The sequence below is a fragment of the Pseudomonas sp. KCJK9058 genome, assembly GCF_046230975.1.
Taxonomy (GTDB): Bacteria; Pseudomonadota; Gammaproteobacteria; order Pseudomonadales; family Pseudomonadaceae; genus Aquipseudomonas; species Aquipseudomonas alloputida.
This window is the reverse complement of record NZ_JBJJLR010000009.1, coordinates 1-115009: the sequence shown is the minus strand read 5'-3', so window position 1 is coordinate 115009 and position 115009 is coordinate 1. Positions and strand designations below refer to the sequence as shown.

Genomic DNA, 115009 nt, shown 5'->3' with positions numbered 1-115009 from the left:
GATATCGTTGTACTACAGCATCCCCTACGGCGCCTGGACCTTTGCCCTCAGCGCCAGCCAGCTAAGCTATCAAGCCCCACTCCCCTACAGCGACAAGGCTGCCGACGGCAGCAGCAGCTATCAGGGCCTGAGTGTCGAGCGGGTGTTGTGGCGCAACCAGCAAGGCATGCTCAGCGCCAGCGCCCGGCTGGACCGCAAGCAGCTGATCAACCGCAGCGCTGGCGCAGTTATCGTCCAGCAGAGCCCGACGCTGGCCACGGTAGAGGCCGGCCTCAACCTGCTGTGGCTCGAAAATGGCTTGTGGAACGGCTACTTCGGCGTTGCCCAAGGCATTGACGCATTGGGTGCCGACCGCGCGCCCCTGGGTGCTCAACGCCTGCGCCCGGACTTTCGCAAATACCGCGCCAACCTGCTGCACCTGCGTCAGGGCCCGGCACCCAACCCTTGGCGCTGGCAGAGCGAGCTGGCCCTGCAGTACAGCCGCGACCCGCTGCCTGCCGTCGAACAACTGCTGGTCAGCGACGATTCGGCTGTCCGCGGCTTTCGTCTGCACACTTACTCCGGTGCCAGCAGCGCCGTCTGGCGCAATACGTTCAGCCAAGCGCTGCCACTGACCTGGGCCCACCCCTTCGAGATACGCCCCTACTTCGGCCTGGACCAGGGCTGGGTTCGCACCGCCGAAGGCAAACCGTCACAACGCCTGGCCGGGGCCGCCGCAGGGTTGGAACTGAGCCTGCCCGGCAGCCGCCTGCGCCTGGACTACCAACGCGCCTTGTACACCAGTGACCTGCCCCGCCCGCTGCTGGAGCCCGGCTTCTGGGTGCTGGACTGGACCCTGAACATCTGATTCACCCACAACAAAGAGAACGAGAAAATGCAAACACTCTCGCAGTTACCGCCTGTTCGCCCGGATACCTTGCGCTGGGCAATCTTCCTCGCCGTGCTCGGGCCCAGCGCCGCACTGGCTCAGACAGGACTGGAAGCAGCCAGCGGCCCCGGGGGGACCCCGGTCATCCACAATGGCCACGGGGTGCCGGTGATCGACATCGTGCCGCCCAACGCCAAGGGGCTGTCACACAACCAGTTCATCGACTACAACGTTGCCACCCCTGGCCTGGTGCTGAACAACGCCACCGCTGCCGGGCAGTCGCAACTGGCCGGTGCCCTGGCGGCCAACCCGCAATTTCAAGGCCAGGCCGCCTCGACCATTCTTAACGAAGTGGTCAGCCGCAACGCCTCGCTGATCGAGGGGCCGCAGGAAATCTTCGGGCGCCCGGCCGACTACATACTGGCCAACCCCAATGGCATCACCCTCAATGGCGGCAGTTTCATCAACACCACCCGCGCAGGCTTCGTGGTGGGCACCCCGCAATTCGAGGAGCAACAGCTCAGGTATCTCGATACGCTCACGGCCAGTGGCACCCTGCAGGTACTGGAGCATGGCCAGGGCAATGCCGGTGGCGCACTCGAACTGATCGCACCACGCGTGGACAGCAAAGGCCTGCTCATGGCCAGCGAAACGCTCGACATCACCGTCGGTCGCAACCGTATCGACAGCCGCAGCGGCGAGGTGGTCGAACACCTGCCCAGCCCCTCGTCGAGCATTGATGCCAGCCTGTTCGGCGCCATGCGCGCCGGGCGTATCCGTGTGGTAAGTACCGCCGAAGGCGCGGGTGTGCGTGTGGGGGCCTCGCAGATTCTGGGCGCCGAGGGGGTCGACATCAGCTCGGCCGGGGGCCTGCATGTCAGTGGCAGTGGCGACCGCCCGACCGAGCTGCGCAGCGAGCGCGGCGTGCTGAAACTCACCGCTGCCGATGACCTGATGCTTGAAACGGTCGACGGCCAGGCCCCGCGAATCGAAGCAAGGGCGGGCAAGAAACTCACACTGGACGCCAAGACAATCGAGCACATCAAGCACGACAGTGACAGCTGGAACAAGAAGTTCTGGTTCGTCACCCGCGAAACCTACAACAGCAAAACCACCACCACCCACCAGCAGCAACAGGGCAGTCAATTGCTGGGCACTGACAGCGTGCTGTTGCAGTCCGGCGACGACATGCGCATGACCGCAGCGAAGGTGGACGCCGGTAGCGAGCTGACGGTCGACAGCGGTGCCGGCCTGGACATCCTCGCCGGCATCGACAGCAAACGCACCGAACAGCAGGTGCGTCATCGCAAGGATTTATGGCGCGGTGACAGCGATAGCGACCAGCTCAAGGAAACCGCAAAGGGCAGTACCCTGAGCGCCGGGCACATGTCGATAAAGGCAAGCGACAACCTCAACGTGCAGGGCAGCAGCCTGCACAGCCGCGGCGATCTGGCTATCCAGGCAAAACAGGCCGACATCGGCACCACCACCTTGCAGGAACACGGTACCCAACGCGATTACCGAGGCGACCTGGTATCCGGTACATTCTTTGGCGATCGAAAAGGTAACGACACCGAGGGCCAGGTCGTCGCGGGCAGCACCATAACCAGCGATGGCGAGCTCACAGTCAGAGCCGACCAGGTCGCCATCAAAGGCAGCACCGTGTTCGGTAAACAGGACGCGGTGCTCTACAGCGAGAACGGCTCGCTGGCCATCGAGGCGGACCATGGCAGCACGACCTCCACCCAGCGCACCAGTGACAGTAAGCTGTTCGGCCTGATCGGCAGCACGCACGAAAGCACGGACCGCAAACAGCAGGTACTGGTCAGCGACGTCAGCTCGACCAGCAACCTGCGCCTGGCCAGTGCCGAAGAGATGCGCATCCAGGGCGCCAAGGTTGCCGCTGGCAAGCATCTGCAAGTCGAGGCCAAAGGCGACCTGCTGATTGGGAGTGCGCAATCGGTCGATGAACGCGAAACCCGCGACCAACAACGCGGTTTCACGGCCAGCGCCAGACAGACCCAGGAAGCCGAGGATGGCAAGCCCGAGTCTCGCCAATACGCGGCTGGCGTGGCGTATGAGGTCGTGACCACCACCAGCAAGCAGCGCGCGACCAGCCAGGTTGCCAGTGAGCTCAAGGGTGCCTCGGTGGGCATGAGCAGCAGCGCGCACCTGCAGGTCAACGGCAGCAAGGTCCAGGCCACTGCCGGCGACCTCGATGTGCAGGCGCGGGAAGTGACACTGGGGGCGACCCGCAACGACCGTGACGTAGTCACCAGCACCACCGAAAGTGGTGGCGGGCTGACGGTAACCGGTGGCATCGACCGCCTGGGCAGTTTGTTCGAAGGCCATCACAACCGCGAGGTGCAAGCCGAACGCGAAAGCAAGGTGCAGCGCAGCGAGTTGCAGGCCAGCGGCGATCTGAAATTGCGCAGTGATGCACTGCTCACCGAGGCCGTGCACGTCGAGGCCGGCAACACCCTGCAGGTGACCGCCGAACGCATCGATAACCGTGCAGTGCAGGATACCCATGAACATGAACAAAGCCGTGACGACTGGTCGGGTAGCCTGGGCGCCAGTATCGAATACCGCGACCTGACCCGCCCTATCGAACGCCTGGTGCTGGGTGAGGAAGCCGCGCGCTTCCAGCAAGCCTCGCCCGAAGACGCCATGGCACCGCCCAGCGTGGGTGCCGACATGACGGTTGAACACCTCAAGCGCCTGGAAAACCAGCGCCGTGGCATTGCTCAGGTCAGCGAGTTGTCCGCAGCAAAGGTCGAGGTCAAGGCTGACACACTGGCCGACCAGGGCACAGCCTGGCGGGCCAATGCCGGCTCGCTGAAAATCGAGGCGCAGCAGCACCAGGTGAGCCCCGCCGAAAATACCCAGGAAACCACCGTTCAACGCCTGGCCTATGGTGGCGACGCGCGCCTGGACACCAGCACCGGCGAGGACTTGAATGTACGCGCCGCCGGCAAAGGAGGGTCGCTGGATAAAAAGGATATCGCCAGCACCGCCGTGCCCGGCAGCCTTTACGGGCAACAGGGTATCCAGGTACAGCTGGGCAGCGATGGCCGCTACGAAGGGGCCCGCATCGATGGCGGTGAAGGCAGCGTGATCATGCACAGTGCAGGGTCGTTGGCCCTACCCCAGGCGACCGACCAGGCCGAACAGCAGTCACGCCAGCTCGATGGCAATGCCTGGGCCAAAGTCGGCAACCGCCCGGGCAGCACCGGCGTCGATGGCCGGGGCTATCTGGACCATGGCCAGAAGCTGAGCACGCAGAGCAAGGCACAAGTGGCACAAATCGACGCCAAGGGCGAAGTTCAACTGACCAGCGCCGGCGACCTGTTGCTCGAAGGCACCCGCATTGGCAACCGCGAGGCCAAGGCCGGCGACATACGGGTGCAAAGCGGCGGCCAGTTGCAGGTCAAGGCGGCCAGCAACACCCAGCAGGCCACAGGTGCCAACCTGGGTGGCGGCATGGAGCTGGCGGCCAAGGCTGGCCAGACCCAGGGGGGAGCCATAGGCGGCCACTTCAGCCACGGCAAGCAGGACGAACATGCACGTCAGGCGGTCGATGCCCAGTTTGCCAGCAACGGCACACTGACCCTGGCCAGCAGCGCCCGCGAGGACATCGCCCTGCACCTGCAAGGCCTGCAGGCCTCGGCCGAACAGATCACCCTCGACGCCTCGAATGGCGGCATGCTGGTTGAAGCCTCTTCCAGCCAGGAGCGACGCGACAACCTCGACATCTCGGCCGGCGCCGGTTTCAACATGGCCAAGGGCGCGTTGGACACCCGCGGCCTGCATGGCCGGCTCAAGGTAGAGCTCGACAAGCGCGACAACCTCACCTGGAATACCAGTGACCTGCGCGCCGAGCGCATCGACCTGCAAAGCCGCGGCGATACCCGCATCGAGAGTGCCACCCTGGATGCAAAGCATATTGGCGGCACAATCGACGGTGACCTGCGCATCGCCAGCCTCAAGGACAACGTCAACACCCTGAGCGTGAAGGGCGATGTCAGGCTGAGCCAGGAGAAAAACCCGCAGGGCTATGTCAACGCGGCCAAATCGGTGGCAGGGCCGCTGGGAGGCAAGGTCGAGAAAACGGCCGGTTCTGCCCTGAGCAAGGCAGACCCAGGGTTCTCGCCGACCGTCAGCCTCGACGTGTCGCATGCACAGCGCGACAACGTGACGCGTCAGACCACGCTTAAAAGCAGCGACGGCATCGACCTGCAGGTCGGTGGCAACGCTCATCTGGTAGGGGCACGCTTGCAGTCGGCCAAAGGCGACGTGAGGCTCGACGCCAACTCGGTCACCCAGGAAACGCTAAGCGGCAATGACTATCGCCGAGACCTGTCGCTTGATGCGTCCAACTCACCGGTGGATCTGGGCACGGCAATCGCCGAGATAGCCAAAAGCAAAATGGCGGCGGATGGGGAAAATGCGCTGGACCTGGGTGTGTTGAGAACCAGTGGGCATAGTCGCAGCGAGCAATGGGCTTCGAGCATGCAAGGGAAGAAGCACTAAGACGCAATCGCGGCCCTGGCAATTTGGGGGCATCAGAAATCTTGTGCCCTGCTGCTGATACCCAGGCACCGCGTGTCCCCCGCTTCCACAGCGAATACCACAGCCCCCTGGGCGTGTGATTGCTCTGTGGGAGCGGGCTTGCCCGCGAAGAGGCCGTTACAGGTCAAGCCAACCTGTGCAGCCCCCGCCACCGATCCAGCCCAAGCAACACCAGCCCTATCCCCCAGAAACCCGCCAGCACCCCAAGGGCGTTGAGCATCACCTGCCCATACCCCAGACTGGCCACATCAATGAACGGATAGGCATACACGCCAATCTCGCTCCCCCGCCACAACGCATAACCAAAGTAGACCGCCGGGTACACCGCCCATACCAGCAAATGCCATAGCCGCAACCTGCCCTTGGGTACCTCGCACCACCAGTACAGGGCATACAGCACCGGCATCACGTCGTGCAGCAACTCGTCCGCCAGCCATTGCCAACCCTGTGGTTGCCACAAATGACGCAGCAGCACGCTGTAGGCCAGCGCCACCAGCACGATACTGGCGGCCACTGCAGAGCTTACCGAGGGCGACAGGAAAAAGCGTTTGCCACGGCCTTCCCGGCCGAACGCGGCATAGCTGAGCACCGTCGCCACCAGGGTATTGGTCAGCACGGTGAAATAGCCAAACACATTGATCAGGCCGCCAATCAGGCTGGCCTGTTCCTGCCAACGCGCCAGCAGTACCAGGTTCACCTGCACGGCCAGGCCGAACCAGCCAAGCACAGCCATGCCGGTCAGCCAAGGGCGACGCGACATGTCAGGCCTGACGCTGCAGCTTCACGTACAACTGCTCGACCTTTTCCCGCGCCCATGGCGTTTTGCGCAGAAAAGTCAGGCTCGACTTGATGGTCGGGTTGCTCTTGAAGCAGCGCACATCGATGCGCTCGGCCAGGCCATGCCATTGGTAATGCGCCACCAGCTCGGTGAGGATCTGCTCAAGGGTCTTGCCGTGCAGCGCGTTGTGTTGGGCCGTGCTCATGCTGTGCTCCGTAGGAAAGATGCGCACCTTACACGAGTGTAGTGGTGGGAGGGATCCGTCAAGTCGACAGAAAAATCGCTGGTCAGAGGCAAAACCTCTGTGATGGAATAGTTATGTTATGTTGTAACACTAAAAAGCATCTGCCAAGGAACGCCCCATCCCCATGCTGTACACACCGCTTCGCCTCTCCCCCCTTGCCGTCGCACTCTGGCTGGCTGCATCCCCCAGCCAGGCCGTAGAACTTGAGCCACAGGTCATCACCGCCAACCCGCTGGGCAACCGCCAACTGGCCGCCCCCAGCACCGTGCTCGAAGGCGACAACCTGCTGCAACAGCAGCACGGCAGCCTGGGTGAAACCCTGAACAAGCAGCCCGGTGTCGCCTCTACCTGGTTCGGCCCTGGCGCCAGCCGCCCGGTGATCCGCGGCCTGGATGGCGACCGCATTCGTATCCTGCGCAATGGCGTCGGTGCCCTGGATGCCTCGTCGCTGTCCTACGATCATGCCGTGCCGCTGGACCCGGTAACCGTCGAGCGCGTCGAAATCGTCCGTGGCCCGGCCGCCCTGCTTTACGGCGGCAACGCCATCGGCGGCGTGGTCAACACCTTCGACAACCGCATCCCGGACTCGCCGATCGAGGGCATCCACGGTGCCGGTGAACTGCGTTACGGCGGCGCGGACACCACCCGCAGCAGCGCCGGCAAGCTGGAGGCCGGCGACGGCGCCTTCGCCCTGCACCTGGACGCCAACAGCCGCCAGTTCAACGACCTGCGCATCCCGGGCTACGCACACAGCGCCAAGGTGCGCGATGCCGACGAGCCCGGCAGCAAACACCGCCTGGAAAACAGCGACGGTCGCCAGGACGGCGGCGCAATCGGTGGTGCCTACCACTGGGACCACGGCTACGCCGGCCTGTCGTACAGCCGCTACGACAGCAACTACGGCTCGGTGGCCGAGTCCGGCGTGCGCCTGGACATGAAACAGGATCACTACGCCTTCGCCTCCGAACTGCGCGACCTCGACGGCCCTTTCAGCTCGGTCAAGGTAGATGCCGGCTACACCGACTACGAACACAGCGAAATCGAGGAAGGCGAGGTCCATACCACCTTCAAGAACAAGGGCTACGAAGCCCGCATCGAAGCCCGTCACCAGCCGCTCGGACCGGTGGAAGGGATGATCGGTGCCCAGGTCAGCCGCAACGAATTCTCCGCCCTGGGCGAGGAAGCCTTCGTCCCGCACACCGATACCGACAGCCTGGCGCTGTTCATGCTGGAGCAGTGGCAAGCCACCGAACGCTTGAACCTGAGCCTGGGCGCGCGCATGGAACACACCCGCGTAGACCCGGACGCCAAAGGCAACGAGAACTTCGTCGACGCCGACAGCGCCAGCAGCTTCAACGCCTTCAGCCTGTCGTCGGGGGCTGTGTACCAGCTCGACCCGGTCTGGTCGCTGGCCGCCAACCTCGGCTACACCGAGCGCGCCCCTACCTTTTACGAGCTGTACGCCAATGGCGCGCACGTAGCCACCGGCGCGTTTGAAGTCGGTGACGCCAGCCTGAACAAGGAAAAGGCGATTTCCGCCGACCTGGCGCTGCGCTTCGACAACGGCACCCACAAGGGCAGTGTTGGGGTATTCTACAGCCACTTTCGCAACTACATCGGCCTGATCGGCACCGGCAACCTGCGTGAGGGCGGGCATGATCACGACCATGACGAGGATGACCACGACCACGATCATGACGACGGCTACCCGGAATATCAGTACCAAGGTGTGCGGGCGCGCTTCTACGGCATCGAGGCCCAGGACCGCTGGCAACTGGTCGAGAACCGTTACGGCAGCTTTGCGCTGGAGTTGTCCGGTGACTACACCCGGGCCAAGAACCTGGACAGCAGCGAGCCACTGCCCCGCATCGCCCCGCTGCGCCTGAACAGCGGTCTGGTCTGGGAACTGGACCGCTGGCAGGCGCGGGTAGACGTGCAGCACGCTGCGTCGCAGCACCGCAAACCCGCCAACGAAACCGGCACCGATGGCTACACCACCTTGGGGGCGAGCGTTGGCTACCGCTTCGACATTGGCCAGAGCCAGTGGCTGGCGTTTGTACGCGGCGAAAACCTCACCGACCAGACCGTGCGCTACGCCAGTTCGATCCTGCGCGATATCGCACCGGCGCCGGGGCGCAGTGTGGAAGTCGGGTTGCGTACCACCTTCTGAACCACAAGCGACGAAGATCGGTGTAGGAACGGGTTCACCCGCGAAGACGATGGTAGGTCAACCGGCGCATTCGCGGGTGAACCCGCTCCTACAACGGCCTCGATTAATGACGACTGTTGCCCGTTCAACAACAATCCTCTGCGACAATTTGTCTTTTTTTCTTACTACTTCCCCTATATCCTCCCCGCCGCAAGCTGAAACGCTTCATCGAACAACCTTGTCGCCATATCCATTGAGGGGCTCGCCCTTCGATGCGCTTGCCGTTTTTTCAATAATCAAAAGATAGCGCTATCTCATGTTCCAACTGCCCAAAACCTGTTACATCGGCCTCGCCCTCAGTGCCTTGGCAAACCCCGCCAGCGCCAGCGAAATGTTCGCCAGCGACTCCCCGTGGATGCTCGGCGACTGGGGTGGAACCCGCAGCGAACTGCTGGAAAAGGGCTACGACTTTACCCTTGGCTACACCGGCGAGATGGGCAGCAACCTGCACGGCGGCTACGACCACGACCGCACCGCGCGCTACAGCGACCAGTTCACCTTTGGCAGCCACCTGGACCTGGACAAGATCCTCGGCTGGCACGACACCGAACTCCAACTGACCGTCACCGAGCGTCACGGCGACAACATCAGCAACGACCGCATCAACGACCCGCGTGTCGGCGGCTTCACCTCCGCCCAGGAAGTCTGGGGCCGCGGCGAAACCTGGCGGCTGACGCAAATGTGGATCAAGCAGAAGTACTTCGACGGTGCGCTGGATGTGAAATTCGGCCGCTTCGGTGAAGGCGAGGACTTCAACAGCTTCCCTTGCGACTTCCAGAACCTGGCCTTCTGCGGCTCGCAGGTGGGCAACTGGGTGGGTGGCATCTGGTACAACTGGCCAGTCAGCCAGTGGGCCCTGCGCGTGCGCTACAACCTTACCCCTGAGCTGTACGCCCAGGTCGGCGTCTTCGAGCAGAACCCTTCCAACCTTGAATCTGGCAATGGTTTCAAGCTCAGCGGCAGCGGCACCCAAGGTGCGGTAATGCCGTTCGAACTGGTATGGACCCCACGTATCCAAGGCTTGAAAGGGGAATATCGTGCCGGCTACTACTACAGTAATGCCAAGGCACAAGATGTTCTCAAGGACAGCAACGGTCAGCCGGCCGCCATCAGCGGCGCCGCCTACCGCAGCAGCTCGAGCAAGCACGGCTTGTGGATTGGCGCCCAGCAGCAGGTCACCTCGCTGGCGTCCGACCAGTCACGCGGCTTGAGCGTTTTCGCCAACGCCACCGTGCATGACAAGAAGACCAATGCCATCGACAACTATGTGCAGGCAGGACTGGTATTCAAAGGGCCCTTCGATGCCCGCGCCAAGGACGACATCGGTTTCGCCCTGGCCCGCGTGCACGTCAACCCTGCCTATCGCAAGAACGCCCGCCTGGCCAACCAGGCCGCCGGCCTCTACGACTACGACAACCCAGGCTTCCTGCCCGTGCAGGACACCGAGTACAGCGCCGAGCTGTACTACGGCATCCATTTGGCCGACTGGCTCACGGTACGCCCCAACCTGCAGTACATCCGCCACCCGGGCGGGGTGTCGCAGGTGGATGGCGCCCTGATCGGCGGCCTGAAGATCCAGAGCAGTTTCTAACCCCTTTTTTGACCTGACGGAGAACCTACGATGAGCACTGAAGGTGCGAACCAAGGAAGCCGCTGGCTACCGCGCCTGATTGGCGCGCTGCTGTTGCTGATGGGCCTGGCCCTGCTGGCCGGCGGTATCAAGCTGAGCCAGCTGGGCGGATCGCTGTACTACCTGATCGCCGGTATCGGCTTTGCCCTTTCGGGCATCCTGCTGCTGGCCCAACGCCAGATCGCCCTGGGCCTGTATGGCCTGGTGCTGCTGGGCAGCACCGTTTGGGCCCTGCTCGAAGTGGGCCTGGACTGGTGGCAATTGGTGCCCCGTCTGGCCATCTGGTTCGCCATCGGCGTGGTGCTGCTGCTTCCGTGGGCACGTCGCCCGCTGATCGGCCCGGCCAGCAAAGCCAATACTGCACTGCTCGGCCTGGCAGTGGTCGCTTCGGGCGCTTGCGCGCTGGGCAGCCAGTTCACCCATCCCGGTGAAGTGTTCGGCGAACTGGGCCGCGACAGCAGCGAAATGGCCAGTGCCGCACCGGCCATGCCCGACGGCGAATGGCAGGCTTACGGCCGTACCGAGCATGGCGACCGCTACTCGCCGCTGCACCAGATCACCCCGCAGAACGCCTACCGCCTGGAAGAGGCCTGGCGCATTCGCACCGGTGATCTGCCAACCGAAAACGACCCGGTGGAGCTGACCAACCAGAACACCCCGCTGAAGGTCAACGGCATGCTCTACGCCTGCACCGCGCACAGCCGCCTGCTGGCGCTGGACCCGGACACTGGCGCGGAAATCTGGCGCTACGACCCGCAGGTCAAGAGCCCGACCGGCACCTTCAAAGGCTTTGCCCACATGACGTGCCGCGGCGTCTCGTACTATGACGAAAACCGCTACGTCAGCCGCGACGGCAGCCCGGCGCCGAAAATTACCGACGCAGGCCAGGCGGTGGCCCAAGCCTGCCCGCGTCGTCTCTACCTGCCGACTGCAGATGCCCGCCTGATCGCCATCAACGCCGACAACGGCAAGGTCTGCGAAGGTTTCGCCAACCAGGGCGTGATCGACCTCACCACCGGCATTGGCCCGTTCACCGCCGGCGGCTATTACTCCACCTCGCCTGCTGCCATTACCCGTGACCTGGTGATCATCGGTGGCCACGTCACCGACAACGAGTCGACCAATGAGCCGTCCGGGGTGATCCGCGCCTACGACGTGCACGACGGCCACCTGGTGTGGAACTGGGACAGCAACAACCCGGACGACACCAAGCCATTGGCTGCCGGCAAAATGTATAGCCGCAACTCGGCCAACATGTGGTCAATCGCCAGCGTCGACGAAGACCTTGGCATGATCTACCTGCCGCTGGGCAACCAGACCCCGGACCAGTGGGGCGCCGACCGCACCCCAGGCGCCGAGAAGTACAGTGCCGGCGTGGTCGCCCTTGACCTGGCCACCGGCAAGGCACGCTGGAACTATCAGTTCACCCATCACGACCTGTGGGACATGGACGTCGGCAGCCAGCCGACCCTGGTACACCTGAAAACCGACGATGGCGTGAAACCGGCGATCATCGTACCGACCAAGCAAGGCAGCCTGTACGTGCTCGACCGCCGCGACGGTACGCCAATCGTGCCGATCCGCGAGATCCCCACCCCACAAGGCGCAGTGGAAGGCGACCACACCTCGCCAACCCAGGCTCGTTCCGACCTCAACCTGCTCGGCCCAGAGCTGACCGAACAGGCCATGTGGGGCGCCACGCCTTTCGACCAGATGCTGTGCCGCATCCAGTTCCGCGAGCTGCGCTACGAAGGCCAGTACACCCCACCATCCGAACAAGGTTCGTTGGTCTACCCCGGCAACGTAGGTGTATTCAACTGGGGCAGCGTGTCGGTCGACCCGGTGCGCCAGTTGCTGTTCACTTCGCCCAACTACATGGCATTCGTGTCGAAGATGGTCCCGCGTGAGCAGGTTGCCGAAGGCAGCAAGCGCGAAAGCGAGACCAGCGGCGTGCAGCCGAACACCGGTGCACCGTATGCAGTGACCATGCACCCGTTCATGTCGCCGCTCGGCGTACCGTGCCAGGCACCCGCCTGGGGCTACGTCGCCGCCATCGACCTGTTCACCAACAAGGTGGTGTGGAAACACAAGAACGGCACCACCCGGGACAGCACTCCGGTGCCGATCGGCCTGCCGGTTGGCGTGCCAAGCATGGGTGGCTCGATCGTCACCGCCGGTGGCGTCGGTTTCCTCAGCGGCACGCTCGACCAGTACCTGCGCGCCTATGACGTGAACAACGGCAAGGAATTGTGGAAGGCACGCCTGCCAGCGGGTGGCCAGGCTACGCCGATGAGCTACACCGGCAAGGACGGCAAGCAGTACGTGCTGGTGACTGCCGGCGGCCATGGCTCGCTGGGCACCAAGATGGGCGATTACATCATCGCTTACAAATTAGCTGAGTAAGCGACACCGCTCCCGCAGGCTCAACCCTGTGGGAGCAACTGTCTTGCTCAATTTCTGAAAGCTGGCGCCATCCGTGTGGGAGCGGCCTTGCGTCGCGAAAGGGCTGCACAGCAGCCCCGGGGTTTCAGCGTCGATGCAAATAATGCCGGGGCCGCTTCGCGGCCCTTTCGCGACACAAGGCCGCTCCCACAGGCCGGTGTTCAGCCTCAGCCCAGCGCAGTGTCGAGAAACATCATCACCGCAAACCCGCCCATCAACCCTGGGTAATGGAGCTGGGTGCAGCGCTGGGCATCAACGTCGAGCCGGCGCTGGAAGCCCTGAAAGTCGCCGTACACATCTAAAGCCTGGCGCAGTCCTTGTGGAGCCTTGTGTCGCGATTGGCTCGCGCAGCGGCCCCAACGCTCTAGAATGCTGGATGGATGCTGGGGCTGCTGCGCAGCCCAATCGCGACACAAGGCCACTCCCATACCATTGAAACCCATCCCCTCCCGCCCCATCTAAGCACCATAGTCATTCACGCAGGTGCCCCATGAGCGACCAGCAGGATTTCCCGGAACACCCGGACGAACACAGCGAAGTCGAACACACCCTCCAGGCCGAAACCGGCCACGCCCTCGCCCTGCCCGGCCAGCAGCTGCCGGACAAGGTCTACGTCATCCCGATCCACAACCGCCCGTTCTTCCCGGCCCAGGTACTGCCGGTCATCGTCAATGAAGAACCCTGGGCCGAAACGCTCGACCTGGTGGCCAAGTCACCGGACCACTGCCTGGCGCTGTTCTTCATGGACACCCCGCCAGAAGACCACCGCCACTTCGACACCTCGGCACTGCCGCAGTACGGCACGCTGGTCAAGGTGCACCATGCCAGCCGCGAAAACGGCAAATTGCAGTTTGTCGCCCAGGGCCTGTCCCGGGTGCGTATCCGCAACTGGCTCAAGCACCACCGCCCGCCCTACCTGGTCGAAGTCGAATACCCGCGCCAGCCCGCCGAGCCGACCGACGAGGTCAAAGCCTACGGTATGGCACTGATCAACGCGATCAAGGAGCTGCTGCCGCTCAACCCGCTGTACAGCGAAGAGCTGAAGAACTACCTCAACCGCTTCAGCCCCAACGACCCCTCGCCGCTCACCGACTTCGCCGCCGCGCTCACCTCGGCCACCGGCAACCAGTTGCAGGAAGTGCTCGACTGCGTGCCCATGCTCAAACGCATGGAAAAGGTACTGCCAATGCTGCGCAAAGAGGTGGAAGTCGCACGCTTGCAGAACGAGATTTCGGCCGAGGTCAACCGGCAGATCGGCGAGCACCAGCGCGAGTTCTTCCTCAAGGAACAACTCAAGGTCATCCAGCAGGAGCTGGGGCTGACCAAGGACGACCGCAGCGCCGACCTCGAACAGTTCGAACAGCGCCTGGAAGGCAAGACCCTGCCGCCCCAGGCACGCAAGCGCATCGATGAAGAGATGGGCAAACTGGCCATCCTGGAAACCGGCTCGCCCGAATACGCCGTCACCCGCAACTATCTGGAATGGGCCACCGCCCTGCCGTGGGGCGTGTACGGCAAAGACAAGCTCGACCTCAAACATGCGCGCAAAGTTCTCGACCAGTACCACGCTGGCCTCGACGACATCAAGGAGCGCATCCTCGAGTTCCTCGCCGTGGGCGCCTGGAAAGGCGAGATCAGCGGCTCGATCGTGCTGTTGGTGGGCCCGCCCGGTGTGGGCAAGACCAGCATCGGCAAGTCCATCGCCGAATCGCTCGGCCGGCCATTCTACCGTTTCAGCGTCGGCGGCATGCGTGACGAAGCCGAGATCAAGGGCCACCGCCGCACCTACATCGGTGCCCAGCCAGGCAAGCTGGTGCAGGCCCTGAAAGACGTCGAAGTGATGAACCCGGTGATCATGCTCGACGAAATCGACAAGATGGGCCAGAGCTATCAGGGTGACCCGGCATCAGCGTTGCTGGAAACCCTCGACCCCGAGCAGAACGTCGACTTCCTCGACCACTACCTCGACCTGCGCTTGGACTTGTCCAAGGTGCTGTTCGTGTGCACGGCCAACACCCTCGATTCGATACCCGGGCCGTTGCTCGACCGCATGGAAGTGATCCGCCTGTCCGGCTATATCACCGAAGAAAAAATGACCATCGCCAAGCGCCACCTGTGGCCCAAGCAGCTGGAAAAGGCCGGCGTTTCCAAGACCAGCCTCAGCATCAGCGACAGCGCCCTGCGCCTGGTGATCGACGGTTATGCCCGCGAGGCCGGTGTGCGCCAGCTGGAGAAGCAACTGGGCAAACTGGTGCGCAAGGCCGTGGTCAAGCTGCTGGAAAACCCCGACGCCAAACTTAAGATCGGCACCAAAGACCTGGAGACCGCACTCGGCATACCGGTGTTCCGCAGCGAGCAGGTACTGGCTGGCAAAGGCGTGATCACCGGCCTGGCCTGGACCAGCATGGGCGGTGCCACGCTGCCGATCGAGGCGACCCGCATCCACACCCACAACCGCGGCTTCAAGCTGACCGGCAAGCTGGGTGACGTGATGAAGGAGTCTGCCGAAATTGCCTACAGCTACATCAGCTCCAACCTCAAGCAATTTGGCGGGGATCCAGGTTTCTTCAACGAAGCGTTCATCCACCTGCACGTACCCGAAGGCGCCACCCCCAAGGACGGCCCCAGTGCCGGCATCACAATGGCCAGCGCGTTGCTTTCACTGGCCCGCGACCAGCCAGCCAAAAAGGGTGTCGCCATGACGGGCGAGCTGACCCTCACCGGTCAGGTACTGCCGATTGGCGGCGTGCGCGAGAAGGTGATTGCGGCGCGGCGGCAGAAGATTTTCGAACTGATCCTGCCGGAGCCCAACCGCGGCGACTTCGAAGAACTGCCGGACTACCTGCGCGAAGGCCTGACAGTGCATTTCGCCAAGCGCTTTGCCGACGTGGCGAAAGTGCTGTTCTAGCCTGTACCGGCCTCTTCGCGGGCAAGCCCGCGCCTGCACGGGTACGCTATCCCTGCAGGCGCGGGCTTACTCGCGAAAGGGCCGGCACAGGCAACACAAATGTCCTCGATCATCGGTTATCCTCAGGCCATCGCCAGCCTTCGGAGCCACCATGACCTCTCCTCGTCTGCTCGTTCCCCTGAGCTTCGCCCTGCTTTCTGCCTGCGCTCAACAACCCTCGCAGCCTGTTGACCTGGACGCCGAAAGCGAATGCCCAAAGCGCCTGCAGGTCGGTCAGGTCCTCACGCTTACCCTGCCCAGCAACCCCACCACCGGCTACCGCTGGCTGTTACAGAACCCGGCGCCCAACGTATTGCAAAGCCTTGGTCCCGAGGTTTACAGCGCGCCTGAAGACACCGGTATCGTCGGCAGCTCGGGCATGTCGACCTGGCGCTTCCAGGCCCGCGCTGCCGGCGAAGGGAACCTGGTATTGGTCTACCAGCAACCCTGGGCCCCGGAAGTGCGCCCGGTGCAGACCTTCGATTGCGCCATTCGGGTCAATTGAACGCACAGCGCTGGTCAGCCAACCATGCATCCCGGCTGCGGTTTGGCTAGAATGCGCCCCCTGCCTATCACCAGCCGCCTGGATTCGCCGTGAGCAAACAACCCGACCGCCTTTTCTCCCAACCCCTGGAGCAGGTGCCCGACTTCGTCTTCAACGAAGACGTCGTACGTGTGTTCCCGGACATGATCAAGCGCTCGGTGCCCGGTTACCCAACCATTGTCGAGAACCTCGGGGTTCTGGCCGCCCGGTTCGCCCAGCCAGGCACCGCACTGTACGATCTGGGCGCATCGCTGGGCGCCGTTACCCAGTCGCTGCGTCGCCATGTGCGCAGCGACGGCTGCAGGGTAATCGCGGTGGATAACTCCGCTGCCATGGTCGAGCGCTGCCGGCAGTACCTCACTGCACAAGATTCGATGTTCCAGGAGTTGCTGCCGGTGCACGTGCTGGAGGCCGATATCCTTGCCCTGCCCTTCGAGCCGGCCTCGGTAGTGGCGATGAACTTCACCCTGCAGTTCATTGCCCCTGACCAGCGCCTTGAACTGCTCGGGCGAATCCGCCAGGCGCTGCTGCCCGGCGGCGCGCTGATTCTGTCGGAGAAGCTGCGCTTCGCCGATGAGCAAGCGCAGGACCTGCTCAATGAACTGCACCTGGATTTCAAACGGGCCAATGGCTACAGCGAACTGGAGATCGCCCAGAAGCGCAGTGCCATCGAAAACGTGATGAAGCCCGATACACTCGAAACCCACCAGGAACGCCTGCGCGCAGCCGGCTTCTCGAAAGTGGTGCCTTGGTTCCAATGCCTTAACTTCGCCTCGTTGATAGCCCTGCCATGATCGATCTGTCTCCCCTCGTCCGCCGCCTGGCGGGCACGCCCCTGGCTTCCTGGTCGCAAGGCCTGCAAGCGCAACTCGACGCCAAGCTGGAAAAGGGTCACGGTGACCTCGACCGCTGGCGCGGGGCGCTGGAAGCCCTGCCCGCCCTGCAACCCAGTGAAGTCGACCTGGTCAACGGGTTGCGTCTGGATTGCGACTGCGACGACGCCACCCGCGCGCAGATGCGCCAGGCACTGATGGGCCTGTCGCCCTGGCGCAAGGGGCCATTCGACCTGTTTGGCGTGCACGTTGACACCGAATGGCGTTCGGACTGGAAGTGGTCGCGGGTCGGCCCGCACCTGGACCTCAAAGGCAAACGCGTACTCGACGTGGGCTGCGGCAATGGCTACTACCAATGGCGCATGCTCGGCGCCGGCGCCGACATGGTGGTTGGGGTCGACCCCAACTGGCTGTTCTTCTGCCAGTTCCAGGCCGTGCAGCAATACCTGCCGGAGTTACCGGCCTGGCACCTGCCGTTCGCCCTGGAAGACCTGCCCGCCAACCTTGAAGGTTTCGATACCGTGTTTTCCATGGGCGTGTTCTATCACCGCCGCTCGCCCATCGAGCACCTGCTGGCGCTCAAGGACTGCCTGGTCAAAGGTGGCGAGCTGGTGCTGGAAACGCTGGTTATCGAGGGCGACGAAAACCAGGTGCTGGTGCCTGAGGACCGCTATGCACAGATGCGCAACGTCTGGTACCTGCCGTCGGTACCGGCGTTGGCCCGCTGGTTGCGTCGTGCCGGCTTCAGCGATGTGCGCTGCGTCGACGTGAGCGTGACCAGCGTCGAGGAGCAGCGCAGCACCGATTGGATGCGCTACCAGTCGCTGAGCGACTTCCTCGACCCGAACGACCACAGCAAGACCGTCGAAGGCCTGCCTGCCCCACGCCGCGCCACCCTGCTGGCGCGCAAATAAAAAAGGCGCCCGCAGGGGCGCCTGAATACACCTGCGGCGAGGAGCCGTCGCGGCGCAGGTGTCGTTACCTCAATCCTTGGCCACCTCACGCGCCTTCTCTTGCGCCTTGCGCTCGCGCTCGGCAACAGCCTGTTGCTTGTCGCCATGCAGTCGCTGCTGGTCTTCGCGGAAGGCTTGCCAGAACTGCTTCGAGCGCTCCGCACCGCCCTCGGCATAAACACTGGCGCTGCCCAGGGCAAGGGTGGCCAACAGCAGGTATTTGGTCAGGTTCATCGTGTTTGCCTCGTAATAACCGATCAGACACGGCCATCCTAGCGAGGGCTGGCTAACGGCAAGGTGAGGCGGGGATTACAGTCCTGCAATGTGGCCTTGTGTGGACTGTTCGGGCCTCTTCGCGGGTAAACCCGTTCCTACAGGCGCGGGTTTACCCGCGAAGAGGCCCGAACAGACAGCCAGATAACAACAGAATTACAAATCCGTTATCTGCACCGCAGGCCTTTTTTCATGCCGTAACATTGGAGCGCTTGACCCTGATGTCACTACAGGGTCAAGAATCGCCCCCTTTCAATACACCGAGCCCCCCATGCGCCTACTGATCATCGAGGACGAGCTGCGTACCGCCGACTACCTGCAACAGGGCCTTCGCGAGAACGGTTACGTGGTCGACTGCGCCCACACAGGCACCGACGGCCTGCACCTGGCACGCCAACAGGCCTATGACCTGGTCATCCTCGACGTCAACCTGCCCGAAATCGATGGCTGGACCGTGCTGCAGCGGCTACGTGCCGAATCGGCCACGCGCATCATGATGCTGACCGCCCACGGTCGCTTGGCCGACCGGGTAAAAGGCCTGGACCTGGGCGCGGATGACTACCTGCTCAAGCCCTTTGAGTTCCCTGAGCTACTGGCGCGCATCCGCAGCCTGCTACGCCGCAACGACCAGCAACTGCAGCCCAGCACCCTGCGCGTCGCTGACCTGGAACTGGACCCCGGCCGCCACCGCGCCTACCGCGCCGGGCAGCGCATCGACCTGACCGCCAAGGAGTTCGCCCTGCTGCACCTGCTAATGCGCCAGACTGGCGAAGTGTTGTCGCGCACGCAAATCATCTCGCTGGTGTGGGACATGAACTTCGACTGCGACACCAATGTGGTCGAGGTCTCGATCCGGCGCCTGCGGGCGAAGATCGACGACCCGTTCGACAACAAGCTGATCCATACCCTGCGTGGTGTGGGCTACGTACTTGAGGCTCGCCTTTGAAAAATGCCAGCCTGTCGTTACGCCTGGGCCTGAGCGTGACATTGATGGGCGCCGCACTGGTGCTGCTGCTGGCCTGCCTGGCCGTGTTTGCCCTGGATCACGAACTGGACAGCCGCGCGCGCAAGGATTTGGCGCGCAAGATGCTTCAGGTCGAGCACAACCTGCGTGTCGACCTGCGCAGCGAGGACCTGGGCAGCCGCGCCCATCCACTGCTGGACCTGGTGATGGGGCATGACAACCTAAGCCTCAGTGTGCGGGCTCTCGACGGCCGTCACCCCCACCTGCTCAGCCTCGGCCCGGCCCTGGAATCGCGGGTCGGTGAACTGCACACCGATGCGCGTCTGGCCTTTCACGCCTGGCGTGACAGCGGCGGTAACCAGATCCTCACCGTTACCCGGCTGATGCGCCTGCGCGACAACACCCCCGTCAAGGTGATGATGTCGCTCAACCGCGCCGACGACAACGCCCTGCTGCAAGCCTACCTGCACTCGACGTTGCTCGCCTTGCCACTGCTACTGGTTTTGATTGGTGCGGGGGCATGGTGGCTGATGCAGCGCGGCCTGAAACCATTGCGGCACTTCCGGCGCATTGCCGGGCAGGTGTCGGCCCAGGACCTGCAGCATCGCCTGCCCGCTACCGCCCTGCCGCAGGAACTGGCAGACCTGGCCGGCAGTATCAACGTGATGCTCGATCGACTCGACCAAGGTGTCAGGCAGCTGTCGCAGTTCTCTGACGACCTGGCCCATGAACTGCGCACACCGTTGAGCAACCTCATGGGCAAGGCGCAGGTGACACTGGCCCGTGAGCGGGACAACGCCAACTATCGGGAAGTGCTTGAAGACAGCATCGAAGAGCTGACCCGGCTCAACCGCATCATCAACGACATGCTGTTTCTTGCCCAGGTCAGCCAGCCGCATACGCAGGTTGCGTTGAAACCCTTGGCGCTGTCCGACGAGGCAGCGCGGGTTGTCGAGCTGTTTGCCTACAGTGCCGAGCTGAAAGAAATTGAGCTACGTGTTCAGGGCTGGGGGACAGCGCTGGGAGACCGGCTGATGTTTCAGCGGGCACTGTCGAACCTGTTGAGCAACGCCATACGGCACAGTCCCGAGGGTAAACCCGTGGCTCTGCGCATCGAACGCTCGGGCAGCGAAGTCAGGCTATCCGTAGAGAACCAGGGGCCGGGTGTGCCTGCAGAGCACCAGTCGCGCTTGTTCGAGCGGTTTTACCGGGTAGGTTCGGGGCGTTCGCGGCTGGAGGGCGGGACCGGGTTGGGGTTGGCGATCGTGAAGTCGATCATGCAGTTGCATGGCGGGCGGGTCGAGGTCAGCAGCAGCCCCCTGGGGCCTACCCGGTTTACCCTGGTGTTTCCTGCCGAGTGATCGGCCGCCTGTACCGGCCTCTTCGCGGGCTTGCCCGCTCCCACAGGGGCTGCACAGCCTCAAGGCCTGCGGGGGTACCTGTGGGAGCGGGCAAGCCCGCGAAGAGGCCGGTACAGGCGGCCAACAATCAGCGCGAAGCCGCCACGATCAGCGCCTTCATCTCGGCCACAGCAGCCTTGAAGCCGACAAACAAGGCATGCGCCACCAGCGCATGGCCAATGTTCAGCTCATTGATACCCTTGATCGCCGCCACCGCCTCGACGTTGTGGTAGTGCAGCCCGTGACCCGCATTGACGATCAGCCCATGCCCCACGCCAAACGCCACACCCTCGACGATCCGCTGGAGCTCTTCAGCCACTTCGGTGGGGGTTTCGGCATCGGCATAACGGCCGGTGTGAAGCTCGATGGCCGGTGCGCCAACCCGACGCGAGGCCTCGATCTGCCGTTCGTCGGCGTCGATGAACAGCGACACCTCGGCACCGGTACGCGCCAGCCGTTCGACTGCAGCCTTGATCCGCGCTTCCTGCCCTGCCACATCCAGGCCACCTTCAGTGGTCAGTTCCTGACGGGTTTCGGGTACCAGGCAGATGTGCGCCGGGCGAATCTTCTCGGCAAAGGCCATCATCTCTTCGGTGACGCCCATCTCGAAGTTCATGCGGGTCTGCAGCACATCCTTGAGCAGCACAACGTCACGCTCCTGGATGTGCCGGCGATCTTCACGCAGGTGCACGGTGATGCCATCGGCGCCTGCTTCCTCGGCGTCCAGGGCAGCCTTGACCGGGTCAGGGTAGCGCGTGCCACGGGCCTGGCGCAGGGTCGCCACGTGGTCGATGTTTACGCCAAGAAGCATGCGGTTGCTGTGAGTCACGAAAGGCTCTCCTGAAGATTGAGCCCAACAGCATACGTCCTGATCAGCGCTTGCGAAACAGTTCCCGGCTGACCAGCGGTTTTGCCCCCAGGTGAACTGCCAGTGCCTGGCGCATCAGCCGCTTTGCAGCGAGCAAGGCGCCGGGTGCGTCCCAGTCGGCTTCAGCCAGGGCCAGCAACTCGATCCCACGAAACAGGCCGGGCTGCAACAGCTCGACCCGCTCCAGGCCGGCATCCACGCGCAGGCGATACAGGCCGTCGGCGGCGATCGGCTGGTCGTTGACGTCTTGGCTCAATGAAAACGCATACCCGAGCTCATCAAGCAGCCGCCATTCGAACGAACGCAGCAGAGGTTCCAGCGGGCGGCCTTCAGCCAGGGCCTGCAAGGTCAGGGTGTAGTGCTCGAAAATGGCCGGAAACGGTGCTTCGGCGGGCAACAGCCGCATCAGCAACTCATTCAGGTACAACCCGCTGAACAGCGCATCGCCATGCAGCCAGGCGGCGATGCCGTTGCTGTCCATGCGGCCGACATTCTTCAGCTCGCCGCGCCCCCGCAGCTCTAGCTCCAGGAGGACGAACGGCCGCACCAGGCTACCGCCCTTACCCCGCGCGCGACGCAGCACGGCGCGCATGCGGCCCTGCGGGGTGAAAAAGTCCACCAGCGCGCTGGTTTCCTTATAGGCACGGCTGTGCAGCACATAAGCTGGCTGGCCGACAGGTTGTTCCATTAAAAATCACTCGCGCCGAGGGTTGCACTGGCCCTTGTGGGAGCGGCCTTGTGTCGCGAAAAGGGCCGCAAAGCGGCCCCAGATTTTTAGCTTCGCAGCATAAATCGCCGGGGCTGCTGCGCAGCCCTATCGCGACAAAAGGCCGCTCCTACAGGGACCAGCGCGCGGCTTACAGGTCGCCGTAGCCCAGCGAACGCAGGGCGCGCTCGTCGTCGGACCAGCCGCCCTTTACCTTGACCCACAGGTTGAGCATGACCTTGGAATCGAACAGCACTTCCATGTCCTTGCGCGCCTCGGAACCGATGCGCTTGATGCGCTCACCCTTGTCACCAATGATGATTTTTTTCTGGCCATCGCGTTCAACCAGGATCAACGCGTGGATGTGCAGCACATGGCCCTGCTGCTTGAACTCTTCGATCTCCACGGTGATCTGGTACGGCAACTCCGCACCCAACTGGCGCATGATCTTCTCGCGCACCAGTTCGGCGGCCAGGAAGCGGCTGCTACGGTCGGTGATCTGGTCTTCGGGGAAGAAATGATCGTTCTCGGGCAGGTGCTTGGCGATCTGTGCTTCCAGCGCCTCGAGATTGTGCCCCTGCTGTGCGGAAATCGGCATCACCTCGGCGTTCGGCAGCTGCTCTTGCAGCCACTGCAGGTGCGGGATCAGCTCGGCTTTCTCTTCCATACGGTCGGTCTTGTTGACCGCGATGATCAGCGGGCCGGTCACATATTGCACGCGCTCCAGCACCAGTTGGTCCTCGTCGGTCCACTTGGTACGGTCGACCACGAAGATCACCACGTCGACGTCCTTGAGGGCCGCCGAGGCATTGCGGTTCATGTAACGGTTCAGGGCCTTGTCGTTGGCCTTGTGCATACCGGGGGTATCGACGTAGATGGCCTGCACATCACCTTCGGTCTTGATGCCGAGCATGTTGTGGCGGGTGGTCTGCGGCTTTCGCGAAGTAATCGCCAGCTTCTGGCCCAGGATGTGGTTGAGCAGGGTCGACTTGCCGACGTTGGGACGGCCAACAATGGCTACGTAGCCGCAGCGGGTCGGGTTGCTATCAGTCATTGCCATTCTCCACGCCCAGGGCGATCAGTGCAGACGCGGCGGCGACTTGCTCGGCAATACGCCGGCTAACGCCTTGACCACGGCTCTTGTTGTTCAGCAGTACCACTTCGCATTCGACGAAGAAGGTCCGGCAGTGTGGTTCACCCTGGATATCCACGACTTCGTAACGCGGCAGCTCACAGCTGCGCGACTGCAGGAACTCTTGCAGGCGGGTTTTCGGATCTTTATTGGTGTCGACCAGTGTCAGGCCTTCAAACTCATCGGCCAGCCAGGCCAGGATGCGCTCCCGGGCGGTGTCCATGTCAGCGTCCAGGTAGATGGCACCAATCAGTGCCTCCAGGGCGTCGGCCAGGATCGACTCGCGACGAAAGCCGCCGCTCTTGAGTTCTCCGGAACCCAGGCGCAGGTAATCGCCCAGATCAAAACCACGGGCCAGACGGGCCAGGGTCTCGCCCTTGACCAACCGCGCACGCAGCCGCGACAACTGGCCTTCGCGGGCCTGCGGAAAACGCTCGAACAGCGCTTCGCCAGCAACGAAGTTGAGAATGGCGTCACCGAGGAACTCCAGGCGCTCATTGTTGCGCCCGGCGTAACTGCGATGGGTCAGTGCCAGGAGCATCTGGTCCTGGTTCTTGAAGGTGTAACCGAGCTTTCGCTCCAGACCGGCAAGGGAAGCACTCATGCGGCCACCCGATCGTTGTTCAACGCGTTGTTCAAATCAACATCCTGAAAGACTGTTTGGCTGTGGTCCGCCGATTGATGTGTGGCGAATCTCCCGATCCCTGAGAACACAGCCTATGTCAGAAATGCATTCGGCGCTGTCTGCTGGACAGCGCCGATGGGTATCAATGGATCAGGCCAACCCGCGACAGGTTGGGCAAGTGGCTGAGTTTGGGCTCTGGCCAGCTCATCCACACCGCGAAGGCCTTGCCGACAATGTTCCGGTCCGGAACCATGCCGTGCAGTTCCTTGGGAATGTTCGGGTCATCCCAGAAACGGCTATCGTTGGAGTTGTCGCGGTTGTCGCCCATCATGAAGTAATGGCCTGCAGGCACGGTCCACTGCTGGTCCGGCGGCATGCGATAACGGCTCATTTCCTTGCGGATCAGGTGTTCGGCCGCGCCGAGCTTTTCCTTGTACAGCTGAGCACTGCCCAGGGTACCCGGCTCGCTGCCCACCAGTTGTTCGGCAACGGGCTGGCCGTTGACGAACAGCCGCTTGTCGTTGGTGTAGCGGACTACGTCGCCCGGCAGGCCAACCACACGCTTGATGTAGTTGACATTCGGGTCGCTCGGGTAGCGGAACACCATCACATCCCCGCGTTGCGGGTCACCGACCTCGATGACCTTCTTGTCGATCACCGGCAGGCGAATGCCGTACGAGAATTTGTTCACCAGGATGAAGTCGCCCACTTCCAGGGTCGGTTTCATCGATCCCGAAGGGATCTGGAACGGCTCGACCAGGAACGAACGCAGCACCAGCACGATGAACAGCACCGGGAAGAACGACTTGCCGTACTCGACCAGCAACGGCTCCTTGTTCAGCCGTTCGACCACCGCCATCTCAGGCTGGCTGACGCTGCCCTGATAGTTGGCGATTGCCGCACGCCGGCGCGGGGCCAGGAACAGCAGGTCGATCAAGCCCAGCAGACCGCAGATGAAGACGGCGATGACTAGCAACAGCGGGAAATTTAGCGACATAGGACCTAGCTATCCAACCTGAGCACGGCGAGGAAGGCTTCTTGTGGAATTTCCACATTGCCCACCTGTTTCATGCGTTTCTTACCGGCCTTCTGCTTCTCCAGCAGCTTCTTCTTACGGCTGACGTCACCGCCGTAGCACTTGGCCAGTACGTTCTTTCTGAGCGCCTTGACGGTTGTCCGCGCAATGATCTGGCCGCCAATGGCTGCCTGGATCGCTACGTCGAACATCTGCCGAGGGATCAGTTCCTTCATCTTCTCGGTCAACGCACGGCCTTTGTAGGCCGCGTTGTCGCGGTGCACGATCAATGCCAGGGCATCGACCTTGTCGCCATTGATCAGTACGTCCAGCTTGACCAGGTTGGCCGACTGGTAGCGATCGAAATGATAATCCAGCGAAGCATAGCCGCGGCTGGTGGATTTGAGGCGGTCGAAGAAATCGAGCACCACTTCGTTCATCGGCATGTCGTAACGCACCTGCACCTGGCTGCCGAGGAACTGCATGTCGCGCTGTACGCCACGCTTCTCGATGCACAGGGTGATGACGTTGCCCAGGTGCTCCTGCGGAACCAGGATGGTCGCGGTGACGATCGGCTCGCGGAAGTCGGCTACAGCCGAGACGTCCGGCAGCTTGGACGGGTTGTCGACGACGATGGTTTCGCCGGTTTTCAACTCCAGCTCATAGATCACGCTGGGTGCGGTGGTGATCAGGTCCAGGTCGTATTCGCGCTCCAGGCGCTCCTGGATGATCTCCATGTGCAACATGCCCAGGAAACCGCAACGGAAGCCAAAGCCCAGCGCGTCGGAGCTTTCCGGCATGTACTGCAGCGAGGAGTCGTTCAGGGTCAGCTTCTGCAGAGCGTCGCGGAAATCCTCGAAGTCGTCGGAGCTGACCGGGAACAGGCCAGCGTAGACCTGCGGCTGAATCTTCTTGAAGCCTGGCAACACCTCGACCTCAGGGGTCGAGGACAGGGTCAGGGTGTCGCCAACCGGGGCACCGTGGATGTCCTTGATGCTGGCGATGATGAAGCCTACTTCGCCGGCTTTCAGATCAGCGGTCTGGGTGTGCTTCGGGGTGAAGACACCGACGCTGTCGACCAGGTGCACCTTGCCGGTGGACTTGACCAGGATCTTGTCGCCTTTCTTGACGCGGCCCTGGCGCACACGCACCAGCGAGACCACACCCAGGTAATTGTCGAACCAGGAGTCGATGATCAGCGCTTGCAGCGGTGCATCGATCTCACCTTCTGGCGCGGGGATGGTGTGCACCAGGCGCTCGAGCACCTCGTCAACGCCCATACCGCTCTTGGCGCTGCAGGCCACGGCGTCGGTGGCATCAATACCGATGATCTTCTCGATCTCGTCCTTGACGCGGTCCGGGTCGGCCTGGGGCAGGTCCATCTTGTTCAGGACCGGCATGACCTCCAGGCCCTGCTCGATGGCGGTGTAGCAGTTGGCGACGGACTGGGCTTCCACGCCCTGACCGGCGTCAACCACCAGCAGTGCCCCTTCACAGGCCGCCAGCGAACGCGAAACTTCGTAGGTGAAGTCGACGTGGCCGGGGGTATCGATGAAGTTCAGCTGGTAGGTCTTGCCGTCCTGCGCCTTGTAGTGAAGGGTGACGCTGTGGGCCTTGATGGTGATACCGCGCTCACGCTCCAGGTCCATGGAATCGAGCACCTGGGCTTCCATCTCGCGCGCCGACAGGCCACCGCACATCTGGATGAAACGGTCAGCCAGCGTCGACTTGCCATGGTCGATGTGGGCGATGATGGAGAAATTGCGGATATGACTCAAATCACTCACGGGTCAACACTCGAAAAGGCTGCGAGCCGGACGCCCGCCGAAAAATAGCCGGGAATTGTACCTTAAGCTGCTGGGTTATGGGAGATTCCTCTGTCCGACTGTACACAGCAATCATTCCGGCAATTGTGAAGATTCATGAAAAAGGGCAGCCGAAGCTGCCCTTTCGCCTTGCGAAACCGCTTATTCAGCAAGCTTGAAGGTGATGAAGCTGGCGCGGCCCTGACGCAGCACGCGCATCGACACAGATCGGTTCTTCGGCAGTTCCTTGGCGATTTCGGTGAATTCCTTCGCCGAACCGATAGCCTGGTTGTTCAGATGGCTGATGACATCACCCGGGCGCAAGCCGATCATGGCTGCCGGGCCATCCTGCACTTCCTTGATGACCACGCCACCTTTGAGCTCCAGGGACTTTTTCTGCTCGGCGGTCAGGTCGGCGACCGATACACCCAGGCGGTTGCTGCTGCGCTCGGCGCCACCTTCGGTGCCAGCGCCAATCTCAACGTCGTCATCCGGTAGTGCGCCGACGCTGATGTCCAGGTTCTGGCGCTTGCCGTTGCGGATGATTTCCAGCCTGGCCTTCTCGCCATCCTTGAGGCTGCCAACCAGGTGCGGCAGATCGGCCGACATGACGATTGGCTGGCCGTTCATGCTGAGGATCACGTCGCCCACCTGCAGGCCGCCTTTGGCTGCCGGGCCGTTTTCCAGCACCTGGGCCACCAGCGCGCCCGCCGGCTTGTCCAGGCCAAACGATTCAGCCAGGTCCTTGTTGACCTCCTGAATCACTACGCCCAGCCAGCCGCGGCTGACCTTGCCGTCTTTCTTCAGCTGGTTGGAGACATCAATCGCCACGTCAATCGGGATGGCGAACGACAGCCCCATGAAACCGCCAGAACGGGTGAAGATCTGCGAGTTGATCCCCACCACTTCGCCTTTCATGTTGAACAGGGGGCCGCCGGAGTTACCCGGGTTGATGGCCACGTCGGTCTGGATGAACGGTACGTAGGTGTCATTGGGCAGGGTCCGGCCCTTGGCGCTGACGATACCTTTGGTCACCGAATGGTCGAAGCCGAACGGCGAACCGATGGCCAGTACCCACTCGCCCACCTTGAGCTTCTCGGAGTCACCCAATTTCACCGTTGGCAAATTCTTGCCATCGACCTTCAGCAGCGCCACGTCAGTACGCGGGTCGGTACCCACCAGCTTGGCCTGGAGCTCGCTACGGTCCGACAGGCGGACGATGATCTCGTCGGCATCGGCCACCACATGGTTATTGGTGAGCACGTAGCCATCACTGGAGATGATGAAACCCGAGCCCAGCGACTGCGCCTCGCGCTGGCGGTCGCCGCGCGGCGAGCGCGGCTGCTGGGGCATGTTGCGCTCGAAGAACTCGCGGAACATCGGCGGCAGGCCTTCCAGGTCCGGCATCTGGCCTGCGGCGATTCGGCGGTCAGGCAGCTTCTGCTTGGTACTGATGTTGACCACCGCCGGCGAAGCCTGCTCCACCAGGGTGGTGAAGTCCGGCAGGGCTTCCTCGGCTTGGGCGGTGAGGACTTGGCCGAGCATCAGCACAGCAGCGAACATCATTAGGTAGGATTTCAAGCGTGGTATTGACATACGACTCCCGTCACAACGAGCGGTAGTTTGGAAAGACCCCTGCACAACGCAGAAAGGCCAGGCTCTTCAAAGCCTGACCTATAGAAAATTTGCCGATGGATTGCAAATGACAATGCTTTAATTTCATTTCAGCCGTATACCCGCCCACCTTGGCTCGGCACGCAAAAGCGCGCCATTACTGGCGCGCCTGGGCATCCTGGGGGCGCATTGACAGGGCAACGCGCTCTGCCGTACCCAGCGGAATTTCGCCAACCACGGTCACCATCACCTTGCCCTTGGGTGTATTCAGGCGACGCGAGACTGCCGAGGTCGGGCCTAACTGGGTGCGCATGTCGGTGCCGCCATCATCGCTCACTTGCTCGATGAACACCGAAAAACGCGCCAGGCCGTCGTCATACATCAAGCTGCTGACCGAACTGTTGCGCTTGGGATCACGGCGTACCGAGCTGTTGACCAGCTCGAAACCGGGTGGCAGCCAGTCCGAACGCCAACCCGCGACGGTATCATTGCTGCCGGCGGCCACATGTTGCACCGGCTTGCAGCCAGCACCTGGGCGCAGGTCAGCGTCGCTGGGGACATCATCGGTATCGAGACGGGTCATCTGGAAGCGTTCCAGCAACTGCCCCTTGTCGTTGAGCATCAACGAACGCAGCGGCAAACCCGAGTGACGGTCCAGATGCAATTCGAATGCATAGCGATGCTGGTCGCGTGGCGAGAGCGCAATGATCACGGCATCGCGCCCGGCGACCCGTGACTTGCCTGCAACACTCAAATCGTACCAGCCCATCAGTTTCAGCGGATCAAGCACACGCGGCGCGGTATCCGGCGGCGCCGTGACACCGCTGGCCAAGGCCCCGCTGACGCACTGCACCTTGCCATCCACGCGCACGATCTCCTGGGCGGCGCCATCAAGCTGCAACAGCCGCTCGCTGACCTTGCCGTCGTCGACCCTGTGCCAGATGTCGTGGGAGGAGAAACTGCCGTTGCGTTCGTAGACGAACGACCCTTGATAGCTCTGTTTTTGCTCGGCCTGTGCCAGCTTGTTCAGCCATTCACTCGCCTCAGGCGAAGAATTGGCCGCCAATGCTGGCACCGTCATGCAGCTGCCAATCAGCAGCGACAGGAGAGGTAGCGCGCGCATGATCCTCCTTACTTAACGGTTTTCCAGGCTGGCGGCGCGGGCATACGGCAATGCGGTTTCAGTGCCCTTGAGCGCAGATTCCTGGGCATGCTGGCGCAGGTAGCCTGGCAGACGCTGATCCCAGCCGGCCTGGTTCTGCAGCACGCCATTGGCCATCGGCCCGGTCGGTTGCTCACTGCTCTCACTATAGCCTGCCAAAACGGCCGGGCCTTGCGCTTGTGGCACACTCAGGCCCTGCTGGACAGGCTGCTGGGCAGCAAGCTCTGCACCCGTGATCTCGTCCTGGTTGTACATACGCACACCCGCCAGCACTGCCACGGTAACCGAGGCGGCAACCGCCAGGCGGCCAATGCTGCGCCAAGGGCCTTTCTTGACCTTGGCTGGCACGGCTTCGTCGGCCAGCGCAGCGGACACCGCCGAGGCGATATCCAGGTTAGGCAGCAGCAGCTCCTTGTGCATGGCTGCTCGGGCAACCTGGTAACGCGACCAGGTGGCACGGGTTTCGGCGTCGTCGACGGCGTTCAACACCCGACGCAGTTCCAATTCATCCGCTTCGTTATCCATCACCGCGGACAGCGATTCCTGCAAAGCTTCACGACTCATGGCGGTTCCTCTCTTGGCGCTGTCGCCGCTGTCTCAGGTTTCCTGCAACAACGGCTGCAGGGCTTTATCTATGGCCTCCCGAGCGCGGAAGATTCGAGAGCGCACGGTACCCACCGGACATTGCATGACACTGGCAATGTCTTCGTAACTCAGCCCGTCGAACTCGCGTAGCGTCAATGCCGTACGCAGGTCTTCGGGCAGTTGCTGGATGGTGCGATGGACAGTGCCTTCGATTTCATCCCGCAACAACGAGCGCTCTGGGGACTCGAGATCCTTGAGACCATGATCGCCGTCGTAAAACTCCGCATCCTCGGAGCTCACATCACTGTCTGGCGGCCGTCTTCCACGGGACACCAGGTAATTCTTCGCCGTGTTGATGGCGATGCGGTACAGCCACGTATAAAACGCACTGTCGCCGCGGAAGTTGCCAAGCGCACGGTAGGCCTTGATGAAGGCTTCCTGTGCTACATCCTGGGCCTCGTGGGTATCGTGGACAAACCGCACGATCAACCCGAGAATCTTGTGCTGATACTTCAGCACCAACAGATCGAAAGCTCGCCTGTCGCCGCGCTGAACGCGCTCGACAAGCTGCTGATCCTCTTCCTGGGTTAGCATGAACACTCCTCAGTGAACTCGAAGGAGCGTTGCATCAGCCATCGCTCAGGCTTGCAAACATAGACTCGGGCTTTGAGCAAAAGTTCTCCCCTCCAAGCAAGTTTCCTGCAGCCCTTGGTCGGCTTGCACGGAAGACGCGGCGCGGTCACGGCCGGCTACGTCGATAATCAGGTTTCAAATACGCAGGGGTAAAGCCCGGAAAGGCCTGCCGCCCTGCGTCGCCGCGGCAAATTGTGGCGTACGGGCAGCCTTCATAGGATTTCCGGCCATGTCGGAAAGTTCCCACAAAGGTCGTCGCAACCTGGCAGGTAGCATGGAAATTGGCCACCCGGGGCTGCTATAAAGGCATCCCGACACGTTCAACGATAGTTTCACAATGCCATCCGCGCGTGACCATTGTGCCGTGCCCCTCCCAAAGATTACTAGTGTCCCGACATGAGCCAACAATTCCAACATGATGTCCTGGTGATCGGCAGCGGTGCCGCCGGTCTCAGCCTGGCACTTAACCTCCCCAGCCACCTTCGCGTTGCCGTATTGAGCAAGGGCGACCTGTCCAACGGCTCGACCTTCTGGGCCCAGGGCGGCGTCGCTGCAGTGCTGGACAATACCGATACTGTGCAGTCGCATGTCGAGGACACCCTCAATGCCGGCGGCGGGCTGTGCCATGAAGACGCCGTGCGCTTTACCGTCGAGCACAGCCGCGAAGCGATCCAGTGGCTGATCGAACAAGGCGTGCCCTTCACCCGCGATGAGCACTACAGCGTCGACGATGGCGGATTCGAGTTCCACCTCACCCGTGAGGGGGGCCACAGCCACCGGCGCATCATCCATGCCGCCGACGCTACCGGCGCGGCAATTTTCACCACGCTGCTGGAACAGGCTCGCCAGCGCCCGAACATCCAGCTGCTGGAGCAGCGAGTGGCGGTCGACCTGATCACTGAACGCCGCCTGGGCCTGCCCGGCGAACGCTGCCTGGGCGCCTACGTGCTCGACCGCAACACCGGCGAGGTGGACACTTTCGGCGCGCGCTTCACCGTGCTGGCCACGGGCGGTGCGGCCAAGGTCTACCTCTATACCAGCAACCCCGATGGTGCCTGCGGCGACGGTATCGCCATGGCTTGGCGGGCCGGCTGCCGAGTGGCGAACCTGGAATTCAACCAGTTCCACCCGACCTGCCTGTATCACCCGCAGGCCAAGAGCTTCCTGATCACCGAAGCCCTGCGCGGCGAGGGCGCCCTGCTGCGCCTGCCCAACGGCGAACGTTTCATGCCACGCTTCGACCCACGCGAAGAGCTGGCCCCACGGGACATCGTGGCCCGCGCCATCGACCACGAGATGAAGCGCCTGGGCGTGGACTGCGTATACCTGGACATCACTCACAAGCCTGCAGATTTCATCAAGAGCCACTTCCCCACCGTGTACGAGCGCTGCCTGGCCTTTGGCATCGATATCACCCGTCAGCCGATCCCGGTGGTGCCTGCGGCGCATTACACCTGCGGCGGGGTGATGGTCGACGACTGCGGCCACACCGATGTGCCTGGCTTGTATGCCATCGGCGAAACCAGTTTCACCGGCCTGCACGGCGCCAACCGCATGGCCAGCAACTCGCTGCTGGAATGTTTCGTATACGGTCGCGCCGCCGCTGCCGACATCCAGGCGCACCTGGGGCAAGTGGCCATGCCCAAAGCCCTGCCCGGCTGGGACGCCAGCCAGGTGACCGACTCGGACGAGGACGTGATCATTGCGCACAACTGGGACGAACTGCGGCGCTTCATGTGGGACTACGTCGGCATCGTGCGCACCAGCAAGCGCCTGCAGCGGGCCCAGCACCGCATTCGCCTGCTGCTGGATGAAATCGACGAGTTCTACAGCAACTACAAGGTCAGCCGAGACCTGATCGAGCTGCGCAACCTGGCGCAAGTGGCCGAGCTGATGATCCTGTCCGCCATGCAGCGCAAGGAAAGCCGTGGGTTGCATTACACACTGGATTATCCAGGGATGCTGGACGAGGCCAAGGACACCATCCTCAGCCCGCTCTGAAAACGGCGTCGCGGCCTTCGCGGGCTCGCCCCCCCCCTGCCACAGGAATTTGACTGCCTTGCAGCATTGCGCAGTACCTGTGGGAGCGGGCGAGCCCGCGAAGAAGCTGACCCGGTCTCGATCTATGCCTGGCTCACCTCGGCCCAGCGCCGCCGGCTGAACTTCAACCGCACCCGCAATCGCCGATGCTCATCCGGCCCCAGCGCATCCCCCGGTACGCACTGGCTCTGCCCCAACCACCGCCCCGCCCGCTCAAAGCGCAACACCACCAGCCCAGGCAACGCCACACTATCCCGGCACAAGCGCACTGACTGCCACCCACAAGCACGGCTGAACACCTGCCAGCCCCGCACATCACGGCGCAGGCCGACAACCGCATGCTCATGGGTCAACAGAATACGTCGGGGAATGGCCCAGCCAGCGTGGGCCGTACAGGCGGCGACAACAGAAAAGGCCAGCCACCCGGGCAGCGGGCTCGCCCACACGGCAAGCCACGCCAGTACCTGACAAGCCAGGTAGGCCGTCAGCAGCAGGCGCGAGCCTTGCCAACGGCACTCGAAGCACTCACTTGGGCTGGACACGGTCCAGAATGATGCGGACCATGCGCTGCAGTTCCGGGTCTTCGGACTCGGTGCGCTCCATGAACCAGCCGAACATGTCCTGATCCTCGCAGCTCAAGAGACGCACGTACAGTTCACGGTCGGTCTCATTGAGGGTGGGGTAGACTTCCTGGGTGAAAGGCACCAGCAGTACGTCCAGTTCCAGCATGCCGCGGCGGCTGTGCCAGAAAAGCCGGTTGAGTTCAGTTTGTTCGACCATGGGGCCCTCCTCGAATGGGCCGCCAGTATACAGCCAGGCGCGCGAAGCGACACCGGGCGTTGGTCTAGTCACCTACCTATTTTGTTACCGGCGTTCTATGATGGCCGCCAGTCTTTAGCCACCGCGATGACCCATGGCCGATTCCGCTTTCTTCTGCCCCCTGTCCCACGAGGGCATCCTCGCCGTCCGCGGCTCCGATGCAGGCAAGTTCCTGCAAGGCCAGCTGACCTGCAACATCAACTACCTCAGCCAGGAACACGCCAGCCTCGGCGCCCGCTGCATGGTCAAGGGGCGCATGCAGTCGAGCTTCCGCATAGTGCCCGAAGGCAACGGCTACTTGCTGGCCATGGCCAGTGAACTGCTCGACGCGCAACTGGCCGACCTGAAAAAGTACGCTGTGTTCTCCAAGGCCACGCTGACCGACGAAAGCAGCGCATGGGCACGCTTCGGCCTGCAAGGTGGCGACGCTGCACTGCAGGCGCTGGGGCTTGTCGTGCCCGCAGCCGCCGGTAGCACCGTGCGCCATGACGGGCTGATCGCGATCGCCGTGTCCGCCGGCCGGGTTGAGCTGTGGGTGCCGGCGGCTGACGCCGAGCCTGTACGCCAGGCCCTCGCCGCAGCGCTGCCCGAAGGCACGCTCAACGACTGGCTGCTGGGCCAGATTCGCGCAGGTATCGGCCAGGTCATGGGCCCGACCCGTGAACTGTTCATCCCGCAGATGATCAACCTGCAGGCCGTCGACGGCGTCAGTTTCAAGAAAGGCTGCTACACCGGCCAGGAAATCGTCGCCCGCATGCAGTACCTGGGCAAACTCAAGCGCCGCCAGTACCGCCTGGCTCTGGACCAGCAGGCCATTCCGGCCCCGGGCGCCGAGATCTTCTCGCCCACCCATGGGTCGTCGGTCGGTGAAGTGGTCATTGCTGCCGGCAACGGCGCCGGCTGCGAACTGCTCGCAGTGCTCAGCGCCGAGGCGGTGGAAGACGGCAACCTGCACCTGGGCAGCCTCGAAGGCCCGCGCCTGCAGGTGCTGACCCTGCCTTACGAACTGGACCGCGACCGGGAAATCCAGCGCTGACCAGCCTGCCCCACCCCTGTGGCGGGGCCGCACCACCACTGCGGTAGACATGCCCATGAACAAGCTGGCCGAGTTGGTTCAAGCACAATTGCTCGACGCCATCGAAAAGGATGACCTGGTCCTGCCAACCCTGCCCGAGGTTGCCTTGAGCATCCGCGAAGCAGCGGAAGACAACGAGATCAGCGTAGCGGCCCTGAGCAAGGTGATCGGCCGCGACGCGGCCCTTTCAGCGCGCCTGATCAAGGTCGTCAACAGCCCACTGCTGCGTGCTGCGGTCGAGGTGACCGACCTGCATACCGCCATCACGCGGCTAGGCATCAACTACAGCTGCAACCTGGCCATCGGCCTGGTGATCGAGCAGATTTTCCATGCCCGCTCGCCGGCAGTCGAGCAGAAACTGCGCGATATCTGGGCCAGTAGCCTGGAAGTGGCGGGCATCAGCTACGAAATCTGCCGTCGCTTTACACCTCTGAAGCCTGACCAGGCCACCTTGGGTGGGCTGGTCAACCAGATTGGCGCGCTGCCGGTACTCATCTATGCCGAAGAGCACAACGAACTGTTGTCCGACCCGGTTTGCCTGCATTACGTGATCGAGCAACTCCAACCGGTGCTGGGGGACAAGATCCTCAAGGCCTGGGAGTTTCCGGAGCAGTTGGTCCACCTGCCGAGCCAGGTTCATGACCTGGATCGCCAGACTGACAAGATCGATTACATCGACATCGTGCAGATCGCCCGCTGCATCAGTCAGCGCGGGCGCCACCGGCCATTGGCTGCGCTGCCGGCTTACCGCCATCTGGGGCTGCCGTTTGGCACCGAGCTGGAGGTCGATGAACTGCTAGAGGCGCGGAGCATGTTGCGCTGAGCTGTAACAGCCTGCCAGGGCCCTTTCGCAGGTGAGCCCGCGAAAGGGTCGACACAGGCAAACCATCAATCCGCAATAAAGCTCACCCGCACCCGCAACCCGCCCTTCTCGCCATCATGCAGGCTCACCTGCGCCAGGTGCGCCCGACAGATCTCGCCAACAATAGCCAGCCCTAGTCCACTGCCCTGCGCACTTCGCCGGTAGAACCGCTCGAACACCCGTTCGCGCTCGGCCTCGGGAATACCTGGCCCATCGTCTTCCACTTCCAGCACTGCCGGCGCCATTACCCGCAAAATCACATTGCCACCCGCTGGCGTATGCGCCAAGGCATTGTCCACCAGGTTGCTCAACAACTCATTGAGCAACGTCGGCTCCCCCTTCAGCCATACCGGCGCCTCGGCCTCCAGCGCCAGCGACACCCCGCGCTTGTGCGCCAATGGCGCCATGGCCATGCCCAATTCGCGGGCCAACTGGCTCAGGTCCAGACGCTGCGCACCGCCCTCGGCAATGGCCCGTGCGCCATTCTCGACCCGCGCCAACGACAGTAGCTGGTTGGCCAGGTGGGTCAGCCTGTCGGTGCCCTGGGCTGCAGACTCCAAGGTCTGCCGCCACTCCTGTGGCTCGGCCGAGCGCAAGCCCAGCTCGACACGTGCCTTCAACGCCGCCAGCGGCGTTCGCAGTTCGTGGGCCGCGTCGGCAATGAACTGCGCCTGGCGCTCGAACTGGCCGCGCAAGCGCTCGGTAAAGTGGTTCAAGGCGCGCACCAGCGGGCCCAGCTCGCGCTGCACCTGTACCACCGGCAACGCTCGCAAGTCGTCCGGCTGACGTTCCTCCACCGCTGTGCGCAGGCGCTCCAACGGCCGCAACGCGGCACTCACGGCAAACCACACCATCACCAACGCCCCCAGTGCCAGCATGCCCAGGCGCAGCAGGGTATCGGCCATCAGCCCTCGGGCCATACGCACCCGCGCTTCCTCGGTTTCGGCTACGCGGATTTCTGCCATGCCGTTCATGTTCGGCTCGCTGACCGGCTTCAGCAGGCTGACCACACGAACGTCCTGGCCCAGGTAAGTGGCGTTGTAGAACCGTGCCAATGCTGGATAGTCGTCGGTGCGCGGCGTGCCAGGCGGCGGTGGCGGCAGGTTCTCGTAGCCAGAAATCAGCCTTTGCTGGATATCCAGCACCTGATAGTAAATGCGCCCCGCACTGTCATAGGCGAACGTGTCCAGCGCCACGTAAGGCACATCCGCGCTCAACGAACCATCGCGCTGCGACAGGCCCGCGGCGATGGTTCTCGCCGAAGCCAGCAGGGTGCGGTCGTAGGCGGTGTCGGCGGCCTCGCGGCCGTTCCAGTAGGCGCTAAGGCCGCTGGCCAGCATCAGCACCACCAGCAACAGCGCCAAATTACCCAGCAAGCGCCCGCGCAGGCTGCCGTTGTCACGCATCGCGGTGCTCAAGCAAATAACCCAGACCACGGAACGTGACGATGGCTACGGGGTGCCCGTCGAGCTTCTTGCGCAGGCGGTGAATGTAGATTTCGATGGCGTCAGGGCTGGCTTCTTCGTCCAGGCCAAACACCTGGGCAGCCAGCTGCTCCTTGCTCATCACCCGACCCGGGCGGGCGATCAGCGCTTGCAGCACACTCTGCTCGCGTGAGGTCAGCGTCAGGTTGTCATCACCGAGGGTGAAGCGCCGGGTGTCCAGGTCATACACCAACGGCCCACAGCGTTGCTGTCGCTCGCCACCGAGCACGCTGCGGCGCAGCAAGGCCTTGACCCGCGCTTCCAGCTCGGTCAGCTCAAACGGCTTGGCCAGATAATCGTCGGCGCCCAGGTTCAGGCCATGGACCCGGTCCTTGACGTCGCTGCGCGCAGTCAGCATCAGCACTGGCAAGGTTTTGCCACGGCCTCGCAAGCGCGCCAGTACCTCAAAGCCGTCCATGCGCGGCAGGCCGACATCCAACACGGCCACGGCGTATTCCTCACTGGCCAGCGCCAAGTCGGCAGCCACGCCGTCATGCAGCACATCTACGGTCAGGCCATGGCTTTTCAAGGCCAGGGCCACGCTTTCGGCCAGTTGCAGGTGGTCTTCGACCAGTAGCACACGCATCGGATTCTCCCGGCTCGGGTGGGGCGGTGGCGCGGAGTGTACCGCTGTCACCACGCCTGTGAAGCCCCTCGTGACAAACCTTTCACGCTGAAAGGTTAGCGAAAGGTTCGTTGCCTAGCATCGCACCACGGTCGCCCTTCGCGCCGAAAAAAGCACCAGCAAGGTGCAACGAATAAGAACAATAAACGGAGTCATCGACGATGCTGTCATTGCAGCCGCAGGCGTTCGCGCCTACCCGTTCCTTTGCCGCACGCCCCTCAGCCATCGCCAGCGCCCTCGCGCTTGCCGGTGTCGCCCCGATGAGCCAGGCCGCCTTCTTCGAAGACAGCACGGCCACCTTCGAAACCCGCAACATGTACTTCAACCGCGACTTCCGCGACGGCACCAGCGCGCAGCAATCCAAGCGCGATGAATGGGCCCAGGGCTTCATCCTCAATTTCGAGTCTGGCTACACCGATGGCACCGTGGGCTTTGGCCTGGACGCATTGGGCATGCTCGGCATCAAGCTCGACTCCAGCCCCGACCGTACCGACAGCGGCCTGCTGCCGACCCACGATGACGGCAAGGCTGCCGACGAATACTCCAAGCTGGGCCTGACCGGCAAGGTGAAGATCTCCCAGACTGAACTCAAGATCGGCACCCTGATCCCCGAACTGCCGACCCTGCAGCCCAACGACGGGCGTATCCTGCCGCAAACCTTCGAGGGCGGCCTGCTTACCTCCAAAGAGATCAAGGGCCTGACCTTCACCGGTGGCCGCCTGGACAAGGCCAAGGACCGCAACGACACCAACTGGGAAGACCTGGCGCTGAACAACAAGAACGGCCGCTTCGGTGGCAGCTTCAGCGCTGACAACCTGGCCCTGGGCGGGCTCGACTACCAGTTCACCGACCGCATCACCGGCAGCTACCACTTCGCCCAGCTCGACGATATTTACCGCCAGCACTTCATCGGCATGGTCGCCACCCAGCCATGGGGCCCGGGCACCTTGGGTGCCGACCTGCGCCTTGCCATCAGCGACGACGCCGGTGCAGCCAAGGCCGGCAACATCGACAACACCACCGTCAACGGCATGCTCAGCTATGCCCTGGGCGGGCACAAGGTCAGCGCCGCCTGGCAGCAGCTGTCTGGCGAAAGTGCCTTCCCGTATGTGGATGGCGCCGACCCGTACCTGGTCAACTTCGTCCAGATCAACGACTTCGCCGGTGCCGACGAACGCTCCTGGCAGGCGCGCTACGACTACAACTTCGCCGCGCTCGGCGTACCGGGCCTGACCTTCATGACCCGTTACATCAGCGGTGACAACGTCAGCCGTGCTGCCGGTGGCGAAGGCAAAGAGTGGGAACGCAACACCGAACTGAAGTACGTGGTACAAAGCGGCCCGTTGAAGAACGTCGCCGTGCGCCTGCGCAACGCCACCTTCCGCTCCAACTTCGCCCGTGACGCGGATGAAGTGAGGCTGTTGGTCAGCTACAGCGTGGCGCTGTGGTAACCCCATAGCGGTAATCCAATAACAACAACGCTCACGGAGATCGACGATGACCTTTTCACTGCGCCGCCTCGTCCTCGCTACCGGCTGCCTGCTGTTGGCCGGCAACGCCCTCGCTGCAGAACCGAAACGCCCCGAATGCATCGCACCCGCCTCCCCTGGCGGTGGCTTCGACCTGACCTGCAAGCTGGTGCAAAGCGCACTGGTACAAGAAAAAATCCTCAGCAAGCCGATGCGCGTCACCTACATGCCCGGCGGTGTCGGCGCGGTCGCGTACAACGCCGTGGTCGCCCAGCGCCCGGCAGACGCCGGCACGCTGGTGGCCTGGTCCAGCGGCTCGCTGCTTAACCTGGCCCAGGGCAAGTTCGGCCGTTTTGACGAAAACGCAGTGAAATGGCTGGCTGCCGTCGGCACCAGCTACGGTGCCATCGCGGTGAAGAGCGACTCGCCCTACAAGACACTTGATGACCTGGTCGCAGCGCTGAAGAAAGACCCAAGCAAGGTCGTGATCGGTTCCGGCGGTACCGTCGGCAGCCAGGACTGGATGCAGACCGCGTTGATCGCCAAGGCCGCAGGCATAAACCCGCGCGACCTGCGCTACGTGGCCCTGGAGGGCGGCGGCGAAATCGCCACGGCATTGCTGGGCGGCCATATCCAGGTCGGTTCTACCGACATTTCCGACTCCATGCCGCACATCCAGAGCGGCAACATGCGCATCCTCGCGGTGTTCTCTGAAAACCGCCTGGACGAGCCGGAAATGAAAGACATCCCTACTGCCAAGGAGCAGGGCTACGACATCGTCTGGCCGGTGGTGCGCGGTTTCTACCTGGGGCCAAAAGTGAGCGACGAGGACTACGCCTGGTGGAAGGCCTCGTTCGACAAGATGCTGGCCTCCGAGGACTTCGCCAAGCTGCGAGACCAGCGCGAGCTGTTCCCGTTCGCCATGACCGGCGAAGAGCTGGACGGCTATGTGAAGAAGCAAGTGGCTGACTACAAGGCACTGGCCAAGGAATTCGGCCTGATCCAGTAAGCCTGTCGAACTCACCACCCCCCCTGTGGGAGCGGCCTTGTGTCGCGATCGGGCGCGAAGCGGCCCCTGGCACAGCCGATACGATGCTTCGGACAGATCGCATCGGCAGGTTTAGCGGCCGCTTCGCGCCCGATCGCGACACAAGGCCGCTCCCACAGGATGTGCATTTCACTTGAGCAATCCCAACGAGGATTCCCCAATGATCCTTCAACGCATTTTCGCCCTGGCTCTGCTAGTGGTGTGTGCCGCCCTGGCCGTGATGGCCTGGCCCTATCAGGCTGCATTTTCCTATGAACCGGTGGGCCCGCGCGCTTACCCGTTGTTAGTGCTAGGCCTGATGGGGCTGGGCCTGCTGTACCTGTTGTTCCGCCCAACACCCATCGTGCGCAAGGATGACGAACCGGAACTGGACCGCGAGACCCTGATCAAGATCACCGCCTGTGTCGGCCTGCTGATCGTCTTCGCCGCCACTTTTGAAGCGCTCGGCTTCATCCTCAGCGCCATCTTGGTCGGCCTGCCCATGGCTCGGCTGTACGGTGGCCGCTGGTTGCAAAGCGCCATTGTGGTGGCCGGCATGAGCATTTTCCTCTACTGGCTGTTCGACCGTGTGATGGACGTGCCACTGCCCCTTGGCCTGCTGAGCGTACTGGAGAACTGACATGGATACCTTGAGCTACCTGGGCCAGGGCTTCGGCATTGCCCTGTCCCCTTACAACCTGGTCACCGCCCTCTCCGGCACCTTGATCGGCACCGTGGTCGGCCTGCTGCCGGGCCTGGGCCCGATCAATGGCGTGGCCCTGCTGATCCCCATCGCCTTTGCCCTCGGCCTGCCGCCGGAATCGGCGCTGATCCTGCTGGCGGCGGTGTACCTGGGCTGCGAATATGGCGGGCGTATCAGCTCGATCCTGCTGAACATCCCGGGCGAAGCCTCGACCGTGATGACAACCCTGGACGGCTACCCGATGGCTCGCCAAGGACTGGCAGGCGTCGCGCTGTCGCTGTCGGCCTGGAGCTCGTTCATCGGCGCCTTCATTGCCACCTGCGGCATGGTGCTGTTCGCCCCGCTGCTGGCGAAATGGGCCATCGCCTTCGGCCCGGCGGAGTACTTTGTGCTGATGGTGTTCGCCATCGTCGCGCTGGGTGGCATGGCCGGTGACAAACCACTGAAAACCTTCATTGCCGCTCTCATCGGCCTGTTCCTGTCGGCGGTCGGCATCGACGCCAACAGCGGCGTGTACCGCTTCACCGGTGACAGCGTGCACCTGGCCGACGGCATTCAGTTCGTGGTGCTCGTGCTGGGCCTGTTCTCCATCAGCGAAATCCTCCTGCTGCTGGAAAAGACCCACCATGGCCACCAGGCGGTCAAGGCTACCGGCCGTATGCTGTTCAACTTCAAGGAAGCGGCCTCGGTGTTCCTGGTCAACATCCGTTGCGGCCTGCTCGGTTTCATCATGGGTGTTCTACCCGGCGCCGGCGCAACGCTGGCCAGCGCCGTGGCCTACATGACCGAGAAACGCATGGCCGGGGAAAGCGGCAAGTTCGGCAAAGGCGATGCCCGTGGCCTGGCAGCGCCGGAAACGGCCATTGGTGCGTCCTGCTGTGGCGCCCTGGTCCCGATGCTGACCCTGGGCGTACCGGGCTCTGGCACCACGGCTGTGATGATCGGCGCCCTGACCCTGTACAACATCACCCCTGGCCCACTGCTGTTCGAACAGCAGCCAGATATCGTCTGGGGCCTGATCGCCTCGCTGTTCGTCGCCAACATCATGCTGGTGATCCTCAACATCCCGATGATCCGCATCTTCACCCGCATCCTCGCCGTGCCAAACTGGGCGCTGGTGCCGGTGATCGCCATCATCACCGCGATCGGTGTGTACGCCGTGCATGCCACCACCTTCGACCTGTTCCTCATGGTCGGTATCGGCATCATGGGCTACATCCTGCGCAAGCTGGACTTCCCTCTGTCGCCGATTCTGCTGGGCTTCATCCTCGGCGGGCTGATGGAGCAAAACCTGCGTCGGGCGCTGTCGATCTCCAACGGTGAACTGGGCATCCTCTGGTCCAGCCCGATCAGCATGGGCGTCTGGGCGCTGGTAGTGCTGATGCTCGCCCTGCCGCTGCTGCGCATCTGGCGCAAACGCAGCCTGCAGCGCCGGGCCCTGGCCGATGCCTGATCGGTCGTTGCCATTGTTCGTCGCGACCGGGCTGGTCGGCCTTGCTGGCGGTTTTGCCGCCAGCAAGGTCGGCTGGCCTTTGCCATGGATGGTCGGCTCATTGCTGGCGATCATCCTGGTGCGCTGCCTGACGCGTTGGCAGCTGTCGGAAATCCCCAACGGCCGCAAGTGCGGGCAGTGGATCATCGGCATCGGTATTGGCCTGCACTTCACCCCCGCGGTGATCGAGCAGGTGGCCAGCCATTTCGCGCTGATCTGCTTCGGTGCGTTGTTCACCACCCTGTCCAGCGTGATCAGCGTATGGCTGCTGCGGCGAACCGGCGAAGACCGCGCCACCGCGTTCTTCGCCAGCATGCCTGGCGGTTCGGGCGAGATGGTCAACCTTGGGGCGCGCAATGGCGCAGTGCTCAGCCAGGTGGCCGCAGCGCAGAGCTTGCGTGTGCTGGCAGTGGTGCTGTGCGTGCCGGCGCTGTTCAAGTTTCTGCTGGGTGACGGGGTACCACTGAACCACACCGGTAGCGTGAGCTGGGGCTGGCTGGCGTTGATTGCGCCCTTGGGCGTTGCCGTTGCCTTGTTCTGGCAGCGCTTGCGCCAGCCCAACCCATGGCTGTTCGGGCCATTGCTGGTCGCGGCTACGGTCAGCCTGGCCGGCAACCTGCAGATCGCCCTGCCCAACGGCGCCAGCCAGATCGGCCAGTGGCTCATCGGCAGCGGCCTGGCCTGCCACTTCAACCGCGCGTTCTTCCGCCGCGCACCGTCGTTCCTGGGACGCACCTTGATGGCCACGGCGTTGTGCATGGCGATTGCCGCCAGTGCCGCGTGGCTGCTGAGCATGATGACTGCACTGGACTTGCGTTCGCTGACACTGGGGATGATGCCTGGCGGGATCGCCGAGATGAGCCTCACGGCCGAAACGTTGCAATTGTCAGTGCCGCTGGTGACCGCGCTGCAGGTGATGCGCCTGATCCTGGTGTTGTTTCTTGCAGAACCGCTTTTCCGGTTGTGGGACAACAGGTATTCAAGCTGCAAGCCCCCTGAAGATAGATAGTTACCACTTGCCCAATGCCCGGATGAATAGAGTCGGATTGCTGCCCTGATCGCCAGCAAACCCAAACTTCCCGGCATTCAAGAGGTAATGATGAAAGTCCGTCTTTCTTGCAACTATCGCTCGGCTATTGCCTGGGCATGCCTTGCCATCAGCGCAGGCAGCCTTGCCGCAGAGCCACCTGCCCCCGTCCAGATCAACGTCGTGGCTATCAATGATCTTCACGGCTACCTGGAGCCCAACCCCCAGGACTACGCCGGCGCGCAAGGCGCTACCCGCCTGACCTACGGCGGCATCGCCACACTCGGCGCCATGCTCGATGAGCTGCGAACGCAGGACCCCGATCTGCTGTTCATCGGGGCTGGCGACTTGATAGGGGGCAGCCCCGCCATTTCTGCGCTGTGGGCTGACGAGCCTGTGCTTGAGGCCTTGAACGCGATGGGCATGATTGTCAGCGCATCCGGGAACCACGAACTGGATGCAGGCAAGGCCGAGTTTCTTCGTCAGATCCACGGAGGATGCGAGTCAACGCGCCCTGAAAAGGCCTGCACATTTCGCGGCGATTATCCAGGAAGTGGCTTCCCTTACATAGCGTCCAACCTGATCGATACCACCACGGGCGAGCGCTTGCTACCGGCCTATCACATTCAGCAGGTGAAAGGGGTCAAGATAGCGTTCGTCGGTGCCGTGCCACGCAACATGGAAAAAGTGGTCTCGGCCAGCGCATTCGCAGGGCTCAAAGCCACAGATGAAGCGCAAGCCATCAATGACGTGATTCCGGAGCTCAAGGCCAAAGGCGTCAATGCAATCATTGCGGTCATGCACCAAGGAGGGGATACCGTCGAGCCGTTCGACACGCAGGATTGCAGCCAGCTGAGTGGCGCGGTCGTCGACGTGGCGAAGCGGCTGGATCCTGCGGTAGATGCTGTCATCAGCGGTCACTCGCATGCCAGCTATCAATGCAAAGTGGGTGACCTGAGCATCACTCAGGCTGGCAAATACGGCCACTTCCTGACTCAGTTGCAGTTGCAGGTAACGCCAGGCACCCATCACGTCACGAACATCACCGCCCGCAATATTCCTGCTGACCCACAGAACTACCTGCCGAATGCCAAGTTGACGAGTTTGCTGGAGGAAGTGCGTCAGCGGTCCGGGGAAAAATTGCTCGAACCCATAGGACGCATCTCGACGGCAGAACTTGACCGCAAAGAAAATGCCGCCGGTGAAACAACCTTGGGGAACCTGGTCACGGATGCCCAATTGGCCATGACCCAAGCGTTTAATACCCAGATTGCCTTTCTCAACCTGGGTGGGCTGCGAAGTGACTTGATACAGCCTGCCGATAGCGACCTGACCTACGAACAATTATTCGCCGTACAACCGTTCAATAACCCACTGGTGGTTCAGGAACTGACAGGCAAGCAGATTACCGAACTGCTCAACCTTCAATGGAACAGGGGCAGTTTCAATCCGCTGCAAGTATCGAAGGGTTTTCATTATGAGTGGGATGGTTCACGGCCTGTCGGCAGCCGTGTCGTCGAGGGCAGTGTGCGTCTTCACGGCAAACCCGTTGAGCCGTTGACCCATTATCGCGTAGTCAGCAACCTGTTCCTGGCCGATGGTGGCGGTGGCTTGGCCACTTTCAAAGAAGGAAGGCGACGCCAGGACACCGGCATCTCCGACCTGGAAGCCTTGGTGGCGTATGTGCGCCAGAACCATGAGCGGGGTATTGCAATTGGCCAGCGCAGCGAGCCGCGCATCAGCATGACGCCCTGAGCGATTGCGTACCCCACCCCGGTTTCTCACAGCGGGGGCAGTGCCCAGTCGATGGGCCCGAGCCCCCGCTGCTCGAGGAAGCTGTTGGTACGGCTGAAATGCCCGCAACCGATGAACCCGCGATACGCCGACAGCGGCGAAGGATGGACCGACTTCAGTACCAGGTGCTTGGTACCGTCGATCAGCTTCTGCTTGCTCTGTGCATGCGCCCCCCATAGCAGGAATACAACGTTCGGGCATTGCTCACTGACCACTTGAATGATCCGGTCGGTAAACAATTCCCAGCCTTTCTTGGCATGCGACGCGGCATTGGCGCGCTCGACGGTCATGGTCGTGTTGAGCAACAGAACGCCTTGTTCTGCCCAGCTCTGGAGGTAGCCGTGGCTGGGGATCGGGATGTTCAGGTCGCGCTGCAGCTCCTTGTAGATATTGACCAGCGACGGCGGCGTGGCCACGCCCGGTTGCACCGAGAAGCACAAGCCATGGGCCTGCCCCGGCCCGTGATACGGGTCCTGCCCGAGGATGACCACCTTCACCTGGTCCAGCGGTGTCGAATTGAGCGCATTGAAGATCAGCGGCCCTGGCGGGTAGATTTCCTTGCCAGCAGCGTACTCGCCACGCAGAAATTCGCGCAGCTGGTGCATGTAAGGCTGGTCGAATTCACCGCGCAATGCGGCCTTCCAGCTGGGTTCGAGTTTGATGCGATCGTCGTCAGTCATGGGGCCTTCCATAAACAATGGCGCGACACTAGGTAAGCCCTTCGCGCTTGTCAAACGATCCGACCGACGACCGGCATGATTGGCCAGGCAAGCCATACTTGAGCGATGACTTGCGAGAGGTAGTCCATGACCATTCACTGCGAGGTACTCACCGGCGTCGATGGCGCCCGCATCGGCATCGCCACCCTGGATGCGCCCAAGGCGCTCAATGCCCTGACCCTGCCGATGATCGAAGTGCTGGGCGAACAACTGCATGCCTGGGCCCGCGACCCGGGTATCGTCTGCGTGCTGCTGCGCGGCAACGGGGCAAAAGCCTTTTGCGCAGGCGGCGATGTCCGTGCGCTGGTGCAAGCCTGCCGCGACCACCCCGGCAGTGTCCCGCCGCTGGCGGCCTCTTTCTTCGCCGCCGAATACCGCCTCGACTTTGCCCTGCACACCTACCCCAAACCGTTACTCTGCTGGGGCCATGGGCATGTGCTGGGTGGCGGCATGGGGCTGCTGCAAGGCGCCAATGTACGTATCGTCACACCCAGCAGCCGGCTGGCCATGCCGGAAATCAGCATCGGCCTGTACCCTGACGTAGGCGCCAGTTGGTTCCTGGCCCGGCTGCCGGGCAAGCTGGGTTTGTTCTTCGGCCTGACCGGCGCGCCGATCAACGCCCGCGATGCCCTTGACCTGGGCCTGGCTGACCGTTTTCTGGGCGAGCACCAGCAAGAGGCCTTGATCGAAGAGTTGCTGCAACTCAACTGGCAGGAGCAGACCGCCATACAACTGAACAGCTTGCTCAAGGCCGAGCAGCATCGTGCCTGCGCCGAGCTGCCTGATGCCCAGTGGCTGCCACGACGGCATGTGATTGATCAGTTACTCGACGTGGCCGATGCGGCTTCAGCCTGGCGCGCGCTGGAAAGGCTCAAGCAGCATGACGACCCATTGCTGGCAGATGCCGGCCAACGCCTGCATGAGGGTTGCCCGCTGACCGCGCATCTGGTCTGGGAGCAGATCCGCCGGGCGCGGTACCTGTCGTTGGCGCAAGTGTTCCAGATGGAATACAGCATGAGCCTGAACTGTTGCCGCCACCCTGAGTTCCGTGAAGGCGTGCGTGCTCGCCTGCTGGACAAAGACAACCAGCCGCGCTGGCACTGGCCTGATGTGGCGCAAGTGCCGGCGGCGGTAGTCGAGGCGCATTTTGCCAAGGCGTGGGAGGGACGCCACCCATTGGCGGATGTGGGTTAGCTTCGTGAACCTGGGGCTGCTTTTCAGCCCCGCCTCCACTCACCTAGCGCTGCCAGTTTCCTCCTTGCCCCTGCCCGCGCCGACCCTCCCAGCGCCCGCGGTCATTACCCTGCCCATTGGAGTGCCAGTCGCCATGCCGGTAACGCTGGCTGTCATTGCGATAGTCATGGCGATCCCGGTCCTGCCTGTAGTCTTGTCGCTGGCGATTGCCATAGTCATAGCGCGGGTTGCCATGCCACTGGTTCATCCCTGGCTGCGAATATGGCCGGTAATAGGGCGCAGGGGCCGCCCCATGGTAGTAACGGGGGGCAGGCTGATAGTAATAGCGCGGGGCTGGCGCCACATAGTACCGGTCATAGCGGTAATACCCCGGCGCCACATAGCGGTCGGTGGAGTAGTAGTCCGAACGGTAATAGCCCCCGCGCTCGTAGTACGGGGCGCAGGCCGAAGTCATCAGCCCCAGCAGGGTGATCAACAGGATTCGATAGGACATGGCGGCCTCCTGGACCGCGGGAGTGCCCGAACAGCGGCGCTGGCGAGCGTCGAGACGAGATGCGTCAATCGACACTGAATAAGACAGTGACGCGCAGGTTCAGTGCCATTTCTGCAATAACTTGATACAGGTGAAATAACCCTGAAAAACTTGCAGTCATTTGCTGGTCATCTCACTAGAATAAGCGGCTCGGCACACATCACGGGAAGATCATGCCCTTACGTTCCGCTCTGTTCTCGCAACGCTCGCTGATCGTTACCCTGCTCGTGTTATTGGCCTGCGGCTTCCTGGCCACTTCGCTGCTCAGCTACTTCTCCTCGCGAAGCGCCATCCGCGACGGCATCATCAATACCGAATTGCCGCTGACCTCCGACACTGTCTACTCGGAAATCCAGAAAGACCTGATCCGCCCGGTGCTGATCGCCTCGATGATGGCCCAGGACACCTTCCTGCGCGACTGGGTGCTGTCCGGCGAGCAGGATACCGAACGCATGACCCGCTACCTGGGCGAGGTCATGGGCAAGCAGGATATCTTCACGTCCTTTTTCGTGTCCGATCGCACGCGGACCTACTACCAGGCCAAAGGCGTGCTCAAGCACGTCGAACCAGGCACCTGGCGTGATGCCTGGTATTTCCGTCTGCGTGAGCTCAAGGCCCCTTATGAGATCAATGTCGATCTGGACATGGCCAACCAGGACAGCCTGACCGTGTTCATCAACTACCAGGTGCACGACTACCAGCAGCGCTTCATCGGCGCGGCAGGCGTAGGGCTGAGCGTATCGTCGGTGGTCAAGCTGATCGATCAGTACCAACGCCGCTACCAGCGCGCGGTGCTCTTCACCGATGCCAAAGGCAAGGTGCTGTTGACCGGCTCCGAGGGTGGCCCGCATGGTTTGCAAGTTGGCCAGTCACTCAGCGACAACCCTGATCTGAAAGCCATGCTGGCCGAGCAGAGGGTGCCGGGCGAAGGCAGCCACGAGTACCATGACAGCGAAAACCACAGCCACTTTCTCAACGTTCGCCACCTCCCCGAACTGGACTGGTACCTGTTGGTGGACAAACGCGAAACCGGCGTCCTCGACCGCATTCGCCACGCGCTGTACCTGAACCTGGCGATCTGTACGATGATCACCCTGGTGGTGCTGGCACTGGTGCATGCCATGGTCCGCCGCCACCAGGCCAGCACCGAAGCCTTGGCCACGCTCGACAGCCTCACCGGCTTGCACAACCGGCGCAGCTTCGACCTGCTCGCCGCCCAGGCGCTGCGAGAAGCCCGGCGCGACAATAGCCCTCTGGTGGCCTTGCTGATTGATCTGGACCACTTCAAGGCACTGAACGACAACCACGGCCACCTGGCAGGTGACGAAGTGCTACGCCAATTCGCCAATGTGCTGCAAGGCAGCCTGCGTCAGTCAGATATACTGTGCCGCTGGGGCGGTGAGGAATTCATCGTGCTGCTGCGCGAAGCTGAAGGCGACCAGGCCATCGAGGTGGCGGAAAAGATCCGGCGACGCACCGAACAGCTGACCTTCAGTTACGACAACCAGCCGCTGCGACTGACCACCAGCATCGGCCTGAGCAGCCTGCAACCGGGGGATACCCTGCACGCCCTGCTGACCCGCGCCGACCGCGCGCTTTATCGTGCCAAGCAGGCTGGCCGCAACCGCGTCTGCAGTGATACCCGCCATGAATGACAAGCAACACTGCCCCGCTTGCGGTGCCCTCAACCAGTGCAGCCTGGCCGACCCACGCCGTGCCACCCAGGCGTGTTGGTGCTACAGCGTGACCATCGACCCGGCCGTGCTTCAGGCACTGCCCGATAAACTGCGTAACAAGGCCTGTCTGTGCCCGCGCTGCGCCGCCGTTGAAGAACAGCTCCGTCCATCCGCTGCCCACTGATCGTTGCCATGCGCCTTGACCGTTTCCTCGCCAACCTGCCCAGCTACAACCGCCAGCAAGTTCGCCTGATGCTGGCGCAACGCCGCGTGCGGGTGGACGGCAAGGTCGCCAGTGACCCGCTGACCGACGTGCGTGAATTCAGCCGCGTAGAGCTGGATGAGCAACTGCTGCAGGCCGGCCGGCCGGCCCGCTACCTGATGCTGTACAAGCCCACTGGCTGCGTAAGCGCCACCCACGATCCGCAACACCGCACCGTTCTCGACCTGCTGCCCACGGCGTTGCGAGATGACCTGCACATAGCCGGGCGCCTGGATTTCAACACCACCGGCCTGATGATCCTGACCAACGATGGCCAGTGGTCACGGCGCCTGACCCAGCCTGCGACCAAGCTGCCCAAGCATTATCTGGTGGACACCGAGGACGAGATTGGCGAGCACTATGTGGCCAAGTTTCGCGAGGGTTTCTATTTTGCCTTCGAAGACCTCACCACCCAACCAGCCCAGCTGGAGATCCTCGGCCCCCACCGAGCCCGGCTGGCGATCGTCGAGGGGCGGTACCACCAGGTCAAGCGCATGTTCGGGCACTTCAACAACAAGGTGGTGGGGCTGCATCGGGAGAGCATGGGAGCGATCCGGCTGGATCCGGGGTTGGCGCCGGGGGAGTATCGTGAACTGACGGCCAATGAGATAGCCACTGTCCAGGCGTGACAGACAGCCGGTGTCGTCACACGACCGCTCAGCGACAAAAGTCACATTACTTACCGAACGGCACTTGCGCGATCCCCAACCCACTGCTTGAATCCAAATCGTCAGTCCGCATGTGACTACCAAGTCACACCTGCAGCCAATGACACTTTTTGCCGGCCACCCAAAGCCTAGATGCCTTGGGGCACGGCAAATTGCCCGCCAAAAACAATACCGTCGACGCAAGTGCCAAGGATCGACACAGGGCCCCCGGATTATCTTCAGGCAAATGCCTACCTGTCATAAAGAACGTGCACCCTAGGTGACGCGAATACCCTTTTTGCGCCAGGAGTCGATGACATGAGGCCAGAAATCGCTGTACTTGATATCCAAGGTCAGTATCGGGTTTACACGGAGTTCTATCGCGCGGATGCGGCCGAAAACACGATCATCCTGATCAACGGCTCGCTGGCCACCACGGCCTCGTTCGCCCAGACGGTACGTAACCTGCACCCACAGTTCAACGTGGTTCTGTTCGACCAGCCGTATTCAGGCAAGTCCAAGCCGCACAACCGTCAGGAACGGCTGATCAGCAAGGAGACCGAGGCGCATATCCTTCTTGAGCTGATCGAGCACTTCCAGGCAGACCACGTGATGTCTTTTTCGTGGGGTGGCGCAAGCACGCTGCTGGCGCTGGCGCACCAGCCGCGGTACGTGAAGAAGGCAGTGGTGAGTTCGTTCTCGCCAGTGATCAACGAGCCAATGCGCGACTATCTGGACCGTGGCTGCCAGTACCTGGCCGCCTGCGACCGTTATCAGGTCGGCAACCTGGTCAATGACACCATCGGCAAGCACTTGCCGTCGCTGTTCAAACGCTTCAACTACCGCCATGTGAGCAGCCTGGACAGCCACGAGTACGCACAGATGCACTTCCACATCAACCAGGTGCTGGAGCACGACCTGGAACGTGCGCTGCAAGGCGCGCGCAATATCAACATCCCGGTGTTGTTCATCAACGGCGAACGCGACGAGTACACCACGGTCGAAGATGCGCGGCAGTTCAGCAAGCATGTGGGCAGAAGCCAGTTCAGCGTGATCCGCGATGCGGGCCACTTCCTGGACATGGAGAACAAGACCGCCTGCGAGAACACCCGCAGTGTCATGCTGGGGTTCCTCAAGCCAACCGTGCGTGAACCCCGCCAACGTTACCAACCCGTGCAACAGGGGCAGCATGCATTTGCCATCTGAGCGGCTCGGCGCCTTGTAGCCAATACCCGCAGGCCACGGGGCGCCGACAAGCTTTTTTATAACTTGGGCTTCTAATTCGCTGAAGGTTCTGGTAAAAAGTCGAGCTCAGATGCGGGTATAGTTTAGTGGCAAAACGAAAGCTTCCCAAGCTTTAGTTGAGGGTTCGATTCCCTCTACCCGCTCCACATCGCATTCCCGCATGGCGTTCCAGCAACGTCATCGCAGTCAAAAGGAGCCAAGGCTCCTTTTTTCGTTTTTCACCCTGCCTTGACCTGGCCCATGGCCATTTACCCACCGATCCGCTTCAATGCGCATCGGGCCTTTGCGTGCGCAAGCGAAACGGCTTGTGGCGGATAGGCTCAATGGATTCGTGAAACCATTCGAAAGGACAACGCATGTTTCTCTCCCGCTGGCTACCAGGCCTTGCCAATCTGCTGCACTACCGCCGTGAATGGTTCCACGCCGATCTGCAAGCGGGCCTGTCGGTAGCCGCGATCCAGATTCCCATTGCCATTGCCTATGCGCAGATCGTCGGGCTGCCGCCGCAATATGGCCTGTACGCCTGTGTGCTACCGATGATGGTCTATGCGCTGATCGGTAGCTCGCGCCAGCTGATGGTCGGCCCCGACGCCGCCACCTGCGCGATGATCGCCGGTGCCGTGGCACCGCTGGCCCTGGGTGACCCGCAGCGCATCGTCGAACTGTCGGTGATCGTCACCGTGCTGGTCGGCGTGATGCTGATTGCCGCGGGCCTGGCGCGCGCCGGGTTCATCGCCAGCTTCTTCTCGCGGCCGATCCTGATCGGCTACCTCAACGGTATCGGCCTGAGCCTGATCGCCGGGCAGCTGTCCAAGGTGGTGGGCTTCCAGATCGAGGGCGACGGTTTCATCCTCAGCCTGATCAACTTCTTCCAGCGCCTGGGGGAAATTCACTGGGTCACATTGATCATCGGCCTGGCCGCCCTGGGCCTGCTCATCTGGCTGCCACGGCGCTACCCGCGCCTGCCCGCAGCCCTCACGGTAGTGGCGCTGTTCATGCTGCTGGTTGGCCTGTTCGGCCTCGACCGCTTCGGCGTTGCCGTCCTTGGGCCGGTACCTGCAGGCATCCCGCAACTGGCCTGGCCACACAGCAACCTGGCGGAAATGAAGAGCCTGCTGCGCGACGCCCTGGGTATCGCCACCGTCAGCTTCTGCAGCGCCATGCTTACCGCACGCAGCTTTGCCGCCCGGCATGGCTATGCGATCAACGCCAACCACGAATTCGTCGCCCTGGGCGTGAGCAACCTGGCGGCCGGGATTTCCCAGGGCTTTGCCATCAGCGGTGCCGACTCGCGCACTGCAGTCAACGATATGGTCGGTGGCAAAAGCCAGCTGGTGGGCATCATCGCGGCACTGGTGATCGCCCTGATCCTGCTGTTCTTCACCGCGCCCATGGCCTGGATCCCGCAGGCTGCGCTGGGCGCCGTGCTGCTGATGGCTGGCTGGGGGCTGATCGACATCAAATCGCTGGGGCATATCCGGCGTCTAAGCCGCTTCGAGTTCTGGCTGTGCCTGCTGACCACGGCGGGCGTACTGAGCCTGGGCGTGCTGCCCGGCATCGTGTTTGCCGTGACCCTGGCGATCCTGCGCCTGCTTTACAGCATCTATCAGCCCACCGATGCCGTACTGGGCTGGCTGCCGGGCACCGAAGGCCAAGTGGACATCCGCAAGTTCAAAGACGCCCGCACCGTGCCTGGCCTGGTGGTGTACCGCTTCGACGACGCCATCCTGTTCTTCAATGCTGACTACTTCAAGATGCGCCTGCTTGAAGCCGTGCAAAGCCAGGACCAGCCTAAAGCCGTGCTGTTCGATGCCGAAGCGGTAACCAGCATTGATGTCAGCGGCATCGCCGCCCTGCGCGAAGTGCGTGACACCCTGGCGGCTCAAGGCATCCTCTTCGCCATCGCCCGCGCCCGTGGCACTTTCCTGCGCATGCTGGTGCGCTCGGGGATGGCGCGGGACATGGAAGAAAAACTGCTATTCGGCTCGGTACGCGCGGGGATTCGTGCGTACCGCGTGTGGCGCAACCGAAACCGCAGTGTGCAAGTGACCGAACAGGGTTAGCGGCTTTCATCCTGTTCAACCTGCTGCGCCTTTGCAGGCCCTTTCGCGGGTGAACCCGCTCCTACATGGACTTGTAGGGGCGGGTTTACCCGCGAAAGGGCCTGCACAGACAACACAAAACCATCGCCCTGACACCAACCCTCGCATACCTCGCATGACATGCTAAAGTCGCCCCGTTCCCCGCACCACCCAACGGATCCAGCATGCCCGCACTTGATGCCACCCTTACCCCCTGGCCAGAACTCGCCGCCCGCCACCCCTGCGACGCCCTGCTGCTGGGCAATGGCGCAAGCCGCGCAGTATGGAAGCCGTTCGGCTACTTCTCGCTGTTCGAGCAAGCGCAACGCGCAGGCCGCAAGAAAGGCCTGGCGGTCAGTGACCAGGCACTGTTCAAGTCCTTGGGCACGGAACTGTTCGAGCCGGTGCTCAGCGCCCTCAACACCACCGTGCGTACCAATGCCGCACTGGCCATCAACTCCACCGCGCCGCTGAACCGCTACTACTCGATCAAGGAAGCGTTGATTCACGCTGTGCGCACGGTGCATCTGCCCTGGCCGCTGATGCCGAAGGCCACACTGGCAACCCTCAATCAGGCGCTGCGCGGCTATCGAAGCGTCTACACCAGCAACTACGACCTGGTGCTGCCATGGGCCGTGCAGCACGCCCCGAATGGCTTCGCCGAACTGTTCGACGAACAAGGCTATTTCGACGTGCGACGCACCGGCAGCGAAGGTACCCGGGTGCTGCACCTGCATGGCGGCCTGCACCTGCTCAAGCTGCCCGACGGCACCACCCGCCAGCGCAGCGCTGAAAGCGCCGAACTGCTCGATGGGTTTGCCGTGAATATCCCGGGTGAAGTACCGCTGTTCGTCAACGAAGACCGCAGCGACGAAAAACTGCGCGCTATCCGCAACTCGGACTATCTGAGCTGGTGCCTGGGGCAGCTGGCGCAGGAAAACCAAGGGATATGCCTGTTCGGGCAGCATCTGGACAGCAGTGACCGGCACCTGCTCGACGCTGTGCGCCAAGCCCGTCCGCAACAGCTATCCATTGCCATTCGGCCGCTGGGCGAGGCGTCGGTGATCAATCAGAAGCAGCATTTTGCAGATCGTTTCGGGGATTTGCCGGGGACGGTGCTGCATTTCTTTGATGCCAGCACCCATCCGTTGGGGCAGGCAGCATTGGCTATCGAAGTGCCCTCTGCTCAGCGCTGACAAGGTGCCCGGCAGGCGTACCGGTGGGTGGCGTCAGAGCAACCCATCCGCGCGCAACAACGTTTCCAGGCAATGCTCCTGCACCCCATAGAACGCCTTGAGCTGGGCAATCTTCTCCAGCAACGCCCCGTTATCCCCCGCCTGCCGCCGTTTCACCGCAAGAATCATCTTGTTCTTGTTGGTGTGTTCCAGCGAGATGAACTCGAACACCTTGGTTTCATAGCCACAGGCTTCCAGGTACAGCGCGCGCAGGCTGTCGGTCAGCATTTCGGCCTGCTGGCCCAGGTGCAGGCCATACTGCAGCATGGGTTGCAGCAACCCTGGGCTGTGCAATTGCGGGCGGATCTGCTTGTGGCAGCACGGCGAGCACATGATGATCGCGGCGTTGCAGCGGATACCGGTGTGGATGGCGTAGTCAGTGGCGATGTCACAGGCATGCAAGGCAATCATCACCTCGATGGCCTCAGGCACCACGCTGCGTACATCACCACACTGGAACTCCAGGCCCGGATGGTCGAGGCGTGCGGCCGCGGCGTTGCACAGGTCGACCATGTCCTGGCGCAGCTCCACGCCGGTCACCTGTGCGTCACGGCCCAGACTGTTGCGCAGGTAGTCATGCATGGCAAAGGTCAGGTAGCCCTTGCCCGAACCGAAGTCGGCCACCCGCAGCGCCTGTTCCGTCGACACCGGTGCATTGGCCAGGGCGTGATCGAAGACCTCGATGAATTTGTTGATCTGCTTCCACTTGCGTGACATGGACGGGATCAGTGCGCCTTGTGCGTCGGTCACACCGAGGTCACGCAGAAACGGCCGCGACAGCTCCAGATAACGCTTCTTCTCGCGGTCATGCCCGCTGCCCGCATCGGCCACGCGCGGTGCCTGGGCACCGTGGCGCTGGAGCATCGGTTTGCCCTTCTTGCTGAAGGTCAACTGCACTTCGCCGTCAGCATCGAACAGGTGGGCATTGCGGAAGCTGTCCGGCAGCAGTTCGGCAACCAGCACCTGGGCCTGATCCAGCGGCAGGTTGCGGGTAATGTCGCGGGTCTGGTGGCGGTAGACCAGCGACAGGCACGGCTGGCCCTTGACCTGCAGCGGCTTGGCAATGATCCGTTGCAAGGTCTGGTCGGCACCGACATGGCGCGCCAGCACCAGCTTGACCAGGGTTTCGCCGTACAGGGCGGCGTTCAGCAGGTCGAGAAACTGAGCGCGCGCATCCGGCGCGCAAGAGGCAGAAGTACTGGCGGACATGAAAAGGGGGCCTTGGGTAGCGGAACGCCTATTCTAACGTGCCGCAGGCACCCTGTGGGAGCAGGCTTGCCCGCGAACACCGGCAAAGCCGGTGGCAGACACCGCGTCGCCTGACTCGCGGGCAAGCCCGCTCCTACAGGGAATCCAGCAAGGCTGGGCGCACCTTCAGTCGAGAATCACCAAGCGGTTGGGCAATTCGTTGCGTGCATGGGTTGGCGGCACGTGCTGGCTAAGCAGCTCGCCACACGCTTCGATGCACTCGACAAAGCCCTGCAAGGTGCGGCCCTGGCGCACCTGCTCGGCCAAGCGGGCACCGATGGCCGCGCGGGCTTCGGCATCCAGGCAGTGTTCGATACCCCGATCGACCAGGATCTCCACATGCCGCTCCGCCTCGCTGACGAAAATCAGCACGCCCGTGGCGCCTGCTGTGCGCTGCAGGTTCTGCTCGCGAAACTGCTGGCGGGCCAGGCGCGCGGCACGCCAGCGGCGCAAGGCACGGGGGATCAGCCAGTCGGCCAGGCGCGGGTTGCGCAGCAGCAGGCACAAAACGACGAACAGCAGCACGTTGCCCATCAGCACGCCACGCACGCTGGGCCAAGCCAGCAGCCAGTGCAACAGACCGGGCACGGTCAGTGCCAGCACGGCGGCCCACAACAACGGCCAATACGCATAATCGTCGGCACGACGGGCAAGCACCGTCACCAGTTCGGCATCGGTACGCCGTTCGGCACGGGCAATGGCTTCGGCAATCTGCCGTTGATGGTATTCGTCGAAGGGGGTCATGCCGTCGGTCTCTTGAGCATTCTTATAGTTGTTATCCCAGCATTCGGGGCTTCATCCGCAGGCGACATATTCAGGCATAATCCGCCGCTGGAAGAATTGCCTGCAAATCGTACAACAATAGCCGCCTGAAAACTTCGGTCGCGCACGTATCACCGTGGATACGGCAGAGGCCCCAAAACGGAATTGATGATGAAACTGTCTTTGCTGGGCCTGGCCATGGGCCTTGCCAGTCAGGCGGCCCTCGCCGCCCCCACCGCCCCGCCCCTGCAGGACAAGCAGGCATTCATCGAGCATCTGATCAGCCAGATGACCGAAGCCGAGAAAATCGGCCAGTTGCGCCTGATCAGCATCGGCCCGGAAATGCCCCGCGACAAGATCCGCGAGGAAATCGCCGCCGGCCGTATCGGTGGCACCTTCAACTCCCGCACGGCCCCCGAAAACCGGCCGATGCAGGACGCGGCCATGCGCAGCCGCCTGAAGATCCCGATGTTCTTCGCCTACGACACCGTCCACGGCGAGCGCACCATCTTCCCGATCGGCCTGGGCATGGCCGCTACCTGGGACATGGAGGCCGTCGCCAAGGTCGGCCGCACCGCCGCGATCGAAGCCTCGGCCGACGCCCTGGACATGACGTTCGCGCCAATGGTGGATATCGCCCGTGACCCGCGCTGGGGCCGCACCAGTGAAGGCTTCGGCGAAGACACCTACCTGACCTCGAGAATCGGCCAGGTAATGGTGCGCTCGTTCCAGGGCAGCAGCCCGGCCAACCCCGACAGCATCATGGCCATCGTCAAACATTTCGCCTTGTATGGCGCCGTGGAAGGCGGGCGCGACTACAACACGGTCGATATGAGCCTGCCGAAAATGTACAACGACTACCTGCCACCCTATCGCGCCGCGCTCGATGCGGGTGCCGGTGGCGTGATGGTGGCGCTGAACTCGATCAACGGCGTACCGGCCACCTCCAACACCTGGCTGATGAACGACCTGCTGCGCAAGGAGTGGGGCTTCAAGGGCGTGACCATCAGCGACCACGGTGCCATCCAGGAGCTGATTCGCCACGGCGTCGCCCGTGATGGCCGTGAAGCCGCCAAGCTGGCGATCAAGGCCGGCATCGACATGAGCATGAACGATACCCTGTACGGCGAAGAGCTGCCGGGCCTGCTGAAGTCCGGTGAGGTGACCCAGCGCGAGCTGGACCAGGCGGTGCGTGAAGTGCTGGGTGCCAAGTACGACATGGGCCTGTTCAAAGACCCGTACGTGCGCATCGGCAAGGCCGAAACCGACCTGAAGGACTACTACGGCAACGACCGCCTGCACCGCGAAGCTGCGCGTGACGTGGCACGCCGCAGCCTGGTGCTGCTGGAAAACCGCAACCAGACCCTGCCACTGAAAAAGGCCGGCACCATTGCCTTGGTCGGCCCGCTGGCCGATGCCCCGATCGACATGATGGGCAGCTGGGCCGCCGACGGTAAACCCGTCCACTCGGTGACCGTGCGCGAAGGCTTGCGCCGCGCCGTGGAAGGCAAGGCCAAGCTGGTCTACGCCAAAGGCTCCAACGTCACGGGTGACAAGGCGATACTCGACTACCTGAACTTCCTCAACTTCGATGCCCCGGAAATCGTCGACGACCCACGCCCGCCTGCCGTGCTGATCGATGAAGCAGTCAAAGCGGCGAAGCAATCCGACGTCGTGGTCGCCGTGGTCGGCGAGTCCCGTGGCATGTCCCACGAGTCGTCGAGCCGCACCACCCTGGAGATCCCGGCCAGCCAGCGCGAGCTGATCAAGGCGCTCAAGGCCACCGGCAAACCGCTGGTGCTGGTGTTGATGAACGGCCGGCCGCTGTCGATCAGTTGGGAGCGCGAGCAGGCCGACGCCATCCTCGAAACCTGGTTCGCCGGCACCGAAGGCGGCAATGCCATCGCCGACGTGCTGTTTGGCGACTACAACCCCTCCGGCAAGCTGGCCATTACCTTCCCACGGTCGGTGGGGCAGATCCCGATGTACTACAACCACACCCGCATCGGCCGGCCGTTCACGCCGGGCAAGCCGGGCAACTACACCTCGCAATACTTCGAAGAACCCAACGGGCCGCTTTACCCGTTCGGCTATGGCTTAAGCTACAGCAGCTTCGAGCTGTCGGGCCTGAACCTGTCGAGCAAGGATCTCAAGCGCGGCGATACGCTGGAAGCCAAGGTAACGGTCAAGAACACCGGCAAGGTTGCAGGCGAGACGGTGGTGCAGCTGTACCTGCAGGATGTGTCGGCATCGATGAGTCGCCCAATGAAAGAGCTGAAAAACTTCCAGAAGCTGATGCTTGAACCGGGTGAAACCCGCACGTTGACCTTCCGCATCAGCGAAGACGACCTGAAGTTCTACAATGGCCAGTTGCAGCGGGTTGCCGAACCAGGGGAGTTCAATGTCCAGGTAGGGCTGGACTCCCAGGCGGTGCAGCAGCAGAGCTTTGAATTGCTTTGACTGAAAAAGGCCGCCTGTTCCGGCCTCTTCTCGGGTAAACCCGCGAAGAGGCCGGCCCCGATATCCCGCCACCGGATCCGCCCCCGATGCCCTTTTCCTTTCGCGCCCTGCGTCTGGGGCTGATCACCCTGCTGATCGTGCTGGGTACCGCACTCAGCGCCGGCTGGGCCATGCACCAGGCCAAGCGCCAGGCCATGGAAGACGACGCCAAGCGTGCCAGCCAGCAACTGGGCCTGTACGCCAACGCACTGCACACCCTGATCGATCGCTACCGTGCCCTCCCCGCCGTGCTGGCGCTGGACCCGGAGCTGATCGCAGCCTTGCGCGGCCCGGTCGACGAAAAGGTTCAGAACGCCCTGAACCTCAAGCTCGAACGCATCAATGGCGCCGCCAATTCCTCCACCCTCGAGCTGCTCGACCGCACCGGGCTGGCCATTGCCGCCAGCAACTGGCGGCTGCCCAGCAGCTACGTCGGCTCCAACTACGGTTTCCGCCCCTACTTCAAGCAAACCCGCAGCCAGGGCAGTGGCCGCTTCTATGCCGTGGGCGTGACCAGTGGCGTGCCGGGCTACTTCCTCGCCAGCGCGGTGAACGACGAGCATGGCCGATTCCTTGGCGCCATGGTGGTCAAGCTGGAGTTCCCCGAGCTGGAACGCGAATGGCGACAGGGCAACGATATCCTGTTGGTCAGCGACGCCCGCGGCATCACTTTCATCGCAAACCAGGATGGCTGGCGCTACCGCGAGCTTCAGCCGCTCAGTGGCGCCGACCGTGCCGAGCTGGCCGAAACCCGCCAGTACGACAAGCAACCGCTGGTGCCGCTACACCATCAGGTGCTGACGCGGTTTGCCCCCTACAGCACCCTTAGCCGCGTGCAAGGCCCCGAGGGTAGTACCGAGTACCTGTGGGAAAGCCTGCCGCTGGAAGGCGAAAACTGGACCTTGCACCTGCTGCGCAAACCGCAGGTTGCTGCCGACGGCCGTAATGCCGCGCTTGGCGCCGCCGCCGTCTGGCTGAGCCTGGTGTTCGCCGCCCTTTTCGTCAGCCAACGCCTGCGCCTGGCACGCCTGCGCCAGCGCAGCCGGCAAGAACTCGAACGCCAGGTCGAAGAACGCACCCGCGAGCTGCGCACTGCCCAGGAAGGCCTGGTGCAATCAGCCAAGCTCGCCGCTCTCGGGCAGATGTCGGCGGCCATGGCCCACGAAATCAACCAGCCGCTGACCACCCAGCGTATGCAGCTGGAAACCCTGCGCCTGCTGCTTGACCATGGTCGCTATGACGAAGCGCGGCAAGCGCTGGAGCCACTGGAACAGATGCTCACGCGCATGGCAGCACTTACCAGCCACCTGAAAACCTTTGCCCGCAACAGCCCGATGGGCCTGCGTGAACGCCTTGACCTGGCAACCGTGGTCGACCAGGCCTTGCACCTGCTGGAAGCGCGCCTTCGCAACGAAGAAGTGGAAGTGGCGCTGTACCTGGCACGCCCGGCCTGGGTACGCGGCGATGCCATCCGCCTGGAGCAGGTGCTGATAAACCTCCTGCACAATGCACTCGACGCCATGCTCGACAAGCGTTACAAACGCCTGGAGATCCGCATCGAACCCGACGGGGCACTATGGCGCCTGAGTGTGCTCGACTCGGGTGGTGGCATTGCCGAAGCCGACCTGGCCAAGGTCTTCGACCCGTTCTTCACCACCAAACCGGTGGGGGAAGGGCTAGGGCTGGGCCTGGCCATTTCTTACGGCATCGTCCACGAGGCCGGCGGCCAGCTGCGGGCCGAAAACCTGCCTGGCGGCGCGCGCCTGAGCCTTACCCTGCCCCGTGACCTGGAGCCTGTATGTTGAATTCGGTGATCGTCGTCGATGATGAAGCCAGTATCCGCACTGCTGTCGAGCAATGGCTGAGTCTGTCTGGCTTCAGCGTGCAGTTGTTCGCTCACGCCGAAGCGTGCCTGGCACACCTGCCGCAGCACTTCCCTGGGGTGATCATCAGCGATGTGCGCATGCCGGGCATGGATGGCCTGCAATTGCTCGAACGCCTGCAGGCGAACGACCCCGACCTGCCCGTGATTCTGCTGACCGGTCACGGTGATGTACCGATGGCGGTAGAAGCCATGCGCATGGGGGCCTATGACTTCCTGGAAAAACCCTTCACGCCGCAAGACTTGCTGGGCAGCCTGCGCCGCGCCCTGGAAAAGCGCCAGCTGGTACTTGAGAACCGCCGGCTCCACGAGCAGGCCGACCTCAAGTCACGCCTGGAAGTCACGCTACTGGGCATGTCCCAGGGCCTGCAACAGCTGCGCCGGCAAGTGCTGGACCTGGCCGGCCTGCCGGTGAACGTGCTGATTCGCGGTGAAACCGGCAGTGGCAAGGAGCGGGTGGCCCGCTGCCTGCACGACTTTGGCCCCCGTGCCGCCAAGCCCTTTGTAGCCCTTAACTGCGCAGCCATCCCCGAGTCGTTGTTCGAGGCCGAACTGTTCGGCCATGAGAGCGGCGCCTTCACGGGCGCCCAGGGTAAACGGATCGGCAAGCTGGAATATGCCAACGGTGGCACCGTGTTCCTCGACGAAATCGAGAGCATGCCACTGGCCCAACAGGCCAAGCTGTTGCGGGTGATACAGGAGCAGAAGCTGGAGCGCCTGGGGGCCAACCAGAGCATCAGCGTGGACCTGCGCATCATTGCTGCGACCAAGCCCGACCTGCTCGAGGAGGCTCGTGCCGGGCGCTTCCGCGAAGACCTGGCCTACCGCCTGAACGTGGCCGAATTGCGCCTGGCACCGCTGCGCGAGCGGCGGGAGGACATTCCGCTGCTGTTCGAACACTTTGCCCGTGCTGCAGGGGAAAAGCTGGGGCGCACCCCCCCGCCGCTATCGGCTGCACAGCTGGCGCAGCTGCTGTCACATGATTGGCCTGGCAACGTGCGTGAGCTGGCCAATGCGGCGGAGCGGCATGCGCTGGGGCTAGGTTCGCCAAACATCGAGGTGGCACCTGCCGGGCAGTCGCTGGGCGAGCAGATGGAAGCATTCGAGGCGCAATGCCTGCGCGCGGCCTTGCGTCAGCATGGGGGCGAGATCAAGTCGGTGATGGAGGCGTTGCAACTGCCGCGGCGCACCCTTAACGAGAAGATGCAACGGCATGGGCTGGTGCGCGAGGATTTTGTTGGGCAGGAATGAGCGGAAATCCGCTTATGACCTGCACCTGGTAGGCAAAAAACCGCTTATCACCTCGAGATTCCGGGCTGCTTTGCAGCCCTTCGCAGGCAAGCCCGCTCCCGCAAAGGGCAGCGCAAGCCCCACTACTGTGCCGGTTTTGGGGTATTGGATGCCCTGAAATGAATCAGCCCGCCCCCATTTGGCACACCTTCTGCAATTGCCTTGGCAAGCTGCGCCACGGCGCGCTCCACAAAAACAACGAGAAGGTATCCCTGATGGATAACGCCACCTCCCTGCCCGCCGGGGCGGCCACCGCGCCTGCCGCAGAAAAAACCACCGCCAGCCGCCTGAAGTCGATTTTCAGCGGGTCCATCGGCAACATGGTCGAATGGTACGACTGGTACGTCTACGCCGCATTCTCGCTGTACTTCGCCAAGGCCTTCTTCCCCGCCGGCGACTCCACCGCACAACTGCTAAATACCGCTGCGATCTTCGCCGTGGGCTTCCTCATGCGCCCGATCGGTGGCTGGCTGATGGGCCTGTACGCCGACCGCAAGGGCCGCAAGGCCGCGCTGATGGCGTCGGTACTGCTCATGTGCGCAGGCTCGCTGGTCATCGCCCTGACCCCAGGTTATGAAACCATCGGCGTCGCCGCACCTGTCCTGCTGGTCATCGCGCGCCTGCTGCAGGGCCTGTCGGTGGGTGGTGAATACGGCACCTCGGCCACCTACCTCAGCGAAATGGCCAGCAAGGAGCGCCGTGGTTTCTTCTCCAGCTTCCAGTACGTGACCCTGATCTCTGGCCAGCTCATCGCCCTGGCGGTACTGATCATCCTGCAACAGACCCTGACCACCGAGCAGTTGTACGCCTGGGGCTGGCGCGTGCCGTTCGTGATCGGTGCGCTGTGCGCCGTGGTGGCCCTGTACCTGCGTCGTGGCATGGAAGAAACCGCCTCGTTCACCAAGAAGGAAAAGGCCAAGGAAAGCCTGATGCGCACCCTGCTGCGTCACCCCAAGGAGCTGATGACCGTCGTTGGCCTGACCATGGGCGGCACCCTGGCCTTCTACACCTACACCACCTACATGCAGAAATACCTGGTCAACACCGTGGGCATGAGCATCAGTGACTCAACCACCATCTCGGCCGCCACGCTGTTCCTGTTCATGTGCCTGCAGCCAGTGATCGGTGGTCTGTCCGACAAGATCGGCCGCCGTCCGATCCTGATCGCCTTCGGTGTGCTCGGCACCCTGTTCACCGTCCCCATCCTCAGCACCCTGCACACCATCCAGACCTGGTGGGGTGCGTTCTTCCTGATCATGGCCGCACTGATCATCGTAAGCGGCTATACCTCGATCAACGCCGTGGTCAAAGCCGAGCTGTTCCCTACCGAGATTCGCGCCCTGGGCGTGGGCCTGCCGTATGCCCTGACCGTGTCGATCTTCGGTGGCACCGCCGAATACGTGGCCCTGTGGTTCAAAAGCGCTGGGATGGAGAGCGGCTTTTACTGGTATGTCACCGCCTGTATCGCCTGCTCGCTGCTGGTTTACGCGACCATGAAAGACACCAAGCAGCACTCGCGGATTACCACTGAGTGAATGCGAAGCCGAAATGAAAAGGGCGCACCGTTTCAGGTGCGCCCTTTTCATTTGTTCGATCAGCACTTATGTCGCTGACTAAACATTCTATTCGGCTCACTCGTACCTGAAAGCCGGTTCAGGACATCTCAAGCGCCTGTCGCGGGTCACGACGCTGAGACCAGTTGGCCATCAGCACCAGCACCAGCAACACCCCGCCCAGCACAGCCGAAGAGCCGACCGTGCCGAAGTCCAGGCCGCCCTTTTCATGGGGTTTGGTGAGGAAGTCGCCCAAGGTGGCGCCAAACGGCCGGGTGAGCACGAACGCGACCCAGAACAACACCACGCCGGGAATACGCGTCCAGTAGCGGGCGACCACCACCAGTGCAATGGTACTGCCAATCAACAGCGCACCGCCGGCAAAGCCCAGCCCCGAGTCATCGGCCAGGTAGTCGCCCAGCGCTGTGCCAAGGGTGTTGGAAAACAGGATTGCCACCCAGTAGAACAGCTCGCCCGTTCGGTTCTTGATGCGGTTGACATCCAGCGGGTTGCCGCTAAGGCGCCAGGCCAGGAAGGTAAGCAGCAGGATGCCGATGAGGAGGGCCGATCCCGTGGCATAACCCAGGCCCAGGGTGCGGTCCATGAAGTCGGAGATGGTGGTGCCAGCGGTACTGGTGGAGAGAATCACCAGCCAATACAACATCGGGTGGTAGCGGCGTGAGTAAAGCTGGCCGACCAAGGTCAGCAGGAACACGCTGATCAGCATCAACGAGCTAAGTGCATAGCCGATGTTCAACGTCATCGACAGCAAGTCGCCTGCCGTTTCGCCAAGGGTAGTTGCGCAGATCTTCATGACCCAGAAGGCCAAGGTGATTTGCGGGAGTTTGTTCATTGTTGTGCCGCTCCAGTCTAAGGTGCGGCGATGGTGCTGAGGTGCATCTGAAAAAACGGTTGGTGACGCATGAAAAAAGCGTTGATAGAACTTTGAAACAAGATATTTCGTTCTTAACGCCCCATTAATTCCCGCTCTTCAATCTGCAATGGCTGAGAAAACGACGACGCGAGTGCTTGCAGCGAGTGGATGACCCCGCTGCCTGACTCACGCGCAGCGCACACAGACACATCTATTTATTCGATTTTTATGCGCTATTATTTGCGCTTTTTAATCAAATTTATAGGCGTAGGATTAAACCCATAGAAACAAACAACCTCTCGCACCCTCGGAGCAGCAACCATGAAAAACAAACTGATCCTTACCCTGGCCCTCTCGGTTTTCGCAGCTGGCGCCTTCGCCGAAGATGGCTTCGACCGGACCGACGCTCACACCTTTGCCGCGGTTCAAACCCAGCAAGCCAGCTACGCTGAAGACGGCTTCGACCGCACCGGCGGCCAGCGCTTCGCCGAAGACGGCTTCGACCGCACCGGTGGCCAGCGCTTCGCCGAAGACGGCTTCGACCGCACCGGTGGCCAACGCTTCGCTGAAGACGGCTTCGACCGCACCGGCGGCCAACGCTTCGCTGAAGACGGCTTCGACCGCACCGGTGGCCAACGCTTCGCCGAAGACGGCTTCGACCGCACCGGCGGCCAGCGCTTCGCTGAAGACGGCTTCGACCGCACCAACGCGCACCGCATCAGCTGATACCTGATTGCGAGCACCCAGCCCGGCTTCGGCCGGGCTTGATCATTTGCACACGAGCTCAGGCTTGGCACACTAGGCACCTTGTCCACCAGGAGGTAGGGCCAACAAGCCCAGCACAGATGTATTACTACGAACCCGCCAAAGGCCACGGCCTGCCGCACGACCCGTTCAATGCCATCGTCGGTCCCCGCCCTATCGGCTGGATCTCCTCTCAGGACCGCGAAGGCCGCCTGAATCTGGCGCCTTACAGCTTCTTCAATGCGTTCAACTACATCCCGCCGATCATCGGTTTCTGCAGCGTCGGGCGCAAAGACAGCCTGAACAACATCGAGCAGACCGGTGAGTTCGTCTGGAACCTGGCCACCCGCCCACTGGCCGAGCAAATGAACCTGAGCTGCGCACCGGTTGCTGCCGAAGTGAACGAATTCGAATTGAGCGGCCTCACTGCCGCACCGTCTAGCATCGTCAAGGTGCCGCGCGTGGGTGAAACGCCGGTAGCCTTCGAGTGCAAGGTCAGCCAGATCGTCCAGCTCAAGCGCGCCGACCAGCAAGAGGTGCCCAGCTGGCTGATCCTTGGGGAAGTGGTGGCGGTGCACATTGCCGAGCACCTGTTGAACAACGGCATCTACGATACCGCTGCCGCCGAGCCGATCCTGCGTGGGGGTGGCCCGGCGGATTATTTCGAGCTGGGCAACCTGTTCAAGATGGCCCGGCCGCCGGCCTGATCACCAGACCAGCTCACCCTCTTCGCTGACGCCCTGCAGGCGTTGCAGCTCGGCGGTGGCCGCTTCGTCGGCGGCCACAGCGCCCTTGAACACCTGCCCGTCGAGAACCTTGTGAAAACGCGGCGCGCCGCCCATGCCCAAGGCTTTGACTGCGATGGCCGCGTTGTAGCCGCCACCGTCCACCGGCACCATCGCCGATACCGCTTCGAAATGAGTGAATTCCCTACGTGCCATGTTGCTGTCCGCGTGATTGAACAAGGGCGTCACTTTACCTCATCCACGCTCAATCGAAGGTATGCAAGTCCAGGCTGCTGACCACCTGAGCCTGCACCAGCTCACCGAACACCTCCAGTGTCGGTGAAGCAAAGTAGCCACTCATCGCCTGCTGGTCCTGCCAGCTTCCGCTGAGCAACCACAGGTCAGCATCAGCCTGAGAACGCTGCACGGTGAAACTCAGGCATCCCGGTGCACGCAGCGAGGGCTCGAGCAGGTCACGCAGGCGCGCGCCCAGCTCTGCCGAGCGCCCGCTGCTGGCACGGATGAAAGCAAGGTGGGTGACCGGTTGTTTAAGGGTCATTGCACAATCTCCTTGAAGCAGGCGGACGGAAAGGCCAGGCTGCCAAGGTTAGGCGCTCACCCGCGCGGCGCGTTAGGCCATTACTGCATGTCGATTGCCTGATCCTGTAGCGCGGCAGGATCAGGCAATCGACATGCAGCTTTCGACTAGCGCCCGTCTTTGCCCAAACCTATGCTGCGTCGGTCAGCAGAGGAAAGCCATCATGACCACCGCCACGTCCACCGAACCGACCCTGGAACTGCAGCGCCTGGAGCTGGCCGAGCTGATCAACCGCCACGCGGGCGAGCCCTATGGCCCAGCATCGGCCATCGATGACCTGTACCTGGTGCGTTACACCGAAAATGTGCGTTCTGTACCCACCCTGGCGCAGCCTGCCCTGTGCATCCTTGCCCAGGGCAGCAAAAGCCTGTTCCTGGGTGACGAGCAATACGCCTACGACCCACTGCATTACATGGTCGTTTCGGTGACCTTGCCACTCAGTGCCGTGAGGCTGGATGCCAGCCCCGAGAACCCAAGCCTGGGCCTGCGCATGGACCTGGACCCGGCCGAGATCAGCCAGCTGATCGCCGAGAGCGGACCGATGCTGGTACCCAATCGACCTTCCGGCCGGGGTTTGTATGTGGAAAGAACTGATGCCGCGTTACTCGATGCCCTGCTGCGGTTGCTGCGGCTGCTGGACACCCCGCGCGACATCGCAATGCTGGCGCCGCTGTTCCGCCGCGAGATTCTCTACCGCCTGCTGCGTGGGCCGCAGGGTTACCGGCTGTATGAAATTGCCTTGGCCAACAGCCAGACCCACCGGGTTTGCCAGGCCATCACTTGGCTCAACAACAACTTCCAACAGCCGCTGCGTATCGAGGACCTGGCCCGTGAGGTCAACCTCAGCACCTCGACCTTGCACCACCGCTTCAAGGCCGTGACCTCGATGAGCCCGCTTCAGTACCAGAAGCAACTGCGCCTGCAAGAGGCGCGGCGGCTGATGTTGAACGACGGGCTGGAGGCGGCGGTGGCGGCTTATCGGGTGGGTTATGAAAGCCCGTCGCAATTCAGCCGTGAATACAGCCGGCTTTACGGCGCGCCGCCAATTCGCGATGTGGCTCGGTTGCGGGCTACTGCGGTCTGAAGCTCAACACTCGCCTGCACCGGCGCTTTCGCGGGTAAACCCGCTCCTACAGGTTTTTGCACACATGCGAAAATTGCGTGGCACCTGCAGGAGCGGGTGAACCCGCGAAGCGGCCGCTACAGGCAATCGCAATGCTTCAACCCAACACCGCGGCCTGCCACTGATTCTGGTCCACCTGAATCAAGGTCGGCCCCTTGCGCTCCACCGCTTGCCCGAGCGCGGCCTGCAATTGGGCAATATCGGCCACGTTCTCTGCTGCCGCGCCCAACGCTCGCGCCACGCCGATGAAATCCGGGGTATGGATATCCACCCCGACCGGCTCGATCGTCCGATTGACCATGTATTTCTTGATTTCCTCGTACCCCTGGTTATTCCACAGCAGCACGATCAGCGGTACCTGTGCCTCCACTGCACTGGCCAGTTCCGGCAGGGTGAACTGCAAACCACCATCACCAATCAGGCACACCGCCGGAGCGCGTTCGACGGCCTGCTCGGCACTGCCCAACCAGGCGCCCATGGCTGCTGGCAACGCATAACCCAAGGTGCCGTAACCGGTCGAGGCGTTGAACCAGCGGCGTGGCTGCTCCATGTCGAGTGTCAGGTTGCCGGTGTACACAGGTTGGGTCGAGTCGCCCACCAGAATCGCATCAGGCAGGCGCTCCAGTATGGCGCTCAGCAAACGCGTCTGGCTCAGGGTGGGCTGGTCCCAGTTTGCCGCCAGGACCTTGCGCAGGTCGGCCACGCGGGCCACGCCCCAAGTGCTTTCGTGCACTGGCTGCGGCTGAGCTTGCAGGGCACCGAGCAGCGCTTCGGCTGCCAGCTCGGCATCGGCTACCAGCGCCAGCTCCGGCAGATAATTACGCACGGTCTGGTCCGGGTCGATGTCAATGCGCAGCAGCCTGCCCGGGATCTCGAAGCCTCCCTTGAAGGTCACGTCATAATCGGTTTCAGCCAGTTCGGTACCGATCGCCAGCACCACGTCGGCCTCGGCCACCAGCGCCCGTGTGGCGGGTAACGACTGGGTCGAGCCGATCTGCAATGGGTGGCTGGCAGGCAGCAAGCCTTTGGCATTGATGGTCAGCGCCACCGGGGCCTGAAGGTGTTCGGCCAGGCGTGCCAGCGCAGCGCCCGCAGCCAACGCCCCGCCACCGGCCAGAATCAGCGGCCGACGTGCACTGGCCAGTCGCTCAGCCATCTGCGCCACTGCCTGCGGTGCAGCCCCTGCCCGACTGCCCCGTACAGGGCGGCCCGGCAGCAGGAAGTCGGCCGGTTCAACCAGCACATCGAGCGGGATTTCGATATGCACCGGGCGTGGCCGGGCACTGTCGAACACGGCAAATGCCCGGGCCAGCACCTGCGGCAAGTCGGCTGCACTCATCAAGGTGTGGGAAAACGCCGCCACACCCGATACCAGCGCGGCTTGGTTGGGCAGTTCGTGCAGCTTGCCACGGCCACCGCCCAGCTGGTCACGGGACTGCACGCTGGAAATCACCAGCATCGGGATCGAGTCGGCATAGGCCTGGCCCATGGCAGTGGTGATATTGGTCATGCCCGGGCCGGTGATAATGAAGCACACCCCGGGTTTGCCGCGGGTGCGCGCATAGCCGTCAGCCATGAACCCAGCACCTTGCTCATGACGTGGGGTGATGTGGCGAATGGAAGAGCCCGCCAGGCCACGATAGAGCTCCACGGTATGTACACCGGGGATGCCGAAGACATGATCGACGCCATAGCCTTCAAGGAGTTTGACCAGTACTTCGCCGCAGGTTGCCATCAGGGATCACCATGAATCGTGTTGGGGTATGCCCTTATTGGACCCAAGCCACGGCTATCGCCACAATGTAAAAAAACACATACTAGCCATGTCCTGTGATCATGGCTTACTGCAATGAAACGCCTCCCGCCCCTGCCTGCCCTGCACACGTTTCTGGTCACCGCCCAGCACTGCAACTTCACCCGCGCCGGGCAGCAGTTGCACATCACCCAGGGCGCTGTCAGCCGCCAGATTGCAGCCCTCGAAGAACACCTCGGTTATGCCCTGTTCAAGCGCGAGGCGCGTGGGTTGAGCCTGACCCGTGAAGGCCTGGACTGGCTGCCACGGGTGCAGCAGGTGTTCGCCCTGATCGAACAAGGGGTACGCGAGGTGGGTGAGCACAGCACTACCTTGCAGCTGAAGGCACCAACCTGCGTAATGCGCTGGCTGCTGCCGCGTCTGATGGAGTGGCAGGCACTGCGCCCGGATGTGCCGGTTGAGCTGACCACGACCGTGCAGCACGGGGTGGATTTCCGTCGCGAGGGCTTCGATGCGGCAGTGGTCTACGGCGATGCGCCGAACCACGGGCTGCAGGTGCGCAAGCTGTTCGATGAGCAGCTGACCCCAGTGTGCGCACCGTCACTGCGTGAAGGGCCAGTGCCGTTGCAGCAGGTGGAAGACCTGGCACGACATATGTTGCTGCATCCCTCGCGGGATGAACACGACTGGCGGTTGTGGTTGCAGGCGGCTGGAGTGACGCTCGCCACACATGGGCCTAAACAACATTTCGAGACACTGGACATGGCGATGGCCATGGCCTCGCAGGGGACCGGGGTGGCAATCGGTGACTGGTCGCTGATTGGCGATGACCTGCGCGGTGGGCGGTTGTGCATGCCGTTTGCGCTGAAGGTGCTGACAGGCAAGGGGTATTACCTGGTGAGCCAGGCCAGGAGCGTACCGCCGGGGCTGCTGGAATTGCTGGACTGGCTGGAGGGCCAGGCCAGCCTGTGACGGCCCTTTCGCAGGCTCGCCCGCTCCCACAGGTTTGCACAGGCCTTGGTAGCTGTACGGTACCCATGGGAGCGGGCATGCCCGCAACGCAGGCGACTCAATAGCCGACTGTGAACCGTTGCCGCGAGTGCTGCGGCTTCTCCAGCTCATCCAGCATGGCAATCGCATAGTCGGCAAACGTGATCCAGCTCTTGCCGTCCGCACCGATCAACAGATGATCCTTGCCCAGCGTATAGTGACCTCTGCGCTCACCCTCAACGAACTCAGCCGAAGGCGAAAGGAAGGTCCAGTCCAGGTTCGGCTCGCGCCGCAGCGCCTCCAGAAAACGCACGCCGGCACTGGCCTCGGCTTTATACGCCTCCGGGAAATCCGGGCTGTCGATCACCCGGTGCCCTGACGGCAGCAACAAGCTACCGGCGCCACCCACCACCAGCAGGCGCTTGACCCCGGCGCGCTTCACCGGCTCGATGATGGCGTGCGGCTCCATTGTCGAGAAATGCGCGGCACTCAACACAGCGTCCATACCTGCGACCGCTGCCTGCAGGGCCGCGCTGTCCGTGGCATCCAGCGACTTGACGGTCACACCCTCACGCCCTTCAAGCGTGGAAGGGTCGCGGGCTATGGCCAGTACACGGTGACCACGGCGCAGGGCCTCTTCCAGTAACTGGCTGCCAGCACGGCCGGTGGCACCGATGATTGCGATCTTGCTCATGAAATACTCTCCATCAGTTGAACGGAATGACCGCCCTTGGTGACCTTCGCCGCCAGCGCCAAGGCTCTCGTCTGCCGGCTTCGGGTAACGCCTTCTACCAAACAATGCGCATAGCTTAGTTACCCGATTCGTCACAAAAAATGCGATGCTCAGACATAGTTTGTTTCTGAAATCGGGCAAATCATGGACCGTCTCAACGCCATGCGTGTATTCGTCACAGTCATCGACCTGGGCAGCCAGTCGGCGGCGGCGGATTATCTGCAATTATCGCGGCCGGTCGTGTCGCGCTACCTGGCAGAGTTGGAAGACTGGGTTGGCACGCGGCTGATGCAGCGAACCACGCGCAAGCTCAGCCTCACGGCAGCCGGCCAGGAAACCCTGCCTCGCTGCCGGCAACTGCTGGAACTGGCCGGCGACCTGCAGGCCGCCGTGCAGCAGCCGGAAGACGCACCAAGGGGGGCACTGCGTATCAGCGTCAGTACCTCATTCGGCCAGGCACAGCTGGTGGATGCAGTGGCCGCCTATGTGCGGCGCTTTCCTGACGTGAAGGTAGAACTGCAGATGCTCGACCGCACCGTCAACCTGGTGGACGAGCGCATCGACCTGGCCATTCGCACCAGCAATGACGTGGACCCCAGCCTCATCGCCCGGCGCCTGAGTGTGTGCCGCTCGGTCGTGTGCGCGGCACCCGCCTACCTGAATGAGCGAGGCACGCCGCAACGGGTTGAGGAACTGAGCCGGCACAACTGCCTGACCCATGCCTACTTCGGACACAGCTTGTGGCATTTCACGGTAGCCGGCCAGCAGGTCGCCGTGCCCGTATCCGGAAACATCAGTGCCAACGAGGTGATGACCCTGCAAAGGGCTGCGCTGGCTGGCGCAGGTATCACCATGCTGCCAACCTACCAGGCCGCAGACGCCATACGCCGGGGTGAACTGGTGCGTCTGCTGCCCGAGGCCAAACCGCGGGAACTGAACCTGAATGCGGTGTATACGTCGCGCAAACACATGCCGGCGACCTTGCGCAGCATGCTGGATTTCCTGGTGCAGCGTTTCAAGGACGAACCGGCGTGGGATCGGGATCTATACTAGTGGCGTACACCCCTATCGCTGTCACGGGAGGTGAGCACCATGGGCATCAAATCCAGAAGAGTCGCCCTTGTCATGGCCCTTACCGCTGCCGCAGGGCTGTATGGCTCAGCCTGCTGGCGCGCCGAACTGCTACGCAGCCAGCCCAGCATCGCCAATAGTTGCGAGCAGGCACATTGCGTGCCTCACAGTGCAACCTTGAGCGCCGTCCGTTGAATGGACGGCGCCCTGCTGATCACTCTTCGACGCTCATGTATTCCTTGGCCCAGCGGATGTAGTCTTCAGGCTGGGTGTAGGTGTGCGAGAGTTCGGTGGCACTGAGGTTTTCCGACTTGTTCTGCCGACCACGCTGCAGCCGCAGGCAGTCGTAAGTGGCCTTGATCGCGGCAAAGTAAGCCGCATGGCCATCGACCACGATGCGCACGCCCAGACGCGCCAGGCGCTCGTCATCGCGCAGGTTCGGGTTGCCATAGGTAACCAGCATCAGCGGCACAGTCAGGTGCTCGGCAATCTGCTCGAGCTGCTCGAAGTCTTTGACCCCGACCATGCAGATGCCATCAGCGCCCGCCTTCTGGTAGCTCTGGGTACGCACGATGATTTCTTCGGTGCTGAGTACGCCCGCGTTGGTACGGGCAATGATCGACAGGGACGAATCGACTCGTGCCTCCAGCGCCGCGCGGATCTTGCCAACGCCCTCCTCGACCGGGATCAGGTCAGTGGACTTGCGCCCGAACTGGGCAGGCAGCAGGGTGTCCTCGATGGTCAGTGCGGCCACACCGGCGCGCTCCAGTTCGATCACCGTGCGCATCACGTTCAGTGCGTTGCCATAGCCATGGTCGGCGTCGGCCAGTACCGGCAGTTGCGCGACCCGACCAATGCGGGTGGCCTGCTCGACGAACTCGCTGAGGGTGATCAGAGCGAAGTCTGGAGCAGCCAGTACCTGCAACGAAGCGACCGAACCGCCGAGGATACCGACTTCGAAGCCCAGGTCTGCGGCAATGCGTGCCGACATCGGGTCGAACACCGAGGCAGTGTGGAAACACGAACCCGAAGCGAGCAGCTCGCGGAAGGCAAAACGCAGATCTTGGTGGGAAGCCTTGGGCATGATCACTCCGCAAAAAAGTTGAAATTTGAACGGTAACTACCGACCCCTGTAATCGGGTCTACCTGACCTGTTCCAACCGTCGCCATCTGGGCGGTCATGCTCGACATGCAGGCAGAGGAATAAAAGGTGTGGGAGACAGCGGACTGAAAAACCTGAGTCAATATGCTGCACCAACCTGGTGCAAGCCCCGGATTTCAGCCTCTGTGGCATACCAACGATATCACGCAGCCATGCCGCACTGGATGAATGCGCCAATGCCGATCTTGCATAGGGGATGCAGATAGTACATAGGAAGCTACCTAACTCAGGTTACAATCCGAGGGCTTCTGTGAGAGCAGGCTTGCCCGTGAAGGGGCCGCCATAGACAAACAAGGTATTCCCGTGACCGCCGCCCTGCCCCCCACCGCCCTGCGCAACGTGCTCACCGCCCTGATGCTGGCCATCTTCCTCGGCGCACTGGACCAGACCATCGTCGCCGTCTCGCTGCCCGCCATCTCGGCGCAGTTCAGCGATGTCGGCCTGCTGGCCTGGGTCATCTCCGGTTATATGGTGGCCATGACCGTGGCCGTGCCGATCTACGGCAAACTGGGCGACCTTTACGGCCGGCGCCGGATGATCCTCACCGGCATCAGCCTGTTCACCCTGGCCTCCATTGCCTGCGCCATGGCCCAGGACATGCCGCAACTGGTGCTGGCCCGGGTACTGCAGGGTATCGGCGCAGGCGGGATGGTCTCGGTGAGCCAGGCAATCATTGGCGACTTCGTGCCCCCACGCGAACGCGGCCGCTACCAGGGCTACTTCAGCAGCATGTACGCTGCGGCCAGCGTGGCCGGGCCAGTGCTGGGCGGCTGGTTGACCGAGTACCTGTCGTGGCGCTGGGTGTTCTGGATCAACCTGCCGCTGGGGCTGGTCGCCTTGTGGGCCATTCGCCGTGCGCTCGCTGACATGCCGGTGCAGCGTCGCGAGGCACAGGTGGACTACCTTGGCGCCATGCTGTTGATTCTCGGCCTTGGCAGCCTGCTGCTGGGCATCACCTTGGTGGGCCAGGGCCACGCCTGGGCCGACCCGGCCGTGCTGGCGCTGTTCGGCTGCGCCCTACTGGGCCTGGCGCTTTTCATCGCACACGAACGCCGCTGCCCAGAGCCGCTGCTGCCGCTCAGCCTGTTTGGCAACCGTGTGGCAGTGCTGTGCTGGGCGGTGATCTTCTTCGCCAGCTTCCAGTCCATTTCCCTGACCATGCTCATGCCCTTGCGTTACCAGAGCATTACCGGCGCCGGTGCCGACAGCGCCGCCCTGCATCTGCTGCCGCTGGCCATGGGGCTGCCCATGGGCGCCTTCACAGGTGGCCGCATGACCAGCCGGACCGGGCGCTACAAGCCACAGATCCTGGCCGGTGCACTGCTGATGCCAGTGGCCATTTTCGCGATGGCACTGACTCCGCCGCAATCAGCGTTGCTCAGTGCGCTGTGCATGCTGCTGACCGGTATAGCCTGCGGGCTGCAATTCCCGACCTCACTGGTGGGCACACAAAGCGCGGTGGCCAGCAGGGACATCGGCGTGGCCACCAGCACCACCAACCTGTTCCGCTCGCTGGGCGGAGCCATGGGCGTAGCGTGCATGTCCAGCCTGTTGCTGACACTGCTGCTTCAAGGGGGTTTCGAATTGCCGGGTAATGCGTTGCTGGGGAGTTTGAAGGCCGCAGAGGTGGATCTGGTGACTCAAGGGCGGTTGCTGGAGACGTTCAGGCAACTGCTGATGGGGAGTGCGCTCGTCGCGGTGCTGGGACTGTTCGCGGCATTTGCTTTGCCTGACCGGCAATTGCGCGGCCGCTGAAGTTTGCACACGCGCTGCCGACTTGTGGTGCGAACAGCTGCAAGGCGGCGGCGACCTTAATCTCCCCTTAACACAAAGGGGAAACACTCCCTCACAATCCTTAACAAAGTGTCATTTGCGCAGAGCCGGGCTCAAGCGCAGCATATCCAGCCCGGTGTCGACCCATTTTTCGACATCACCCAACAGATCGACACTGTCAGGCAGCAATAGCCAGCGCCCGATCAGGCCATCGACATAGGCAAACATGGCCACCGCCGCGCGCTCGGCATCCAGCTCGCCAGGCAACTGGCCCCGGCGTACGGCATTGGCCAGCGCCAGGGTGATGCCCTTGTGGCAATCCAGCACCGCATTCTGGCGCTGCTGGCGAATTTCACACATGTCATCGGTGAACTCGCACTTGTGATGCAGGATTTCATTGATACGCCGGGTTCGGGCATCGAGCACCAGCTCGTTGAACACTTGCAACAGCAGCTTGCGCATTCAGCCAAGCGGGTCGACTTCATCCTCGCTTTCGCTCGCCCGCGCCAAATGGTCATGGGTCTCGTGCAGGCTGTCGAGCAACGCCTGCACCAGCTCGGCCTTGTTGTTGAAGTGCCAGTAGATCGCCCCCCGCGTCACACCCGCCAGTTCGGCGATGTCGGCCAGGGTGGTTCGCGCAACCCCGCGCTTGTAGAAGGCCCTTTCCGCCGCCTCGATGATCTGGGCACGGGTTTCCTGGGCTTCTTCTTTGGTTCGACGGACCATGGCAGTACAACCTCATCTGGCCCGAACGCGCAGCGCGTGCGGGGAACGCTCCGGGGGCACCTCTGCCGGGGCCTCTCGGATAAGCTAATCAAGCGCTGAGGCTGTACCTGAGTACCACCCAGCAGTATTTACAAACAACCATGAATGTAAGTATATTCCTTAGCAAGCTATTTATCCACCGGATAGCATTTTTTCCAGATCAAGATCTCTTCCATTACTCTTGAGCGTCTCCCTGCTCCAGCGACCCGAGGATCCTCATGCAATTCAAGCCAGCCGTTACCGCTCTGGTTTCCGCCGTCGCCCTGGCAACCCTGCTCAGTGGCTGTAAGAAAGAAGAAGCAGCGCCAGCGGCGCAGGCTCCTCAGGTCGGCGTCGTGACCATCCAGCCGCAAGCCTTCACCCTCACCTCGGAATTGCCGGGGCGAACCAGTGCCTACCGCGTCGCCGAAGTGCGCCCGCAGGTCAACGGCATCATCCTCAAGCGCCTGTTCAAGGAAGGCAGTGAGGTCAAGGAAGGCCAGCAGTTGTATCAGATCGACCCTGCCGTGTACGAAGCCACCCTGGCCAATGCCAAGGCCAACCTGCTGGCTACACGCTCACTGGCCGAACGTTACAAGCAACTGATTGACGAACAGGCCGTCTCCAAACAGGAGTACGACGACGCCAATGCCAAACGATTGCAGGCTGAGGCTTCGCTCAAGAGCGCACAGATCGACCTGCGCTACACCAAGGTTCTGGCGCCAATCAGCGGCCGTATCGGTCGCTCTTCGTTCACCGAGGGTGCACTGGTGAGCAATGGCCAGACCGACGCCATGGCCACCATCCAGCAGCTCGATCCTATTTATGTCGACGTTACCCAGTCCACCGCCGAGCTGCTCAAGCTGCGCCGTGACCTGGAAAGCGGCCAGCTGAAGAAGGCCGGCGACAACGCCGCCTCGGTTCAGCTGGTACTGGAAGACGGCAGCCTGTTCAAGCAGGAAGGCCGCCTGGAGTTCTCCGAAGTCGCGGTGGACGAGACCACCGGCTCGGTGACCCTGCGCGCGCTGTTCCCCAACCCCGATCACACCCTGCTGCCAGGCATGTTCGTGCATGCGCGGCTCAAGGCCGGGGTCAACGCCAACGCCATCCTGGCACCGCAACAAGGCGTGACCCGCGACCTCAAAGGCGCACCCACCGCCCTGGTGGTCAACCAGGAGAACAAGGTCGAACTGCGCCAGCTCAAGGCCAGCCGTACCTTGGGTAGCGACTGGCTGATCGAGGAAGGCCTCAACCCGGGTGACCGCCTGATCACCGAAGGGCTGCAGTACGTGCGCCCAGGCGTCGAGGTGAAGGTCAGCGATGCCACCAACGTCAAGAAGCCGGCCGGCCCTGATCAGGCCAACGCGGCGAAAGCAGACGCCAAAGCGGAGTAAACCATGTCGAAGTTCTTTATCGATCGCCCGATCTTCGCCTGGGTGATCGCCTTGGTGATCATGCTGGTCGGGGCCTTGTCTATCCTGAAGCTGCCGATCAACCAGTACCCCAGTATCGCGCCGCCGGCCATCGCCATCGCCGTGACCTACCCGGGCGCCTCGGCGCAAACCGTGCAGGACACCGTGGTGCAGGTGATCGAGCAGCAGCTCAACGGTATCGACAACCTGCGTTATGTGTCGTCGGAAAGTAACTCCGACGGCAGCATGACCATTACCGCCACCTTCGAACAGGGTACCAACCCCGACACCGCGCAGGTACAGGTACAGAACAAGCTGAACCTTGCCACCCCGCTGCTGCCGCAGGAAGTGCAGCAGCAAGGTATCCGCGTCACCAAAGCAGTGAAGAACTTCCTGCTGGTGATTGGTCTGGTCTCCGAAGACGGCAGCATGACCAAGGACGACCTGGCCAACTACATCGTCTCGAACATGCAGGACCCGATCTCGCGTACCGCGGGTGTAGGTGACTTCCAGGTGTTCGGTGCGCAGTACGCCATGCGTATCTGGCTCGATCCGGCCAAGCTGAACAAGTTCCAGCTGACCCCGGTCGACGTCAAGACCGCTGTGGCCGCACAGAACGTGCAGGTGTCTTCCGGCCAGCTCGGCGGCCTGCCAGCCCTGCCGGGCACACAGCTGAACGCCACCATCATCGGCAAGACCCGCCTGCAAACCGCCGAGCAGTTCGAGAACATTCTGCTCAAGGTCAACAAAGACGGTTCACAGGTGCGTCTGGGTGACGTCGCCCAAGTGGGCCTGGGGGGTGAAAACTACGCAGTCAGCGCCCAGTTCAACGGCAAGCCGGCTTCCGGCCTGGCGGTAAAACTGGCAACCGGCGCCAACGCCCTGGACACCGCCAAGGCACTGCGCGAGACCATCAAAAGCCTGGAACCGTTCTTCCCGCCGGGGGTCAAGGCGGTATTCCCGTATGACACCACCCCCGTGGTCACCGAATCGATCAGCGGCGTGATCCACACCCTGATCGAAGCCGTGGTGCTGGTGTTCCTGGTGATGTACCTGTTCCTGCAGAACTTCCGCGCCACCATCATCACCACCATGACCGTACCGGTCGTATTGCTGGGTACCTTCGGTATCCTTGCCGCCGCGGGCTTCAGCATCAACACCCTGACCATGTTCGCCATGGTCCTGGCCATCGGCTTGCTGGTGGACGACGCCATCGTCGTGGTGGAGAACGTCGAGCGGGTCATGTCCGAAGAAGGCTTGCCGCCCAAGGAAGCGACCAAGCGCTCGATGGAACAGATCCAGGGCGCCCTGGTGGGTATCGCCCTGGTGCTCTCGGCCGTACTGCTGCCCATGGCGTTCTTTGGCGGCTCCACGGGTGTGATTTACCGGCAGTTCTCCATCACCATCGTCTCGGCCATGGGCCTGTCGGTGCTGGTTGCGCTTATCTTCACCCCGGCGCTCTGCGCAACCATGCTCAAACCGCTGAAGAAGGGCGAGCACCACACTGCCAAAGGCGGCTTCTTTGGCTGGTTCAACCGCAACTTCGACCGCAGCGTCAACGGCTACGAGCGTAGCGTAGGCACCATCCTGCGCAACAAGGTGCCATTCCTGCTGGCCTATGCGCTGATCGTGGTCGGCATGATCTGGCTGTTCGCCCGCATCCCTACCGCGTTCCTGCCAGAAGAAGACCAGGGCGTACTGTTCGCTCAGGTGCAGACCCCGGCCGGTTCCAGTGCCGAGCGCACGCAGGTCGTGGTCGACCAGATGCGTGAATACCTGCTCAAGGACGAAGCCGATACCGTATCGTCGGTGTTCACGGTCAACGGTTTCAACTTCGCAGGCCGCGGCCAGAGCTCAGGCATGGCCTTCATCATGCTCAAACCCTGGGATGAACGCTCGAAGGAAAACAGCGTGTTCGCCCTGGCCCAGCGCGCCCAGCAGCACTTCTTCACCTTCCGCGATGCGATGGTGTTCGCCTTCGCCCCGCCAGCGGTGCTTGAACTGGGTAACGCCACCGGCTTCGACGTGTTCCTTCAGGACCGCGGCGGTGTCGGCCACGCGAAGTTGATGGAGGCACGCAACCAGTTCCTGGCCAAAGCTGCGCAGAGCAAGATCCTCAGCGCCGTGCGCCCGAACGGCCTGAACGATGAACCGCAGTACCAACTGACCATTGATGACGAACGTGCCAGCGCCTTGGGCGTGACCATTGCCGACATCAACAACACCCTGTCGATTGCCTTGGGTGCCAGCTACGTCAACGACTTCATCGACCGTGGCCGGGTCAAGAAGGTGTACATCCAGGGCGAACCCAGCGCGCGGATGAGCCCGGAAGACCTGCAAAAATGGTACGTGCGCAACGGCGCAGGCGAGATGGTGCCGTTCTCCTCCTTCGCCAAAGGCGAATGGACCTACGGTTCGCCGAAGCTGTCGCGTTACAACGGTGTCGAAGCGATGGAAATCCTCGGTGCACCGGCGCCTGGTTACAGTACCGGTGAAGCCATGGCCGAGGTCGAGCGCATTGCAGGCGAGCTGCCGAGCGGTATCGGCTTCTCCTGGACCGGCATGTCCTACGAGGAAAAACTCTCCGGCTCGCAGATGCCGGCGCTGTTCGCCCTCTCGGTGCTGTTCGTGTTCCTGTGCCTGGCGGCCCTGTACGAAAGCTGGTCGATCCCGATCGCTGTGGTGCTGGTGGTACCGCTGGGCATCATCGGTGCACTGATCGCCACCAGCCTGCGCGGCCTGTCCAACGACGTGTACTTCCTGGTTGGCCTGTTGACCACCATCGGTCTTGCGGCGAAAAACGCCATTTTGATCGTGGAATTCGCCAAGGAGCTGCACGAACAAGGCCGTAGCCTGTACGACGCAGCGATCGAAGCGTGCCGCATGCGTCTGCGCCCGATCATCATGACCTCGCTGGCGTTCATCCTGGGCGTGGTGCCGTTGACCATCGCCAGCGGCGCCGGCGCCGGCAGCCAGCACGCCATCGGTACTGGCGTGATCGGCGGTATGATCAGTGCGACCGTGCTGGCTATCTTCTGGGTACCACTGTTCTTCGTCGCAGTGTCGTCGCTGTTCGGCAGCAAAGAGCCGGAAAAAGACGTCACCCCTGAAAATCCACGTTATGAGGCTGGGCAATGACCAAGTCTTTGTTGTCCCTGGCGGTAACCGCTTTCATTCTTGGCGGCTGCTCGCTGATCCCTGACTACCAGACCCCAGAGGCGCCGGTGGCTGCGCAGTGGCCGCAAGGCCCTGCTTACTCGCCGACGCAATCAGCGGATGTTGCCGCTGCTGAACAGGGCTGGCGCCAGTTCTTCCACGACCCGGCGCTGCAACAGCTGATCCAGACCTCGCTGGTCAATAACCGCGACCTGCGCGTCGCGGCGTTGAACCTCGAGGCCTACCGTGCGCAATACCGCATTCAGCGCGCCGACCTGTTCCCGGCGGTTTCGGCCACCGGCAGCGGCAGCCGCCAGCGTGTCCCGGCGAACATGTCGCAAACAGGCGAATCTGGCATCACCAGCCAGTACTCGGCCACCTTGGGCGTCAGCGCCTACGAGCTGGACCTGTTCGGCCGCGTGCGCAGCCTGACCGAGCAGGCCCTGGAAACCTACCTCTCCAGCGAGCAGGCGCGTCGTTCCACGCAAATTGCCCTGGTCGCCAGCGTGGCCAACGCCTACTACACCTGGCAGGCCGACCAGGCCCTGTTCAAGCTGACCGAAGAAACGCTGAAGACCTACGAGGAAAGCTACAACCTCACCCGTCGCAGCAACGAGGTCGGCGTGGCATCGGCCCTGGACGTCAGCCAGGCGCGTACCGCCGTGGAAGGCGCCAGGGTCAAGTACTCGCAGTACCAGCGCCTGGTCGCCCAGGACGTCAACAGCCTGACCGTGCTGCTGGGCACCGGCATTCCTGCCGACCTGGCCAAGCCGCTGGAGCTTGATGCCGACCAACTGGCCGAAGTACCGGCCGGCCTGCCATCGGATATCCTTCAGCGTCGCCCGGACATTCAGGAAGCCGAGCACCTGCTCAAGGCTGCCAACGCCAACATTGGTGCAGCCCGCGCAGCGTTCTTCCCGAGCATCAGCCTGACCGCGAACGCCGGCAGCCTGAGCCCCGACATGGGCCACCTGTTCGCGGGCGGCCAGGGCACCTGGCTGTTCCAGCCGCAGATCAACCTGCCGATCTTCAACGCCGGTAGCCTGAAAGCCAGCCTGGACTACTCGAAAATCCAGAAGGACATCAACGTCGCCAAGTACGAAAAAACCATCCAGACGGCCTTCCAGGAAGTCTCCGATGGCCTGGCGGCACGCAAGACCTTCGAAGAGCAGTTGCAGGCCCAGCGCGACCTGGTGCAGGCGAACCAGGACTACTACCGCTTGGCCGAACGCCGTTACCGCATCGGGATTGACAGCAACCTGACCTTCCTCGATGCCCAACGCAACCTGTTCAGTGCCCAGCAAGCGCTGATCGGAGACCGCCTGTCGCAGCTGACCAGCGAGGTCAACCTGTACAAGGCGCTTGGCGGTGGCTGGTACGAGCAGACCGGGCAGGCCAACCAGCAGGCATCGGTGGAAACACCGAAAGGCTGATCGGCCTTGTTACAAAAGTAGAAAGCCCACCCTTAGCGGTGGGCTTTGCTTTTTACTGCCTGTGCCGGCCTTTTTGCGGACGAGCCCGCGCAAGGGCCGGGCCGGCTGGCCAGTATCCCCTGGCGATTCACCGTCGCAGCCACCACCGTATTCGCGGGTGAACCCGCTCCTACACGGATCGTGTGGTGGACACATATCGGTGGTTGGGCGCAAGCCGTTGTAGGAGCGGGTTTACCCGCGAAGAGGCCAGCACAGGAGAGTTATTAACCAACCGGAACATTCCGTTCGATTATCGCCCCGTTCCGTTTGCGGCGAATTGCCTCACCCCCGCACTACCCCGCACCATCCCCCCACGCAACCTTACTCAAGTTCATCAAAGACACCCGCACCTGCAGGCCCGATCCCGCAGTGCACCGGCTCGACCATAAAAACAAGAGATCCACGACAGATGAGCATTTCGCTACCCGCACGTCAGCTGCTGCCTGGCCTGTTGGCCATGTCCTGCGCCCTCCCCGCATTCGCCGCCAACGAAGGTGGTTTCATCGAGGACGCCAAGGCCACCCTCAACCTGCGCAACTTCTACATCAACCGCAACTTCGTCGACCCGGCCCACCCACAGGGCAAGGCCGAGGAATGGACACAAAGCTTCATCCTCGATGCCCGTTCCGGTTTCACCCAGGGCACGGTCGGTTTCGGCGTGGACGTACTGGGCCTGTACTCGGTCAAGCTCGACGGCGGCAAAGGCACCACCAACACTCACCTGCTGCCCGTGCATGGCGACGGCCGCCCGGCCGATGACTTTGGTCGGCTGGGTGTGGCGCTGAAGGCCAAGCTGTCCGAAACCGAGCTGAAGGTCGGTGAATGGATGCCGGTACTGCCAATCCTGCGTTCGGACGATGGCCGCTCACTGCCGCAAACCTTCCGCGGTGGCCAGCTGACCTCCAAGGAAATCGCCGGCCTGACCCTGTACGCCGGCCAGTTCCGCGGCAACAGCCCGCGCAACGATGCCAGCATGGAAGACATGTCGCTCAACGGCAAAGCCGCCTTCACCTCCGACCGTTTCAACTTCGGCGGCGGTGAGTACACCTTCAACGACAAGCGCACCATGATCGGGCTGTGGGATGCCCAGCTCAAGGACATCTACCGCCAGCAATACCTCAACCTGACGCACAGCCAGCCGCTGGGCGACTGGACGCTGGGCGCCAACCTGGGCTATTTCATTGGCAAGGAAGATGGCGCCGAACGGGCCGGCAAGCTGGACAACCGCACCGCCTCCGCCTTGCTTTCGGCGCGCTACCAAGGCCACACCTTTTACGTTGGCCTGCAGAAAGTCAGCGGCGACGATGCCTGGATGCGGGTCAATGCCACCAGTGGCGGTACCCTGGCCAACGACAGCTACAATTCAAGCTTCGACAATGCCAAGGAGCGTTCCTGGCAGGTTCGCCATGACTTCAACTTCGCCACCGTCGGCGTACCCGGCCTGACCCTGATGAACCGCTATATCAAGGGTGACAACGTCACCGTGGGCAGCGTGGACGATGGCAAGGAATGGGCGCGGGAAACAGAGCTGGCCTATGTCGTGCAGTCGGGCAGCTTCAAGGACCTGTCGGTGAAATGGCGCAACTCGACCATGCGTCGCGACTTCAGCACCAACGCGTTCGATGAGAACCGCTTGATCGTGAGTTATCCGCTGAATCTTCTGTGAATCAAATGGCCTCTTCGCGGATAAACCCGCGAGGAGGCCAGACGCCTCCTCAAATGACCTGAAGCCATAAAAATCCATGCCCCTTTTTTGAAGGCATGATTTGCAACAGCTTGATGAAATCCCTGCCATGAATTTGCCAGTGCACGCTGCCGCCATTCGCTGAGCTGATGATGGTGGTGACTGCAGGCTATCCTGATCACTATCAGGTACAGGTGAAACAAAGCAGAACAGGGAGGCACAACAATGAAAACCCTCGTCGACCACCTGAGCCAATACGCCAACTACCACCGCGATCCGCGCAATATCGCCACCCACTTCGTCGGCATCCCCATGATCGTGCTGGCAGTCACCATCCTGCTTTCACGCCCAGGCTGGGAGATAGCTGGCATGTGGCTGTCCCCTGCCCTGGTGGCAGCGGCGGCGTCTGTGTGGTTCTACTTGCGCCTGGACCTGCGCTTCGGGCTGGTGATGGGGCTGTTGCTGGGCCTGTGCCTGTGGGTCGGTGAGGCGCTGGCAGTGCAGTCGACAACGCTATGGCTCGGCGCCGGGCTGGGAGCGTTCGTGGTGGGCTGGATCATCCAGTTCATCGGCCATTACTACGAAGGCCGCAAACCGGCATTTGTTGACGACGTGAGTGGCCTGATCATCGGGCCGCTGTTCGTGGTCGCGGAAGCTGCGTTCATGCTAGGCCTGTGCCCGACCCTGAAGCGCGCTGTGGAAACTAATGCCGGCCCGATTGCCATGCGGCAAAAAAAGGCATCGGTGTAAAGGCCATTCGCGGGCAAGCGCCCTGTTGCAGGGGGCTTGCCCGCGAACACGATTTACTGGCGCGATTCTACGCCAAGTTCATTCCACACCGACTCAGCCATGTGGAACGTGGCATTGGCCGCCGGAATGCCGCAGTAGATCGCGCTCTGCATCAGCACTTCCTTGATCTCGTCGCGGGTCACACCATTGTTGGCCGCCGCACGCAGGTGCAGCTTCAGCTCGTCGTTGCGGTTCATACCAATCAGCATGGCGATGGTGATCAGGCTACGGGTATGACGCGGCAGCCCCGGGCGGGTCCAGATGTCACCCCAGGCGTGGCGGGTGATCATTTCCTGGAACTCGCCATTGAAGTCGTTGAGCTTCTCCAGGCTGCGGTCCACGTGGGCATCACCCAGCACTGCGCGGCGCACTTGCATGCCAGCGTCGTAACGTTGTTTCTCGTCCATGGCGTTGTCCTCAGTGAGCCAGCAGAAAATCGAGCACGCGGCGGCTGAAGGCCTCGCCAATCTCGACATTGGACAGGTGCGCCGCCGGGAAGTCGACGTACTCGGCACCTTGGATACCGGCCTGCATGAAGCGGCCATGCTCAGGGGTGGTAACCACGTCTTCCGTACCGGCAACGATCAGCGCGGGCACCTGGATGCGGCCCAGTTGCTCACGATAATCAGCGTCACGTACTGCTGCACAGTTGCCTGCGTAGCCTTGCGGGCTGGTTTGCGCCAGCATCTGGCAGATACGCTGGGCCTGCTCCGCCTGTGCCTGGGCAAAGCCCGGGGTGAACCAGCGGGCGATAGAGGCATCGCGCAGGTCGACCATGGCCTGCTGGCCGCCTTTGAGTACCGTGTCGATACGGGTGTTCCACACCTCGTCGTTGGCGATCTTGGCGGCCGTGTTGCACAGGGTCAGGCTGTGCAGGCGCTCACCTGCATGAATACCCAGCCACTGGCCGATCAGGCCTCCCATCGACAGGCCGACGAAGTGAGCCTTTTGAATGTCCAGGCCATCGAGCAGGGCCAGCACGTCGCGGCCCAGCTGTTCGATGCTGTAAGGGCCTTCAGTGACCAGCGATGCGCCGTGACCACGGGTGTCATAGCGCAGCACCCGGAAGTGCTGGCTCCAGAGCGGAATCTGGGTGTCCCACATGCCCAGGTCGGTACCCAGCGAATTGGACAGGACCAGCACCGGGGCGTCATCCGGGCCATCGATCTGGTAATTCAAAACGCCATCGGCCAGTTGCAAGTGCGCCACAGCGGTCTCCTTCAGGCAGTAAAACGTTGATGTTCGGACACGGCGCGCGCCACCCAGACGCGGGCCTGGCCCAGGTAATGGGCAGGGTCGAGCAGGCGATCGAGTTCTTCGCCAGACAGCTCGGCGCTGACCTGCGGCTCGTCACCCAGCACGGCACGCAGGTGCCGCTGTTCGGCCACCGCGCGCTGGCAGCATTGTTCCAGCAGGTGGTGGGCACGGTCGCGACCCAGACGCTGGGCGAGGACGATGCTAACCGCCTCAGCCAGCACCAGGCCTTGTGTCAGGTCGAGGTTACGGCGCATGCGCGCGGCATCCACCTCCATGCCCTCGGCAATCACTTGAGCCTGGCGCAGGGCACCCGAGACCAGGCAGCAGATATCCGGCAGGGTTTCCCACTCGGCATGCCATAGGCCCAGGCTGCGTTCGTGCTCCTGAGGCATGGCTGCAAACAGCGTCGACAGCAAGCCCGGCACGCGGGTTGCGGCACCGATCAACACGGCGGCACCCACCGGGTTGCGCTTGTGTGGCATGGTCGAAGAACCCCCCTTGCCCGGCGCAGACGGCTCAAATACCTCCCCCGCCTCGGTTTGCATCAGCAAGCTGATATCACGGCCGAACTTGCCCAGGCTGCCGGCAACCAGGCCCAGCACCGAGGCAAACTCCACCAGGCGGTCGCGTTGGGTGTGCCAGGGCTGCTCGGGCAGGGACAGCTTGAGCTGTTCGGCCAGCGCTTCGGCCACCGGCATTGCCTTGCTGCCCAGGGCCGCCAGGCTGCCCGAGGCACCGCCGAACTGCAGGACCAGCAGGCGCGGGCGCAGTTCCTGCAGGCGCTGACGGTGGCGGGTCAAAGCCCCCAGTACACCGGCCAGTTTCATGCCCAGGGTCACCGGGGTGGCGTGTTGCAACCAGGTACGACCCACCAAGGGCGTATCGACGTGCTTCAAGGCCTGCTGCGACAGGGTATCGGCCAGCTTGCCGAGGTCGGCCTCGATCAAATCGAGGGCATCGCGCAGCTGCAGAACCAGACCCGTGTCCATCGCATCCTGGCTGGTGGCGCCAAGGTGCACATAGCGCTCAGCCTCAGGCACGCCGGTGGCGATCACCTTGCCCAACGCTTTCACCAGCGGAATGGCCGAGTTGCCGGCGGTGGCGATGGCATTGGCCAACGCACCAACGTCATAGCGCTCGGCCTGGCATGCCGCCTCAATGGCTGCTACCGCGCTGTGCGGGACCAAACCGGCAGAGGCTTCGGCACGGGCAAGCGCTGCTTCGAAATCCAGCATGCCCTGCAGGCGGCCACGGTCGGAGAAAATCTCGCGCATGGCCGGCGCGGTGAAATAGGCGTCGAACAGTTGGTTGCTCATGCAGCGTCCTTAGTCATCATGGTGCAGGTACGCCGCCTGCTTCGGCAGGCGCAGGCTGAACAGGAAGGCAATCGCCATCATCGCCGTGACGTACCAATAGAAAGTGTTTTCCATCCCCAGGGTCTTCAGGCCCAGGGCCACATACTCGGCCGAACCGCCGAATGCTGCGTTCGCCACCGCATAGGCCAGGCCAACACCCAGTGCACGCACCTGCGGCGGGAACATCTCAGCCTTCACCAGACCGCTGATCGAGGTGTAGAAACTGACGATACACAGGGCCAGGCTGATCAGCACGAAGGCCATGAACGGGCTGGTCACGGTTTTCAGTGCCATCAGCAGCGGCACGGTGCACAGGGTACCGAGGCCGCCGAACAGCAGCATCGAATTGCGCCGACCGATACGGTCGGACAGCATGCCGAAGAACGGCTGCAACACCATGAACAGGAACAACGCCCCGGTCATCACGTAGCTGGCGTTCTTGGCTGTCATGCCCGCGGTGTTGACCAGGTACTTCTGCATGTAGGTGGTGAAAGTATAGAAAATCAGCGAGCCACCCGCGGTGTAGCCCAGTACCGTGATGAACGCCGCTGCGTGATTGCGGAACAGGCCTGCGATAGAACCTGCATCCTTGTCATTGCGGGCTTCGGCGCTACTGGTCTCGTGCAGCGAACGGCGCAACATCAGCGAGATCAGGGCGGCGATGGCCCCCACCACGAAGGGAATGCGCCAGCCCCAGGCCCGCAGTTCATCTTCAGTCAGCAGCTGTTGCAGGATCACCACGACCAATACCGCCAGCAACTGGCCGCCGATCAGGGTGACGTACTGGAACGAAGCAAAGAAGCCGCGCTGCCCACGCAGTGCCACTTCACTCATGTAGGTGGCCGTGGTGCCGTATTCGCCCCCTACCGACAGCCCCTGGATCAGGCGGGCCAGCAATAGCAGCGCCGGGGCCCAGGTGCCGATGCTGGCATAGGTGGGCAGGCAGGCGATCATCAGGGAGCCGAAGCACATCATCAGCACCGAGATCATCAGGGAGTTCTTGCGACCGTGGCGGTCGGCGAGGCGGCCGAAGATCCAGCCACCAATGGGGCGCATCAGGAAGCCTGCGGCGAATACACCTGCCGTGTTCAGCAACTGCACGGTGGGGTCGTCGGAGGGGAAGAAGGCCGGGGCAAAGTAGATCGCGCAGAAGGCGTAGACGTAGAAGTCGAACCATTCCACCAGGTTGCCTGACGAGGCACCGACAATAGCGAAGATGCGCTTGCTGCGTTCTTCGCCGGTGTAATAGGTTGAGGTCATGAGGGTTTCACTCCTGGAGGGTCCTAGGTAAGTCTAGACATACCTAGTAACACACTCGTTCCGCTATCTGGCTGGCAATTGGCCTTGTGTCTCACAGGACAGACCTCTTCGCGGGCAAGCCCGCCCCCACAGGTGATTGCGTGGATCCCTGTAAGAGCGGGCTTGCCCGCGAAGCGGCCGGTACAGGTCAAACCCGCTCGATGGCCAGTGCCAGACCTTGGCCAACGCCCACACACATGGTCGCCAGGCCTTTACGCCCACCACTCTTCTCCAGTTGGTGCAGCGCAGTCAGCACCAGGCGTGCACCGCTCATGCCCAGCGGATGGCCCAGGGCAATGGCGCCACCATTAGGGTTTACCTGTGGTGCATCGTCAGCGACACCCAGCTCACGCAGCACCGCCAGGCCTTGACTGGCAAACGCTTCGTTAAGCTCGATCACGTCGAAATCGCTTACCGCAACCCCCAGACGCTCGGTCAGCTTGCGCACCGCCGGCACCGGGCCAATGCCCATGACACGTGGAGCAACGCCGCCGCTGGCCATGCCCAGAACGCGGGCACGCGGGGTCAGGCCGTGTTTCTTCACCGCTGCGGCCGAGGCCAGGATCATCGCCGCAGCACCGTCGTTCACGCCCGAGGCGTTGCCGGCGGTGACCGTCTTGTCCGGGCCGTTGACCGGTTTGAGCTTGGTCAGCGCCTCCAGCGTGGTTTCCGGGCGCAGGTGTTCGTCACGTTCGACGATGATTTCGCCCTTCTTGTGAGCGATACGCACCGGCACAATTTCTTCGGCAAAGAAGCCGGCAGCCTGTGCAGCGGCAGCCTTCTGCTGGCTGCGCAGGGCGAAAGCGTCCTGGTCGGCACGCGAAACCTGATAGTCGTCAGCCACGTTGTCGGCGGTTTCCGGCATGGAATCCACACCGTACTGGCTTTTCATCAGCGGGTTGATGAAACGCCAGCCAATGGTGGTGTCTTCCAGCTTCATGTTGCGCGAATAGGCGCTTTCAGCCTTGCCCATGACGAACGGGGCGCGCGACATCGACTCGACGCCACCGGCAATCACCAGTTCCATCTCGCCGCTGGCGATGGCGCGGAACGCGGTGCCGATGGCATCCATACCCGACGCGCACAGGCGGTTCAAGGTGACGCCCGGGATGCTTTCCGGCAGGCCGGCCAGCAGCAGTGCCATACGGGCCACGTTGCGGTTGTCTTCACCAGCCTGGTTGGCGCAGCCGAAGAACACTTCGTCTACCTGGTCCCACTGCACGCCAGGGTTGCGCTCGATCAGCGCCTTCAGCGGCACGGCTGCCAGGTCGTCGGCCCGCACGCTGGCCAGGGCGCCGCCAAAGCGGCCGATCGGGGTACGGATGGCGTCACAGATGAATACGTCGTGCATCAGGCTTCTCCTGCCAGCTGGCCATGCTCAGCGGCGGTACGGGCGTCGAGTTCACGCATGGCGGACGGCTCGATTGGGGTGGGTGTGGAAATGGTCTGCGCGTGGCATTTGGAGGCTCCTGGTCAGGGTGCTTCGATGAACCCAGATTAAGGAGACTGGTGGGCACGTTACAATCCGATAATCGACTATTTGTGCGATTAACGAACCATTTGTTGCGCAACTGCCCACGCCCACCACAGGGCAGCTGTGCGCCCTGATCGCAGCACAATGCCGCACCAGTCGGCGCGGCGTTGTGCTGCGAATGGGCCGTAACGCGGCCCTCACCCTCAGGTTGCGTCGGCGTGGCTGACCAGCCCTTTGACGACCACACCCACAGTCGCCAGCGCTGCCGGCACCAGCAACGCCGTCAGCACCTGCTCGAAGTTCCAGCCCAGGCCCAGCAACGTTGCACCACTCCAGGCCCCAAGAATCGCACCAAAGCGGCCAATACCCAGCATCCACGATACACCTGTGGCACGGCCCTGAGTGGGATAGAAGCGCGCCGCCAGCGATGGCATTGCCGACTGCGCACCGTTCACACACATACCGGCAACGAGTACCAGCGTAGCTAGCACGGTGATGTTGCCCAGGCTCTGCCCCACTGCGTAGGCGAACACCCCGGCCAGCAGATAGAAAATGCCAATCACCTTGTGCGGGTTGAAACGGTCCATGGCCCAACCCACGCCGACTGCACTTAGCACTCCGCCAAACTGGAACAGCGCACCGATGAACGCCGCCTGCTCCATGCTCGCGCCGCTGTCACGCATCAGGGTTGGCAGCCAGCTGGTCAGAAGGTAGACGATCACCAGGCCCATGAAATAGGTCAGCCACAGCAACACGGTGCCCAAGCCATAGGTGCCAGAGAAGATCACCGCGAACACGTTGCGCGCAGCCACCGCCTTTTGCTCAGGCACACTGAAACTGCCTGCCTCGGCCACCACTTGCGGGGCGATTGGCGACAAGGTCTTGCGCACCTTGTCGGTGCCGCGGTTGCGCACCACCAGGAACCGCGCCGACTCCGGCAGCCAGACCATCAGCACCAGCGCCAGCAGCAACGGCAGCACGCCACCGATGACCAGCAGGCTGTGCCAGCCGTAGGCCGGGATCATCTTGGCGGAAATGAAGCCACCACCCGCCATGCCCAGGTTGAAGCCACAGAACATGCTGGTCACCAGCAGCGACTTGAGGCGCTCCGGGGTGTATTCGGACAACAGCGTGGTAGCGTTGGGCATGCCTGCACCCAGGCCCAGGCCAGTCAGGAAGCGCAGTACCAGCAACTGGTCGACGTTGCTGGCATAGGCCGAGGCCAGGCTGAAGCCACCAAATACCAGCACCGCCCCCACCAGCACGCCTTTGCGGCCGAAACGGTCAGCCAGGGGCCCGGAGCCCAGGGCGCCGAACACCATGCCGATCAACGCGGCACTCATGACCGGCCCAAGGCTGGCGCGGTCGATCCCCCACTCTTGCGACAGTGCCGGGGCGATGAAACCCATGGCAGCAGTGTCCAGGCCATCGAGGAAAACGATCAGAAAGCACAGCAGCACGACTCGCCACTGATAGCGGGACAGCGGCTGCTGATTGATGAACGACTGAACGTCGAGGCTTTTGCCGACGTTGGTTTGCGCTTGATTCATTATTGTTATCCAGAATGTGGGGCACAGTCAGGCCATTGCACGCGGGTAACCGGTACAAAGGCGATGATTGGGGTATATGGCCTGGGTCAGCCTGGATACAACGGTACTGCATGCGGGTGCGGCCGCGGCAGCGAGGTGACAGTATTCATGCGTAAGTGCCTCTTATGTTTTTCTTGTTCGGTCGGCTAGCCGACCGTTGCGAGAGACATTAATCAGCGGGCAGGGGTGAAGCAATTCACCCGGCACGACACTGTGCGTTTATCGCACAAGAAACGGTTTTGCCTGTTCTGATCCGGGGCCGCAACGTGCTCCCTGCGGTTTCAACCAAACAACTGATGGCAAAGGTCTCGACTGGCTGCCAGTAAAATCGGCAAGAACCGCTGCTCCAGTTCACTGCGGGTCACCCGCCCAACATGGGTACTTACGTTCAAGGCAGCCAACACCTGCCCCGAAGCGTCATACACCGGCACTGCAATCGATCGCAGCCCCTGTTCCAGTTCCTGGTCCACCACGCACCAGCCCTGGGCGCGCACCTGCTGGATGCAGGCGAACAACGATTCGGGATCATTCAGGGTGCGGCTGGTGCGCGCTTTGAGATCAGCACGTTCCAGATACTCACGCAGGCTGGTGTCGTCCATGGCCGCCAGCAGAATACGCCCCATCGACGTGCAGTAGGCCGGCAGGCGTCCGCCCACCGAGAGATCGACCGAAATCAGCCGCTCGACCGTGGCCGAACGGGCTATATAAAGGATGTCGTCGCCTTCGAGGGTGGCCATGTTGGCCGCCTCATGCAACTGGTCGCTGATGCGATCCAGGTACGGCTGGGCAGAAATTGCCAGTGGCGTCGACGACAGGTAAGCATGCCCCAGGGTCAGCACTTTGGGCAGCAGCGAATAGGTACGCCCGTCGGTGGTGGCGTAACCCAGCTTGATCAACGTGTGCAGGCAACGGCGCACCGCTGCGCGAGGGATTTCAGTACGGTGGCTGATCTGGGCGATGGTCAGGTGGCGCTTGCGCTCCTGGAATGCCTGGATCACGGCCAGGCCACGTGCCAGCGAGGTCATGAAGTCCGGGTCACCGGTAAAGGCCTGGATGCGCTTGGCCGGGGAAGCCACGATCGGCGGCGCCATGGCAGCCGAAGCAGGTCGCGCCACCTCTGCATTGCCGGAATCGTTGCCCAGGGTTTCGTCACTCATCGCACACCTCAAAAAAAACACCGGTTCGTGCGATTATCGAACAAACGGCCGATAATCGCAATTGACCGCCGACACGTTTGCTTATACCTTTCTCATGCCACTTGTGGCTTCTTTGGAGAGACTGGTCAGGTACCCACCGTAGAAGTCCCCAGGCAACGGCCTCGCCTTTCGGCGAGGCCGTTTTTCATTACGGCCCGCCCTGACATTGCAACGAACTTCTATCCGTCATTCCTTTCTAACTTGTACGAAAGGTCCAAACTGTTCGCGGGCACATCCTGCTATTTACGCCAGATGATGTCAGGGCTGAGTAAATTAACGATGATCGGCGAATTATCGATTGCTATAATCGATTGCGCAGGCCCTCCGCTTATCGTGGTCATGGAACCTTCCGCTTTATCAAGCCGTTGCGGCCAGCAAGGCAAAATGCATGTTGCACAATGCATAACAACAGTCATTACACTTACTTCAGGTACTGCACGTGACGAAAGATGAACTGCGCGCGGAACTCGAGCGCCAGGCTGAACGTTACAAGGATGTTTATGGTGGCGAGGTCACCACATACGCCGCACAACCGGATCCGGAACGCAAACCCTGGCGCAAGCGTGCCAGCGTTCGTGACCAGGCCTTCAGCCAGGAACTGGAACGCATCGAAAAAGAATTGCGCAGCGACAACCCCTGAGCCTCGGGAGCGCCCTCTGCGTGTCGTCGCCCGGTGTACCCGGGCGAGGTCGATCTTTACGGTCTGGCCGATGATGAAATGGAATCACACAAATTTCATACGGCCGTTTGAATCCTAGAGAACTGACCATTTCTCCACATTTCGGCCTTATTTCGCCATATTTTGTGATTTTTTACCGCCATTTACCGCCTTGATCGCCCCCCTCCGCACGACACGGTTGCACCATGAAGGCGGTCATCTGTCTGTTGCAGGTGCATCGATTGCCAAGGTTTTCTGGCATAATCCCGCCCCCCTATGACCCGCCAGACAACCTTCATGATCGATTTATTCAGCGGACTGGATGCCTGGGTGTTGGTGAGCCTGCTGCTCGCCTTGACCTTCGTACTCGCCTTCGAGTTCATCAATGGCTTTCATGACACCGCCAACGCGGTAGCTACCGTCATCTATACCAAAGCCATGCCGCCACACCTCGCCGTGTTCTTCTCCGGCGTGTTCAACTTCCTTGGCGTTCTGCTCGGCGGTGTAGGGGTGGCCTATGCCATCGTGCACCTGTTGCCGGTAGAGCTGCTGATCAATGTGAACACCGGACACGGCCTGGCCATGGTCTTCTCGTTGCTGGCCGCGGCCATCACCTGGAACCTGGGCACTTGGTACTTTGGCATCCCTGCCTCCAGTTCGCACACGCTGATCGGCTCCATTCTCGGTGTCGGCCTGGCCAACGCCCTGATCAACGACATTCCGCTAGGCGACGGCGTCAACTGGCAGAAAGCGATCGATATCGCCATGTCGCTGGTGGTCTCGCCAATGGCCGGTTTCGCCGTTGCTGCCCTGGTGCTGATCGGCCTGAAATGGTGGCGCCCGCTGTCGAAGATGCACAAAACCCCGGAACAGCGCCGCAAGCTCGATGACAAGAAGCACCCACCCTTCTGGAACCGTCTGGTCCTGGTTGTTTCCGCCATGGGCGTGAGCTTCGTACACGGCTCCAACGACGGCCAGAAAGGCATCGGCCTGATCATGCTGGTGCTGATCGGTATTGTGCCGGCCAAGTTCGTACTCGACCTGAACAGCACCACCTACCAGATCGAACGTACTCGCGACGCTACCCTGCACATGAGCCAGTTCTACCAGCGTAACGCCGCCACCCTGGGCGAGTTCCTGGCACTGGGCAAGGCCAAGGCCAGCGATCTGCCGGAGCAGTTCAGTTGCAACCCGCAGCAGACCGAGCCGACCATTGCTGCGCTGCAGACCTCGCTGAAAGGCGTGACGGACTACCACAGCCTCGATGCCGAGAAGCGCGTTGAAGTGCGCCGCTATTTGTTGTGCCTGGATGACACGGCAAAGAAGGTTGGCAAGCTGCCAGGCCTGGACGCCCGTGAAAAGTCCGACCTTGAAAAACTGCGCAAAGACCTCACCGCCACCACCGAGTACGCCCCGTTCTGGGTGATCGTGGCCGTCGCCCTGGCTCTTGGCCTGGGCACCATGGTTGGCTGGAAGCGCGTGGTATTGACGGTGGGCGAGAAGATCGGCAAACAAGGCATGACCTACGCCCAAGGCATGTCGGCACAGATCACCGCAGCCTGCGCCATCGGTATGGCCAACGTATTCGCCCTGCCGGTGTCGACCACCCACGTGCTGTCGTCCGGCGTGGCCGGCACCATGGTCGCCAACAAAAGTGGCCTGCAAGGCGGCACTGTGAAAACCATCCTGCTGGCATGGGTCCTGACCCTGCCTGCCTCGATGGGCCTGGCGGCCGGCCTGTTCTGGCTGGCGTCCAAAGCCATTGGCTGAGTGACACCGCAATGAATAAAGGCGCCCTCGGGCGCCTTTTTCATAGCCGTTATGCCTGCCGAAGCAGCCTTGTGCTACCAAGGGTATGGGCGCGGCGCCGGAAGACTACCTTTTCTTGCCCCCTAACAACGACCCCATCAACCCGCGCACCAACTGCCGCCCCAACTGGTTAGCGGCCTGGCGCACTGCTGACTTGATCGCCTGCCCCGCTGCACTCTGCAAGAACTCACCCGCCTTGTCGGCAAAACTCTCTTCATCCGCCTTCGGTTGCGGCGCCGGTTCCACCGGCTCGCCCTTACGCTGGCTCAGCATTTCATACGCTGACTCACGGTCCACCGGTTTGTCATAGCGCCCCGCCAATGGCGACGCCGCAATCAGCGCACTGCGCTCAGCCGCACTCAGTGGCCCGATACGCGACTGCGGCGGTGCAACCAGCACCCTCTGCACGATGGCCGGTGTGCCCCTTTCTTCCAACGTTCCCACCAGCGCTTCGCCAATACCCAGTTCGGTAAGCACAGCCAGGGTGTCGAATGTTGGGTTGGGACGGAAACCATCGGCTACCGCCCGCAGCGACTTCTGCTCCTTGGCCGTGAACGCCCGCAAGCCGTGCTGAATACGCAAGCCCAACTGGGCCAGTACCGCGTCAGGCAAGTCACCCGGCGACTGGGTAACGAAATAGACCCCCACCCCCTTGGAGCGGATCAGCCGGACCACTTGCTCAAGACGGTCCTGCAGCGCCTTGGGCGTGCCGTTGAACAGCAAGTGTGCTTCATCGAAGAACAGCGCCAGCACCGGCTTGTCGGCATCACCGCGCTCGGGCAACTGCTCGAACAGTTCGGCCAGCAACCACAACAGGAACGTCGCGTACACCTTGGGTGCCTCGTGCACCAATCGGCTGGCATCGAGCAGGTGGATACGTCCACGGCCATCCGGATCAGGGCGCAGCAGGTCCTCCAGTTGCAATGCCGGCTCGCCGAACAGTGCCTCGGCGCCCTGCTGCTCCAAGGTAGCGAGCCGGCGCAACAAAGCCTGGGTGGAGGCCGTGGTCATCAGCGCGCTGTCTTCGCCAAGCAGATGCGGGTTGTCCTTCAGATGCGCCAGCAGGGCCTTGAGGTCTTTGAGGTCCAGCAGCAGCAGGCCTTCGCGGTCGGCCACCTTGAATGCTGCATACAGCGCCGCCTGCTGGCTGTCGGTCAGTTCCAGCAAGTTGCCCAGCAGCAGCGGCCCCATTTCACTGAGGGTGGTGCGCAGCGGGTGGCCCGACAGCCCGGCGATATCCCACAAGCTCACCGGGTAGGCCTTGGGCGTATGCCCCAGCCACGGCATGCCGCCGATGCGCTCAGCCACCTTGCCTTGTGGCGCACCAGCAGCCCCCAAGCCACAGAGGTCGCCTTTGACATCGGCGGCGAACACCGCTACCCCCGCGTCGCTGAACACCTCCGCCAGGTGCTGCAGGGTGACGGTCTTGCCAGTACCGGTTGCGCCAGCCACCAGACCGTGGCGGTTGGCCAGGCGCATTGCTTGCCCGACTGGCTGGCCATCCGGGCCCGCGCCTACAACGATGGTCGAAAATTCCGACATCTCTTTAATCCTCTGCTCAAGCTTTAGCTTAATTCGGCCGATACCTGTGGGTGTTATTCGCCTTAATTAGAGAGGAACAGCCGAAAAGGGACTTTTCGGGATGTTGCACAACCTACGGCTCCACTCGTGCGAACGCCTGATATAAAACCTTAGCGGAACCGATTACGCCATGAACAAAAGCCTTCGTTTCAGCCACAAGATTCTTTTGGCAGCATCACTGATCGTGATACTCGCCTTCAGCCTTTTCACCCTCTACAACGATTACCTCCAGCGTAATGCGATCCGCGAGGACCTGGAAAACTATCTGGCTGAAATGGGCACCTCCACGTCGACCAACATTCGCAACCTGTTCGAGGGCCGGATAAAACTGGTGGAGAACCTGGCGCAGAACATTGCCCAGGACCCAGCCAACGCCGAAACCCTGATGGGTCAGAATGCGCTGGTATCCAGCTTCCTCACGGTCTACCTGGGCAAAGTCGACGGCGGTTTCAGCGTACGCCCGGACGCGAAGATGCCCGACGGCTACGACCCGCGCACCCGCCCTTGGTACAAGGACGGCATGAACGCCAGCGGCGCGACGCTGACCGAACCCTACATCGATATGACCACCAACAAGATGGTCATTGGTATCCTCAGCAAGGTCTCCAGCAGCGTGGGCGTGGTCGGCGGCGACCTGGCCCTGGACGGCCTGGTGCAGATCATCAACTCGCTGAACTTCGGCGGCATGGGATACGCCTTCCTGGTCAACGACCAGGGCAAGATCCTGGTGCACCCGGATAAAGATCTGGTCATGAAATCGCTGTCGGACCTGTTCCCGCAGCGCACGCCGAAACTGACCGGTGAGCTGACCGAAGTGCAAAGCGAGGGCCAGACCCGCCTGCTGACCTTCAGCCCGATTACCGGCCTGCCGTCGGCAAACTGGTACATCGGCCTGTCGGTGGACAAGGACAAGGCCTTCTCGATGCTCAGCACCTTCCGCACCTCGGCGGTGATCGCCACGGTGGTGGCAGTGGTGATCATCATCGGCCTGCTCGGCTTGCTGATCCGCGTGTTGATGCAGCCGCTGCACACCATGACCCGTGCCATGGAAGACATTGCCGAAGGTGAAGGCGACCTGACCAAGCGCCTGCACATCCACAACCACGACGAATTCGGTGTCCTCGGCAACGCCTTCAACCGCTTCGTCGAGCGCATTCACAGCAGCATTCGCGAAGTGTCCTCGGCCACCGAGCAGGTCAACGAAGTAGCCCTGCGGGTGATCAGCGCTTCGAATTCGTCGATGACCAACTCCGACGAGCAGTCCAACCGCACCAACAGTGTCGCCGCCGCCATCAATGAATTGGGCGCTGCGGCTCAGGAAATCGCCGGCAACGCCGCCCAGGCTTCGCAGCACGCAAGCTCCGCGCGCCTGTTGGCCGAAGAAGGCCAGCAAGTGGTCGAGCGCAACATTGCCGCGATGAACCGCCTGTCCGACCTGATCGTCACCTCCAGCGCGCACATCGAGACACTGAACAGCAAGACCGTGAATATCGGCCAAATCCTGGAAGTGATCACCAGCATTTCCCAGCAGACCAACCTGCTGGCGCTGAACGCCGCCATCGAAGCGGCCCGCGCCGGTGAGGCCGGGCGTGGCTTTGCCGTGGTCGCCGATGAGGTGCGCAATCTGGCACACCGCACCCAGGAGTCGGCGCAGCAAGTGCAGACCATGATCGAAGAGCTGCAGGTCGGTGCCCGCGAGTCGGTCGACACCATGGACCAGAGCCAGCGCCACAGCCAGGACAGCATGCAGATCGCCAACCAGGCGGGTGAGCGACTGGACAGCGTTACCGTGCGCATTGGCGAGATCGACGGCATGAACCAGTCGGTGGCCACTGCCACCGAAGAGCAGACCGCCGTGGTCGAGGCGATCAACATGGACATCAACGAGATCAACATGCTCAACCAGGAAGGCGTGGAGAACCTGCAAGCGACCCTGCGCGCCTGCTCCGACCTCGAGCAGCAGGCTGGCCGCCTGAAGCACCTGGTGGGCAGCTTCCGTATCTGATAAAGGCTACACCTTCACCTGGAGCAGCCTTGTGCTGCTCCAGGCATTGCGCACTCCCCCTCTCAAACTGATCGAACAAACTATCCTTCTGATAGGTCCACCTTTAGGCGTTTCATCGCCGGCCATTCAACGCCGGATGACAGACCCGAAGACGATCCCGGAGGGATGCTGATCGTGCATATCGCCGACATCACCATGTTCTACGCCCCGGCCAGCGGTGGCGTACGTACCTATCTTGATGCCAAACATCACCGTCTCGACGCCATTCACGGCGTACGCCACAGCCTGTTGATTCCCGGTGCCAGCGCCCAACACGGCGATGGCATCTATCAGGTACCTGCGCCGCCCTTGCCGTTTGGCAAGGGCTACCGCTTTCCGGTACGCCTGGCCCCCTGGTGCAATACACTGCGCACGCTCAAACCCGACCTGATTGAAGTTGGCGACCCCTACCTGACCGCCTGGGCGGCGCTGGAAGCGCGGCGCCAGCTAGACGTGCCCGTGATCGGTTTCTACCATTCCGACCTGCCGTTACTGGTCAGCAACCGCATGGGCAACTGGTTCGCACCCAATGTCGAGGCCTACGTCAGCAAGCTCTACGGCAATTTTGATCGGGTACTGGCCCCCAGCCAGGTGATGGCCGACAAATTACGCCGCTTGGGCGTGCGCGATGTCCATGTGCAGCCGCTGGGCGTTGACCTTGCCACTTTCCACCCCTCCCGGCGCGACCCACATGTGCGTGCCGAACTGGGCATTCCCGACACCAGCCGCCTGTTGATCTTTGCCGGCCGCGGCTCGCGGGAAAAGAACCTGCCGGTGCTGCTTGACTGCATGCAGCAACTCGGCGCCCCCTACCACCTGTTACTGGTAGGCTCGAACATGCCGGCCAGCGTGCCGTCCAACGTCAGCGTCATCGATCACTTCTGCCCGTCTGCAGAGGTGGCCCGGCTGATCGCCAGCGCCGACTTGCTGGTGCATGCTGGCGACCAGGAAACATTCGGCCTGGTCATTCTCGAAGCTATGGCCAGCGCCACCCCCGTGGTGGCCGTGCGCGCCGGTGCGTTCCCTGAAATCATCAACGAACAGAGTGGCCGCCTGTGCACGCCCAACGATGGTCGGGCCATGGCGTGCGCCGTGCGCGAGGCGTTCGAGGCGGGTATCCGCGAGCTCGGCGTGCAGGCCCGCCACCATGTAGAGCAACATTATTCATGGGATAACGTGGTAGCCGGCCTGCTCCAGCACTACCAGGCCGTGCTCGGCCACCAGCCGCAGGTGCGCGCCCATGCTTGAGCCCTCCGCCAGCCAGCGCAGCCTCATGCTGGTGTTGCACGATATTGCCCCGGAAACCTGGCCGGACTATGAACCGTTCGTAAGGGCCGTGGACGCACTGGGCCACGTGCCAATGACATGGCTGGTGGTCCCGGACTTCCATCGACGCAATCCGCTGCACCAGGCACCTTCGTTCTGCCGCCTCCTGGACGAACGCCTTGCCAAAGGCGACGAACTGGCGCTTCACGGCTATGCCCATGCTGACGAAGGCCCCGCACCGCGCAGCCCCATCGACTACTTCATGCGGCGCATTTATACCCATGAAGGCGAGTTCTACGGCCTTGATGAGAACGAAGCGCTTACCCGGCTACAGGAGGGCCTGGCGCTGTTCGAGAGCCAAGGTTGGCCTGTGGCAGGCTTTGTCGCACCGGCCTGGCTCATGAGCCAGGGCACGCGGCAAGCCCTGTGCCGCCTGCCACTCAAATACACCAGTACACCGCAGCATCTGTACCGGCTGCCAGACTTTACAGCCATTGATGCGCCAGGCCTGGTCTGGAGCGCACGGAGCGCATGGCGTCGCACATTGTCCCGCACGCTGTGCGACTGGCAATGCCGGCGCTGGCGAGGCGCGAGCACATTGCGCTTGGGGCTGCACCCTGTAGACATGCGTCATCGCTCATCCCGAGACTATTGGTTGCGAACGCTGGAAACACTGGTGAAGGATGGCCGCGAACCGCTGACCAAATCTGCCTGGCTGGAGCGCCAGGGGGCAGCATGAAGCGTTGGGCCTGGCTGGCGCTGGCATTGCTGGGGGCAGCGCTGGTGCCAGCGTTGCTGGGTGGTAGCGAGCTGCTGCCGAGGCTGAGCCGGTTCGACCCGCACCTGCTGCTCATGCTGCTAGGCATGATTCTGTTGTGCTGGGTCATCAATGCGCTGCGCCTGCGCCTGTTGCTGGGTGAGCAGGCAAAACAGTTGAGCCATGCTCGCAGCCTCGGCGTGGTCATGGCCACCGAGTTTGCCATCTGCACCACCCCTGGCGGCAGTGGTGGGCCGCTGACCCTGATGGCGCTGCTGGCGCGAGACCGCATCCGCCCGGCGCGCAGCGGCGCCGTTTTTGCCATGGACCAGCTGAACGACCTGGTGTTCTTCTTCTGCGCAATGCTGGCGATTGCCGGCTACGCGCTGTTCCACAGCCTGGGCCGCAGCCAGGAAAGCATGTTGCTTGGCAGTGCGTTACTGCTGTGCACAGCGTTGGCCGGGGTGATCGGGCTGTTGCGCTACCAGCGCCCGATAATGCGCATGAACGGCAGGCTGTTGCAGCGCATGGGGATGGGCCAGCCGCGCAAACGTCGCTGGGCGCGCAAACTGCTGCACTTCGTTGCAGCACTGGCGCAGACCTGGCGCCTGCCCAAGCGCAGGCTGAGCCTGGTGTTCACCCTGACCTGCATCCACTGGGGACTGCGCTACAGCGTGCTGTACCTGGTGTTGCGGGGCTTGGGGGTAGACCTGCAGTGGATTCCCAGCTTCCTGGTGCAGATGCTGTCGCTCAGCGCCGGCCAATTCAGTCTGCTGCCTGGCGGGGCCGGGGCCGCCGAGCTGACGTCGGCCAGCCTGTTGACACCCTTGGTGGGCAGCTCGACCGCAGCTGCGGCAATCCTGATATGGCGGGCAGTTACTTACTACTTTTATCTGCTGGCTGGGGGGCCGGTGTTTGTGTGCCTGCTGGGACGTCCGTTGCTGGAGCGCTGGCGGCGTCAGGCGGGTTGAGCTGTTGCCAGAGTTCGGCGGCGCCGGGGAAGTCGGTGCCATCCGTGTCATCCAGGGCTTCAGGGTCGTAGCGGGCCAGGCAGCCTTCGCCAAGGATCGGTGGAGGTGAGGCGACGGGGTTGTTGCGTTGCTTGGTCATTGCCGTTTCACCCAAGATTGCCGGGGCGCTCTGCGCCCCTGTCGCGACAGGGCTGCGCAGCAGCCCAGCACCTCACAGCAAGCCGGACGGTGTCAGTCGAACACCACAGTCTTGTTACCATGCACCAGCACACGGTCTTCCAGGTGATAACGCAGGCCACGGGCCAGCACCATCTTCTCCACATCACGGCCAAAGCGGACCATGTCCTCGATGCTGTCGGCATGGCTGACACGCACCACATCCTGCTCGATGATCGGGCCGGCATCCAACTCTTCAGTGACGTAGTGGCACGTCGCGCCAATCAGCTTCACCCCACGCAGGGCAGCCTGGTGGTAAGGCTTGGCGCCGACGAACGACGGCAGGAAGCTGTGATGGATGTTGATCACCTTCTCGGCATAGTCCCGGCACAGTTGTGGTGGCAGGATTTGCATGTAGCGGGCCAGCACCACGACGTCGGCGGCATGCTCCTGCACCAGGCGCGACACTTCGGCAAAGGCCGGGGCCTTGTCTTTGGGGTCGACCGGAACATGGAAGAACGGAATACCGTGCCACTCGACCATGCTGCGCAGGTCGTTGTGGTTGGAAATGACGCAAGGGATCTCGCAGTCCAGCTCATCGGTGTGCCAGCGGTGCAGCAAGTCTGCCAGGCAGTGCGACTCACGGCTGGCCATCAATACCACGCGTTTTTTCTGAGCCGAGTCGGTAATGCGCCAGGTCATGGAGAACTCTTCGGCGATCGGCGCAAACGCCTCACGGAAGGCTTCGATACCGAACGGCAGCGATTCAGCGCGGATTTCATGACGCATGAAGAACCAACCGCTCTGCTCATCGGAGTGGTGGCTGGCTTCGTTGATCCAGCCATTGTACAAGGCCAGGAAATTACTGACTTTCGCCACGATGCCTACACGGTCGGGGCAGGCGATCACCAGACGATAGGTGCGCATGAATGAGACTCCAGAACTTCGCAAAGGCGCCTATTCTAGCGGCCCGCCAGAAAAAACGCAGTATTGATCGCTGCCGCGATTGCATATGCAGGCCCGAAAACGCCACACGGGCGCTGCCTGACAGACAAGAGGAAACGCACGGGGCATATGTAAAAATTTGTTCACGTAGAGAAATGCTGTCACAGCTTAATTAACAGTTAATTGCCCAATCTTATGTTTACTTGCGAGTAGGGGCTGTCTATTATTGCCCCACACATTTCTGAACACGCATTAAGGAACACTCCATGTCCCTGATCAACGAGTACCGCGCTACCGAAGAAGCCATCAAGGAACTTCAGGCCCGCCTGGCCAATCTGTCGCAGGATGACAAGCTGAAGAAAGAACTGGAGTTCGAAGGCAAACTGCGCACACTGATGGGCGAGTACTCCAAGTCGCTGCGCGACGTGATTGCCCTGCTCGATCCAGAATCGAAACTGAGCAAGGCACCTCGTGGTTCGGTCAAGACTACCGCCACCAAGCGCGCACGCAAGGTCAAGCAATACAAGAACCCGCACAACGGTGAAGTGATCGAAACCAAAGGCGGCAACCACAAGACCCTGAAAGAGTGGAAAGCCACTTGGGGCGGCGATGTGGTTGAAAGCTGGGCAACCCTGCTGGACTGATTATCCGCATACGCCTCTTGCTTCGCACAACAAAAACGCCGGCACACTGCCGGCGTTTTTGTTTACCGGCCATCAGCCGATTGAATAGTGCTCCCGCAATTGTCGAGCATGCAATTGCCAGGCCTCCAACACTCGCCTGCCCGCCTCGTCGGCGCCCTCCCAGGCTTGCTGGCGTGCCTGTTCGAAGTCGCCCAAGGTATTCGGAGCGCCCCACTGCGGGTCGCTCAGGCGTTGCTGGCAGAAGCCATACCAACGTTGCCGCTCTTCGGGTGTCAAGGTTTCAGGGAAGTTACGTGCCCGGTAGCGGAACAACAGCTCCGGCAAACGCGGATCATCGAACATCCAGTGGCCATGGCTCAACTGCGCCGGTTCCAGCGCACGAACTTGCTCGCATAAGCGCCGGTCGCGGTCACCTATAAAACCCTCATACAACTGCTGTTCCGGGTCCTCGCTCGGGGCGAACTCGTCCTTGCCATAGATGTGCTCCAGCTTTTCTTGCCATTGCGCCTGTTGATTGGCCAATTGTTCGCCGCGCGATTGTAACAACGTCAAGTCCAGGCCCAATCGTTGTTGATCGACCGGGCGCAATACCGACAGCGGCGCCACTACCGGGCAACGATTGATCTGCACCAATTTGAGCGGTACCGGTAATTCACCTTCGGCCAATTCATCATGCCGGGTGTACAAGCGCTGACGCAAAACTTCAGCACTTTCCCGCAGTAACGGTAGGGTTTCCTGATGCAGGTCGCAGACAATCAGTGCATTGCGATTACGCGGGTGCCAGGCCAGTGGCAATACGACCCCCAGGTAATTGCGCGCCGCCGAAAAACGCCCGGATATATGCACCAGTGGCTGCAACAGACGGATCTGCTCCATCACTTTATGCTTGCTGCGCAGTTGAAACAGCCAGTCATACAACTTGGGTTGTTTCTGCCGAATCAGGCGAGCCAAGGCAATGGTTGCCCGCACGTCGGAAAGCGCTTCGTGGGCATGACCGTGGTCAATGCCATTGGCCTTGCTCAGCAGCTCCAGACGCAGGCTGGTGCGCCCGTCCTGCTGCGGCCATTCAATGCCTTCCGGGCGCAGGGCATAGGCGGTGCGCACAATGTCGATCAGGTCCCAGCGGCTATTGCCTCCCTGCCATTCACGGGCATAGGGGTCGAAAAAGTTGCGGTAAAGGCTGTAGCGGGTCACTTCATCGTCAAAGCGCAGGGTGTTGTAGCCGGCACCACAGGTACCCGGTTGCGCCAGCTGGGCGTGCACGCGAGTCATGAACTCGGCTTCGCACAGGCCCTGCTCCGCCAACAGTTGTGGCGTGATGCCTGTCACCAGGCAGGCCGCCGGGTGCGGCAGGATGTCGTCCGACGGTCGGCAATAAAGGCTGATTGGCTCGTCGATTTCGTTGAGGTCGAAGTCAGTGCGCACGCCGGCCACCTGCAGCGGCCGATCGCAGCGCGGGTTGATGCCGGTGGTTTCATAGTCGTGCCAGAAAATGCTGGAGGTCACGGGGTCGTCCTGTATCGAGGTCGACCCGATTCTAGCGCGATTCTGAAAAATGAACGTTCAGACGGGAGCGTTCGCGGGGCGGAAACTGAAATAGTCGCGCAACGAACGTACGAAATCATCGTACTCGCGCGGAGACTGCAGCAGCATGAAGCCCGAATCGTAGTGCCCAGGCGTCTGGTCCTCGCGGCACCACAGGCAACTGGCCGTGAGGTTGACGAACTGGTGCCCACCGCCAGGCAGGGGCATACGCAGTTGCAGCTCGTAATCAGGCCCGACCAACACGGGCAACTGGCTGATGACCATCAACCCATTTTCAGAGGCATTGCCTAGCTGACCGATCTCCTGATCGGTAAAGCGGTTGAACACCTTGAGGACACAAGGTAGCTGATGACGTTCGATGTGGCGCTTGTTAAACATGATCGCGAGTGTATTCCGTACCTGATGCCAGGAATACTAGGTACTGGCGGTTGTTGTAACAGCTGAGTTACAGATTAGCGCAGCACGCGCAGCAAATCCCGTGAAATAAACCACACCTTTGTGTTAGCGCCAAGGTACGGTCGTCACCGGGTTGGCCACCGCCGTTTCTGCACCGCGCAAATGGCCAAGTTTTTCCAAGGTCTGCAGGCGCGCTCGGGCGCGATAGGCATATTCGTTGCCCGGGTACTGCTGGATCAGGTACTGATAGGTTTGCGCCGCGTCCACGTACAACGCCTGGCGCTCCAGGCACTGGCCGCGCAGCAGTGATACTTCGGGGTGGATGAACGGCCGGGCACGGCTGGTGCGATCAACCTGCGACAGTTCGAGCATGACCCGTGCGCAATCGCCGCGGTCGTAGGCGCGGTAGGCATTGTTCAGGTGGTGGTCCATGGACCAGCGGGTACAGCCGACGGCGCTGGCGGCCAAGGCTAAAACGATCAGGGCTCGCATGGGGATCTCCTTTGATGCCAGTGTATCGGCGTTTGCCTGCAAATCTTCACACCCTTTTGCAAGGATACCCTGCCCCGTTCAAATGCCACCCTGCCTTGGTCGCAGGTAGTGCAACGGAACAATGACTACAGCGAGATTCAGGAGTAGCCTTTCGCTGCGCTTCACTATAGGAGTCTGTGCATGAGCATCCGCCGCACCAAAATCGTCGCCACCCTTGGCCCCGCCAGCAACTCGCCGGAAGTGATCGAACAACTGATCCTCGCCGGCCTGGACGTGGCACGTCTGAACTTCTCCCACGGCACGCCGGACGAGCACAAGGCCCGCGCGCGCCTGATCCGTGACATCGCCGCCAAGAACGGCCGCCATGTTGCACTGCTGGGCGACCTGCAGGGTCCGAAGATCCGCATCGCCAAGTTCGCCAACAAGCGCATCGAACTGAAGATCGGTGACAAGTTCACCTTCTCCACCGCCCACCCGCTGACCGAAGGCAACCAGGACATCGTCGGTATCGACTACCCCGACCTGGTCAAGGACTGCGGCGTTGGTGACGAACTGCTGCTCGACGATGGCCGCGTGGTCATGCGCGTCGAAACCGCCACTGCAGACGCCCTGCACTGCGTGGTGATCATCGGTGGCCCACTGTCGGACCACAAAGGCATCAACCGTAAAGGTGGTGGCCTGACCGCACCGGCCCTGACCGAAAAAGACAAGGCCGACATCAAACTGGCTGCGGAAATGGACCTGGACTACCTGGCCGTTTCCTTCCCGCGTGACGCCAGCGACATGGAATACGCGCGCAAGCTGCGTGACGAAGCCGGCGGCAGCGCCTGGCTGGTGGCCAAGATCGAACGCGCCGAAGCAGTTGCCGATGACGAGACCCTCGACAAGCTGATCGCCGCCTCCGACGCTGTGATGGTTGCCCGTGGTGACCTGGGCGTGGAAATCGGCGACGCCGAGCTGATCGCTATCCAGAAGAAGATCATCCAGCACGCCCGCCGCAACAACAAGGCCGTGATCGTGGCGACTCAGATGATGGAGTCGATGATCCAGAACCCGATGCCGACCCGCGCGGAAGTGTCCGACGTGGCCAACGCCGTGCTGGACAACACCGATGCGGTGATGCTGTCGGCCGAAAGCGCCGCCGGTTCCTACCCGATCGAAGCTGTCCAGGCCATGGCACGCATCTGCCTGGGTGCCGAAAAGCACCCGACCAGCCAGAAGTCCAGCCATCGCCTGCACACCACCTTCGAGCGCTGCGACGAAAGCATCGCCTTGGCGGCCATGTACACAGCCAACCACTTCCCGGGCGTAAAGGCGATCATCGCCCTGACCGAAAGCGGCTACACCCCGCTGATCATGTCGCGCCTGCGTTCGCATGTACCGATCTTCGCCCTGTCGCCGCACCGCGCCACCCAGGCACGCGCCTCGATGTTCCGTGGCGTGTACCCGATTGCCTTCGACCCGGCCGCGCTGCCGGCCGACAAGGTGAGCCAGGCAGCGGTCGACGAACTGCTCAAACGTGGCCTGGTGGAGCAAGGTGACTGGGTGATCCTGACCAAGGGTGACAGCTACCACACTATCGGTGGCACCAACGGCATGAAGATCCTGCACGTGGGTGATCCGCTGGTCGGTTGATCCACGCTTTTCACAGCACAAGGCTCAAGCGCAGCCTTGTGCTGCGAAGAGGCCCCGACAGGAATAAAAAAAAGCCCCGGCTCTCGCGAACCGGGGCTTTTTGATGGTGCAGGGGGTAAGGCTGGCTTACATCATGCCGCCCATGCCACCCATGCCGCCCATATCAGGCATGCCAGCAGCTGGCTTGTCTTCCGGCAGGTCGGCAACCATGGCTTCGGTGGTGATCATCAGACCGCCGATCGAAGCAGCAGCTTGCAGCGCCGAGCGAGTAACCTTGGCTGGGTCCAGGATACCCATCTCGATCATGTCGCCGTATTCACCGGTAGCGGCGTTGTAGCCGAAGTTGCCCGAACCTTGCTTGACCTTGTCAGCAACCACGCTTGGCTCATCACCGGCGTTGGCAGTGATCTGGCGCAGCGGGGATTCAACAGCGCGACGCAGCAGCGCGATACCGACGTTCTGGTCTTCGTTGTCGCCTTTCAGGTCGACGATGGCCGCCAGGGCGCGAACCAGGGCAACACCACCGCCAGGCACCACGCCTTCTTCAACGGCTGCACGGGTAGCGTGCAGGGCGTCTTCAACGCGAGCTTTCTTCTCTTTCATTTCAACTTCAGTGCCGGCACCCACCTTGATCACGGCAACACCGCCAGCCAGCTTGGCCAGACGCTCTTGCAGCTTCTCACGGTCGTAGTCCGAGGAAGTTTCTTCGATCTGGGCACGGATCTGCTTGACGCGTGCTTCGATCTCGGTGTCAGCGCCAGCACCGTCGATGATGGTGGTGTTTTCCTTGGACAGGATGACGCGCTTGGCGTTACCCAGGTGCTCCAGGGTAGCGGTTTCCAGGGACAGGCCGATTTCTTCGGAGATGACCTGGCCGCCAGTCAGGACGGCGATGTCCTGCAGCATGGCCTTGCGGCGATCGCCGAAGCCTGGAGCCTTGACTGCAGCAACCTTGACGATGCCGCGCATGTTGTTGACTACCAGAGTAGCCAGCGCTTCACCTTCAACGTCTTCGGCAACGATCAGCAGTGGGCGGCCGGCCTTGGCAACGGCTTCCAGAACTGGCAGCAGCTCACGGATGTTGGAGATTTTCTTGTCGACCAGCAGCAGCAGCGGGCCTTCCAGCTCGGCAACCATGGTGTCCGGCTTGTTGACGAAGTACGGCGACAGGTAGCCGCGGTCGAACTGCATGCCTTCTACGACGGACAGTTCGTTTTCCAGGCCCGAGCCTTCTTCAACGGTGATCACGCCTTCTTTACCGACTTTTTCCATGGCTTCGGCGATGATTTCACCGATGGAGTTGTCGGAGTTGGCAGAGATGGTACCTACCTGGGCGATGGCCTTGGAGTCGGCGCATGGCTTGGACAGGTTCTTCAGCTCGGCAACAACGGCAGCAGTGGCCTTGTCGATACCGCGCTTCAGGTCCATCGGGTTCATGCCGGCAGCGACGGCTTTCAGGCCTTCGTTGACGATGGCCTGAGCCAGAACGGTAGCGGTGGTGGTGCCGTCACCGGCAGCGTCGTTGGCCTTGGAAGCAACTTCCTTGACCAGCTGGGCGCCCATGTTTTCGAAAGCGTCTTTCAGCTCGATTTCTTTGGCGACGGAAACGCCGTCCTTGGTGATGGTCGGCGCGCCGAAGCTCTTGGCCAGTACCACGTTACGGCCTTTCGGGCCGAGGGTCGCTTTTACCGCGTCAGCCAGAACGTTGACACCAACCAGCATTTTCTTACGGGCGGAATCACCAAATTTTACGTCTTTAGCAGCCATGATCGTTTAATCCTTGAAAAACTTTGGAGTAACGGGAAGTCGGGGGGAAATCAGCCTTCAACAACGGCGAGGATTTCGTTCTCGGCCATGACCAGCAGGTCTTCGCCATCGACTTTCACGGTGTTGCTGCCCGAGTACGGGCCGAAAACCACTTTGTCACCCACTTTCACGGCCAGCGCGCGAACTTCGCCGTTGTCCAGGACGCGACCGGTGCCGACGGCTACAACTTCGCCGCGGTTTGGTTTTTCAGCGGCCGAACCCGGCAGGACGATACCGCCAGCGGTTTTCGATTCTTCTTCGCTGCGACGGATGACTACGCGGTCATGCAGAGGACGAAGTTTCATTGTCGATCTCTCCCAAATTGTGGTTTTCATCGGCCGGTTCGACACCGGCGGTTTTGATGCTGTCCGGCGTTGCCGGGGGCGGCCCGCTGTGAGCGAACCACCTGTGTAATGTCTGGTGTTGCCACCAGAAACCTTGCGGTGACCACATACATGAGGCCGCCACATCCAATTACAAGGCTCGAGATAGAAAAATTTTCATCAGGCCAAAAAAAACCGGGGCCGCTTGTGCGGCCCCGGTCCTTTTTACTTGTCGCGGCGCTCGTACTCGCCTTCGATCACGTTCGGGCGGTGGCCGCCATCACGCGGCTGCGCCTGGAAGGGGTCATCCTGGAATGCACGCTGGCGCATGGCCTGGGCCTCGGCACGCTCGCGCATCTTGCGCGCCGCCAGGCGGCGGGTGAATGGCAGCAGGCACAGCACACCCAGCACGTCGCTGATGAAGCCGGGCAGCAACAACAGGCCACCACCCACGGCCAGCATCATGCCCTGGAACATGTCCTCGGCGGGCAATTCACCGCGCTGCAGGCTTTCACGGGCGCGCAGTGCAGTCGCCAGGCCGGCCACCCGCATGACCAGTACGCCCAAGGCGGAGCCGGCGATGATCAGCAGCAACGCCGGAAAGAAACCGATTGCCGCGCTGACCTTCACGAAGACGAACAGCTCCAGCACAGGAAAAATCAGAAACAGCAGTAGAAAAGCACGCATCAAGGGTTCCTCGACGGAAGATAACCTTCCAATAAGACCTCACATGGATGCCTGCGCTCCGGATTTCAACCCTCGGCTTGCATCACAAGCGGCCAATGGTCGGCGCGAGCCAGCAAAACCAAGGCCTCGCGGACTTGTGTCGGCGTGTTGCAAGTAGTGGGGAAAGGCAACCAGTGCACGGCCTGGCCGATGCGCAGGTGCATGCCTTCACTGTCTACCCCAACCATCTGCGCCGGTACGTGCCGTGGCAACCCGGTCAACTCGACGTAGTGGGCAATGGCACTGGCGTGATCGCTGTTCATGTGTTCGATCATGCTCCCCTCGGCCTTGCCCGCGAACGGGTTGGCCAAGGTGACATGGTCAAGCCAGTGGATCGCACCGAAGCCGCCGATGTAACGGTGACGCACCGGTTGCAGCACCCAGAAATCGAAGTCGTGGGCCTTGTGGTAGTTGGCCGCATCCGGGAAATAGCGGTAATAGCGCTCGGCGGCGGCCTCGATGACGGCCTCGTCGACCAGCTTGTGCGCTTCGGCCATCACCGTCAGGCGCCCTACCGCCTGCACATCCTCGGCCTCGCGCTCACCCACCAACAGCGAACACTTGGGGTCCTTCTGCAGGTTATGGGTGTGCTGGGCAATGCGGCTGATCAGGATCAGCGGGTTGCCCTGGTCGTCCAGACAGTACGGCACGACCGAACCGAAGGGGTAGCCAGGCATCGACCTGGAATGTGTCGAAAGCACGCCGCGGTATTCCTTGAGCAGCAGTTCCCGGGCGGGGCGGATGGCGTTGGTACTCACTTGAGGGCGGCTCCTGGCGGACGGGTTGGGGACAAGATAAGCATTATCAGCTGCCTGTGCCACTGACCTGCATCCAGACGCCTTACCAGGTAACGCCGAAGCCCGCGGTATAGCGTGTCTTGTCCAGGTCACTTTCACGCGTGCCGGTGATGATGTCCTTCTCCGCCTTGAGGTTCAGCGAGGCCCACTCGGTGACCTTGTAACGCAGGCCAACCTCGGCATCCAGCGAGTAGTCGGCCACGCCACCCAGCGGCTTGGCGAACTCGCCGTTGGTGAACAGCTGCACGTTCTTGCCGATCAGGTAGCGGGTGTAATCCCACTTCACGGCCGCAGAATAGAAATTATCCTTGCCACCATCCTGATACTCGAAGTCAGTACGGTTGATCAGTGAGCCCAGCGAGAACGCGCCCAGCTCATCGTCCCAGAACTGGTAACCCGGGCCGGTACCCACGGTGCGCTGGCGGGCCAGGTCTTCGATGCGATCACGTTTGTATTCCGCACGCCCCTGCCAGAACCACTTCTCGGTAATGAAGCGGTCCAGCGCGTACTCGGCGCTCCAGTTGTCGGTGGTGGTGACGTCGTCCTTGGTCTCGCGGTTGTACTCACCCTCGGCGTTGTGCCGCCAACGGCCATGACGGGCGGTGGTCTTGAAGCCCACGTCGTAATCGTCGGTGTCGTTCTCGGCGCGCTTGTAGTCCAGTGCCACGTCGACATTGCCTTTCCACACGAAATCCTCGACCAGCGGCTTGGGCTTCATGATCTGCTCGATACTGGCCAGCTCCACCGTCTTCGGTGCCTCGCCATTGGCCAAGGTCACCTTGCCTGGCTCTGCCGCCTTGAGCGACTTGGCTTTCTCTCCGCTGTAGGCGTCCTGCTTGACCAGCATCTCCTGGTCGCTTTCCAGCGTCTGGACCTGTTTCCAGTCCAGGGCGATGGACCCACCATAAGGGGTTTCCAGCAGCAGCTTGCCGCCATCGAATACCTTGATCTTGCCACTTAGCCGGTCACCGTTCTTCATCCACACAGTGTCGGCGAACACCGGAGAGGCACACAGGGAAACAGCAAGAAGGCACAACAAGGATCTAGAATTCATAAACGGGCTTTGTTTGCGGACTATGGGTTCGATTTGACGAAAAAGCCGGGCATTATCCAGATACCCAAGACCAGAGCAAGGACAGACCGGGAGTATGCCGTTGAGTTCAACTCTCATTTACCAGACCACCGGTCCGGTTTCATCTGCAGCCCAAGGCGGGCGAGATGTCTGATGGATATGAGCACGCCCTCGATTCGGCCGAGGGCCGACGAACGGCGCTGTATTCAGTACTGGGCCAAGTGCCACCCGGCAAGGTCGTGAGCTATGGCCAACTGGCCGAACTGGCTGGGCTTGGCCGTGCGGCGCGCTGGGTTGGGCGCACCCTGGGGCAGTTGCCTGCAGACACACGCCTGCCTTGGCACCGGGTGCTCGCTGCGGGTGGCCGGCTGAGCCTGGCGCTGGGCACCCCGTCGGGCGATGAACAACGGGCGCGGTTACGCGCAGAAGGTGTGAATGTAAGCAACAATCGTGTGGATATGACGCGCCATGGCTGGCGCCCAATGGAGCACAGCGGTTAGAGTGCGCGCTTTGTTTTCGAAAACTTGAGGCAGATGTTGGCCCATGCCCCGTAAAACCTGGCGCGCTGCGCTTGCTGCCTATGCCAGCCCGTCAACATTGGTACTTTTGCTACTCGGTTTCGCCGCCGGCCTACCCTACATGCTGGTGTTCTCGACCCTGTCGGTATGGTTGCGCGAAGCCGGCGTTGCCCGTGAAACCATCGGTTATGCAAGCCTGATTGGCTTGGCCTACGCCTTCAAGTGGGTCTGGTCACCGCTGCTCGACCAATGGCGCTTGCCGCTGCTTGGCGGCCTCGGGCGCCGGCGCTCGTGGCTGCTGTTGTCGCAAGCGCTGGTGGTGATCGGGCTGGTCGGCATGAGCCTGTGCGACCCGCAACAGCATCTCTCCTGGCTGATTGCCATGGCCGTACTGGTGGCTTTCGCCTCGGCTACCCAGGACATTGCAGTCGACGCCTACCGCCTGGAAATCGCTGACGACCAGCGCCAGGCCGCGCTCGCTGCCAGCTACATGGCCGGCTACCGGGTGGCTGCCTTGCTCGCCACGGCCGGTGCCCTGTTCTTCGCCGAGTGGTTCGGCTCTACCGGCTTCAGCTACCTGCACAAGGCCTGGGCCGGCACTTACGTGATGTTCGGGGTGATGATGCTGCCCGCCCTGTTCACCACGTTGGTCATGCGCGAACCGCCAGTGCCCATGCGCACCCAACTGTCGGCAGCGCGCTACGGGCTGGTGCACCAGATGGCTTCGGTGTTCGTGCTGATCATCCTGCTGGTCTCGGTACCGGCCAGCTTCACCCAGATGTTCAATACCGGCTGGTCCAGCGTGGTCTCCGGTGATGCCACGCCGCTGGACCTGCTGCTGGAAGACCGCGCCTTCCTGCGCCTGATCCTCTACGTGCTGCTGACCTGGGCCTGCCTGTCGAGCCTCGGCCGCCGCGGCCTGGCCCCCGTGCTGACCCCGATCAACGACTTCATCACCCGCTACCGCTGGCAGGCTCTGCTGCTGCTCGGCCTGATCGCCACCTATCGCATGTCGGACACGGTGATGGGGGTGATGGCCAACGTGTTCTATATCGACATGGGCTTCACCAAGGACCAGATTGCCAGCGTCAGCAAGATCTTCGGCCTGATCATGACCCTGGTCGGCGCCGGGGTTGGCGGCCTGCTGATCGTACGCTTCGGCATCATGCCAATCCTGTTCATTGGCGGCGCGGCCTCTGCCGGCACCAACATCCTGTTCCTGATGTTGGCTGACATGGGGCCGAACCTGGAAATGCTGGTGGTGACCATCTCGCTGGACAACTTCAGCTCCGGCATGGCTACCTCGGCCTTTGTCGCCTACCTGTCCAGCCTGACCAACCTGAAGTTTTCGGCGACCCAGTACGCGCTGCTCAGTTCGATCATGTTGCTGTTGCCGCGGCTGATCGGCGGGTATTCGGGCGTTATTGTGGAGAAGTTCGGCTACCACGACTTCTTCCTGATCACGGCGCTGCTGGGGGTGCCTACGCTGATCCTGATCGCCCTGCAGTGGCATCAGGAAGCCGGGCGGGGAACGCCGGTGGCGGACGACCACTCGGTGGCTGAGCGGCCCTGAAACTTTGTATTGCCTGTGCTGGCCTCTTCGCGGGTAAACCCGCTCCTACACCGGGCCGCGTTGCCTTGTAGGAGCGGGTTTACCCGCGAAGAGCCCGGGCCGCGTTGCCTTGTAGGAGCGGGTTCACCCGCGAAGAGCCCGGGCCGCGTTGCCTTGTAGGAGCGGGTTCACCCGCGAAGAGCCCGGCCCGCGTTGCCTTGTAGGAGCGGGTTCACCCGCGAAGAGCCCGGCCCGCGTTGCCTTGTAGGAGCGGGTTCACCCGCGAAGAGGCCGGCACA

The 115009-nt window shown here is 62.2% G+C and carries 98 protein-coding genes, 1 tRNA gene and 2 pseudogenes (1 of these 101 cut by a window edge); 55 read left to right on the top strand and 46 right to left on the bottom strand.

The features are described 5' to 3' along the window. Together ACK59Z_RS08235 and ACK59Z_RS08230 are read left to right on the top strand one after the other, a co-directional pair. Nucleotides 1-847, top strand: the 3' portion of a protein-coding gene (locus ACK59Z_RS08235) for a ShlB/FhaC/HecB family hemolysin secretion/activation protein (RefSeq protein ID WP_409292772.1). It extends 836 nt beyond the left edge of the window; only the last 847 of its 1683 coding nucleotides appear in the window; its start codon lies beyond the left edge, outside the window; it ends in the stop codon at nucleotides 845-847. A gap of 27 nt (nucleotides 848-874) precedes the next feature. Next, complete coding sequence (locus ACK59Z_RS08230) at nucleotides 875-5401, top strand: hemagglutinin repeat-containing protein (protein WP_409292770.1); 4527 nt, start codon at nucleotides 875-877, stop codon at nucleotides 5399-5401. Between the two features lie 163 nt (nucleotides 5402-5564). On the opposite strand, the gene ACK59Z_RS08225 is transcribed toward ACK59Z_RS08230, so the two are convergent. Beyond that, the gene (locus ACK59Z_RS08225; RefSeq protein WP_004575440.1) at nucleotides 5565-6200 is read right to left on the bottom strand and encodes a Pr6Pr family membrane protein; all 636 of its coding nucleotides are present in this window, start codon (nucleotides 6198-6200) and stop codon (nucleotides 5565-5567) included. A 1-nt stretch (nucleotide 6201) separates the two neighbouring features. Continuing rightward, nucleotides 6202-6423 (bottom strand): VF530 family DNA-binding protein, encoded by a 222-nt coding sequence (locus tag ACK59Z_RS08220; protein WP_012053596.1) that lies wholly within the window; start codon nucleotides 6421-6423, stop codon nucleotides 6202-6204. Nucleotides 6424-6586: 163 nt separating this feature from the next. On the opposite strand from ACK59Z_RS08220, the gene ACK59Z_RS08215 reads away from it, so the two are divergent. The 3 genes from ACK59Z_RS08215 (at nucleotide 6587) to ACK59Z_RS08205 (ending at nucleotide 12704) form a co-directional block, all read left to right on the top strand. Beyond that, nucleotides 6587-8632 carry a TonB-dependent receptor gene (locus ACK59Z_RS08215; protein ID WP_409292768.1) on the top strand — a complete coding sequence of 682 codons (2046 nt, stop codon included), beginning with the start codon at nucleotides 6587-6589 and terminating at the stop codon, nucleotides 8630-8632. A gap of 295 nt (nucleotides 8633-8927) precedes the next feature. After that, complete coding sequence (locus ACK59Z_RS08210) at nucleotides 8928-10262, top strand: carbohydrate porin (RefSeq protein WP_108191192.1); 1335 nt, start codon at nucleotides 8928-8930, stop codon at nucleotides 10260-10262. A 30-nt stretch (nucleotides 10263-10292) separates the two neighbouring features. After that, nucleotides 10293-12704, top strand: coding sequence for a glucose/quinate/shikimate family membrane-bound PQQ-dependent dehydrogenase (locus ACK59Z_RS08205; protein WP_019752450.1), 2412 nt, complete (start codon nucleotides 10293-10295; stop codon nucleotides 12702-12704). Between the two features lie 206 nt (nucleotides 12705-12910). Here ACK59Z_RS08205 and ACK59Z_RS08200 read toward each other — a convergent pair whose 3' ends face one another. Beyond that, nucleotides 12911-13039, bottom strand: a complete 129-nt coding sequence (locus ACK59Z_RS08200) for a hypothetical protein (RefSeq protein ID WP_257784239.1) — start codon at nucleotides 13037-13039, stop codon at nucleotides 12911-12913. A 194-nt stretch (nucleotides 13040-13233) separates the two neighbouring features. On the opposite strand from ACK59Z_RS08200, the gene lon reads away from it, so the two are divergent. The 4 genes from lon (at nucleotide 13234) to cmoB (ending at nucleotide 17981) form a co-directional block, all read left to right on the top strand. Then, a complete protein-coding gene (gene lon, locus ACK59Z_RS08195) occupies nucleotides 13234-15651 on the top strand; it encodes an endopeptidase La (RefSeq protein WP_012053599.1) in 2418 nt (805 codons plus the stop codon). 151 nt (nucleotides 15652-15802) lie between these two features. Continuing rightward, nucleotides 15803-16195, top strand: a complete 393-nt coding sequence (locus ACK59Z_RS08190) for a protease inhibitor I42 family protein (RefSeq protein WP_003252079.1) — start codon at nucleotides 15803-15805, stop codon at nucleotides 16193-16195. 89 nt (nucleotides 16196-16284) lie between these two features. Then, nucleotides 16285-17028: a carboxy-S-adenosyl-L-methionine synthase CmoA gene (cmoA, locus tag ACK59Z_RS08185; RefSeq protein WP_004575434.1), complete on the top strand. Its 744-nt coding sequence runs from the start codon at nucleotides 16285-16287 to the stop codon at nucleotides 17026-17028. Then, complete coding sequence (gene cmoB / locus ACK59Z_RS08180; protein ID WP_004575433.1) at nucleotides 17025-17981, top strand: tRNA 5-methoxyuridine(34)/uridine 5-oxyacetic acid(34) synthase CmoB; 957 nt, start codon at nucleotides 17025-17027, stop codon at nucleotides 17979-17981. The genes cmoA and cmoB overlap by 4 nt, the downstream gene beginning before the upstream one ends. A gap of 69 nt (nucleotides 17982-18050) precedes the next feature. Here cmoB and ACK59Z_RS08175 read toward each other — a convergent pair whose 3' ends face one another. Beyond that, nucleotides 18051-18254, bottom strand: coding sequence for a hypothetical protein (locus tag ACK59Z_RS08175; RefSeq protein WP_003252072.1), 204 nt, complete (start codon nucleotides 18252-18254; stop codon nucleotides 18051-18053). A 310-nt stretch (nucleotides 18255-18564) separates the two neighbouring features. Between ACK59Z_RS08175 and ACK59Z_RS08170 the strand changes: the two genes are divergently transcribed. Continuing rightward, a complete protein-coding gene (locus ACK59Z_RS08170; protein ID WP_003252070.1) occupies nucleotides 18565-19239 on the top strand; it encodes a heavy metal response regulator transcription factor in 675 nt (224 codons plus the stop codon). Beyond that, on the top strand, nucleotides 19236-20618 hold the full coding sequence (locus ACK59Z_RS08165; RefSeq protein ID WP_409292765.1) for a heavy metal sensor histidine kinase: 1383 nt from the start codon (nucleotides 19236-19238) through the stop codon (nucleotides 20616-20618). Before ACK59Z_RS08170 ends, ACK59Z_RS08165 begins: the two co-directional genes overlap by 4 nt. Before the next feature lie 127 nt (nucleotides 20619-20745). Here the strand turns inward: ACK59Z_RS08165 and pdxJ are convergent, their stop codons facing one another. The 10 genes from pdxJ to rpoE form a co-directional block, all read right to left on the bottom strand. Next, complete coding sequence (gene pdxJ, locus ACK59Z_RS08160; protein WP_012053601.1) at nucleotides 20746-21468, bottom strand: pyridoxine 5'-phosphate synthase; 723 nt, start codon at nucleotides 21466-21468, stop codon at nucleotides 20746-20748. A gap of 61 nt (nucleotides 21469-21529) precedes the next feature. Then, entirely contained in the window at nucleotides 21530-22213 is a 684-nt protein-coding gene (recO, locus tag ACK59Z_RS08155; RefSeq protein ID WP_003252064.1) for a DNA repair protein RecO, read from the bottom strand. Nucleotides 22214-22382: 169 nt separating this feature from the next. Further along, the gene (gene era, locus ACK59Z_RS08150) at nucleotides 22383-23285 is read right to left on the bottom strand and encodes a GTPase Era (protein ID WP_003252061.1); all 903 of its coding nucleotides are present in this window, start codon (nucleotides 23283-23285) and stop codon (nucleotides 22383-22385) included. Further along, entirely contained in the window at nucleotides 23278-23967 is a 690-nt protein-coding gene (gene rnc, locus ACK59Z_RS08145; protein WP_003252059.1) for a ribonuclease III, read from the bottom strand. The genes era and rnc overlap by 8 nt, the downstream gene beginning before the upstream one ends. 163 nt (nucleotides 23968-24130) lie before the next feature. Then, nucleotides 24131-24985: a signal peptidase I gene (gene lepB / locus ACK59Z_RS08140; protein ID WP_003252057.1), complete on the bottom strand. Its 855-nt coding sequence runs from the start codon at nucleotides 24983-24985 to the stop codon at nucleotides 24131-24133. Between the two features lie 5 nt (nucleotides 24986-24990). After that, nucleotides 24991-26790 (bottom strand): translation elongation factor 4, encoded by a 1800-nt coding sequence (lepA, locus tag ACK59Z_RS08135; RefSeq protein ID WP_010952535.1) that lies wholly within the window; start codon nucleotides 26788-26790, stop codon nucleotides 24991-24993. 180 nt (nucleotides 26791-26970) lie between these two features. Then, complete coding sequence (locus ACK59Z_RS08130) at nucleotides 26971-28374, bottom strand: DegQ family serine endoprotease (RefSeq protein ID WP_003252054.1); 1404 nt, start codon at nucleotides 28372-28374, stop codon at nucleotides 26971-26973. Between the two features lie 205 nt (nucleotides 28375-28579). Further along, entirely contained in the window at nucleotides 28580-29545 is a 966-nt protein-coding gene (locus tag ACK59Z_RS08125) for a MucB/RseB C-terminal domain-containing protein (RefSeq protein ID WP_019752454.1), read from the bottom strand. A 12-nt stretch (nucleotides 29546-29557) separates the two neighbouring features. After that, entirely contained in the window at nucleotides 29558-30148 is a 591-nt protein-coding gene (locus tag ACK59Z_RS08120; protein WP_003252050.1) for a sigma-E factor negative regulatory protein, read from the bottom strand. Between the two features lie 33 nt (nucleotides 30149-30181). Further along, nucleotides 30182-30763 (bottom strand): RNA polymerase sigma factor RpoE, encoded by a 582-nt coding sequence (gene rpoE, locus ACK59Z_RS08115; protein WP_003252049.1) that lies wholly within the window; start codon nucleotides 30761-30763, stop codon nucleotides 30182-30184. 435 nt (nucleotides 30764-31198) lie between these two features. Here rpoE and nadB point away from each other — a divergent pair, with 435 nt between their 5' ends. Continuing rightward, complete coding sequence (gene nadB, locus ACK59Z_RS08110) at nucleotides 31199-32803, top strand: L-aspartate oxidase (RefSeq protein ID WP_004575167.1); 1605 nt, start codon at nucleotides 31199-31201, stop codon at nucleotides 32801-32803. Between the two features lie 122 nt (nucleotides 32804-32925). Here the strand turns inward: nadB and ACK59Z_RS08105 are convergent, their stop codons facing one another. Both ACK59Z_RS08105 and ACK59Z_RS08100 read right to left on the bottom strand, forming a co-directional pair. Beyond that, nucleotides 32926-33384, bottom strand: coding sequence for a protein YgfX (locus ACK59Z_RS08105; protein WP_108191194.1), 459 nt, complete (start codon nucleotides 33382-33384; stop codon nucleotides 32926-32928). After that, nucleotides 33368-33622, bottom strand: coding sequence for a succinate dehydrogenase assembly factor 2 (locus tag ACK59Z_RS08100; protein ID WP_003252043.1), 255 nt, complete (start codon nucleotides 33620-33622; stop codon nucleotides 33368-33370). Before ACK59Z_RS08100 ends, ACK59Z_RS08105 begins: the two co-directional genes overlap by 17 nt. Nucleotides 33623-33755: 133 nt before the next feature. Here ACK59Z_RS08100 and ACK59Z_RS08095 point away from each other — a divergent pair, with 133 nt between their 5' ends. Beyond that, nucleotides 33756-34697 (top strand): folate-binding protein YgfZ, encoded by a 942-nt coding sequence (locus tag ACK59Z_RS08095; RefSeq protein WP_070096169.1) that lies wholly within the window; start codon nucleotides 33756-33758, stop codon nucleotides 34695-34697. A 55-nt stretch (nucleotides 34698-34752) separates the two neighbouring features. Then, entirely contained in the window at nucleotides 34753-35559 is an 807-nt protein-coding gene (locus ACK59Z_RS08090) for an HDOD domain-containing protein (RefSeq protein WP_003252034.1), read from the top strand. Nucleotides 35560-35624: 65 nt separating this feature from the next. Here ACK59Z_RS08090 and ACK59Z_RS08085 read toward each other — a convergent pair whose 3' ends face one another. Both ACK59Z_RS08085 and ACK59Z_RS08080 read right to left on the bottom strand, forming a co-directional pair. Then, nucleotides 35625-37004, bottom strand: coding sequence for a sensor histidine kinase (locus tag ACK59Z_RS08085; protein ID WP_003252031.1), 1380 nt, complete (start codon nucleotides 37002-37004; stop codon nucleotides 35625-35627). Continuing rightward, nucleotides 36997-37668 carry a response regulator gene (locus ACK59Z_RS08080; RefSeq protein WP_003252029.1) on the bottom strand — a complete coding sequence of 224 codons (672 nt, stop codon included), beginning with the start codon at nucleotides 37666-37668 and terminating at the stop codon, nucleotides 36997-36999. Before ACK59Z_RS08080 ends, ACK59Z_RS08085 begins: the two co-directional genes overlap by 8 nt. 200 nt (nucleotides 37669-37868) lie before the next feature. On the opposite strand from ACK59Z_RS08080, the gene ACK59Z_RS08075 reads away from it, so the two are divergent. From ACK59Z_RS08075 to ACK59Z_RS08050, 6 genes are all read left to right on the top strand, one after another. Then, nucleotides 37869-39158 (top strand): OprD family porin, encoded by a 1290-nt coding sequence (locus ACK59Z_RS08075; RefSeq protein ID WP_003252026.1) that lies wholly within the window; start codon nucleotides 37869-37871, stop codon nucleotides 39156-39158. A 46-nt stretch (nucleotides 39159-39204) separates the two neighbouring features. Next, entirely contained in the window at nucleotides 39205-40185 is a 981-nt protein-coding gene (locus tag ACK59Z_RS08070; RefSeq protein ID WP_003252023.1) for a tripartite tricarboxylate transporter substrate binding protein, read from the top strand. A 199-nt stretch (nucleotides 40186-40384) separates the two neighbouring features. Further along, complete coding sequence (locus ACK59Z_RS08065) at nucleotides 40385-40843, top strand: tripartite tricarboxylate transporter TctB family protein (protein ID WP_014859157.1); 459 nt, start codon at nucleotides 40385-40387, stop codon at nucleotides 40841-40843. 1 nt (nucleotide 40844) lies between these two features. Next, nucleotides 40845-42359 (top strand): tripartite tricarboxylate transporter permease, encoded by a 1515-nt coding sequence (locus ACK59Z_RS08060; protein WP_003252019.1) that lies wholly within the window; start codon nucleotides 40845-40847, stop codon nucleotides 42357-42359. Continuing rightward, nucleotides 42352-43407: an AbrB family transcriptional regulator gene (locus ACK59Z_RS08055; RefSeq protein ID WP_409292761.1), complete on the top strand. Its 1056-nt coding sequence runs from the start codon at nucleotides 42352-42354 to the stop codon at nucleotides 43405-43407. Before ACK59Z_RS08060 ends, ACK59Z_RS08055 begins: the two co-directional genes overlap by 8 nt. Before the next feature lie 90 nt (nucleotides 43408-43497). Continuing rightward, nucleotides 43498-45180, top strand: a complete 1683-nt coding sequence (locus tag ACK59Z_RS08050) for a bifunctional metallophosphatase/5'-nucleotidase (RefSeq protein WP_108191197.1) — start codon at nucleotides 43498-43500, stop codon at nucleotides 45178-45180. Between the two features lie 26 nt (nucleotides 45181-45206). Here the strand turns inward: ACK59Z_RS08050 and ung are convergent, their stop codons facing one another. Next, entirely contained in the window at nucleotides 45207-45899 is a 693-nt protein-coding gene (gene ung / locus ACK59Z_RS08045; RefSeq protein WP_003252014.1) for a uracil-DNA glycosylase, read from the bottom strand. A 126-nt stretch (nucleotides 45900-46025) separates the two neighbouring features. On the opposite strand from ung, the gene ACK59Z_RS08040 reads away from it, so the two are divergent. Continuing rightward, on the top strand, nucleotides 46026-47132 hold the full coding sequence (locus tag ACK59Z_RS08040) for an enoyl-CoA hydratase/isomerase family protein (protein ID WP_409292759.1): 1107 nt from the start codon (nucleotides 46026-46028) through the stop codon (nucleotides 47130-47132). A 43-nt stretch (nucleotides 47133-47175) separates the two neighbouring features. Here the strand turns inward: ACK59Z_RS08040 and ACK59Z_RS08035 are convergent, their stop codons facing one another. After that, nucleotides 47176-47625: a hypothetical protein gene (locus tag ACK59Z_RS08035; protein WP_004575159.1), complete on the bottom strand. Its 450-nt coding sequence runs from the start codon at nucleotides 47623-47625 to the stop codon at nucleotides 47176-47178. Nucleotides 47626-47837: 212 nt separating this feature from the next. On the opposite strand from ACK59Z_RS08035, the gene ACK59Z_RS08030 reads away from it, so the two are divergent. The 7 genes from ACK59Z_RS08030 to ACK59Z_RS08000 all read left to right on the top strand — a co-directional run bounded on the left by ACK59Z_RS08030 (nucleotide 47838) and on the right by ACK59Z_RS08000 (nucleotide 54771). Beyond that, nucleotides 47838-49319: a diguanylate cyclase gene (locus tag ACK59Z_RS08030; RefSeq protein WP_004575158.1), complete on the top strand. Its 1482-nt coding sequence runs from the start codon at nucleotides 47838-47840 to the stop codon at nucleotides 49317-49319. Next, nucleotides 49312-49524, top strand: coding sequence for a cysteine-rich CWC family protein (locus tag ACK59Z_RS08025; protein WP_409292756.1), 213 nt, complete (start codon nucleotides 49312-49314; stop codon nucleotides 49522-49524). Before ACK59Z_RS08030 ends, ACK59Z_RS08025 begins: the two co-directional genes overlap by 8 nt. 8 nt (nucleotides 49525-49532) lie before the next feature. Further along, a complete protein-coding gene (locus ACK59Z_RS08020; protein ID WP_014859152.1) occupies nucleotides 49533-50231 on the top strand; it encodes a pseudouridine synthase in 699 nt (232 codons plus the stop codon). 336 nt (nucleotides 50232-50567) lie between these two features. Then, nucleotides 50568-51455, top strand: a complete 888-nt coding sequence (gene phaG / locus ACK59Z_RS08015; RefSeq protein WP_003252003.1) for a (R)-3-hydroxydecanoyl-ACP:CoA transacylase — start codon at nucleotides 50568-50570, stop codon at nucleotides 51453-51455. 111 nt (nucleotides 51456-51566) lie between these two features. Continuing rightward, a tRNA-Gly gene (locus tag ACK59Z_RS08010) sits at nucleotides 51567-51640 on the top strand. Nucleotides 51641-51850: 210 nt separating this feature from the next. Next, complete coding sequence (locus ACK59Z_RS08005) at nucleotides 51851-53557, top strand: SulP family inorganic anion transporter (protein WP_004575156.1); 1707 nt, start codon at nucleotides 51851-51853, stop codon at nucleotides 53555-53557. A 203-nt stretch (nucleotides 53558-53760) separates the two neighbouring features. Continuing rightward, the gene (locus tag ACK59Z_RS08000) at nucleotides 53761-54771 is read left to right on the top strand and encodes a DUF4917 family protein (RefSeq protein ID WP_409292753.1); all 1011 of its coding nucleotides are present in this window, start codon (nucleotides 53761-53763) and stop codon (nucleotides 54769-54771) included. A gap of 33 nt (nucleotides 54772-54804) precedes the next feature. On the opposite strand, the gene ACK59Z_RS07995 is transcribed toward ACK59Z_RS08000, so the two are convergent. Beyond that, a complete protein-coding gene (locus ACK59Z_RS07995; protein WP_004575154.1) occupies nucleotides 54805-56019 on the bottom strand; it encodes an SAM-dependent methyltransferase in 1215 nt (404 codons plus the stop codon). A 165-nt stretch (nucleotides 56020-56184) separates the two neighbouring features. Then, nucleotides 56185-56802, bottom strand: a complete 618-nt coding sequence (locus ACK59Z_RS07990) for a TPM domain-containing protein (protein WP_003251995.1) — start codon at nucleotides 56800-56802, stop codon at nucleotides 56185-56187. A 186-nt stretch (nucleotides 56803-56988) separates the two neighbouring features. Between ACK59Z_RS07990 and bglX the strand changes: the two genes are divergently transcribed. The 4 genes from bglX to ACK59Z_RS07970 all read left to right on the top strand — a co-directional run bounded on the left by bglX (nucleotide 56989) and on the right by ACK59Z_RS07970 (nucleotide 64026). Beyond that, entirely contained in the window at nucleotides 56989-59280 is a 2292-nt protein-coding gene (gene bglX, locus ACK59Z_RS07985) for a beta-glucosidase BglX (RefSeq protein WP_019752464.1), read from the top strand. A gap of 86 nt (nucleotides 59281-59366) precedes the next feature. After that, complete coding sequence (locus tag ACK59Z_RS07980) at nucleotides 59367-61124, top strand: ATP-binding protein (RefSeq protein WP_108191220.1); 1758 nt, start codon at nucleotides 59367-59369, stop codon at nucleotides 61122-61124. Further along, on the top strand, nucleotides 61118-62452 hold the full coding sequence (locus tag ACK59Z_RS07975; protein ID WP_409292750.1) for a sigma-54-dependent transcriptional regulator: 1335 nt from the start codon (nucleotides 61118-61120) through the stop codon (nucleotides 62450-62452). The genes ACK59Z_RS07980 and ACK59Z_RS07975 overlap by 7 nt, the downstream gene beginning before the upstream one ends. Nucleotides 62453-62706: 254 nt before the next feature. Next, a complete protein-coding gene (locus tag ACK59Z_RS07970; protein WP_108191247.1) occupies nucleotides 62707-64026 on the top strand; it encodes an MFS transporter in 1320 nt (439 codons plus the stop codon). 118 nt (nucleotides 64027-64144) lie between these two features. Here ACK59Z_RS07970 and ACK59Z_RS07965 read toward each other — a convergent pair whose 3' ends face one another. Next, entirely contained in the window at nucleotides 64145-64897 is a 753-nt protein-coding gene (locus ACK59Z_RS07965) for a hypothetical protein (RefSeq protein WP_108191221.1), read from the bottom strand. A gap of 342 nt (nucleotides 64898-65239) precedes the next feature. Here ACK59Z_RS07965 and ACK59Z_RS07960 point away from each other — a divergent pair, with 342 nt between their 5' ends. Both ACK59Z_RS07960 and ACK59Z_RS07955 read left to right on the top strand, forming a co-directional pair. Beyond that, nucleotides 65240-65644 (top strand): heme utilization protein, encoded by a 405-nt coding sequence (locus ACK59Z_RS07960; RefSeq protein WP_270103261.1) that lies wholly within the window; start codon nucleotides 65240-65242, stop codon nucleotides 65642-65644. A gap of 119 nt (nucleotides 65645-65763) precedes the next feature. Continuing rightward, nucleotides 65764-66369: a flavin reductase family protein gene (locus ACK59Z_RS07955; protein WP_004575149.1), complete on the top strand. Its 606-nt coding sequence runs from the start codon at nucleotides 65764-65766 to the stop codon at nucleotides 66367-66369. Here the strand turns inward: ACK59Z_RS07955 and ACK59Z_RS07950 are convergent, their stop codons facing one another. Both ACK59Z_RS07950 and ACK59Z_RS07945 read right to left on the bottom strand, forming a co-directional pair. Next, nucleotides 66370-66636: a hypothetical protein gene (locus ACK59Z_RS07950; protein WP_108191223.1), complete on the bottom strand. Its 267-nt coding sequence runs from the start codon at nucleotides 66634-66636 to the stop codon at nucleotides 66370-66372. It abuts the gene before it with no gap. A 16-nt stretch (nucleotides 66637-66652) separates the two neighbouring features. Beyond that, the gene (locus ACK59Z_RS07945) at nucleotides 66653-66946 is read right to left on the bottom strand and encodes a putative quinol monooxygenase (RefSeq protein ID WP_003251976.1); all 294 of its coding nucleotides are present in this window, start codon (nucleotides 66944-66946) and stop codon (nucleotides 66653-66655) included. 202 nt (nucleotides 66947-67148) lie between these two features. Here ACK59Z_RS07945 and ACK59Z_RS07940 point away from each other — a divergent pair, with 202 nt between their 5' ends. Further along, nucleotides 67149-68069: an AraC family transcriptional regulator gene (locus ACK59Z_RS07940; RefSeq protein ID WP_003251974.1), complete on the top strand. Its 921-nt coding sequence runs from the start codon at nucleotides 67149-67151 to the stop codon at nucleotides 68067-68069. Nucleotides 68070-68205: 136 nt separating this feature from the next. Here ACK59Z_RS07940 and ACK59Z_RS07935 read toward each other — a convergent pair whose 3' ends face one another. Then, nucleotides 68206-69843, bottom strand: a complete 1638-nt coding sequence (locus ACK59Z_RS07935) for a 5-guanidino-2-oxopentanoate decarboxylase (protein WP_108191225.1) — start codon at nucleotides 69841-69843, stop codon at nucleotides 68206-68208. A 114-nt stretch (nucleotides 69844-69957) separates the two neighbouring features. Here ACK59Z_RS07935 and ACK59Z_RS07930 point away from each other — a divergent pair, with 114 nt between their 5' ends. Beyond that, entirely contained in the window at nucleotides 69958-70833 is an 876-nt protein-coding gene (locus ACK59Z_RS07930) for a LysR substrate-binding domain-containing protein (RefSeq protein ID WP_108191226.1), read from the top strand. Between the two features lie 97 nt (nucleotides 70834-70930). Here ACK59Z_RS07930 and ACK59Z_RS07925 read toward each other — a convergent pair whose 3' ends face one another. Then, nucleotides 70931-71545, bottom strand: a complete 615-nt coding sequence (locus tag ACK59Z_RS07925) for an NAD(P)-dependent oxidoreductase (RefSeq protein WP_003251968.1) — start codon at nucleotides 71543-71545, stop codon at nucleotides 70931-70933. A gap of 183 nt (nucleotides 71546-71728) precedes the next feature. Between ACK59Z_RS07925 and ACK59Z_RS07920 the strand changes: the two genes are divergently transcribed. Then, complete coding sequence (locus ACK59Z_RS07920) at nucleotides 71729-72637, top strand: LysR family transcriptional regulator (RefSeq protein ID WP_108191228.1); 909 nt, start codon at nucleotides 71729-71731, stop codon at nucleotides 72635-72637. Nucleotides 72638-72676: 39 nt separating this feature from the next. Continuing rightward, nucleotides 72677-72850, top strand: a complete 174-nt coding sequence (locus tag ACK59Z_RS07915; protein WP_409292746.1) for a hypothetical protein — start codon at nucleotides 72677-72679, stop codon at nucleotides 72848-72850. Between the two features lie 19 nt (nucleotides 72851-72869). Here the strand turns inward: ACK59Z_RS07915 and ACK59Z_RS07910 are convergent, their stop codons facing one another. Continuing rightward, nucleotides 72870-73739 (bottom strand): oxaloacetate decarboxylase, encoded by an 870-nt coding sequence (locus tag ACK59Z_RS07910; protein WP_003251963.1) that lies wholly within the window; start codon nucleotides 73737-73739, stop codon nucleotides 72870-72872. 381 nt (nucleotides 73740-74120) lie between these two features. Here ACK59Z_RS07910 and ACK59Z_RS07905 point away from each other — a divergent pair, with 381 nt between their 5' ends. Then, a complete protein-coding gene (locus tag ACK59Z_RS07905; RefSeq protein ID WP_108191230.1) occupies nucleotides 74121-75572 on the top strand; it encodes an MDR family MFS transporter in 1452 nt (483 codons plus the stop codon). Nucleotides 75573-75683: 111 nt separating this feature from the next. Here the strand turns inward: ACK59Z_RS07905 and ttgR are convergent. Further along, a pseudogene (gene ttgR, locus ACK59Z_RS07900) lies at nucleotides 75684-76316 on the bottom strand (efflux transport transcriptional regulator TtgR). Between the two features lie 257 nt (nucleotides 76317-76573). Between ttgR and ttgA the strand changes: the two are divergent. The 5 genes from ttgA to ACK59Z_RS07875 all read left to right on the top strand — a co-directional run bounded on the left by ttgA (nucleotide 76574) and on the right by ACK59Z_RS07875 (nucleotide 84808). After that, nucleotides 76574-77728, top strand: a complete 1155-nt coding sequence (ttgA, locus tag ACK59Z_RS07895; protein WP_003251957.1) for a toluene efflux RND transporter periplasmic adaptor subunit TtgA — start codon at nucleotides 76574-76576, stop codon at nucleotides 77726-77728. 3 nt (nucleotides 77729-77731) lie between these two features. After that, entirely contained in the window at nucleotides 77732-80884 is a 3153-nt protein-coding gene (gene ttgB / locus ACK59Z_RS07890; protein ID WP_003251956.1) for a multidrug efflux RND transporter permease subunit TtgB, read from the top strand. Then, on the top strand, nucleotides 80881-82335 hold the full coding sequence (locus ACK59Z_RS07885) for an AdeC/AdeK/OprM family multidrug efflux complex outer membrane factor (RefSeq protein ID WP_108191232.1): 1455 nt from the start codon (nucleotides 80881-80883) through the stop codon (nucleotides 82333-82335). The genes ttgB and ACK59Z_RS07885 overlap by 4 nt, the downstream gene beginning before the upstream one ends. A gap of 448 nt (nucleotides 82336-82783) precedes the next feature. Beyond that, nucleotides 82784-84040 (top strand): OprD family porin, encoded by a 1257-nt coding sequence (locus ACK59Z_RS07880; protein ID WP_409292742.1) that lies wholly within the window; start codon nucleotides 82784-82786, stop codon nucleotides 84038-84040. Between the two features lie 243 nt (nucleotides 84041-84283). Beyond that, nucleotides 84284-84808, top strand: a complete 525-nt coding sequence (locus ACK59Z_RS07875) for a DUF962 domain-containing protein (protein WP_003251951.1) — start codon at nucleotides 84284-84286, stop codon at nucleotides 84806-84808. A gap of 53 nt (nucleotides 84809-84861) precedes the next feature. On the opposite strand, the gene pcaC is transcribed toward ACK59Z_RS07875, so the two are convergent. The 7 genes from pcaC to pcaR all read right to left on the bottom strand — a co-directional run bounded on the left by pcaC (nucleotide 84862) and on the right by pcaR (nucleotide 92978). Next, complete coding sequence (pcaC, locus tag ACK59Z_RS07870; protein WP_108191234.1) at nucleotides 84862-85254, bottom strand: 4-carboxymuconolactone decarboxylase; 393 nt, start codon at nucleotides 85252-85254, stop codon at nucleotides 84862-84864. Between the two features lie 10 nt (nucleotides 85255-85264). Further along, complete coding sequence (pcaD, locus tag ACK59Z_RS07865) at nucleotides 85265-86056, bottom strand: 3-oxoadipate enol-lactonase (protein WP_014754363.1); 792 nt, start codon at nucleotides 86054-86056, stop codon at nucleotides 85265-85267. A gap of 11 nt (nucleotides 86057-86067) precedes the next feature. Further along, nucleotides 86068-87420 (bottom strand): 3-carboxy-cis,cis-muconate cycloisomerase, encoded by a 1353-nt coding sequence (locus tag ACK59Z_RS07860; protein ID WP_108191235.1) that lies wholly within the window; start codon nucleotides 87418-87420, stop codon nucleotides 86068-86070. A 9-nt stretch (nucleotides 87421-87429) separates the two neighbouring features. Continuing rightward, a complete protein-coding gene (locus ACK59Z_RS07855) occupies nucleotides 87430-88719 on the bottom strand; it encodes an MFS family transporter (RefSeq protein WP_003251946.1) in 1290 nt (429 codons plus the stop codon). Between the two features lie 187 nt (nucleotides 88720-88906). Next, on the bottom strand, nucleotides 88907-90112 hold the full coding sequence (gene pcaF, locus ACK59Z_RS07850) for a 3-oxoadipyl-CoA thiolase (RefSeq protein WP_172830960.1): 1206 nt from the start codon (nucleotides 90110-90112) through the stop codon (nucleotides 88907-88909). 323 nt (nucleotides 90113-90435) lie between these two features. Beyond that, entirely contained in the window at nucleotides 90436-91782 is a 1347-nt protein-coding gene (locus tag ACK59Z_RS07845) for an MFS transporter (protein WP_108191236.1), read from the bottom strand. Nucleotides 91783-92102: 320 nt separating this feature from the next. Then, nucleotides 92103-92978, bottom strand: a complete 876-nt coding sequence (gene pcaR / locus ACK59Z_RS07840) for a pca regulon transcriptional regulator PcaR (protein WP_003251938.1) — start codon at nucleotides 92976-92978, stop codon at nucleotides 92103-92105. Nucleotides 92979-93456: 478 nt separating this feature from the next. On the opposite strand from pcaR, the gene ACK59Z_RS07835 reads away from it, so the two are divergent. Both ACK59Z_RS07835 and ACK59Z_RS07830 read left to right on the top strand, forming a co-directional pair. Then, nucleotides 93457-93657, top strand: a complete 201-nt coding sequence (locus tag ACK59Z_RS07835; RefSeq protein ID WP_003251937.1) for a hypothetical protein — start codon at nucleotides 93457-93459, stop codon at nucleotides 93655-93657. A gap of 315 nt (nucleotides 93658-93972) precedes the next feature. Beyond that, nucleotides 93973-95445 carry an inorganic phosphate transporter gene (locus tag ACK59Z_RS07830; protein WP_003251935.1) on the top strand — a complete coding sequence of 491 codons (1473 nt, stop codon included), beginning with the start codon at nucleotides 93973-93975 and terminating at the stop codon, nucleotides 95443-95445. 105 nt (nucleotides 95446-95550) lie between these two features. On the opposite strand, the gene ACK59Z_RS07825 is transcribed toward ACK59Z_RS07830, so the two are convergent. Then, the gene (locus ACK59Z_RS07825; RefSeq protein ID WP_108191238.1) at nucleotides 95551-97026 is read right to left on the bottom strand and encodes a helicase HerA-like domain-containing protein; all 1476 of its coding nucleotides are present in this window, start codon (nucleotides 97024-97026) and stop codon (nucleotides 95551-95553) included. A 169-nt stretch (nucleotides 97027-97195) separates the two neighbouring features. Between ACK59Z_RS07825 and ACK59Z_RS07820 the strand changes: the two are divergent. The 5 genes and pseudogenes from ACK59Z_RS07820 to ACK59Z_RS07800 all read left to right on the top strand — a co-directional run. Next, nucleotides 97196-98212, top strand: a pseudogene (locus tag ACK59Z_RS07820) (cache domain-containing protein); the annotation flags it as partial. 93 nt (nucleotides 98213-98305) lie between these two features. Further along, nucleotides 98306-99070 carry a methyl-accepting chemotaxis protein gene (locus ACK59Z_RS07815; RefSeq protein ID WP_370588296.1) on the top strand — a complete coding sequence of 255 codons (765 nt, stop codon included), beginning with the start codon at nucleotides 98306-98308 and terminating at the stop codon, nucleotides 99068-99070. 165 nt (nucleotides 99071-99235) lie between these two features. Continuing rightward, nucleotides 99236-100357: a glycosyltransferase family 1 protein gene (locus tag ACK59Z_RS07810; RefSeq protein WP_102886039.1), complete on the top strand. Its 1122-nt coding sequence runs from the start codon at nucleotides 99236-99238 to the stop codon at nucleotides 100355-100357. Next, a complete protein-coding gene (locus ACK59Z_RS07805; RefSeq protein ID WP_014754370.1) occupies nucleotides 100350-101114 on the top strand; it encodes a DUF2334 domain-containing protein in 765 nt (254 codons plus the stop codon). The genes ACK59Z_RS07810 and ACK59Z_RS07805 overlap by 8 nt, the downstream gene beginning before the upstream one ends. Continuing rightward, nucleotides 101111-102103, top strand: coding sequence for a lysylphosphatidylglycerol synthase transmembrane domain-containing protein (locus tag ACK59Z_RS07800; RefSeq protein WP_108191240.1), 993 nt, complete (start codon nucleotides 101111-101113; stop codon nucleotides 102101-102103). The genes ACK59Z_RS07805 and ACK59Z_RS07800 overlap by 4 nt, the downstream gene beginning before the upstream one ends. Before the next feature lie 231 nt (nucleotides 102104-102334). On the opposite strand, the gene purU is transcribed toward ACK59Z_RS07800, so the two are convergent. Then, nucleotides 102335-103186, bottom strand: coding sequence for a formyltetrahydrofolate deformylase (purU, locus tag ACK59Z_RS07795; RefSeq protein WP_003251921.1), 852 nt, complete (start codon nucleotides 103184-103186; stop codon nucleotides 102335-102337). A 284-nt stretch (nucleotides 103187-103470) separates the two neighbouring features. Here purU and mvaT point away from each other — a divergent pair, with 284 nt between their 5' ends. Next, nucleotides 103471-103848: a histone-like nucleoid-structuring protein MvaT gene (gene mvaT, locus ACK59Z_RS07790; protein ID WP_003251920.1), complete on the top strand. Its 378-nt coding sequence runs from the start codon at nucleotides 103471-103473 to the stop codon at nucleotides 103846-103848. A 72-nt stretch (nucleotides 103849-103920) separates the two neighbouring features. Here mvaT and sbcB read toward each other — a convergent pair whose 3' ends face one another. The 3 genes from sbcB to ACK59Z_RS07775 all read right to left on the bottom strand — a co-directional run bounded on the left by sbcB (nucleotide 103921) and on the right by ACK59Z_RS07775 (nucleotide 106281). Then, entirely contained in the window at nucleotides 103921-105354 is a 1434-nt protein-coding gene (sbcB, locus tag ACK59Z_RS07785) for an exodeoxyribonuclease I (protein ID WP_108191241.1), read from the bottom strand. A gap of 57 nt (nucleotides 105355-105411) precedes the next feature. Then, nucleotides 105412-105771: a PilZ domain-containing protein gene (locus ACK59Z_RS07780; RefSeq protein WP_108191242.1), complete on the bottom strand. Its 360-nt coding sequence runs from the start codon at nucleotides 105769-105771 to the stop codon at nucleotides 105412-105414. 123 nt (nucleotides 105772-105894) lie between these two features. Beyond that, nucleotides 105895-106281 carry a hypothetical protein gene (locus tag ACK59Z_RS07775; protein WP_003251914.1) on the bottom strand — a complete coding sequence of 129 codons (387 nt, stop codon included), beginning with the start codon at nucleotides 106279-106281 and terminating at the stop codon, nucleotides 105895-105897. 180 nt (nucleotides 106282-106461) lie between these two features. Between ACK59Z_RS07775 and pyk the strand changes: the two genes are divergently transcribed. Beyond that, nucleotides 106462-107916: a pyruvate kinase gene (pyk, locus tag ACK59Z_RS07770; RefSeq protein ID WP_108191243.1), complete on the top strand. Its 1455-nt coding sequence runs from the start codon at nucleotides 106462-106464 to the stop codon at nucleotides 107914-107916. Nucleotides 107917-108042: 126 nt separating this feature from the next. Here the strand turns inward: pyk and groL are convergent, their stop codons facing one another. From groL to ACK59Z_RS07745, 5 genes are all read right to left on the bottom strand, one after another. Continuing rightward, nucleotides 108043-109683: a chaperonin GroEL gene (gene groL / locus ACK59Z_RS07765; protein WP_003251907.1), complete on the bottom strand. Its 1641-nt coding sequence runs from the start codon at nucleotides 109681-109683 to the stop codon at nucleotides 108043-108045. A gap of 50 nt (nucleotides 109684-109733) precedes the next feature. Then, nucleotides 109734-110027 (bottom strand): co-chaperone GroES, encoded by a 294-nt coding sequence (locus ACK59Z_RS07760; protein ID WP_003251905.1) that lies wholly within the window; start codon nucleotides 110025-110027, stop codon nucleotides 109734-109736. A gap of 243 nt (nucleotides 110028-110270) precedes the next feature. Then, the gene (locus ACK59Z_RS07755; RefSeq protein WP_003251903.1) at nucleotides 110271-110732 is read right to left on the bottom strand and encodes an FxsA family protein; all 462 of its coding nucleotides are present in this window, start codon (nucleotides 110730-110732) and stop codon (nucleotides 110271-110273) included. Nucleotides 110733-110797: 65 nt separating this feature from the next. Continuing rightward, the gene (locus tag ACK59Z_RS07750; RefSeq protein ID WP_003251901.1) at nucleotides 110798-111529 is read right to left on the bottom strand and encodes a HugZ family protein; all 732 of its coding nucleotides are present in this window, start codon (nucleotides 111527-111529) and stop codon (nucleotides 110798-110800) included. 82 nt (nucleotides 111530-111611) lie between these two features. Next, nucleotides 111612-112622 (bottom strand): DUF481 domain-containing protein, encoded by a 1011-nt coding sequence (locus ACK59Z_RS07745; protein ID WP_012053643.1) that lies wholly within the window; start codon nucleotides 112620-112622, stop codon nucleotides 111612-111614. 164 nt (nucleotides 112623-112786) lie between these two features. Between ACK59Z_RS07745 and ACK59Z_RS07740 the strand changes: the two genes are divergently transcribed. Then, a complete protein-coding gene (locus ACK59Z_RS07740) occupies nucleotides 112787-113140 on the top strand; it encodes an MGMT family protein (protein WP_003251897.1) in 354 nt (117 codons plus the stop codon). A gap of 43 nt (nucleotides 113141-113183) precedes the next feature. Continuing rightward, nucleotides 113184-114731, top strand: coding sequence for an AmpG family muropeptide MFS transporter (locus tag ACK59Z_RS07735; protein ID WP_003251896.1), 1548 nt, complete (start codon nucleotides 113184-113186; stop codon nucleotides 114729-114731). The last annotated feature ends 278 nt before the right edge of the window (nucleotides 114732-115009 follow it).

Excerpts from the sequence above, each read along its gene's own strand:
- ACK59Z_RS08230 (WP_409292770.1), top strand. The coding sequence starts at position 875 with ATGCAAACACTCTCGCAGTTACCGCCTGTTCGCCCGGATACCTTGCGC.
- ACK59Z_RS08225 (WP_004575440.1), bottom strand. The coding sequence starts at position 6,200 with ATGTCGCGTCGCCCTTGGCTGACCGGCATGGCTGTGCTTGGCTGGTTC.
- ACK59Z_RS08220 (WP_012053596.1), bottom strand. The coding sequence starts at position 6,423 with ATGAGCACGGCCCAACACAACGCGCTGCACGGCAAGACCCTTGAGCAG.
- ACK59Z_RS08215 (WP_409292768.1), top strand. The coding sequence starts at position 6,587 with ATGCTGTACACACCGCTTCGCCTCTCCCCCCTTGCCGTCGCACTCTGG.
- ACK59Z_RS08210 (WP_108191192.1), top strand. The coding sequence starts at position 8,928 with ATGTTCCAACTGCCCAAAACCTGTTACATCGGCCTCGCCCTCAGTGCC.
- ACK59Z_RS08205 (WP_019752450.1), top strand. The coding sequence starts at position 10,293 with ATGAGCACTGAAGGTGCGAACCAAGGAAGCCGCTGGCTACCGCGCCTG.
- lon (WP_012053599.1), top strand. The coding sequence starts at position 13,234 with ATGAGCGACCAGCAGGATTTCCCGGAACACCCGGACGAACACAGCGAA.
- ACK59Z_RS08190 (WP_003252079.1), top strand. The coding sequence starts at position 15,803 with ATGACCTCTCCTCGTCTGCTCGTTCCCCTGAGCTTCGCCCTGCTTTCT.
- cmoB (WP_004575433.1), top strand. The coding sequence starts at position 17,025 with ATGATCGATCTGTCTCCCCTCGTCCGCCGCCTGGCGGGCACGCCCCTG.
- ACK59Z_RS08175 (WP_003252072.1), bottom strand. The coding sequence starts at position 18,254 with ATGAACCTGACCAAATACCTGCTGTTGGCCACCCTTGCCCTGGGCAGC.
- ACK59Z_RS08170 (WP_003252070.1), top strand. The coding sequence starts at position 18,565 with ATGCGCCTACTGATCATCGAGGACGAGCTGCGTACCGCCGACTACCTG.
- pdxJ (WP_012053601.1), bottom strand. The coding sequence starts at position 21,468 with ATGCTTCTTGGCGTAAACATCGACCACGTGGCGACCCTGCGCCAGGCC.
- recO (WP_003252064.1), bottom strand. The coding sequence starts at position 22,213 with ATGGAACAACCTGTCGGCCAGCCAGCTTATGTGCTGCACAGCCGTGCC.
- era (WP_003252061.1), bottom strand. The coding sequence starts at position 23,285 with ATGACTGATAGCAACCCGACCCGCTGCGGCTACGTAGCCATTGTTGGC.
- rnc (WP_003252059.1), bottom strand. The coding sequence starts at position 23,967 with ATGAGTGCTTCCCTTGCCGGTCTGGAGCGAAAGCTCGGTTACACCTTC.
- lepB (WP_003252057.1), bottom strand. The coding sequence starts at position 24,985 with ATGTCGCTAAATTTCCCGCTGTTGCTAGTCATCGCCGTCTTCATCTGC.
- ACK59Z_RS08130 (WP_003252054.1), bottom strand. The coding sequence starts at position 28,374 with ATGATGTTCGCTGCTGTGCTGATGCTCGGCCAAGTCCTCACCGCCCAA.
- ACK59Z_RS08125 (WP_019752454.1), bottom strand. The coding sequence starts at position 29,545 with ATGCGCGCGCTACCTCTCCTGTCGCTGCTGATTGGCAGCTGCATGACG.
- ACK59Z_RS08120 (WP_003252050.1), bottom strand. The coding sequence starts at position 30,148 with ATGAGTCGTGAAGCTTTGCAGGAATCGCTGTCCGCGGTGATGGATAAC.
- rpoE (WP_003252049.1), bottom strand. The coding sequence starts at position 30,763 with ATGCTAACCCAGGAAGAGGATCAGCAGCTTGTCGAGCGCGTTCAGCGC.
- nadB (WP_004575167.1), top strand. The coding sequence starts at position 31,199 with ATGAGCCAACAATTCCAACATGATGTCCTGGTGATCGGCAGCGGTGCC.
- ACK59Z_RS08100 (WP_003252043.1), bottom strand. The coding sequence starts at position 33,622 with ATGGTCGAACAAACTGAACTCAACCGGCTTTTCTGGCACAGCCGCCGC.
- ACK59Z_RS08095 (WP_070096169.1), top strand. The coding sequence starts at position 33,756 with ATGGCCGATTCCGCTTTCTTCTGCCCCCTGTCCCACGAGGGCATCCTC.
- ACK59Z_RS08090 (WP_003252034.1), top strand. The coding sequence starts at position 34,753 with ATGAACAAGCTGGCCGAGTTGGTTCAAGCACAATTGCTCGACGCCATC.
- ACK59Z_RS08085 (WP_003252031.1), bottom strand. The coding sequence starts at position 37,004 with ATGCGTGACAACGGCAGCCTGCGCGGGCGCTTGCTGGGTAATTTGGCG.
- ACK59Z_RS08080 (WP_003252029.1), bottom strand. The coding sequence starts at position 37,668 with ATGCGTGTGCTACTGGTCGAAGACCACCTGCAACTGGCCGAAAGCGTG.
- ACK59Z_RS08075 (WP_003252026.1), top strand. The coding sequence starts at position 37,869 with ATGCTGTCATTGCAGCCGCAGGCGTTCGCGCCTACCCGTTCCTTTGCC.
- ACK59Z_RS08070 (WP_003252023.1), top strand. The coding sequence starts at position 39,205 with ATGACCTTTTCACTGCGCCGCCTCGTCCTCGCTACCGGCTGCCTGCTG.
- ACK59Z_RS08065 (WP_014859157.1), top strand. The coding sequence starts at position 40,385 with ATGATCCTTCAACGCATTTTCGCCCTGGCTCTGCTAGTGGTGTGTGCC.
- ACK59Z_RS08060 (WP_003252019.1), top strand. The coding sequence starts at position 40,845 with ATGGATACCTTGAGCTACCTGGGCCAGGGCTTCGGCATTGCCCTGTCC.
- ACK59Z_RS08055 (WP_409292761.1), top strand. The coding sequence starts at position 42,352 with ATGCCTGATCGGTCGTTGCCATTGTTCGTCGCGACCGGGCTGGTCGGC.
- ACK59Z_RS08050 (WP_108191197.1), top strand. The coding sequence starts at position 43,498 with ATGAAAGTCCGTCTTTCTTGCAACTATCGCTCGGCTATTGCCTGGGCA.
- ung (WP_003252014.1), bottom strand. The coding sequence starts at position 45,899 with ATGACTGACGACGATCGCATCAAACTCGAACCCAGCTGGAAGGCCGCA.
- ACK59Z_RS08040 (WP_409292759.1), top strand. The coding sequence starts at position 46,026 with ATGACCATTCACTGCGAGGTACTCACCGGCGTCGATGGCGCCCGCATC.
- ACK59Z_RS08035 (WP_004575159.1), bottom strand. The coding sequence starts at position 47,625 with ATGTCCTATCGAATCCTGTTGATCACCCTGCTGGGGCTGATGACTTCG.
- ACK59Z_RS08030 (WP_004575158.1), top strand. The coding sequence starts at position 47,838 with ATGCCCTTACGTTCCGCTCTGTTCTCGCAACGCTCGCTGATCGTTACC.
- ACK59Z_RS08025 (WP_409292756.1), top strand. The coding sequence starts at position 49,312 with ATGAATGACAAGCAACACTGCCCCGCTTGCGGTGCCCTCAACCAGTGC.
- ACK59Z_RS08020 (WP_014859152.1), top strand. The coding sequence starts at position 49,533 with ATGCGCCTTGACCGTTTCCTCGCCAACCTGCCCAGCTACAACCGCCAG.
- phaG (WP_003252003.1), top strand. The coding sequence starts at position 50,568 with ATGAGGCCAGAAATCGCTGTACTTGATATCCAAGGTCAGTATCGGGTT.
- ACK59Z_RS08005 (WP_004575156.1), top strand. The coding sequence starts at position 51,851 with ATGTTTCTCTCCCGCTGGCTACCAGGCCTTGCCAATCTGCTGCACTAC.
- ACK59Z_RS08000 (WP_409292753.1), top strand. The coding sequence starts at position 53,761 with ATGCCCGCACTTGATGCCACCCTTACCCCCTGGCCAGAACTCGCCGCC.
- ACK59Z_RS07995 (WP_004575154.1), bottom strand. The coding sequence starts at position 56,019 with ATGTCCGCCAGTACTTCTGCCTCTTGCGCGCCGGATGCGCGCGCTCAG.
- ACK59Z_RS07990 (WP_003251995.1), bottom strand. The coding sequence starts at position 56,802 with ATGACCCCCTTCGACGAATACCATCAACGGCAGATTGCCGAAGCCATT.
- bglX (WP_019752464.1), top strand. The coding sequence starts at position 56,989 with ATGATGAAACTGTCTTTGCTGGGCCTGGCCATGGGCCTTGCCAGTCAG.
- ACK59Z_RS07980 (WP_108191220.1), top strand. The coding sequence starts at position 59,367 with ATGCCCTTTTCCTTTCGCGCCCTGCGTCTGGGGCTGATCACCCTGCTG.
- ACK59Z_RS07975 (WP_409292750.1), top strand. The coding sequence starts at position 61,118 with ATGTTGAATTCGGTGATCGTCGTCGATGATGAAGCCAGTATCCGCACT.
- ACK59Z_RS07970 (WP_108191247.1), top strand. The coding sequence starts at position 62,707 with ATGGATAACGCCACCTCCCTGCCCGCCGGGGCGGCCACCGCGCCTGCC.
- ACK59Z_RS07965 (WP_108191221.1), bottom strand. The coding sequence starts at position 64,897 with ATGAACAAACTCCCGCAAATCACCTTGGCCTTCTGGGTCATGAAGATC.
- ACK59Z_RS07960 (WP_270103261.1), top strand. The coding sequence starts at position 65,240 with ATGAAAAACAAACTGATCCTTACCCTGGCCCTCTCGGTTTTCGCAGCT.
- ACK59Z_RS07955 (WP_004575149.1), top strand. The coding sequence starts at position 65,764 with ATGTATTACTACGAACCCGCCAAAGGCCACGGCCTGCCGCACGACCCG.
- ACK59Z_RS07945 (WP_003251976.1), bottom strand. The coding sequence starts at position 66,946 with ATGACCCTTAAACAACCGGTCACCCACCTTGCTTTCATCCGTGCCAGC.
- ACK59Z_RS07940 (WP_003251974.1), top strand. The coding sequence starts at position 67,149 with ATGACCACCGCCACGTCCACCGAACCGACCCTGGAACTGCAGCGCCTG.
- ACK59Z_RS07935 (WP_108191225.1), bottom strand. The coding sequence starts at position 69,843 with ATGGCAACCTGCGGCGAAGTACTGGTCAAACTCCTTGAAGGCTATGGC.
- ACK59Z_RS07930 (WP_108191226.1), top strand. The coding sequence starts at position 69,958 with ATGAAACGCCTCCCGCCCCTGCCTGCCCTGCACACGTTTCTGGTCACC.
- ACK59Z_RS07925 (WP_003251968.1), bottom strand. The coding sequence starts at position 71,545 with ATGAGCAAGATCGCAATCATCGGTGCCACCGGCCGTGCTGGCAGCCAG.
- ACK59Z_RS07920 (WP_108191228.1), top strand. The coding sequence starts at position 71,729 with ATGGACCGTCTCAACGCCATGCGTGTATTCGTCACAGTCATCGACCTG.
- ACK59Z_RS07915 (WP_409292746.1), top strand. The coding sequence starts at position 72,677 with ATGGGCATCAAATCCAGAAGAGTCGCCCTTGTCATGGCCCTTACCGCT.
- ACK59Z_RS07910 (WP_003251963.1), bottom strand. The coding sequence starts at position 73,739 with ATGCCCAAGGCTTCCCACCAAGATCTGCGTTTTGCCTTCCGCGAGCTG.
- ttgA (WP_003251957.1), top strand. The coding sequence starts at position 76,574 with ATGCAATTCAAGCCAGCCGTTACCGCTCTGGTTTCCGCCGTCGCCCTG.
- ttgB (WP_003251956.1), top strand. The coding sequence starts at position 77,732 with ATGTCGAAGTTCTTTATCGATCGCCCGATCTTCGCCTGGGTGATCGCC.
- ACK59Z_RS07885 (WP_108191232.1), top strand. The coding sequence starts at position 80,881 with ATGACCAAGTCTTTGTTGTCCCTGGCGGTAACCGCTTTCATTCTTGGC.
- ACK59Z_RS07880 (WP_409292742.1), top strand. The coding sequence starts at position 82,784 with ATGAGCATTTCGCTACCCGCACGTCAGCTGCTGCCTGGCCTGTTGGCC.
- ACK59Z_RS07875 (WP_003251951.1), top strand. The coding sequence starts at position 84,284 with ATGAAAACCCTCGTCGACCACCTGAGCCAATACGCCAACTACCACCGC.
- pcaC (WP_108191234.1), bottom strand. The coding sequence starts at position 85,254 with ATGGACGAGAAACAACGTTACGACGCTGGCATGCAAGTGCGCCGCGCA.
- ACK59Z_RS07860 (WP_108191235.1), bottom strand. The coding sequence starts at position 87,420 with ATGAGCAACCAACTGTTCGACGCCTATTTCACCGCGCCGGCCATGCGC.
- ACK59Z_RS07855 (WP_003251946.1), bottom strand. The coding sequence starts at position 88,719 with ATGACCTCAACCTATTACACCGGCGAAGAACGCAGCAAGCGCATCTTC.
- ACK59Z_RS07845 (WP_108191236.1), bottom strand. The coding sequence starts at position 91,782 with ATGAATCAAGCGCAAACCAACGTCGGCAAAAGCCTCGACGTTCAGTCG.
- pcaR (WP_003251938.1), bottom strand. The coding sequence starts at position 92,978 with ATGAGTGACGAAACCCTGGGCAACGATTCCGGCAATGCAGAGGTGGCG.
- ACK59Z_RS07830 (WP_003251935.1), top strand. The coding sequence starts at position 93,973 with ATGATCGATTTATTCAGCGGACTGGATGCCTGGGTGTTGGTGAGCCTG.
- ACK59Z_RS07825 (WP_108191238.1), bottom strand. The coding sequence starts at position 97,026 with ATGTCGGAATTTTCGACCATCGTTGTAGGCGCGGGCCCGGATGGCCAG.
- ACK59Z_RS07815 (WP_370588296.1), top strand. The coding sequence starts at position 98,306 with ATGACCAACTCCGACGAGCAGTCCAACCGCACCAACAGTGTCGCCGCC.
- ACK59Z_RS07810 (WP_102886039.1), top strand. The coding sequence starts at position 99,236 with ATGCTGATCGTGCATATCGCCGACATCACCATGTTCTACGCCCCGGCC.
- ACK59Z_RS07805 (WP_014754370.1), top strand. The coding sequence starts at position 100,350 with ATGCTTGAGCCCTCCGCCAGCCAGCGCAGCCTCATGCTGGTGTTGCAC.
- ACK59Z_RS07800 (WP_108191240.1), top strand. The coding sequence starts at position 101,111 with ATGAAGCGTTGGGCCTGGCTGGCGCTGGCATTGCTGGGGGCAGCGCTG.
- purU (WP_003251921.1), bottom strand. The coding sequence starts at position 103,186 with ATGCGCACCTATCGTCTGGTGATCGCCTGCCCCGACCGTGTAGGCATC.
- mvaT (WP_003251920.1), top strand. The coding sequence starts at position 103,471 with ATGTCCCTGATCAACGAGTACCGCGCTACCGAAGAAGCCATCAAGGAA.
- ACK59Z_RS07780 (WP_108191242.1), bottom strand. The coding sequence starts at position 105,771 with ATGTTTAACAAGCGCCACATCGAACGTCATCAGCTACCTTGTGTCCTC.
- ACK59Z_RS07775 (WP_003251914.1), bottom strand. The coding sequence starts at position 106,281 with ATGCGAGCCCTGATCGTTTTAGCCTTGGCCGCCAGCGCCGTCGGCTGT.
- pyk (WP_108191243.1), top strand. The coding sequence starts at position 106,462 with ATGAGCATCCGCCGCACCAAAATCGTCGCCACCCTTGGCCCCGCCAGC.
- groL (WP_003251907.1), bottom strand. The coding sequence starts at position 109,683 with ATGGCTGCTAAAGACGTAAAATTTGGTGATTCCGCCCGTAAGAAAATG.
- ACK59Z_RS07760 (WP_003251905.1), bottom strand. The coding sequence starts at position 110,027 with ATGAAACTTCGTCCTCTGCATGACCGCGTAGTCATCCGTCGCAGCGAA.
- ACK59Z_RS07755 (WP_003251903.1), bottom strand. The coding sequence starts at position 110,732 with ATGCGTGCTTTTCTACTGCTGTTTCTGATTTTTCCTGTGCTGGAGCTG.
- ACK59Z_RS07745 (WP_012053643.1), bottom strand. The coding sequence starts at position 112,622 with ATGAATTCTAGATCCTTGTTGTGCCTTCTTGCTGTTTCCCTGTGTGCC.
- ACK59Z_RS07740 (WP_003251897.1), top strand. The coding sequence starts at position 112,787 with ATGTCTGATGGATATGAGCACGCCCTCGATTCGGCCGAGGGCCGACGA.
- ACK59Z_RS07735 (WP_003251896.1), top strand. The coding sequence starts at position 113,184 with ATGCCCCGTAAAACCTGGCGCGCTGCGCTTGCTGCCTATGCCAGCCCG.